The following is a 115,343-nucleotide window of genomic DNA, read 5'->3' as shown; positions in this document are numbered from 1 at the left end:
GGGAGCGCCGCAAGGAAGCCATTGCCGCGGTCGCCGCGGACGCCGGACTGCCCAAGCGGGAGGTCTTCGACGCGGTGGTCGCGGCGAAGAACGCCGCCAAGGGCTCCGCGAAGAGCGCCCCGAAGGACCCGGCGCGGGATTGATGCGCCGCCCCGGGCGAAAAGCGACTCATCAGAAGGTAAATGGCTGACCGGCAAGGTAAAGCGCAGGTCGGCGCATGGGGTGATTTTCCTACCGCTGGCCAAATCTGCGCCAATACCCTCGCTGAACTGCTGCGTCGTCGCCGCTGAAGGCGTCCACTGGACGAGGGACGAACGGTTCCCGGAGACCTTGTCCAGCGGACAAGAGGAGCGCGCACATGAGCGAGATCGCCAAGACCACTGGAGCCACCACCAGCGGAGACCACCCCGTCCCCCGGCCCGACGCCGCCGCACACGAGGCCTACGCCTTCGCCTGCATGAGGTGCGGCCACGGCTGGGAGCAGGCGTACGAGATAGTCCACGAGGTCGACGGCAAGGGCCAGATGCACGTCGTCTACTACGCGGGCGCCGAGCGGGTCCCGTCCCCGCTGACCTGCCCCACCTGCCTGAACTGCGGCAGCAACGTCGTACGCATCATGCGCTCCGGCCAGGTCTCGATGGTCTCCGACGCGATCGCGAGCATGCACCAGCGCCGGCCCGGCAGCGGGAAGAAGAGTGAACCGGTCCTCGGGGCGGACCGCGCGGGCAGCACCCCCGAGGAGGACCCCGGGCGCCACCACTGGCACCTCTCCGACCTGCTGCACCCCTTCCAGCACCACCGCAAGTGAGGTCCGCGCCGGGTTCCTCGTAGGATCGCGGCCATGGCACCGCAGGACAAGAACACCCCGCCGCCGCTGCCCGAACCGCTTCGGGTGGCGGTCGCGGATTCGCACACCCATCTGGACATGCAGGAGGGCACGGTCGAGGAGGCGCTCGCCAAGGCCGCCTCCGTCGGCGTGACCACCGTCGTCCAGGTGGGCTGCGACCTGGCCGGTTCGCGGTGGGCCGCGGAGACCGCGGCCGCCCACGAGAGCGTGCACGCCACCGTCGCGCTGCACCCCAACGAAGCGCCCCGGGTGGTACTCGGCGATCCGGACGGCTGGTCACGGCAGGGGGCGCGGGAGCCCGGCGGTGACAGTTCCCTGGATGCCGCGCTCGCCGTGATCGACGAGCTGGCCGCGCTGCCGCAGGTCCGCGGCGTCGGCGAGACCGGTCTGGACTACTTCCGTACCGGGCCCGAGGGCATGGCCGCCCAGGAGCGCTCGTTCCGTGCGCATATCGAGATCGCCAAGCGGCACGGCAAGGCCCTGGTCATCCACGACCGCGAGGCGCACGACGACGTCCTGCGGATCCTGCGCGAGGAGGGCGCCCCCGAACGGGTCGTCTTCCACTGCTACTCCGGCGACGCCGCGATGGCCAAGATCTGCGCCGACGCCGGCTACTTCATGTCCTTCGCCGGCAACGTCACGTTCAAGAACGCCCAGCCGCTGCGCGACGCCCTCGCCGTCGCCCCGCCCGAGCTGGTCCTCGTCGAGACCGACGCCCCTTTCCTGACTCCCGCCCCTTACCGCGGACGGGCCAACGCCCCGTACCTCATTCCGGTCACGCTGCGGGCGATGGCGGAGGTCAAGGCCGTGACCGAGGACGCACTGGCCACCGCCATCGCCGCGAACACGGCGCGGGTCTTCGGTTACTGAGCGCGCCGAAGCCGCCCCGACCAGCCGCTGACGGGCCTCCGGCGCCGCCCGCAAAGCCCGTCAACACCCACGATCCGACCACTGTCCGTAGCGAACCGACTTTGGAGAGTCACCCTCACTCCGCTACATTCCGGCCGTCAACCGCATCCCGTGGCATGTGGAGCGCGCCGTGAGTCATTCGCAGAGCAGCCACCGCGCCGCGCGCGGCCGTCGTAGACGCCGCGCCGAACGGCCCGAAGCGCTGCGCCGGCTGCTGCCCCGGGCCATGGTCGTCGCGTTCCTCGCCGGCGGCACCACCGCCTTCATCGCGCACGACAAGGCGGTCCGGCTCACCGTCGACGGCACCCCGCGCACCCTGCACACCTTCGCCGACGACGTCGAGGACCTGCTGGCCGACGAGCATCTCGACATCGGCGCACACGACCTCGTCGCGCCCGCCCCCGGCACCGGACTGAGCACCGGCGACGAGGTCGTCGTCCGGCACGGCCGCCCGGTCGTGCTGACCATCGACGGACAGCGCCGCCAGGTGTGGACCACCGCGGACACCGTCGCCGGGGCACTCCACCAGCTCGGCGTGCGCGCCGAGGGCGCCGTTCTGTCGGCCTCCCGCTCCCGGCGGATCGAGCAGCACGGCATGGAACTGGCGGTACGCACCGAACGCTCGGTGGTCATCGTCGCCGACGGCCGCCAGTACCGGGTGCGCACCAACGCGGCCACCGTCCGCGAGGCGCTGGCCGAGGCCGGCCTCGCGCTGCGCGACCAGGACACCACTTCGGTGGCGCCGGACAGCTTCCCGCGCGAGGGCCAGACCATCTCCGTGATGCGCATCACCGGCTCCAAGGAGGTCCGCGAGGAGCGCCTCCCCTTCCGCACGATCCTGCGGGCCGATCCGCATCTGGCTCGCGGCGTCCAGTCGGTCGTCCAGCAGGGGCGACCCGGTGTGCGGCGGGTCACCTATCGGGTGCGCACCGTCAACGGCGTCCGGCAGAAGCCGAAGCGGCTGCACAGCAAGGTCGTGCACGCGCCCCGTCCGCAGATCGTGCACCTCGGCACCATGGTGCTGCCCACCTCCGTGCGCGGCGCCGACCATCTCGCCTGGCATGCGCTGGCGCAGTGCGAGACGGGCGGGCGGCCGCACGCCGTCGATGCGTCGGGCACCTACGGCGGGCTCTACCAGTTCGACGCCGCCACCTGGCGGGCCCTCGGCGGCCGCGGCCGCCCCCAGGACGCCTCCCCCCGGGAACAGACCTTCCGGGCCAAGAAGCTCTACATCAGACGGGGGGCGAGCCCGTGGCCGGTCTGCGGCCGTAAGCTTCACGGGTGAACGAGCGCAGCGAGGCTTTGGCATGAGCAAGAGCACCACCGACGAACCCGGTCCCCTCCTGGGCGCCGCCGACATCCGCGAGCTGGCCGCCGCGCTGGGCGTCCGGCCCACCAAGCAGCGCGGCCAGAACTTCGTCATCGACGCGAACACCGTCCGCCGGATCGTGCGGACCGCCGGGGTACGGCCCGACGATGTCGTCGTCGAGATCGGCCCCGGCCTCGGCTCGCTGACCCTGGGGCTGCTGGAGGCCGCCGACCGGGTCACCGCCGTCGAGATCGACGAGGTGCTGGCTGCCGCGCTGCCGTCCACCGTCGCGGCCCGGATGCCCGAGCGCGCCGACCGTTTCGCGCTGGTGCACAGGGACGCCATGCAGGTCACCGAGCTGCCGGGCCCCGCGCCCACCGCGCTGGTCGCCAACCTCCCCTACAACGTCGCCGTGCCGGTACTGCTGCACATGCTCGCGACCTTCCCCACCATCGACCGCACCCTGGTCATGGTGCAGTCCGAGGTCGCCGACCGGCTGGCCGCCCGCCCCGGCAACAAGGTCTACGGCGTGCCGTCGGTGAAGGCCAATTGGTACGCGGAGGTCAAGCGGGCCGGCGCCATCGGCCGCAACGTCTTCTGGCCCGCGCCCAACGTCGACTCCGGCCTGGTCTCCCTCGTACGCCGCGACAAGCCGATCGAGACCTCGGCGAGCCGCGAGGAGGTCTTCGCCGTCGTCGACGCGGCCTTCGCCCAGCGCCGCAAGACGCTGCGGGCCGCGCTGTCGGGGTGGGCCGGATCGGCCGCCGCCGCGGAGACCGCGCTGGTCGCCGCAGGTGTCTCGCCGCAGGCCCGCGGCGAGGCGCTGACCGTCGAGGAGTTCGCGCGGATCGCCGAGCACAAGGGACCGGGCGGGGCGCCCGGCATCCGGCAGTCACGGGGAGAGCGCGCCTCAGGGGGAGAGCAGACATCAGGGGGAGAGCAGGCATGACGACCACCACCTCGATCACCGTCCGGGTACCGGCGAAGGTCAACGTCCAGCTGGCCGTCGGCGCCGCCCGCCCGGACGGATTCCACGACCTGGCCAACGTCTTCCTCGCCGTCGGCCTCTACGACGAGGTCACCGCGACCCCCGCCGAGTCCCTGCGGATCACCGCCGAGGGCCACGACGTCGACCAGATCCCCCTGGACCGGACGAACCTGGCCGCCCGCGCCGCCGAACTCCTCGCAGCCCGCCACGGCATCGAGCCGCACGTCCACCTCCACATCACCAAGGACATCCCCGTCGCGGGCGGCATGGCGGGCGGCAGCGCGGACGCCGCCGGCGCCCTGCTGGCCTGCGACGCACTCTGGTCCACCGGCGCCTCGCGCGAGGAACTCCTCGACATCTGCGCCGAGTTGGGCAGCGATGTGCCGTTCAGCCTGGTCGGCGGCGCGGCGCTGGGCCGCGGCCGCGGCGAACTGCTGACCCCGCTGGCTGTCGGCGGCACCTTCCACTGGGTCTTCGCGGTCGCCGACGGCGGCCTGTCCACCCCGGCCGTCTACGGCGAGTTCGACCGGCTGACGGCCGGGACGGACGTGCCGGAGCCGGAGGCGGCCCCGGAACTGCTGGCCGCGCTGGAGTCCGGCGACGCCACCGTGCTGGCCGCGGCCCTGACCAACGACCTCCAGCCCGCCGCCCTCTCCCTGCGGCCGTCGCTGACCGCGACCTTGGAGGCAGGCACCGCGGCCGGTGCGCTGGCCGCGCTGGTCTCCGGCTCGGGGCCGACCACCGCTTTCCTGGTCAAGGATGCGGAGGCGGCAGAGGCCGTCGCGTCGGCACTGCTGGCGTCGGGGACCTGCCGCCAGGTGCGGGTGGCGGAGGCGCCGGCGGTGGGGGCGCGGGTTCTTTAGGGGCTGGGGCTGTTCTCGAAACCGGCGTGGTAGCGATGTCACCCTGGGGTCACAGCCCGCGGCTACGTGCGTTCAGGCCCTACACGGGATCGGAAAGCCCCGGACTGAACGCAGTCCGGGCAGGTTGGGGCCGACAGCCTTTGTACAGGCTGGTGCCTCTGCCGTCTTCGCTACGGCGGTGCGCTACCGGCCTGGCGGCGGGGTGGGCGGTGCCGGCGGGAACGAAGCGGGCGCCCCTGGCTGCTGCTGGTAAGGACCAGGCGGGTAGGCGCCCGGCGCCCCCGGCTGCTGCTGGTAGGGGCCGGGCGGGTAGGTGCCCGGTGCGCCGGGCTGCTGCTGGTAAGGACCGGGAGGCTGCGGCACGAAACCACCGGGAGGCTGCGGCGCAAAACCGCCGGGGACGCCCGGCCCACCGGGACCGCCATAACCGCCAGGACCACCCGGAGGTGGTGCATTACGGCGCTTCTTCTTCACGGTCACCGTGACAACAACCACGATGACGATGAGGAGGACGACCACACCGCCGATGGTGCTGATGATGGCGACCTTGTTGCCCTTGGGCTCGTAATTACCGCCGCTGCTCTTGCTCTTGGCCGGCACCTCGGGCGCGCTCTCGCTGAGAGCAGGCAGCGGCCCGTTCTCCGAGCCTGCGGGAATGTCTGCGGTCAGTGCCTTGAACGGCTTGATGAAGCCGTAGCCGTACCGGGGGTCGGGAAGCTTCTTGCCCTTCATGGCATCCGGCAGACCGGCGGTCTTCACCAGGCGGTTGGCGATCTGGCCGGCGGTCAGGTCAGGGAACTTGGAGCGGAGGAGAGCCGCAGCGGCGGACACGTACGCTGCGGAGTCCGACGTGCCGTTGGCCAGCCTGTACGGGTCCTCGACGCCCGCGGAGCGCACATGAACCCCTGGGGCCAGCAGCTTGATATGCGACCCGTGGTTGGAGTACTTCCAGACCGTCAGGTCGATGTCCACTGCGCCCACGGCAAGGACTCCGGGCACGGCAGCAGGAACGCGAGGAATGTCGGAGTGAGAATTTCCTGACGCCGCGACGACCAGCACATCGCGCTTCCGGGCGTAGGCGACAGCTGCCTTTTCAGCAGCTGATGTCTCCGAGTAGGACTCGAAAGACATGTTGACGACCTTCGCGCCGTGGTCCACGGCATATCTCAAGGGTGCAGCGTATGACACGTCGTCACTTCCGGGGGACTCGCCATCTCCGATGTCAATCCCCACAGGGAGGATCTTGGCGTCAGGAGCCAGTCCCTTTACGCCTGCCGACCCTCCGGGCCCGTGCCCATGGCCGGCGATGAGCGAAGCCATGGCGGTGCCGTGCTCCCGCTCGTCATAAGGAGAATCTGCCGTTCCTGCTCCCCTCTCACTGATGAGGAAGCTTCTTCCGGGAAGCACGTTTCCCTTGAGGTCAGGGTGGCTGCCATCTACAGGGTCGTCGATGACGGCCACCGTGACGCCCTTGCCTGTGGAGACCTTCCACACGTCGTCAGCCCCGAAGGACCTCAACGGCCACTGGTCATGCCTGATCTGGTCTGCCGAAGCAACCGGCGCGGTGCCGAAGAGCAGTGCCCCCACCACCATCGCGCCGCCCACCACACGCAGCGTGCGCGTGAAGTTCATCCCCCTCATACCTTCCTTGCGCCGGTGAGGCCCAGGCGTTTCCGCTGGGCCCCTGCTGGTGCGGCTGAGTTCAGCAGCCGCCTGACTCTTCGTCACTTTGTCCGGCGCACGTCATGAGCGTCACATCATGTCAGCAGGCCGGCACGGCAAAACCACGGCGTACGGATGGGGGCCGCGTGGCCATGTGGAGGGGCATGCCGGTGAGGAACCAGAGCGCCCGGACGACCGGCACGGGCCGATGTACGCGGCCGGCTGTCAGTGGATTAGCTTGCCGGGTGGACTCAGACGCCAGGGAGGCCGGTGTCCTTGACGGCGGTGACGAAGGCCGACCAAGCGGTGGCCGGGAAGACGATGGCCGGGCCGTGGGGGTCCTTGGAGTCGCGGACGGGGACGATGCCGGGGAGGTCGTCGACCACCTCGACGCAGTTCCCGCCGTCGCCGTTGGTGTAGCTGCTCTTGCGCCAGACGGCGGTGCTCAAGTCAATCCGGTTGCTTGTCACTTCGGTAGTCCTCTGCGGCCGCCTCGATCATGGTCAGGGACGCCTCGGGAGCGAGTGCGGCGGCCCTGAGCCGATCGTATGCCTTGCGGTATTTCTTCACGAGAGCCGGATCGTCGATCGTGTCGCCGCTGTACTGCGATTCCAGGTAGGCCAGGGGCGGAGCGTCCGAAAAGGTCGTCAGCTGCAACAAGCCCACCGTCATGAGGGGATGCAGTCCGCAGTTCCACGGGAGGACCTGTGGAACGATCCGGCGCCTCCTTGCCAGCTCCGTGATGCGGTCGAGCTGATCAGCCATCGCGGCCGCAGGGAGGACCGGGCAGCGCCACACGTACTCGGGGAGGATCACCCAGTATTCAGGGCGCTTGTGGTCACTCTCGAAGAGGCGGGTCCTCGCCGTGCGGGCGCTGACCTTCTCCTCCACCTCCTCGTCGGGCGCCAGTGGATGGGTCGCCCGCACCACTGCCCGCATGTACGGCTCGGTCTGCAACAGCCCAGGGATGAGCGTGGGACACCACTCCTCGATGGTCTCCGCGTACTTCTCCGCCTCCAAGACGCGCTCGAAGTACTCGGCATGGCCGGTCCTCCTCGCCTTCCGTACGTCCTCGCAGCGCCGTTGGAAGAAGCCATCCGTCTTGAGCACCTTGTCCACGTGCTCGGCCAGCTCGGCCGGCATCCGTCGTTCGCCGCGTTCGATCTCCCTGAGGTGGCTCGGGCCGTAGAAGCTGCCCTCGACCAGTTGCGAGAGCGTGAGCCCGGCCAACTCCCGCTGGTAGCGCAGCTCCTTGCCATAGAAGGTGGGGACTCCGGCCGAGCCGTCAATGTCCTTGCGTCGTGCCACGGTGCACCGCCGTACGTGTCGCTGGTTCACAGTTGTTGCGGACGGACTCCGGCGGTTCCCCGTATTTCCACTACTTCGCTCCACACAGTCCCCGGACGACGACCGGGAGCCCAACCCCCTTTCACGCTACGCCGCGTCACATCACTCTGTAAGCAGTTCGTTGCTATGCGTACAGAAAGGTCCGGCTCCATGCCCCTCGACCGCTCCCTCCCCGACGACGTACACGAGAGCGCCGAAGAACTGCGCTCCGCGCTGAAGGACAACGGCATCACGCTGCCGTCGCTCGGCGTCGATCTGCCCGGCTTCGCGGGCGTCTACGGCGTCCCGCTCGTCGCCCTCGGTAACTGCAACGCGGCGACCGCCCGCCGCCTCGCCGAGGTTCTCCGCAAGGCGGCCGCGCGTTGAATGGAGTGCCGCGCCCCGTCCGAACGATCCTCGGACGACTGCTGGGTTGGTTACTTCCGGGGCGGGGCGGTCATCGGGCGAGCACCAGTACCGGTGTGCTCGCCGCCACGGCCTGGCTGCCGAAGGCTCCGGCGCGGCGCCGCCTCGTACGCGTCCATGGGGTGCCGCCCGGTCTGCTGCCGCTCTGCGGTGACGGCGGCGGTCTCGTCCGGCCGTACGTCGCTGCCGCGGAGGCGCGGCAGCGTGCGGCTCAGGACACCCGGCGCAGGGAGCTGGAGGAGGCCGTACGGAGGCTCAACACCTGGTCGTCCGGTGGAGGCGGGCGCCGCTGAGGTGTCACGAGGGGCCGGGGCGTTACGCCCCGCCCCGGGCGGCTTCGGCCAGCACCCCGGCCACCAGTCGCCCCGCCCGTACCGCGTGCTCGGCGGTCGTCGGGACGCAGCGGTCCGCCGCCGGGTCGTATGCGGTCATGATCACGCCTGCGTGGTCGGTGTCCGGCTCCTGGAGTGTCACCACCCGGCCCGCGGCCGCCCGCAGCGCCTCGGCGAGGTCGCGGGAGCGGTGGGCGTCCACGACGGCGTCGCGGCTGCCGTGGACGAGGTGGACCGGTACGCCCGGGTCCCGGCCCGCGGCGAGATCGTCCAGCGGCGCGGTCCCGGTGGTACGTGCCGGCAGGTCGTAGCGGCCCGCCAGGCCCACCATCGCCGTCGGCCGCCACCCCTCCACGCTCTCGGGCCGCAGCGCGACGCCCAGCGCTGCCCCGGCCCCCGCCGACCAGCCGGCCAGCACGAACGACTCCCCGTCGCCGCCCAGCCCGCCCGCTTCCTTGCGGACGAAGGCCAAGGACTCCAGCAGGTGCGCCCGGCCGCCGTCCGCGGCATCCGAGCGCCAGTCCGGTACGAGCACCAGCACCCCGAGGGCCGCCGTCGTCCGCGCCAGTGGCTCCAGCACGTCCCGCTCGTCGGGCCCGATGCCGTGCCAGAGCAGCACGGTGGGCGTCGCCCCGGAGGCCCCGGCCGCCCCGGAGGTCTCGGACGCCCCCGCCGGACGGTGGACGTCCAGCCGTTTGCCGCTCGGGCCGTAGACCAGCCCGCGTACCGTCACCGTCTCCACCGCCCTGTCTGCCATGCCCATGTCCGGTGCCATGACGGCACGTTACAACGGCGGCGCGGTGCCTCAGGCGCCCGCGACGGGGCCGGGGCCCCCGCAGGCCGACGGCGGAGCGTCCCGCGGCGGGGCCGGTCATCAATGGTGCACCGTCGTGCACGGGAGCGGCGGCCGGTGCCCGGCCGTTGATCATCCGTTTGCCTGGTCGTTGATCACGCGGACCGCGCCAGGGGCGACGGCCACCCCTGCCAGCAGTACGGCCCCTCATCTCCCGGTACTCGTCTCCCGCACTTATCCACAGGTATTTATCTCTCGGCGGTCCTCCTCCCCACGCCGACTAGGCTGGGAAGGTCGATCGATCTGACGTGCAGGTCGGAAGTGCAGGTCTGAGTGCAGGAGTGAGATGGCCGTCAACCTCGTCAATCTGGAAGCCGTCGGCAAGGTGTACGGAACCCGTGCCCTGCTCGACGGTGTCTCGCTCGGCGTCAACGAGGGGGACCGGATCGGCGTCGTCGGGCGCAACGGGGACGGCAAGACCACCCTGATCCGGATTCTCGCCAAGCTGGAGAGCGCGGACGACGGCCGGGTCACCCACAACGGGGGCCTGCGCCTCGGCGTCCTCACCCAGCACGATTCCCTCGACCCGGCCGCCACCATCCGGCACGAGGTCATCGGCGATCTCGCCGACCACGAGTGGGCCGGCAACGCCAAGATCCGCGACGTCCTGACCGGCCTCTTCGGCGATCTCCACATGCCGGGCTTCACGCACGGCCTGGACACCGTCATCGGCCCGCTCTCCGGTGGCGAGCGCCGCCGTATCGCACTCGCCAAGCTGCTGATCGCCGAGCAGGACCTGATCGTCCTCGACGAGCCCACCAACCACCTCGACGTGGAGGGCATCTCCTGGCTGGCCGGGCATCTGCGCGCCCGCCGCTCCGCCCTCGTCGTCGTCACCCACGACCGCTGGTTCCTCGACCAGGTCTGCACGCGGATGTGGGACGTCCAGCGCGGCGACGTCCACGAGTACGAGGGCGGCTACAGCGACTACGTCTTCGCGCGGGCCGAGCGGGAGCGGATCGCCGCCACCGAAGAGGTCAAGCGGCAGAACCTGATGCGCAAGGAGCTGGCGTGGCTGCGGCGCGGTGCCCCGGCCCGTACGAGCAAGCCCCGCTTCCGCATCGAGGCCGCCAACGAGCTGATCGCGGACGTCCCGCCGCCCCGCGACAACGCCGAGCTGATGAAGTTCGCCAGCTCGCGGCTGGGCAAGACCGTCTTCGAGCTGGAGGACGTCAGCGTCCAGGCGGGCCCGAAGGTGCTGCTCAAGCACCTGACCTGGCAGCTGGGCCCCGGCGACCGGGTCGGCCTGGTGGGCGTCAACGGCGCCGGCAAGACCTCGCTGCTGCGGGCGCTGGCCGACGCGGCCCGTACCGAGGGCGAGGCGCAGCCGGCCGCCGGCAAGGTCGTCGTCGGCAAGACCGTCAAGCTGGCGTACCTCTCCCAGGAGGTCGGCGAACTCCCCCCGACGCTGCGGGTGCTGGAGGCCGTCCAGCAGGTGCGCGAGCGGGTCGACCTGGGCAAGGGCCGGGAGATGACCGCCGGCCAGCTCTGCGAGAAGTTCGGCTTCACCAAGGAGAAGCAGTGGACGCCGGTCGGCGACCTCTCCGGCGGTGAGCGCCGCCGCCTCCAGATCCTGCGTCTCCTCATGGACGAGCCCAACGTCCTCTTCCTCGACGAGCCCACCAACGACCTCGACATCGAGACCCTGACCCAGCTGGAGGACGTGCTCGACAGCTGGCCCGGTTCGCTGATCGTCATCAGCCACGACCGCTACTTCATCGAGCGCACCACCGACCGGGTCCACGCGCTGCTGGGCGATGCCACCCTGCGGATGCTGCCGCGCGGCCTGGACGAGTACCTGGAGCGCCGCCGGAAGGTCGTCGAGGCCGCGACGCCGGTCCCCGCGCAGCAGTCCGCCGCCGCCCCCAAGAAGGCCGCCGCCGTCAACCGCGCCGCCCAGAAGGAACTCCAGAAGATCGAGCGCCAGTTGGACAAGCTCGGGGACAAGGAGACCAAGCTCCACGCCCAGATCGCCGAAAACGCCACCGACTTCGAAAAGGTCGCCGGCCTCGACGCCCAACTCCGCGAACTGAGCACGGAAAAGGACGAGCTGGAGATGCGGTGGCTGGAGCTGGCGGAGGAGGGGTAGGGACTGGGTGTCTGCCCGTGCGGGCCACCCCGCATGGGCTGCGGAGGGCCGCGGGCCAATTCATACCGGCGGGGCCACCCCCGGTTCAGCGGCACGAGGGACCGCTACGACGTCTCTGTAGAGCTCTGCCGTGAAGTCGTTCTCATGGATGCCGAGTTTCCCCATGATGGACCGGAAATATCGAGCGCTGCCGAGTTTCAGCGCAGCGTGGCGAGCAGGCTATGGCCGTGAGCTTTTCGCCATCGTTTCCGGCATGCGATCGCTGAATCTACCCGAATTCACAAGCGTAAACGTCTCCCGGATTGCCCGCGACCATTTCGCAATCCAGCCTTCGAATCGGATTTTGAATTGTGTCGGGTGGGCTGGGTCGGTGGCCCGGCCGTGCCGCAGCGTCTGGCGGCGTAGCCGGGTTTGCCGTTGCGGGACGGACAAGGGCTGTTGAATGGAAGTGGATGTCTGTGGAACTCCTCCCCCCGGGTATTTGGGTTGCTCCGCAGAGTGGAGATCGGGATTTCCTCAATTCTCGGGAAGCTCTATTCTCTACTCTCCCCGGGGTTTCTGATCGAGCATCTTCATCCAGAAAAGTATGCGCGTTTTACCGGGGTCGGCCAGGAATGCGTAGAAGCCTCCGGTGTCGGGCCTGAAGGTAATCATGGACAGCTCGGCACTTGGGTGCCTTTCTAGAAATTCAATCAGAGAGTGCGTCTCATTGTATAGAGATGTCCCGAACTCTGTGCGGCGCAACCTGCGACGATACATATGAAGGAGGGATGCCCTGGAGACTTCTCCGGAATTGATTTCGCACCCGGCTGCTACGGAAGTTGCCAATTCGCCTGTGCAGATCCCTTCAATTTCTGCCTGTTTCAGTAGGTTCGCTAGCTTGGCCTGGTCCATGGCCCTCCATTGAAGCTGATTTCGGCGCCAGAAACTCTTCCCCGTATCATAACTTCTCCTTCGTCATACGGAAAAGAAACGCCGGGAACTCGTGAATACGTGGGTCCATCCGCGTTGGGTATCCTTAGTACGACCCCAGGTCCGTTCCCTCTGTAACTTTCCTCCAAGGCCATATCTTCGTAGTAGGTAGTCCATGAGGTGAATTCGCTCTCTGTGCGCCCACCTGCATGAAGGTCTGGATCTGAATGGCCACCGATGGGTTCAGCAATTCCCTTCTGGGCGTTATTGTACATCCGCTGCCATTCTGATGGGCTGTGCTCGTTGGCATGCCCGACCCCTCGATATAGGTGTGGTTCTTCCGCCGCGTCCCAACTTCCACCATTGCTGCAAGGGCTGAGGCCGAGAGGATCACTGCTGGCGAGAGGGTTTTTGACATACGTGCGGGCGTTGGGGGCCGGACGCAGGCCAAGCGGATCGGATGTGATATAGAATCCGGCCGCCGGATCGTAGAATCGATGGAAATTGTAGTGCAGCTGCGTTTCTGGGTCGAAGCATTGCCCTGGAAACCGCAAGGGCGTGTAGGCCGTAGCCCCCGAGTTCCAAGTGGTCGAACCCCAGAGAGTAGGTCGCGACTGCCAGGCCACGTCACCCGAGTCGGAAACAAGTTCGATAGGCGTCCCTACTGTGTCTGTGACGATAGCGAAGAAACGCTGGTCAATGATCTCTTGAGGGGCGCCAGCCATCTCCCGCACCGAAATCTTGCGTTCAGTTTGGGTGAGCGGCGTTAGTCCTTTGTGGTCCCAGGCGAGAGTGATCGCCTCCCGGGCGCCGGAACAATTGGCGGTTTGCTCGGCGAGGGTGGAGCTGTCCCAAGTGAAGTGGGTTTGCTCCGCGACCGTCGAAGTGTCAGCCAGGCGTTGCTTCGCTATGCGACGGCCGAACGGGTCGTAGAGGTAGCGCCAGGTAGCTCCGTCGGGGGTAATGACGGTAGTGAGGCGGTCTTCGCTGTTCCAGGCGTACCGCCAGGTGTCGGGTTTGCGGGAGAGGCGGGTTTTTTGGCGGAGGATTACTCGGCCGAGGGCGTCGTGTTCGTAGCGGATGGCGCCGGCTTTGGTGATGCGGGTGCCGGTGTAGGCGCGACTGCCTCGGGCGGAGGGATTAGCGTGCCGGTCGGGCCAGGTGGCGTGGGCTTGGTTGCCGGCTTCGTCGTAGGCGTAGGCCTCGGTCCAGTCGGTGGCGTGGACGGCGGTGACGCGGCCGGCGCGGTCCAGGTCGAAGGTGCGGCGTCCGGTGTGAGAGTCGTCTATCGCGATGAGGTTGCCGTCGGGGCGGTAGGTGTAGCCGCGGTGGAGGACCCGTTGTGCTTCGGCAGCGGCAGGGTTCGGTGTCCGGGCTGTCCTGGTGGGGGACTGGAGCCTGTCGGTGCCAGCTGTGGTGAGGGACTGGGTGGTGAGGCGGCCGGTGGGATCCCAGGTGTGGGTGAGCTGGAGATGGTCGCCGATGGTCCGGGTGAGTTCTTGGCCGGCTGCGTCGTGGTCGAAGGCTAGGACATGGCCGGCGATGTCCATGGCGGTGCGGTTGCCGGCGGCGTCGTAGGTGTAGGTGGTGGTGTGGCCGGTGGGGGTGGTGCGGGAGATGCGGCGGCCCAGGGCGTCGTAGGTGAACGTCATGGTGCGGCCGTTGACCGTTTCGGCGGTGACGCGGCCCAGGATGTCGCGGGTGTAGGTGACGGTGGCGTCCGGGTTGGCGGCCTCGCGGAGCTGGCCGTCGGAGTCGTGGGTGTATGTGGTCAGCAGCCCTGCGGCGTTCTTCTCGGTGATGCGGCCGAGCGTGTCACGGGTGTAGGTCGTCACCTCCCCCAAGGCGTTGGTGCGAGTGGCCAGTTGGCCTGCGGCGTCGTGGGTGTAGGCCAGGACGCGGTCGTCGAAGTCGGTCTCGGAGATGAGGCGGCCGGCGCCGTCGTATCCGTAGTTCCAGGTGAGACCTTGAGGGTTCGTGACCTGGGTGAGGCGGAGTTCGGTGTCGTGGGTGAACTCGTGGCGGACGCCGTCGGGGTCGGTGCGGGCCGTGAGCAGGTCGAAGTGGCTGTACTCGAAGCGGGTGGTCTGGCCGATGGCGTCGGTGTGGGTGAGGCGGTTGCCCTCGCCGTCGTAGGTCCATTCCTCGGTGGCGCCGGTCGCGTCGATGCGGGCTGCCAGCTTTCCTTCGACCGTCCACAGCATGTGGGTGGTCTCGCCGAGGGGATCGGTGACGGAGGTGGTGCGGCCGAAGGCGTCGCGGCGGTAGTGGGTGGTGGCGCCCAGTGGATCGGTGACGGTCAGGGGCAGACCGGCCTCGTTGCAGTAGAGGCGGGTGGTGTTGCCGAGGGCATCGGTGACCGAGGAGACGTGGCCGCGAGGGTCGTGCGTGTAAGTGGTGGTGGCGCCGGTGGGGTCAGTGGTGGAGGTCAGGTTGCCGGCGGCGTCGTAGGTGTGGGTCCAGGTGGTGCCGTCCGGACCGGTGGTGGTCAGGGGCAAGCCGAACTGGTTGTAGCTGGTGGTGGCGGTGGAGCCGTCGGGGAGGGTGACGGTGGTGGGTCGGCCTTCGCCGTCGTAATCGATGTGGGTGGTACGCCCCAGGGCATCGGTGGTGGACAGGATGCGGTGCTTGGCGTCGCGGACCGTGCGGATGGTGGCGCCGGTGGGGTCGGTCTCCGCGACGATCTGGTGGCGTTCGTTGACCTCGTAGCGGGAGTCCTGGCCTTGGGAGTTGCGGAAAAGGTTGGTGCGCAGGCCCGTTTCGGGGTCCGGGTCGCCCCAGGTGAACTGGGCACGGAGGTGGCCCGCTATGCCGCCCTGGGAGGTGCAGCGGTCATCGTCGTCGTAGACGTAGGTGTAGCTGCTGTTGTTGGTGTCGGTCCAGGACGTGATCCGGCCGTGGTCGTCGTAGGTGAAGCGGAGCGGGAGGCCGGAGGAGTTGGTGGTGGTGATGAGGTTGCCGGCGTCGTCGTAGCCGTACGTCATCAGGAGTTGGTCGGTGCCGTCGGGGGCTGCGCCGGCGAGGTGGAGGGCGGTGATGCGGCCCTCGTCGGTGGTGAGCAGGAGGCGGTAGCCGGCGCTGTGGGTGATGGCGGTGGGGGTGCCGTCTTCGGTGTAGTCGAAGGTGTGGTGGTTGCCGCGGCGGTCGGATATCTCGTCGAGGACGGCGAGGTCTTCGGTGCAGGTGGTGAAGTAGCGGCGGGTGCCGGTGACCGGGTCGGTGAGGAGGTAGTCGCCGTCCGGGGTGCGCTCCAGTGGGTGGCCGTCGCCCTCGGTGGGGAGGGTGGGCACGCCGACGGCCGGGTGCGGGTAGAGCAGGAAGTTGCCCTCCTCGCCGATGAGGATGACGCCCTCGGCGTCGATCTCCAGCCGCTGGTCGACGGTGCTCATCCACGTCGGACCGAACCAGCGGCCGGTGCGGTAGGACGACTCGAAGGTGCGGGTGAAGGTGAGGGGGAGGCTGCCGGGGAGGGTGATGTCGGTCTGCGGCAGGATCATCCGGCCGGTGGCCATGTCGATGGGATCGTTGCCGAAGGTCTTGCACCAGGCGGTACGGGCCCGGTCCATGACGGTGCGCTTGCCGCCGTCCTTGACGGCCGTCCGTGCGGCCCCTTTGGCCGCGTCCTTCGCCCCCGCCTTCAGCGCGCCCTTGCCGATGGCGCCGGCGCCCTTGCCTCCGATGAGGTTGGCGATGAGACCTCCACCCGCGTCCCATGGGTCGCTGCCCCAGCCGTCGCCGAGCATCCCCTTGGCCAGGCGGCCGGGGTGGGCGGCGGTACCGGCCAGGCCGAGCGTGGTCTTGGCGACGTTGGCCAGGTACATGTGGGGGTGGGCGAGGTTGTACGGCTCCGCCGGGTTCAGGGTGCGGGCGAGGTTGACCGTTTCGACAACGGCCTTGCCCGCGCCACCGACGACGTGCATCAGGTTCATGCCGCCGCCCACGATGCCGTCAGCGACGTCGAAGGCCGCCTCAGTGGTGAACTTCGGTGCCTGCGGGGCGTGTTCCAGTGCACCCTTGAGGGCGTGCTGCGCCTTCTCCGCGGCCTCGTTGCGCTGGCTGCGGGCGTTCTTGAGGATGTCCTGCGCCGCCTCGCGATCCTGGTCAGCGGGGTCGTGGAAGTCACCGGGCTTGTCGGGCTTGGGTCCCGGGTCGGAACCCTCGTCCCGTGCGGCGTTATATGCGTCTGCCTTGGCGTTGTACGCGTCGACCGCGTGGCTGTACGCCTTGAACGCCTTCATGGTCTTCTTCTCGGCCGCGCGCCATGCGTCGATGGCCGCCTGAGCCTTCTTCTGCGCCCAGGAGACCGTATCCGCGTAGGAGTCGAGGGCCTTCCACGCCGCCTCACAGGCGTCCGCGGTGCGCATCCACTGTTTGGGGTGTACGTCGAATTTCTCGTGGAAGCTGTCGGCGGCCTTTCCCTTCCACGATCCGGCGTCCAGTTTGCGGATTCCCTGGCCGACGCGCTCGAAGGCGGCGTAGAAGTCCTTCAGGTGCGCGGCGGATTCATTGATCTTCGCGACGTCGCCGTGGATCAGCTCCTTGGGGTCGTCACTCTCACCCAGCTGCCGCTCAGCGACCTGTGCGCCCAGCGCATCGGCGACGTCGTCACCGGCCGAGCGGACGGTCTTGGCCGCGCCGTCCGCACCGACGTAGTCGAGTGCATCGGCGGTCATGTCCGTGGCGGAGTCGACGGCCTCGCCGGCCGCTTCCTTTACGCCGTCGACGGCGTTGCCGACCGTGTCGGCCGCGGAATTGATGCCGTCCTTGACGTCCCCGAGCATGTCGCCGAGACCCATCGGTTCTCAACCCCCCAGTTGTGCTGTGCAGCAGTGGATGTGCAGTGGTGGCGGTGCAACGGAGACTCAGGATCCGTCGTGGTCGTTGGCCTGCGCCTGGCTGTCACGCGCCATTTTCAGTGGCCGCATGGCCCAGTTGTGGTCCGCGTCGCCCGCCCACTTGGACGTCAAGAAGTCCTTGCCCGTCTGGTCCGCCGCTTGCTCGACTTCATGAAATGCCTTGCGGGCTCTGGCCGAGCTGGGGTCCCAGTCCGCGTCCTCGAACTGGGTGACCGCGTTGTCCTCGCGGACTTTCTTCCACGTCCGGTGCTTCAGCTGTTCCTCCGTCACCGTCGGGTCACCCATCAGCAAGGCATTCGCCCCGACCTTCAACGTCGTCGAAACGTACTGCTCCTGCTCGTGATAAAGCCCGGCGGTCAAATCAAGACGGCGCGCGAATTCGTTGGCCTCATGAATGAGCAGACGAACGCCCCAGCCCCAGCGTTCACAGAACGAATCGAATGTGGAACTTACCTCGGAATGTCCGGCCTCCATGCCGGAGAGAGCCAGCTTGTCGAATCCCTGGCCGAGTTGGGCGCTGGTGTCGAAGCCCAGTTCCTTCAGTTCCGCGATCGCGTCGTGGATGCCCTTGGTGACCTGCTTCAGGGCCTCCGGGTCGAGCTCGTAACCTTCGGCGGATGTCATGCCGCACCCCCGGCCGTGGGTGCTCCGGGTCCGCTTTCGGTGTGCTCCGGCTCGGTGAGGCCGACCGCCACCGAATCCGGGACGATGCCACTGACCGGCGGAAACACCATCGCCTGCTCGCTGCCCGCGTCCAGCACCACGCCTGCGGGCCCCTCGATGGCGGGGATGACGACGTCCAGGAGGCGCGCACCGACGGCGCGGACGTAAGGCAGCTCGGCCTCGGGGTCGGCGCCCCGGGACACGGCGAAGTCGGCCAGTTCCTGCTCGTCGGAGAAGGCATACAACCAACGGATACCGGTCAACTCGGCCGACATGAGGGAGTCGTTGACAACCGGCACCAATAGCGACGTCCGGCGCAACTCACCCACCAGTGCGGCTGGATTCGGATGTCCTGCATGCGCTGCCGCTACTTCGTCGGCCAATGACATGACGGATCGCTCCCTCCCCCGTTTTTCTCCTCAACTGCCGAACCTACTTTCGCATATGGCACTGACAGTGCCGGCAAAGGCGCTTCGGCGAAAAACCGGCCGCTGGTTCTTTTTAATTTCAACAAGGATGGGTGGCGTGCGAAGAGCGGAATGGTGGCGGACTCGCCTGTGTGTGGTCGGGCCTGCTCGCTATTGGATCGCCTCAGGGGGCCTGCGGCCCTCAACTCTCCAAGGGGGCCGGCCGCCTTCCGCCGGTACGTCGCCCTGCGCGCTCTCCACCCGCAGGCCCCGGTTCGCGAACGTCCCGCAGGCGCCCGGGAAACGCCCGGCGCAGCGCCTTGCGACCGGCCCTGCGCCGCGGCTCAGACAGGGCCCGACCGCCCCGTAGCAGCGGCAACCAGCCCAGATTGGCCGGGATTCCAGCATTCCGGGGGCTTCTTCCCGGTAGGGGGCGCGCTATCGCAGCCGAGCGTGTAGCTTCCCGGGGACAAGCGGCCCGGCCGGGGGCCGCGCCGGGGCCCGCCGGGGTGGAGGGGGTTGCTCGATGGGCGTGCGGCTCATGGTGGTCGACGATCATCGTCTGCTCGCGGAGGCGCTCGCCTCGGCGCTGAAGCTGCGCGGGCACCGTGTCCTGGCGGCGGCCGCGCCGAGCGCCGGGGCCGCGGAGCTGGTGGTGAGCCGGGCGCCCGAGGTGTGCCTGCTGGGGACCGCCGCGCCCGCCCGGCCCGGCGCCTTCGACCCGGTCGTACGGATCAAGAAGGAGCGGCCGCAGGTCGCGGTGGTGGTGCTGGGCCCGGTGCCCAGCCCGCGCGGGATCGCCGCCGCTTTTGCCGCCGGTGCCTCCGGTTACGTCCGTAACGACGAGCGGATCGAGGGCGTGGAGCGCGCCATGATGAAGGCGCGGGCGGGGGAGTCGGCGGTCTCGCCGCAGCTGTTGCAGCAGGCCTTCGAGGAGCTGCTGCACCCCGCGGCGCAGCCCGACGACGAGGGCGCGCGGCTGCTGGAGCTGCTCACCCCGCGCGAGGTCGAGGTCCTCATGCGGGTCGCGGACGGCGAGGACACCCGGCTGATCGCGGCGGGGATGGAGATCGCGCCGAGTACGGCGCGTACGCATGTGCAGCGCGTGCTGATGAAGCTGGAGGTGGGGTCACGGCTGGAGGCCGCGGCCCTGGCGGCGCGTACCGGGCTGCTGGACCGGGCGGCGGGCGGCCGTGCCGCACGCGCCGCGGCGGGAGCGGGCCCGGCGTCGGGGCCGGGGCCGGGGCTGGAGCCGGATGATCCGCCTCCGCCCCCGCTGTCGCAGTAGGCGTGTTCCGGGCCTCCGCCCCAGCCCTCTCGCTGTCGCGGTAGGCGTGTTCCGCCCCCGCCCTCGCAGTGGCCGTCTTCCGCCCCCGCCGTCCCAGTGGCGAGTTCCGCCCCCGCCGTCGCAGTAAGCGTGCTCCGCCCCCGCCCCGCCGTCGCAGTACCCGCGTTCCCCTCAGCCCTCGGCGGCCCCTTCCTCGGTCGCGGCCTGTAGTTCCTCGGCCGTCGGCGGGACGGCCGGCCGCAGCTTCAGCCATATGAGGAAGAAGAGACCGAGGGCGAGCATGCCCAGGCCCGTCCACAGGTTGATGTTGATGTCCTGGGCCTTCTTGAGGTCGGCGTCCGAGGCCGTCAGGCCGGCGATGGTGACGATCACGCCGTAGACGACGAACAGGCCGCCGATGATGCGCCGTACGTCGAAGAGTCGCGCGGCGGTCGCGGACTCGCGCTCCAGCTCCTCGACCTCGTGCTGGTAGTCACTCATGGTGCGTCAACTCCGCTGGTTCAGGCAGGTTCAGAAGGAGAAGGGGATGTAGCAGACGGCGGCGAGGACGACCGCACCCCAGCCCAGCAGGGCCGGCTTGCGGTACCAGGCGTCGTCACCCTCGGCCGGCAGTTCCTCCATGCCGGGGGACCGCGATCCGTAGACCAGGCCCGCCAGCGAGGCGGCCGGCTTGGGCTTGGTGACCAGGGTGACGAGGACCATCACCAGCGCGCCGACGACGAACGCCACGATCGAGGAGACGAAGTTGGCGCCCTGTTCGGAGGGGATCGCGATGATGCCCTGCTTGTAGAGCCAGAAGTAGTTGATCATCGCGGCGACCGTGCCGGACAGCAGACCCCAGAAGCCGGCCGCGGCGCTGGTCCGCTTCCAGAACATGCCGATGATGAAGACGACGAACAGGGGGACGTTGAAGAAGGAGAAGAGCGTCTGGAGGTAGTTCATGATGTTGCTGAAGGACGAGGCGATGAAGGCCGTGCCCATGCCGATCAGCACACCGACCGCGGTGACCACGCGTCCGGTCTTGAGGTAATAGCGGTCCTCGCAGCCCTTCTTGAGGTACGTCGCCCAGATGTCGTTGGTGAACACCGTGTTGAAGGACGAGACGTTGGCGGCCATGCCGGCCATGAAGGCGGCGAGCAGGCCGGTGACGGCGATGCCCAGCACGCCGTTGGGCAGCAGGTCCCGCATCAGCACCGGGATCGCGTCGTTGTACTGGAGCCCGTCCTTGGACTTGCCCAGCGTCGGCTCCATGACCAGCGCGATCAGGCCCGGGACGACCACCACCAGCGGGATGAATATCTTGGGGAAGGCAGCGATCAGCGGGGTGCGCTGGGCGGCGGAGAGGTTCTTCGCGGACAGCGCGCGCTGCACCTCGGCGAAGTTGGTGGTCCAGTAGCCGAAGCTCATCACGAAGCCGAGGCCGAGGACGATGGTGAGCCAGTTCGCGCCGAGCGGGTTGGCCTCGCCGATGCCGGTGCCCTTCCAGGCGGTGAGGAAGGCGTCGCCGTGCGAGGAGTTGAGGGAGTCCGTCAGGCCGTCCCAGCCCCCGACGCGCTTGAGGCCGACGATGGTCAGCGGGATCAGCGCGGCCAGGATGACGAAGAACTGGAGCACCTCGTTGTAGATCGCCGAGGAGAGGCCGCCGATGGTGATGTACGCGAGGACGAAGGCGCCGGCCACGACGATCGCGACCCACTGCGGCCAGCCGAGCAGCGCCTGGAGCACGATCGCCATGGCGTACAGGTTCACGCCGGCGATCAGCACCGAGGAGACGGCGAAGATGACCGAGGAGAGGAGATGGGAGGAGGGGCCGAAGCGGTGCAGCAGGAACTCGGGCACCGAGCGGACCTTGGAGCCGTAGTAGAACGGCATCATCACCAGGCCCAGGAAGACCATCGCCGGGATGGCGCCGATCCAGTACCAGTGCACGGTGTAGGCCCCGTACTGCGCCCCGTTGGCGGCCATACCGAGGATCTCGGTGGCGCCGAGGTTGGCGGCGACGAAGGCGAGGCCGGTGACCCAGGCAGGCAGGGACCGCCCGGAGAGGAAGAAGTCCAGGCTCGTCTTCACGCTGCGTTTGGCCGCGAATCCGATGCCGAGGACGACGACGAAGTAGATGGCCAGGATCGTGTAATCGAGCCCGTTGGTGGGAAGCCGTAGCCCTTCGGCCAGGGTGATCATGGGCGACTCATTTCGCGGGTCCGGAGGCGCGGCCCCCGGAGGACACATCTTTGTGCGATCGGAACGCACAAAAACGTACGCGCGGTCCTCGCGAAACTGAATACTTTTGTTTGGTTCAGTTGTTCATTCGTGATCGAGGCGAGTGAGATGTCAGGAATGTCCCCCTGGCGTTTCTGCGGAGACCCGGCGAGGCCCCGGCGTTGACGCAACTGTTTAGTTGTGCTTCATTGTGTTTGTTTGTGTTTGGTAGGAGGGTGAGGAGCTCTCGTGAAGAAGACGTCGACCCGGCTGGCGGACGGCCGGGAGCTCATCTACTACGACTCGCGCGACGACGTCGTACGCGATGCGGTCGACCACCGCCCCCTCGACCCCGTGGCCACCGCCTCCCAGATCCGCCACGACCGGCTCCTCGGCGACTCCGTCGCCATCGCCTCGCACCGCCAGGCCCGCACCTACCACCCGCCGGCCGACGAGTGCCCGCTGTGCCCGTCCCGTGACGGCCGGCACTCCGAGATCCCCGCCGCCGACTACGACGTCGCCGTCTTCGAGAACCGCTTCCCGTCCCTCGCCGGCGACAGCGGCCGCTGCGAGGTCGTCTGCTTCACCTCCGACCACGACGCCTCCTTCGCCGACCTCACCGAGGGGCAGGCCGCCCTGGTCCTGGAAGCCTGGACCGACCGCACCGCGGAGCTGGCCCAACTCCCGGGCGTGGAGCAGGTCTTCTGCTTCGAGAACCGCGGCGCCGAGATCGGCGTCACCCTCGGCCACCCGCACGGGCAGATCTACGCGTACCCCTTCGTCACCCCGCGCACCGCGCGCATGCTCACCTCGCTCGCCGCACACCACGAGGCCACCGGCGGGGGCAACCTCTTCGACGAGGTGGTCGCCGACGAGCTGGCCGACGGCCGCCGCATCGTCCTCGAAGGCGAGCACTGGGTGGCCTTCGTCCCGTACGCCGCCCACTGGCCCTACGAGGTGCACCTCTACCCCAAGCGCCGGGTCCCCGACCTGCTCGCCCTCGACGAGGCCGCGCGCACAGAATTCCCACAGATCTATCTGGAAGTCTTGCGGCGTTTCGACCGGATTTTCGGTGGGTGGGACGGCGGGAACGAAGGGGGCGGGATGAGCCAGGGGCCCCGGGCGGGCGGCGCCGCCCGCACGCCGTACATCGCCGCCTGGCACCAGGCGCCGCTGCACGCCGGGAACCGCGGAGAATTCGCACTCCACCTCGAGCTTTTCACCATCCGCCGCACTTCCGGCAAGCTGAAGTTTCTCGCGGGTTCCGAATCCGGCATGAACGTGTTCATCAATGATGTGCCGCCGGAGGCCGCGGCCGAGCGACTGCGAGAGGTAGCGAGCAAGTGAGCAAGAAGTACCTGGTCACGGGCGGTGCGGGATATGTCGGCAGCGTCGTTGCGGCCCATCTGCTCCAGGCCGGTCACGAGGTGACCGTGCTGGACGACCTGTCCACCGGCCACCGTGAGGGCGTCCCCGCAGGTGCCCACTTCATCGAGGGCCGCATCCAGGACGCCGCGAAGTGGCTCGACCCCTCCTACGACGCGGTGCTGCACTTCGCCGCCTTCTCGCAGGTCGGCGAGTCCGTCGTGGACCCCGAGAAGTACTGGCGCAACAACGTCGGCGGCACCATGGACCTGCTCGCCGCCATGCGCGACGCCGGCGTCCGCACCCTCGTCTTCTCCTCCACCGCCGCCACCTACGGCGAGCCGAAGGCCACCCCGATCACCGAGTCCGCCGAGACCGCGCCCACCAGCCCGTACGGCGCCAGCAAGCTCGCCGTCGATCACATGATCAGCGGTGAGGCCGCGGCCCACGGCCTGGCCGCCGTCTCGCTGCGCTACTTCAACGTCGCCGGCGCCTACGGCAGCTGCGGCGAGCGCCACGACCCCGAGTCGCACCTCATCCCGCTCGTCCTCCAGGTAGCCCAGGGCAAGCGCGAGGCGATCTCCGTCTTCGGCGAGGACTACCCCACCCCCGACGGCACCTGCGTCCGCGACTACATCCACGTCGCCGACCTCGCCGAGGCCCACCTCCTGGCCCTCGACGCCGCGAGGGCCGGTGAGCACCTGATCTGCAACCTCGGCAACGGCAACGGCTTCTCCGTCCGCGAGGTCATCGAGACCGTCCGCAAGGTCACCGGGCACCCCGTCCCCGAGATCACGGCCGGGCGCCGCGGCGGCGACCCGGCCGTGCTGGTGGCCTCCGCCCGGACCGCCATCGACCGCCTCGGCTGGCGGCCCGGCCGCGCCGACCTCGCGGAAATCGTCGCCGACGCCTGGCAGTTCGCGCAGCACCTCGACCGGACGAAGGAGTCCTGATGACCGCTCACGGAGCCGTCACCCCGGCCACCGGGCGCCCGCACGGCGCCCGGCGCACCGCGGAGGAATTCACCGCGGTGTACGACGCCGCCCCCACGGGCACCTGGGCGGCGCCCGGCCGGGTCAACCTGATCGGTGAACACACCGATTACAACGACGGTTTCGTGATGCCGCTCGCCCTTCCGCACACCACCCTCGCCGCCGCCTCGGCCCGCACCGACGGGGTGCTGCGGCTGCACTCCGGCGGCGCCGACGGCGGCATCGTCGAACTGCGCATCGACGAGCTGCGTCCGGCTCCCCAAGGAGGCTGGGCCGCTTACCCGGCCGGTGTCGTCTGGGCGATGCGGGAGGCCGGTCTGCCCGTCGGCGGCGCGGACCTGCACTACGACAGCACGGTGCCCACCGGCGCCGGACTCTCCTCCTCCGCCGCCCTGGAGATCGTCACCGCGCTCGCCCTCAACGATCTGTATGCGCTCGGCCAGGAGCCGCAGCGACTGGCCCAGCTCGCCCAGCGGGCCGAGAACGCCTTCGTCGGCGTGCCCTGCGGGATCATGGACCAGACCGCCGCGGCCTGCTGCACCGAGGGCCATGCCCTGTTCCTCGACACCCGCGACCTCACCCGGCGCCAGATCCCGTTCGATCTTGCGGGCGAGGGGCTGCGGCTCCTCGTGGTGGACACCCGGGTGAAGCACGAGCTGGGGGACGGCGCATATGCGGAGCGGCGCGCCGGCTGTGAGCGCGGTGCGCGGGCGCTCGGGGTGCGTGCCCTGCGCGATGTGCCGTACGCGCACCTGCCGGAGGCACTCGACAGGCTGGCCGACGAGCCCGTCGTCCAGGCCCTCGTCCGGCACATCGTGACCGAGAACCACCGGGTCGAAGAGGTCATCGCCCGGCTCGACGCGGGCCGCACCCGCGCCATCGGCCCGCTGCTGACGGCCGGCCACGCCTCGCTCCGCGACGACTTCAAGATCTCCTGCCGCGAACTCGACCTCGCCGTCGACACGGCCCATGCGGCGGGCGCCCTCGGGGCCCGGATGACCGGCGGCGGCTTCGGCGGCTCGGCGATCGTGCTCGTCGAGGAGGACGGCGCTACGGCCGTCGGCGCGGCGGTCACCGAAGCCTTCGCGGCGGCCGGCCATGCCGTCCCGCGGATCTTCGAGGCGGTCCCGAGCGCGGGAGCACACCGCGTCGAGTAGGGCGCGCCGGGCGGCGCGCGGCCACCGCAGCGGCGCCGAACGGCCCGGGTGAGGGGGCAGTTTCGTCAATCACCTTCCCTTGCCGCAACCCGTCCGTACGCTGGGAGCCTGCACCGGTGGGGGCCGGTGCCGATCAGGGGGCGAGACCGTTCGGGTACGGCGCCCGGGGTGGGGTGGTCATCGGCACGGCGGCGGCCGTGCGGCTGAGGCGATCTTCAATCCTGGCGTCGTGCCCGCTATGGTCCGTTCACCGAGACAGGGGGTCTCTGTGCAACGCATCCGGGTTCTGGTGGTCGACGACCACCGCATCTTCGCCGAATCCCTGGCGGCCGCGCTCGCCGCGGAACAGGACGTGGACGTCGCGGCCGCGGGCAGCGCTCCCGCGGCGCTGCGCAATCTGGACCGTGCGGTCACCGACGGCCGCCGGTTCGACGTGCTGCTCGCCGACGCCGACCTCGCCGCGCCGCTGCTCGCGGTGCCCGCGCAGGGGGCGGCCCGCGACACCGTGCCGCGCGCCGTCCCGCGGGACGGCATCGCGCTGGTCTCCGGCCTGCGCACCAGCCATCCGTATCTGCGCACCGTCGTCCTCGCCGACCGCGACGATCCGCGCCGCGCGGCGGCCGCGCTGCAAGCAGGCGCCTCCGGCTGGGTGGCCAAGGACTGTTCGCTCTCCCGGCTGCTCGCCGTCATCCGCGGGGTGCTGCGGGACGAGACGCATCTGCCGCCCGCGCTGCTGACCGGTGTGCTGCGGGAGCTGACGGCGGCCCGCAAGCACCGCTCCGAGAGCGAGCGGCTGGTGGAGTCGCTGACCCCGCGCGAGCGCGAGGTGCTGCGCTGCATGGTGGCGGGCCTGGGCCGCAAGGCGGTCGCCGAGCGGCTGTTCCTCTCCCCGCACACGGTCCGTACGCATATGCAGAATGTGCTCGGCAAGCTCGGGGTGCACTCCACCCTCGCAGCGGTCGCGCTGGCCCGCCGGGCCGGGGTCGGCCCGGTCGAGCTGGAGGCGGCGGCCGCAGCGGCCTCGGTGCCGGTGCCGTGAGGGGCTGACGGGCCGGAGGGAACGAGAGCCGGGTGACGACCCCGCGGGCCACCCCGCGCCCCACCCGGCCACCCACGCCCCACCCGGCCGCCGCGAGCGCGCAAGTGCCCCAAGTGCCCTACGCGCCGGGTTCGGTCAGTACGGCCACACCCCGGGCGCTCAGCGTGACCCGGCCGACGGGCCCGGCCCCGGCCCCGCCCGTCACGTCCGCCCCCGCCAGCGCGTCCCGCATCGGCGCCGGCAGCCCGACCTCGACGGTCCGCGCCCCGTGGTTGAGCAGGAAGACATAGCGCCCGCCGACGCCCTCGCGGACGGTGGCCTGGACGCCCTCCGGCAGGCCCGGCAGGACGGGCACCACCCCGGCCGCCGCCCGTACGTCGTCCAGCAGGGCCCGCATCAGCGCGGCATCGAGCCGGGTGCCGACGTACCAGACCGTGCCCCGCCCGTAGGCGTGCCGGGTCACCGCGGGCCGGCCGGCGAGGTCCCCGTCCGTGAAGTGGGCGAGCGCCTCGGCCCCTTCGAGGTCGATGGCCTCCGACCACAGATCCGCCCGTCCCGTACGGACGCCGTCGCCGACCGTCACCGACCGGCCCTCGTCCAGCGGCCAGAACTCCTCCACCCGCAGCCCCAGCAGCTCCCGCAGCGGCGCCGGACAGCCGCCGGGGTGCACCCGGTCGTGCGCGTCGACGATCCCGGAGAAGAACGACACCAGCAGCCGTCCGCCGTCGCGTACGTAGGAGGCCAGCCGCTGGGCATCGTCCGCGGTGAGCAGATACAGATTGGGCGCCACGACGAGCCGGTAGCCGGACAGCTCACGCTGCGGCGGGATCACGTCGCAGGCCACACCCGCCTCGAACAGCGGCCGGTAGTGATCCAGCGCGATACGGGAGTGGTCCAGCGCGGTCGACGGCTTGGAGTCCAGCTCCAGCGCCCACCAGCTGTGCCAGTCCGCCAGCAGCGCCACCCCGGCCCGCGACCGGGTCCCCTCGATGCCCGGCACCGACGCCAACTCCCGCCCCAGAGCCGACACTTCGCGGAAGATGCGGGTGTCGGTCCCGCCGTGCGGCAGCATCGCCGAGTGGAACTTCTCCGCGCCGCCCAGCGACTGCCGCCACTGGAAGTACAGCACCGCGTCCGCGCCCTGGGCGATGGCCTGCCAGCTCCACAGCCGCATCGCGCCGGGCGGCTTGGGGCCGTTGCGCGGCCGCCAGTTGACCGCGCCGGGCGCCTGTTCCAGCAGCATCCAGGGCTGTCCGGAGCGCGCCGAGCGCATCAGGTCGAAGACATAGCCGGCCCGGATGTGGTCGTCCGGCGCATACGGGTCCTGGTAGAAGTCCAGCGCCATCGTGTCCATGTGCGCCGACCAGGCGAAGGCGTCGACGGGCTTGTGCTGCGGCATGAGGTTGGTGGTGACCGGAACCTCGGGGGTCACGCGCTCCAGTACCGCCTTTTCGGCCAGGTAGCAGGCGCGCAGGGCCTCGTCGCCGAAGCGCAGATAGTCCAGCTGCTGGGCGGGGTTGGGAAAGGTGGGCGCGGTGCGCGGTGGCAGCACCTCGTCGAAGTCGCCGTAGGCCTGCGACCAGAAGGCCGTCGACCAGGCGGCGTTGAGCGCGTCGACGCTCCCGTACCGTGCGCGCAGCCAGCTCCGGAAGTCGTCGGCCGACACCGCGCAGTAGCACTGGCGGGTGTGGCAGCCGTATTCGTTGCCGATGTGCCACACGGCGAGCGCGGGGTGGCCGGCGTAGCGGGTGGCGAGCTGCTCGACGAGGCGTACGGCGTGTGCGCGGTAGACGGGGCTGGAGGGGCAGTAGTGCTGCCGCCCGCCGGGCCAGCGGCGCCGGCCGTCCGCGTCCTCGGGCAGGATCGCGGGGTGTGCGTGGGAGAGCCAGGGTGGGGGCGAGGCGGTCATGGTGGCCAGGCAGACGGCGATACCGGCGCCCGCCAGCCCGTCCATGACGCGGTCGAACCAGCCGAAGTCCCAGGCCCCGGGCCGGGGTTCGACCTTGGCCCAGGAGAAGATCCCGGCGGTGACCATGGTGACCTGGGCCGCCTTCATCAGCTTCAGATCCTCGGCCCACACCTCCTCGGGCCACTGCTCGGGGTTGTAGTCGCCGCCGAAATGGATGCCCATGGATCCCCCTAAGGATCGAAGCCGGGCGGGGCGCAGCGGCCCCGCCGTCAGCAGGATCGGCTCACGAAGAGTTCTTGTACACGCTCCAGCCGCCGTCGACGACGAGGCTCGCGCCCGTGACGAAGGACGCCTCGGCCGACAGCAGAAAGGCGATGGCGGCGGCGACCTCCTCGGGCCGGCCCAGCCGCCGCGCCGCCGTCTCCGCGGCGCTGGCCTGCCGTTCCTCCTCGCCGATACCGTCCCAGGCCGCCGTCAGAACGGGGCCCGGCAGCACGCTGTTGACCCGTACCTCCGGCCCGTACTCGACGGCCAGCTGGCGCCCCAGACCGGTCAGCCCGGCCTTGGCCGCGGCGTACGCGGGCCGTCCCGGCAGCCCGATCAGCGCATGCACCGACGAGGTCAGCACCACCGCGCCCGCGCGCGCCCGCAGATCCTCCAGGGCGGCGCGCACGCCGAGGAACGAGGCGGTGAGATTGACCGCGAGCTGCCGGTCCCAGTCCGCGAGCGGGGTGTGGTCGGCGGCCGCGACAGAGGGCAGAAAGGCGTTGCTGACCAGTCCGTCCACCGGGCCGTAGCGCTGCCGCGCCGCCTCGACCGCCCGCCGCCAGTCGTCCTCGCCCGCCACGTCGCAGTGCTCGTACGAGGCCCGGCCGCCGGCCGCCCGGATGCGTCGCGCGGTGTGTTCGCCGCGCGCGTCGTCGATGTCCAGCAGCAGGACGCCGGCGCCCTCGGCCGCCAGCCGGTCGGCGGTGGCCGCCCCGATCCCGGCGGCGGCCCCGGTCACCAGGACCGTGCGCCCCTCGAACCGCTTGCCGTACGGGCCGTTCGCCGGATGCGGTGCGCGCTGCTGGCTCATGGCGCGATCCAAGCCCACGGGACGAGCGGCGGGCAAGGGGACGCGGGAGGAGAGGGGCGCGCGCAGATTCAGGGGGCGCGCGCACTCCGCTTACGCTCCGTCAAATACGGCGCACGTCGTTTCCCCGGCACGCGGTTTTTCGCACCCGTCGCACCCGTCGCACCCCTCGCATCCGCCGCCGGCGGACGCCGCGGACGCCCGCTACCCCGGGATGTTGTCGAACGGCCCGGTCAACCGCCGTAGCAGCCCGGCCAGTTCACCGCGCTGCTGACGGGAGAGCTCGGCGAGAATGGCGCGCTCTTGGATCAGCAGCCCGGCCAGTGACTGGTCGGCCTTGTCGCGGCCCTCGGCCGTCAGCCTGACCAGCACTCCGCGCCGGTCGCTGGGGTCGGGCAGCCGCTCGACGAGGTCCTTCTTGGCGAGCCGGTCGATGCGGTTGGTCATCGTCCCCGAGGTGACCAGCGTCTGCGTCAGCAGCGCCCCGGGGGAAAGCTGGTAGGGCGCCCCGGCGCGCCGCAGCGCGGTGAGCACGTCGAACTCCCAGGGCTCCAGACCCACCTCGGAAAAGGCGATACGGCGGGCCCGGTCCAGGTGTCTGGCCAGCCTGGAGACGCGGCTGAGCACCTCAAGTGGTTCCACGTCGAGGTCCGGGCGCTCGCGGCGCCATGCTGCGACCAGTCGATCGACCTCGTCCTCCATGACGATCAGTGTAGAGGGTCTGTCGACATGAAGTCTCTTGACGTCGAGATATATTTTCCTGGACTATGGGCATCGTCGGCGAGGGCTCGGTTTCCAGCCGAGACGGCCCGAATCCGACCGTGCCAGCCTTGAGTCAGCCCTGCATCGGCAAAGGGGTTTCGATCATGCATGACGCACCAACCTGGGATCCGCAGCAATACCTCCGCCACTCCGGGCACCGTACCCGCCCCTTCCACGACCTTCTCGCCCGGATACCCGGCCTGCCCCGGCCCGACCGCCCCGCCCGTATCGCCGACCTCGGCTGCGGTCCCGGAAACGTCACCGCCCTGCTCGCCGCCCGCTGGCCCGATGCGCACATCACCGGATACGACAACTCCCCGGAGATGCTCAAGGAAGCCGAGAACCACGCCGGATTCACCCCGGGCGGCGGCCACCTCGACTTCGCCCTCGCCGACGCCGCCGACTGGGCGCCCGAGGAGACCTACGACCTGATCGTCTCCAACGCGGCGCTCCAGTGGGTCCCCAACCACCCGGAATCCTTCGCCCGTTGGACCGAGGCCCTCACTCCCGGCGGCACGTTCGCCTTCCAGGTCCCCGGCAACTTCACCTCGCCCAGCCACGCCCTCCTCGGCGAGCTGTGCGACGCCCCCCAGTGGCGCGAACGGCTCACCACCCACGGTCGCCGCTTCATCCACATCCTCGAACCGGCCGACTACCTGGAACGCCTCACCGACCTCGGCTGCGCCGCGGACGTGTGGGAAACCACCTACGTCCAGCTCCTGGAGGGCGACGACCCGGTCCTCGACTGGGTCAAGGGCACCGCCCTGCGCCCCGTGCTGACCGCCTTGGAGAACGACCCGGCCGCCCGCGACGCCTTCCTTGCCGAATACCGGGACGCGCTCCGCCAGGCCTACCCCACCGGCCCCCACGGCACCGTCTTCCCGTTCCGCCGCATCTTCGCCGTCGCCCGGAAACCGGCGGCCTGCTGACACTGCCGCCCGCCTGCCCGCCGCCGCACTCCGGCTCATCCCCTCCGAGGTGACCTCGTCGTGATCACCGGCCTCGACCACATCCAGCTCGCCGCACCCCCCGGCACCGAAGACGCCCTGCGCGCCTCCTACGCGGACCTCCTCGGCATGACGGAGATCCCGAAGCCGCCGACGCTCGCGGCCCGCGGAGGATGCTGGTTCGAGGCCGGCACGGCCCGTCGGGAAAAGGCCCACCCCGGTATCCGCGTCCACGGCATCGACGCCTTCGCCGCCCGGCTGACCGCCGGGGGCGCCGCCGTCACCTGGGACGACCATCTGCCGGGCCATCGGCGCTTCTACTCGGTCGACCCGGCCGGCAACCGGCTGGAGTTCCTGGAGCCGCAGGGCTGACCGTCCGGGCGGGCCGGGCCCGCGCGACGCAACCGTGCAGCCGGCTCCCGCGAGCAGGACCGTGCACCGGCCCCGTGCGGCCGGCCCGGTCGCTCAGTTCTTCCGGTGCCCTATCAACCGCGGCTTCGCCTCCAGATTGCCCAGCCCGTGCCAGGCCAGATTCACCAGATGAGCCGCCACCTCGGCCTTCTTCGGCTTACGGGTGTCCACCCACCACTGGCCGGTCAGCGCGACCATGCCGACCAGGGCCTGCGCATAGAGCGGGGCCAGTTTCGGATCGAAGCCACGGGCCTTGAACTCCAGGCCCAGGATGTCCTCGACCTGGGTCGCGATATCGCTGATGAGCGAGGCGAACGTTCCTGTCGACTGGGCCACGGGCGAATCGCGGACCAGGATGCGGAAGCCGTCGGTGAAGGTCTCGATGTAGTCGAGCAGCGCGAACGCCGCCTGCTCGAGGAGCTCGCGGGGATGGCCGGCGGTCAGTGCGCCGGTCACCATGTCCAGCAGCTGCCGCATCTCGCGGTCCACGACCACCGCGTACAGGCCCTCCTTGCCGCCGAAGTGCTCATAGACCACCGGCTTGGAAACCCCGGCCTTCGCCGCGATCTCCTCCACGGAGGTTCCCTCGTAGCCCCGTTCGGCGAAGAGCGTGCGACCGATGTCCAGCAGCTGCTCCCGGCGCTCCGCCCCCGTCATCCGGACCCTGCGGGCCCGCCGCGTGCCCGCGGGGGAGGGCTTGCCCTTGCTGTTGCTCGCGCTGCTGTCGTCGATCGCCACCCGTCAATCATGCCTTCCCCGGCTACCGCCGAGAGGCACCCCCGGCGGCCACCTCCGCGCGTCGGGCATCGATCCGCGACGCGTCCGGCCACCGGACGTCGTACGCCCAGCCCGCCTTCTCGAACCAGCGGATCAACCGGGCGCTGGAGTCCAGCTGCCCCCTCAGCACGCCGTGCCGGGCACAGGTCGGGTCCGCGTGGTGCAGGTTGTGCCAGGACTCGCCGCAGGACAGGACGGCCAGCCACCACACGTTCCCCGAGCGGTCGCGGGACTTGAAGGGGCGCTTGCCGACCGCATGACAGATGGAGTTGATCGACCACGTGACGTGATGCAGCAGCGCGACGCGCACCAGGGAGCCCCAGAAGAACGCGGTCAGCGCGCCCTGCCAGGACCATGTCACCAGCCCGCCCACCAGCGGCGGGATCATCAGCGACACCGTCGTCCACAGGACGAACTGGCGGGAGATCGTACGGATCGCATCGTCCCTGATCAGGTCCGGTGCGTACTTCTGCTGCGGGGTCTGCTCCTCGTCGAACATCCAGCCGATGTGCGCCCACCACAGGCCCTTCATCAGGGCCGGCACCGTCTCGCCGAAGCGCCACGGGGAGTGCGGGTCGCCCTCGGCGTCGGAGAACTTGTGGTGCTTGCGGTGGTCCGCCACCCAGCGCACCAGCGGTCCCTCGACGGCCAGCGACCCCATGATCGCGAGCGCGATCCGCAGCGGTCGCTTCGCCTTGAACGCGCCATGCGTGAAGTAACGGTGGAAGCCGATCGTGATGCCATGGCAGCCGATGTAGTACATCGCCACCATCAGTCCCAGATCCAGCCAGCTCACCCCCCAGCCCCAGGCCAGCGGGACCGCGGCGACCAGCGCCACGAACGGGACGGTGATGAAGAGCAGGAGCGTGATCTGTTCGACCGACCGGCGCTGCTCGCCGCCCAGCGTCGCGGACGGCGCCGGAGCGCCGGCGGCCGGGCCGACGGATGAATCAGCAGGAATCGGGGGATCTTCTACGGCTTCAGGTCGAGCGGTCATGGTGTCCCTCGTCGGGGGGCTCGGGGGCACGGCTACGGCTACGGGACCGTAACCTACGGTCTCGTAAGTATGGCAGTGCCGCCACCACGGGCAAGGCCGTGACAGGCGCCACACCTCCCACCTGCGACGCAGATGCCCACCCAGCGGACGGTGTGATCTGCTGACGCTGGGCAGACCTATCCTGGGGAACGTCGGACAGCGCGGTCCGCAACCCGCCCGCCATCAGACCTGCCCACGCGTCGCCCGCCGCCACCCCTCCCGAGCCGCGGCGCGACGCCCCTGATCGCTGCAAGGAGCCGCACCCGTGAGCAGTGCCGACAACACTCCGGCCGAGATCGCCTCCGTCGAGAGCCTCGACCCCGGCCCGAGCGACAATTTCGCCCTGCGCGCCGACATCCGCCGCCTCGGCGATCTCCTCGGCGAAACCCTCGTCCGACAGGAGGGTCAGGAACTCCTCGACCTCGTCGAGCGGGTCCGCGCCCTGACCCGCTCCGACGGCGAGGCCGCGGCCCGGCTGCTGGGCGACACGGACCTGGCCACTGCCGCCAAGCTGGTGCGCGCCTTCTCCACGTACTTCCACCTCGCGAACGTCACCGAGCAGGTCCACCGCGGCCGTGAGCTGGGCGCCAAGCGCGCCGCCGAGGGCGGCATCCTCGCCCGCACCGCCGACATGCTCAAGGACGCCGACCCCGAGCATCTGCGTGAGACCGCCCGTCACCTCGGTGTGCGCCCCGTCTTCACCGCGCACCCCACCGAGGCCGCCCGGCGCTCCGTCCTCACCAAGCTCCGCAAGGTCGCCGAGCTGCTGGACAGCGCGGACCCCGAGCGCCGCCGCGCCGACCTCCGCCTGGCCGAGAACATCGACCTCATCTGGCAGACGGACGAGCTGCGCGTCGCCCGCCCCGAGCCCACCGACGAGGCCCGCAACGCCATCTACTACCTCGACGAGCTGGGCCGCGGCGCGGTCGGTGACGTCCTCGAAGACCTCGCCGCCGAGCTGGAGCGGGCCGGCACCGAGCTGCCCGCCGGCACCCGCCCGCTCACCTTCGGCACCTGGATCGGCGGCGACCGCGACGGCAACCCCAACGTCACCCCGCAGGTCACCTGGGACGTCCTGCTCCTCCAGCACGAGCACGGCATCACCGACGCCCTGGAGCACATCGACGAGCTGCGCGGCGCCCTGTCCAACTCCATCCGCAACTGCGGCGCCACCGATGAGCTGCTGGAATCCCTCCAGCGCGACCTCGACCTCCTCCCGGAGATCAGCCCCCGCTACAAGCGGCTGAACAGCGAGGAGCCCTACCGGCTCAAGGCGACCTGCATCCGGCAGAAGCTCGTCAACACCCGCGAGCGCCTCGCCGGCGACACCCCCCACGTCCCCGGCCGCGACTACCTCGGCACCACGGAACTCCTCGACGACCTCGCCCTCATCCAGACCTCGCTGCGCGAACACCGCGGCGGCCTGGTCGCCGACGGCCGCCTGGAGCGCACCCTGCGCACCATCGCCGCCTTCGGCCTCCAGCTCGCCACCATGGACATCCGCGAGCACGCCGACGCCCACCACCACGCGCTCGGCCAGCTCTTCGACCGCCTCGGCGAAGAATCCTGGCGTTACGTGGACATGCCGCGCGACTACCGCCGCAAGCTCCTCGCCAAGGAGCTGCGCTCCCGCCGCCCGCTGGCCCCCACCCCAGCCCCCCTCGACGCGGCCGGCGCCAAGACCCTCGGCGTCTTCCGCACCATCCTCAAGGCCAAGGAGACCTTCGGCCCCGAGGTCGTCGAGTCCTACATCATCTCCATGTGCCAGGGCTCGGACGACGTCTTCGCGGCCACCGTCCTCGCCCGCGAGGCCGGACTGATCGACCTGCACGCCGGCTGGGCCAAGGTCGGCATCGTGCCGCTGCTGGAGACCACCGACGAGCTGAAGATCGCCGACCAGCTGCTCGACGAGATGCTCTCCGACCCCTCCTACCGGCGCCTGGTCGCCCTGCGCGACGACGTCCAGGAGGTCATGCTCGGCTACTCCGACTCCTCCAAGTTCGGCGGCATCACCACCTCCCAGTGGGAGATCCACCGCGCCCAGCGCCTGCTGCGCGACGTCGCCCACCGCCACGGCGTACGGCTGCGCCTCTTCCACGGCCGCGGCGGCACCGTCGGCCGCGGCGGCGGCCCCTCCCACGACGCGATCCTCGCCCAGCCCTACGGGACCCTCGAAGGCGAGATCAAGGTCACCGAACAGGGCGAGGTCATCTCCGACAAGTACCTGGTGCCGTCGCTGGCGCGGGAGAACCTGGAACTGACGGTCGCCGCCACGCTCCAGGCCTCCGCCCTGCACACCGAGCCCCGGCAGTCCGACGAGGCCCTGGCCCGCTGGGACGCCGCCATGGAAACCGTCTCCGAGGCGGCCCACGGCTCCTACCGCCGCCTGGTCGAGGACCCCGACCTGCCCGCGTACTTCTTCGCCTCCACCCCCGTCGACCAGCTCGCCGAACTCCACCTGGGCTCGCGTCCCTCGCGCCGTCCCGACTCCGGCGCCGGCCTCGACGGACTGCGGGCCATCCCGTGGGTCTTCGGCTGGACCCAGTCCCGCCAGATCGTCCCCGGCTGGTACGGCGTCGGCACCGGCCTCAAGGCCGCCCGCGAAGCCGGACTCGACAGCGTCCTGGACGAAATGCACGAGCACTGGCACTTCTTCCGCAACTTCCTGTCCAACGTCACCATGACGCTGGCCAAGACCGACCTGCGGATCGCCCAGCACTACGTCGACACCCTCGTGCCCGACGAGCTCAAGCACGTCTTCGACGTCATCAAGGCCGAACACGAACTCACCGTCGCCGAGGTCCTGCGCGTCACCGGGGAGAAGGAACTCCTCGAATCCAACCCGGTCCTGCGGCAGACCTTCCACATCCGCGACGCCTACCTCGACCCGATCTCCTACCTCCAGGTCTCGCTGCTGGACCGCCAGCGCAGCGCCGCCGAGCGTGGCGAGGAGGCGGACCCCGTCCTCGCCCGAGCCCTGCTGCTCACCGTCAACGGCGTCGCCGCCGGACTGCGCAACACCGGCTGACGCACCCCCGCATACGACGGCGGCCCGTCCTCCCCGGTGGGAGAACGGGCCGCCGTCGTCCGCGCCCTACAGCGCAGCGAACGCCGCGCCCAACAACACCGCCCCCAACAACCCCATCACCCACGCCGTACGCCGCAGCCGCATCCCCCCGGCCACCACCAGCGCCGCCAGCAGCAACGACCCCGCGAACGGCACCCACGCATGCAATATCCCGGCCGACCCGGTCCGCACCGCCTGCGTCGTCCCCGGCTTGACCGTCACCTCGACCCGCTCGCCCTTGTCCGGCGCCGCCGCCTGCACGATCGTCACCTTCGCCCGCGGCCGGCCATCGCCCCCCGTCGGCACATACGAGCCGGTGCACCGCTCGCTCTCACACGCCGACACCGTCATCGTTCCGCGCTCCCGCGCCTTGACGAGCATCGCGTACTGCGCCGTGTGCCACGACGTCCACACCCCCGCCACCAGCAGGAGCAACGCCAGCAGACCCATCAACCCCGTCCTGGCGAGAAGCAACGCCCCATAGGCGCTCTCACCGACCCGACGGGTACGGCTGCGTCTGACCGAACTGGTGCGCGTACTGCTTCTGGGCATGGCGGCGATCCTTGGCCATAACCCGCACCCGGTCAACCTCGGACAACGGTTCGTCAGAGCCTGACCCCCGCTGTCCCATTCAGGAGTTGTACGTACTCTGCGCCCGTTCCAAACCGTCCACGATCAACGTCTCCACCGCATCCGCGGCACGATCCACGAAGTAATCCAGCTCGCGCCGCTCCGCCGAGGAAAAGTCCTTCAGCACAAAATCCGCCACCTGCATACGACCCGGCGGACGCCCGATCCCGAACCGCACCCGGTGATACTCCGCACCCAGCGACTTCGTGATCGACTTCAAACCGTTATGGCCGTTGTCACCGCCACCCAGCTTCAACCGCAACGCACCGTAATCGATATCCAACTCATCATGAATCGCAATGATGTTGCCGACCGGCACCTTGTAGAAATCCCGCAACGCCGTCGTCGGCCCACCCGACAGATTCATGAAAGACAACGGCTTCGCGACCACGACACGACGACTCGACAGGCCCGGCGCACCACAACGCCCCTCCACCACCTGCGCCCGCGCCTTGTGCGCCTTGAAACGGCCCCCCATCCGCTCCGCCAGCAAATCCGCCACCATGAAGCCCACATTGTGGCGATTACGCGCATACTCCGGGCCCGGATTACCCAGCCCCATCACCAGCCACGGATCAGCGTCCGCCATCTCAGCCACTCCCACATCCGCCGGCACACCCCGCCGACCCCGACCGCAACTGCCCATGAAACAGCCCAACCGCCACCCCGCACCCGAACGGCGCGCGGCAGCGGCTGGACCACTCGCTGAGAACCTGCCTCAGCGGAAAACGAATCAGGCCTCGGAGCCCTCGGCGCCCTCGCCCTCGGCGCCTTCCTCGGCCGGAGCCTCGGCCTGCGCCGCGACAACCTGGAGCACGACCGCGTCGTCGTCCACGGCCAGCGAGGAACCCGACGGCAGCGTGATGTCCTTGGCCAGCACCGAAGCGCCCGCGTCCAGGCCCTCGACGGAAATCGTGACCGACTCCGGAATGTGGGTGGCCTCGGCCTCGATCGGCAGCGTGTTCAGCACGTGCTCCAGCACGAGCTGGCCCGGAGCCAGGTCGCCCTCGACGTGGATCGGGATCTCGACGGAGACCTTCTCGCCCTTCTTCACGGCCAGGAAGTCCACGTGCACCAGGAACTGGCGGATCGCCTCACGCTGCACGGCCTTGGGGATGACCAGCTCGTTCTTGCCGTCGAACTCCAGGCGGATCAGCGCGTTCGGCGTCTTCAGGGCCATCATCAGCGCGTGGTTGTGGATCGCCACGTGCTGCGGCTCCTCGCCGTGACCGTAAATGACCGCGGGAACCAGGTCGGCGCGGCGCGCACGGCGCGCGGCACCCTTACCGAAGTCGTTACGAACCTGGGCGGTGAGCTTGACCTCAGCCATGACAGCACTCCTCGTATCGCAGAAAAACCTCTGGTGGGCGTCACCCGGCCCACGACAGACCTGCTACGAAGAGCGCGTCGATAACGGACAGCCGCCACAAAAGGGCGGCCTCCCTCGCCGAGCAACTCGATGAGTCTACCCGGCCGGAAGGCCGCCCCAAAGTCGATCAGCGCCGGACTACGTCACAGACCGGCCCGCCGCCTTCAGCTCACTGCTCCTCGAAGAGGCTCGTCACCGAACCGTCCTCGAACACCTCACGCAGCGCACGGGCGATCGTCGGCGCCATCGACAGCACCGTGATCTTGTCCAGCTCCAGCTCCGAAGGCGTCGGCAGCGTATTCGTGAACACGAACTCGCTCACCTTCGAATTCTTCAGCCGGTCCGCCGCCGGACCCGACAGCACACCGTGCGTCGCCGTCACGATCACATCCGACGCACCATTCGCGAACAGCGCATCCGCCGCCGCACAGATCGTGCCACCGGTGTCGATCATGTCGTCGACCAGGACACACACCCGGTCCTTCACATCACCGACGACCTCGTGCACGGTGACCTGATTCGCCACGTCCTTGTCACGCCGCTTGTGCACAATCGCCAGCGGCGCACCCAGACGGTCACACCAACGGTCCGCGACCCGCACCCGGCCGGCGTCCGGCGACACCACCGTCAGCTTGTCGCGGTCCACCTTTGCGCCCACGTAGTCCGCAAGGACCGGAAGCGCAAAAAGATGATCCACAGGACCGTCGAAGAAGCCCATGATCTGATCCGTGTGCAGATCCACGGTCACCACACGGTCCGCACCCGCGGTCTTCATCAAATCCGCGATCAGCCGCGCGGAAATCGGCTCACGGCCACGGTGCTTCTTGTCCTGCCGCGCATAACCGTAGAACGGCACGACCACCGTGATGCTCCGCGCCGAAGCCCGCTTCAGCGCATCGATCATGATGAGCTGCTCCATGATCCACTTATTGATCGGAGCCGTGTGGCTCTGAATCAAAAAGCAATCCGCGCCACGCGCCGACTCCTGATAACGGACATAGATCTCACCGTTGGCGAAGTCGAAAGCCTTCGTCGGGACCAGGCCCACACCCAGCTGATGCGCGACCTCCTCCGCCAGCTCGGGGTGGGCGCGGCCGGAGAAGAGCATGAGCTTCTTCTCGCCGGTCGTCTTGATCCCGGTCACAGCAAATCTCCTCGAATCACAGTTTGCGTGCGTTCATCACGGTACGCCCCGCACGGCGCACCCCTTGCACGATCACCGCTCGCCCTCGGAATCCTGACGAGCAGCCGAAGCCGCCTGCGCGGCGGCGCTTCCGGGCCGCTTACGCGCGACCCAACCCTCGATATTCCGCTGCTGGCCACGCGCGACCGCCAGCGAACCCGGGGGCACATCCTTGGTGATGACCGAGCCGGCCGCCGTATAAGCGCCGTCCCCGACCGTGACCGGAGCCACAAACATGTTGTCCGACCCCGTCTTGCAATGCGACCCGACCGTCGTGTGGTGTTTGGCCTCACCGTCGTAGTTCACAAATACACTCGCCGCACCGATATTGGAGAACTCACCGATCGTGGCATCGCCCACATACGACAGATGCGGCACCTTCGTGCCCTCGCCGATCGACGCGTTCTTCATCTCCACGTACGTACCGGCCTTCGACTTCGGACCCAGATCCGTCCCCGGCCGCAGATACGCATAAGGGCCGACACTCGCACCCTCACCGATACGCGCACCCTCGGCCACCGTGAACGACGCCACCGCGCCCGCACCCACCGACGTATCCGTCAGCCGCGAATGCGGACCCACCTCGGCACCCGTGGCGATATGCGTGGCACCGAGCAGCTGCGTACCCGGGTGGACCGTCGCATCCGGCTCGAACGTGACCGACACATCCACCCACGTCGACGCCGGATCGACCACCGTCACGCCGGCCAGCATCGCCCGCTCCACCAGCCGGTCGTTCAGCAGCCGGCGCGCCTGCGCCAGCTGCACACGGTTGTTGATCCCCAGAATCTCCCGGTGATCGGCGGACACCGCCGCACCGACCCGGTGCCCGGCCTCCCGCACGATCCCCAGCACATCGGTGAGGTACTCCTCGCCCTGGCTGTTGTCCGTACGCACCTTGCCGAGCGCATCCACGAGCAGTCGCGCGTCAAAGGCGAAGACCCCCGAGTTGATCTCACGGATCGCGCGCTGGCCGGCGGTGGCGTCCTTGTGCTCGACGATCGCGGTCACCGCGCCGGTGCCCGCCTCGCGCACGATGCGCCCGTAGCCGGTGGAGTCCGGGACCTCGGCGGACAGGACGGTCACGGCATTGCCGTCCGCCGCATGCGTGTCACTGAGCAGCCGGAGGGTCTCGCCGGTCAGCAGCGGGGTGTCACCACAGACGACGATCACGGTGCCGTCGAGGGCGACACCGCTGTTGCTCAGCTCGTCCAGGGCCGTACGGACCGCGTGGCCGGTGCCCTTCTGCTCGTGCTGCACCGCGGTGCGCGCGGCGGGGTCGATCTCGGAGAGATGCGCCTGCACCTGCTCACGGGCATGGCCGACGACCACGACGAGATGCTCGGGATCCAGCTCTCGGGAGGCGGCGACGACATGTCCGACGAGGGAGCGGCCGCAGAGGGCGTGCAGGACCTTCGGGGTCGCCGACTTCATGCGGGTGCCCTCACCCGCTGCGAGAACGACGACGGCTGCCGGGCGGTTGGCGCTCACGGGGATGCCCTTCGGCTTCTTGGCTACTTCGGGTGGTGGTCACCCGAAGGATACCGGTGCGTATAGCAGCCGAAACGCGGGCGGGTCCTGACTTGGTAGTCAGGACCCGAAATTTGCCCGTTGAGCGGGGCTCCCCTGCCAGGACTCGAACCCGGACATAAGGCACCAAAAGCCTCAGTGCTGCCAATTACACCACAGGGGATAGTGAAACATCCCAAAGCGGACATCCCGTCAGTCGGGCCGCTTGGCTCCCAACACTATGCCGTACCACCAGCCTTCGATGCGACGGTATAGCTCTGCACTTTGTAGCACCCTGATCACCAGGCAGCCGCGGTAACCCTCCCCGACGTTCTTGCGGACCGTCTTGGGGTTGTGCTTCTTGAGCGTGGTCTTCTGGAACGTGGCGACATCGACACCGACGAGTCCGGCCCAGTAGCGCTCCGCCGCCTCCACGTCGGCAGTCGTGTGGAAGAGCTGAATGACGCCCGGGTCGCTGTTGACGAACTGGACGTGTTCCCGCCGGGCATACGGCTTGTCCTTGGCGCCCTCGGCCCAGTAGAGGGCAGCTCCGGTGAAGAGGAGCTCCCGGTCCGACAGCTCACCGACCTCTTGGGTTGCCGCGCTCTTCGTCCGGCGGCGTTCACTGTCCCGCACTGCCAGCTCGTGCTCCCAGCGCTTTTCACGGGCGATCCGGGCCTGCTCGGCCGGGGTGCGGCGCGGCGGCGGCTTCGGCAGATCCCGTACCCACAGCGAGATCGAGCTCTTGGAGCAGCCCAGCTCGACCTGGATCTCGTCGTAGGTCCTGCCCGCCTTCCGTAGTGTGCGGGCCCGCTCGCGCAAGTCGTCCTTGGTGTTCGGGCGGCGGGTCCATTCGGGGGCGGGAATGCCTTCGAGGAGGCGGTTGAGGATGTCGTTGTTGTGGACGTGGAGGCGGTCGCGGATCTGACGGCGGCTCAGGCCGGCGCGGCGCAGGGCGACGGCCTGGGGGCGTAACGCCTCGTAGTCGGGGTGGTTCCGATGGGTGTTCGGCATGGGAACAGGATGCCGCGTCCAGGTGTGTCGAAGAGGCGAAAATGTGGGCGATTCAACAGTTCGAGGGATAACCAGCGGTAAGGGCTGGTAATGGGCCTGATCCGTGACCGGTATTGGGTCGGGGAATCGGGGGCGGGCGCCCGTAGGCTGGGCGGTATGACCGCGACGGGGGCAAGTGAAGGTGTGGGCGCGCGGGGTGCGCCGGTGAGTAACGGGCCGTGGTGGTGGGCCCGGCGGCGGAGCGCCGTGCTGGATGTGCTTCTGGCGGTCGCTTCCGCATTGGAATGTGTCGTGGAGGGCGCGAATTTCGCGCATGAGGCGCAGGTGCCCGAGCTGCTGGGGATGCTGCTCGGCCTGCTGGCGGGGCCGGTGTTGCTGGTGCGCCGGCGGTGGCCTGTGGTGGTGGTGCTGGTCTCGATCGCGGTGATGCCTGCGGAGATGGGCGGGCTGCTGAGCGTGGTGGGGCTGTACACGCTCGCCGCGTCGGATGTGCCGCGCCGGATCACGGGCTTGCTGGCGGGCATGACGGTCGTGGGGACGTTGGTGACGACCTTCCTCACGCTGCGGGAGGACGTGGCGACGCAGCAGGACTTCCATCCGCCGATGTGGTTCGTGCCGCTGATGGCGCTGGCGGTGGGCCTGGTGCTGACGGCGCCGCCGGTGTTGTGGGGTCTGTACATCGCGGCCCGGCGGCGGCTGGTGGAGAGCCTGCGGGAGCGGGCGGACGGTCTGGAGCGCGAGCTGTCGTTGCTGGCGGACCGGGCCGAGGAGCGGGCCGAGTGGGCCCGTAATGAGGAGCGGACCCGGATCGCGCGGGAGATGCACGACGTGGTCGCGCACCGGGTGAGTCTGATGGTGGTGCACGCGGCCGCGCTTCAGGCGGTGGCGTTGAAGGATCCGGAGAAGGCGTCGAAGAACGCGGGGCTGGTCGGCGACATGGGGCGCCAGGCGCTGACGGAGCTGCGGGAGATGCTGGGGGTGTTGCGTACGGCCGACGGGGCGTCGGGGCGTGGCACCGCGGCGTCGGATGCGCCGGAGCGGCTGGCGGCGGTGGCTTCCCGGGCGGGGGCGAAGGCGACGGTGCAGGCGCGGGTTCCGGAGCCGTCGGCGGACGGGACTTCGGCCGTGTCCTCGTCGGCCGGAGCGTCCGTTGCCGGGGCGGAGTCGTCGGTGCCCGGTGCGGGGGACGCGGATGCCGAGGGGCCGTGTCTGACGGAGCTGGCGGATCTGGTGGGGCAGTCCCGGGCGGCCGGGATGGTGGTCGAGCTGTTGGTGGACGAGTCCGCCGAGGGGGAGGCGGCCGAGGGGGAGGCAGCCGCTGTTGCCGGGCGCCGGTATGCGGCGCGGGTGGAGCGGACCGTGTACCGCGTGGTCCAGGAAGCGCTCACGAATGTGCACAAGCATGCGCCGGGCGCGCGGGCGCGGGTGCGGCTGGCGCACCGGGAGGGCGAGCTCGCAGTCCAGGTGGAGAACGGCCCCTGTGAGGGCGGCGCGGCCGATGCGGGTCTGCCGAGCGGCGGCAACGGCCTGGTCGGGATGCGGGAGCGGGTGACGGCGCTGGGCGGCGTGTTCGTCTCTGGTCCGACGGAGGCGGGGGGCTTTCGGGTTTCGGCTGTGTTGCCTCTTGGTGCTGTTTCCCACGTTGCCGGGTGACCCCGCCGTTTTTGTTTCTGTGGGTTTTTCCCGCCTTCGGCGGGGGCGGGGTTGGTTGTGTGGGTGGGGCCCCGGGTGTGTGGTGGGTGCCGGGTTCGGGGCCTCCGGGGTGGGGAGCAGGAGAAAACCAAAGACCAGAAGCTCGGCCGCGCCACGATGCGGCCGGGCTTCTGGTTTTTGAAAACCTTCACCCACACCGGGCGGGGGTCGCCATCCCGGGCGGGAGGGGGTGCCCCGGAGGCCCGCCACCGGCACCCACCACACACAGCAAGCGGCCCCCGCCCAAACCCCACCCACCCCATCCCCGCCGGAGTCGAACAACGAGAAGCAAAACGGCGCCGCAGAAAACAACGTGGGGCAACGTCATTCGGAAACGTGGGCCGCGAATCCGAGCCGGCTCGGCCGCGTCCCCAGCACCAGCGTCCCCAGTGCGGTGTCGAGGTCGGGGCCCAGGTACCAGTCGCCGGTGTGGTCGAGGCTGTAGACGCGGCCTTCGGTGTCGATGGCGAGGGCGGCCTGGCTGTAGGTGGTGCCGTCGGGGGCGGTGAGTTCTTCGCGGCCGAGGGGGGCCACGTCGGTTTCCAGTGCGCGGCCGAGGTCGCCGAGGGTGCGGGCGAGGTGGAGGCCGTGCAGGGGGTTGATGGCGAACGGGGTGGGGGCGATGTGGCGGCCGGGGCCGGGGCCGGTGATGTGGAGGTCGCCGAATTCCGCCCAGGCCTCGACGGCGGCGGGGAAGACGGTGTGGCGGTGCCCGGCGGGGGAGGCGTGGGCGCGGAGGGCGTCGGCCCAGTGTTCCGCCTGCTGTATGTCCCAGCGTCCGGGTTGCCAGCCGGCTTCCTGGAGGGCGACGTCGACGGCGGCGGGGAAGCGGGTCGAGTCGGTGCGGTCGTGGTCGGCGGAACGGGGGCCGGGGGTGGTGGGCGGCATGGTGGCGGTCAGCTTCCTGTGGGCGTGGTGCCGCTGATGGGCATGACGCCGAAGTGGGCGAGGAGTGCGTCGCAGGAGCGGCAGGGCGGGGCGTAGCTGCCGTGCTGGGGGTCGCCGTCCTCGCGGATATGGCGTGCGGTGATCTTGGAGTGTTTCAGGGAGCGGCGGGCTTCGCCATTGGTGAGGGGTTTTCGGGAGGCGCGTTTGCCGCGGTTGCCCTCGACGGCGGTGAGGTGGCGGGAGAGCAGGACCGCTTCGGGGCAGCGTCCGGTGAAACGTTCGCGCTGTGCGGTGGCGAGGGTGTCGAGGAAATCCTGGACCAGGGGGTGCAGGGCGGGGGGCTGTTCGGCCTTGCTCGCGGTGCAGGTGAGGGTTTGTCCGCGTACGGACAGGGCGGCGCCGATGGTGGGGAGGATGCCGTCGCGGCGGTGGTGGAGGGCGGGCGCGCGATGGGCGTCGGCGGTGCCGCTCCAGCCGATGCGGGGGTCGCCGGCGGCTGAGTGGTGATGACGTGCGGTGGTGCTCATGGTGCTGCTTTCCCTCCCCGAATCCCCGTGGTACTGGGGGTCTCCCCGCCGTAGGTGGGGGAGGGTCAGCCTGCCAAATGTGCTGGGCGTTGCGGTAGTCGGGCGGCCTGTCGGCGATCTCACGGTGAGCTGACGGGCCGTCGGCCGGGGCGGAACGGGGCTGGTCGGCGGGGTGGTGCGCGGGGGGCTCGGGGGTGGTGCGGCGGTGGGTGACGCCGGTGTGTCGCGGGGCTGACGTGCGGGGGCGGGCGGGCGGGGGCGGGTGTTGCGGTACGGCATAGGCTGTGCCCCAAAGCCAGCTTCAGCCAGGGGGCAACCGCGATGACGACAGGTCGGCAAGGGCTGGGGGCACTCCCCGGCCCCCGGGCGGCGGGAGATGCCGCCCCACCTAATTCGGCCTATGCCGGGCAGGTCGTGCATTTTCCGGACCCGGTCCGCGCCACGCGGTATCCCGCCGGAGTGCGCATGGACGAACACGGTTTCCCGGAGTTCTCGCCGTATGCGCGCGCCGCGGCGGAGATCGCCGAGCCGCCGGAGGGGTTCGGCGTCGACGAGCTGCGGCTGACGGACTATGTGTCGGCGAATGCGGCCCTGCACGCGCAGGGGCACGAGCTGTGGATAGATGTGCCGCCGGTGGCGACGCCGCACGGCTGGACCTGGCATCACGTGGCCGGTACGCGCCGGATGGAGCTCATTCCGGTCGAGGTGAAGGCGCTGTTGCGCCATCACGGCGGGCTGGCGACGGCCGCGGTGGCGCACGACAGGCGCGGTACCCGCCCGTTGCAGGAGACGCGGCCGGTGCACTTCGGGCTCCCGCACCGTGATCTGTCGGTGGGTGAGGAGCAGGTGGCGCAGGCCGAGGAGGTGCTGGGCTATCGGCTGCCGGGTGCCTACCGGTCGTTCCTGAAGGCGGCGGGCGGCTGTGCGCCGGTGGGCGCGGCGCTGGACGCGGAGTTGGGGCTGCTGGTCGACCAGCCGTTCTTCACGGTGCGCGATGACGCCGCGGTCAACGATCTGGTCTATGTGAACAAGTGTCTGCGGGACCACTTCACCAAGGACTATCTGGGCGTGGTGTTCGTGCAGGGCGGTGTGGTCGCGGTGAAGGTGCGCGGCGAGGCGCTCGGCTCGGTGTGGTTCTGCCCGTACGACGATGCGCGGGATCAGGACGGATGGACGGTGCAGGAGCGGGTGGAGCGGCTGCTGTTGCCGTGCGGTGCGGATTTCGATGAGTTCCTCCAGCGGCTGGCGGGCAATCCGCCGGAGCTGGACACCGTGGCGAACTTGATGGTCGACGGCGGTTTTGCGTACGCGGTTGCGGTGGGGGGCTGAGCACGGTGGTGACGTTCGCGCAGGCGCAGGAGCGCGCGGAGCGGTGGGTGAACGGCGAGGTGCCGGTGCCGCTCCATCGAGAGGTGCGGGTGCGGGAGTTCGATCTGGGCTTCGTGGCCTGGGCCGAGGACCGGGAGGGCGGACCGTCGACGGACGGCGGCCGGGCCCGGATGGTGATCGCGCGGGACAGCGGGGAGACGACGCTGTGGCCGGGGCTGCCGGTGGGTGAGGTGATCCGCCGGTACGAGGAGGTGTACGGCGCTCCCGCGGACGGCGGGTACGGCGCGTCCGAGGCGCCTGCGCAGCGGATCGATCTGGAGGCCACGTCGTTTCTGCTGACGCCGCCGGAGTGGTTGCAGGAGGCGGCGGACGGGATCGGCGCAGCGGACCGGCGAGGGGCCGGGAGCGCGGGGGCCGTGGGGACCGCCGGCGAGGCCCCGGCGGCATCTCCGCCGGGTGCGCCTGCGCCTGCTGCCGCGCCGTCGGCCTCGGACGCCTGGGCCGAGGTGAGTGTCAACGGCACCGAGGGCGGGGCCACCGGGCCCGGCGAGGAGGCGGCCCCGGGAGCGGGTGCCGGTTCCGGGGCGCCGATGCCGTGGGCCGGGACGGACACGACGGCCGGCGCGGGTGGCGAGGACCGGTCGGTGGGGCTGCCCGCGACGGTCTTCGCGCCGCCGCTGGCCGGTTTCGACGAGGAGGACGACACCCCTTCGACGCCGCGGGCCCGGCCGGAGGCCAAGACCGAACTGCTGCACGGCGGCAGTCAGTTGCCGCGTACACAGGTCGCGCCCGCGCTGGATCTGCCGGAGGGGGCCGGGCCCGACGGTGGTCCGGCCGGTCAGGCACGTCCGGCCGGCGGGCCCGCTGGTGCTCCGCTGCCGCCCCCGATGCCTCCCGCGCCGCCTGCTGCACCGCCTGCCGCGGGGCTGCCGGATCTGCCGCCGCCGTCCGGGCCGCCGGTCGCCGATGTGCCGCCTCCGCCGGGTGCCGGTGCGCCCGCCGCGGACGGGCCCGGCGTACCCGCCCCCGGTATGCCGCCCGCACCGCCCGCGGGCGGTGGGGTGCATGCCGCCGCGACGATGCTGGCGGACGGTTCGTCGCTGCCCGGGAACGCCGCGGCGGGACCGCCCCCGCCTCCCGGCGCGCCCGGTCCTCCCGGTGCGGGCCGTTCCGGTGCGGCGCAGGATCCCGCGCAGGCCGCCCAGGCCGAGACGGGTAAGGCCGAGGTGCGCCCGCCCGGCGGGCTCGCGGCGTCCGGCCCCGGTGCGTCCGGTGCGCCGGCCGGTGGTTATGTGCCGACGCAGATGGTCTCGCAGCTGGATGCGGCGGATCTGGATCTCAGCGCGGTCGACGGGCCGGGCGGGACGGGTGAGGCCGGTGGTTCCGAAGGGACCGGTGCTGGTGCCGGTGCTTCCGGTTCCGGTTCTGCTTCCGGCGGCACGGGTTCCCCCGGTGCCGGCGGTCCGGGCGGCGGTGGGGTTCATGCCGCCGCGACGATGCTCGCCGACGGCGCCTCCCTCCAGGCCGGTCTTGCGGGCGGCAACGGGCCGGGCGGCGCTGCCGGCGGCCCCGGTGTGCCCCCGCCGCCCGGCCCGCCCGGTGCGCCCAAGCCGCCCGGCCCGCCTGGTGCGCCCAAGCCGCCCGGCCCGCCCGGCCCGCCCGGCAGGCTCGGCGCGTCCGCGGGCGGCCGGGGCTCCGGCGGCCAGGACGGTCCGCCTCCGCCCTCCGCACCGCCCGCCCCGCCCGCCGCGGGTGGTGGCGGGGTGCATGCCGCGGCGACGATGCTCGCCGATGGCGCGGCGCTGTCCGGGAACGGCCCGGGTGGTCCCGGCGGCCCCGGTGCGCCGGGCGTACCCGGGGTGCCGCCGGCGTCCGGCCCCGGCGTCCCGCCCGGTCAGCCCGCCCCTCCCGGGCCTCCGCCGGGCCCGCCCGGTGCGCAGGGCCCCGGTGTGCCGGGCCCCGGCGGCGGTGGTGCGTACGGCTATCCGCAGGCGCCGAGCGGTCAGCCGACCGTCGGTCCGGGCTATATGGCCGTGCTGAGCTATCGCGCGCCGGACGGCTCCGAGCAGAAGATCGTGCGTCGTTCGGCGCCCGGTACGCCGCATCCGGAGTGGCAGCTGCTGCATGAGCTGCGCGCGATGAACATCCCGCCGCAGCAGGTGCTGGAGCTGCACACGGAGCTGGAGTGCTGTGATCTGCCGGGTGGCTACTGCGCCCGGATGATCCGGGACAACTGGCCGCAGGTGCGGATCAGCCACACCGCCGCGTACGGCAGGGACCACGCCTCGAGGCAGCAGGGCGTACGGCATCTCGTCGAGCATCAGGGCGAGTTGCACCAGGTCGCGGACGGTCCGGCGCGGCCGGCGCCGGTGCGGGTGCCGTTGCCGCATCCGTCGCAGGTGCAGCCGGTGCCACCGGTGCCGCCGCAGGCGATCGGGCAGGAGCTGGAGCAGGCGTTCGGGCCGCAGGGCCTCTTCCGTTTCGACCAGCGGGCGGTCTCCCGGCACGGCGTGCCCGATGTGGTGGCGCAGACGCTGGTGTGGGCCGGGCTGCCGGTCGACTTCGGGCCGTTCTTCTGGGCGCAGGCGCAGCCGGGCCGTCCGGTGCCGACGCTGGCGGAGCTGGCGGCGGAGCGGATGGTGCAGCCGGCGTCGGATGCCGGTTCGTATCTGGTGATGGGCAACGACTTCGGCCGTCAGCTGTGTGTGCAGTTCGGGACCGCGCACATCGTGGCGGTGCCGATGGAGGCCGGGCCGGGCGGAGCGCCGGCGACACCGCAGTTCGTGAACTCCGGGCTGCCGGAGTTTGCGCGCTGTCTGGCGATGCTGGGGCGGATGTGGCGGCTGCGGTACGGGCTGACGCCCGAGCAGGCGGGCCGTTGGACCGTCGACTTCCAGGCGCAGCTGGTGGCCCTGGACGCGCCGGCGCTGGGTTCGCCGGAGACCTGGTGGTCGGTGCTGCTGGAGCAGATGTGGGACGGGCTGCTGTAGGGCGCGCCGTCCGGAGCGCCCCGGGCCCGGCCGAGTCGGAAGACGCGCCTTGGGGCCCCTTTGGCGGATCACGGCCGGGCCCGCGGTGGAGCGGACCCGGCCGGACCCTGGCGTAGCGAGCGGGCCGGGGCGCTCGACAGGCGCGACGGGGCGGGTGCCCCGACCATGCGTATATGGGCCGTCCGATACCCCCGTTGTCGCAGTCGTCGTCGACGACGGCGCTGTACCGGGCGCAGCGTCCGCGCTGGTGGCACCGGCAGCGGTCGGCCAGGTCGCTGCGCGGTCCGGGCCCGCCCCGGCGGCGGTGGAGGTGGCTGGTCTGGCTCCTGGTGACGCTGCTGGTGCTGGTCGTCGCCGTGGTCGCGGTCGGGGCCTGGCTGTATGTCTCGGCGGACCGGCAGCTGCGGCACATGGATGCGCTGGCGGACTACGCGGGCCGGCCGGCCGCGGGCAAGGGCACGAACTGGCTGCTGGTCGGCTCGGACAGCCGTAGCACGCTGACCCCGCAGCAGCGCAGGGACCTGCACGTCGGCAACAACCGGGTGCGGAACACCGACACGATCATGGTGCTGCACTACGGCGATCACGGGCCCTCGCTGGTCAGCCTGCCGCGCGACAGCTACGTACCGATACCGGGCCACGGCAGCCGGAAGATCAACGAGGCGTATGCGGACGGCGGGCCGAAGCTGCTCACCCGAACGGTGGAGCAGGCGACCGGGCTGCGGATCGACCGCTATGCCGAGGTGAACTTCCTGGGGTTCGTGCAGGTCGTGGACGCGCTGGACGGTGTGCGGCTGTGTCTGGACAAGCCGCTGCGGGACGAGAAGTCGGGGGCGGACTTCCCGGCGGGCTGCCGGGAGATGAACGGCACCCAGGCGCTGGCGTACGTACGGGCCCGGTACACCGACCCCGACGGTGACCTCGGACGGGTGAAGCGCCAGCGGCAATTGCTCGGTGCGGTTGCCGACGAGATGGCATCGCCGGACGTGTACCTCGACCCGTCCCGGCTGAAGCGGGTGCTGGACACCTCGCTGGCGGCGCTGACCGTGGACGACGGTGCGGACATGGCGCGGGTGCTGGATATGGGCTGGTCGATGAAGCAGATCGCCGGGGGCGGCGGGACGGCGACGACGGTTCCGGTGATGCGGCCCGGGGTGATGGTGGGCGGCGTCGGGTCGGTGCTGCGGTGGGACGAACCCGGGGCGAGGCGGTTGTTCCAGGCGCTGCGCAACGATGATCGGATTCCGACTTCTGGCGATAAATAACGCATCCTTGTGGGGTGGGTTGGGCGGAGTGTCGCGATGGTGCGGCTTCGGCACGATCCCCGGGAAGTGCGCGTAACTGCACAGGGCTGCACGGAATCATGCGAAACGACGCGGAACGCTGCGGGTCGCGCGACTGCTGTGCGCGGCGGAGAGGGGCTTGAGGGATGAGTGCATCGGTTTCGCCTCATGGGTTCGAGGTCGTACGAGGGCGTGGCTACCGGCCGGAGGATGTGGACCGCCGGGTCACGGGGCTCTCGGTCGACCGCGACTCCTGCTGGGAGCGCGCCGCACGGCTCACCGTCCTGTCCAACGAGATGGCGGCCGAACTCGAACAGCTGCGCGCCTATCTGGCGCAGCAGCCGCCGCAGACGTACGAGTCGCTGGGCCGCGAGGCACGGCTGATCCTGACGACCGCGGAGTCCGAGGCGGCCCGGCTGCGGACCGAGGCGGAGCAGGCGGCCGGGCAGGCCCGTGACGCGGCCGCCGCCCATGCGGACGAGGTGCGGGACGCGGCCGAGCGGGCGGCGTACGCGGTGCGCGCCGAGGCGGACACGCGGGCCCGGCGTACGGAGGCGGCGGCCCGCGGCGAGGCCACGGAGCTGGCGGCCGTGGCGGCCGAGGACGCCGAGCGGCTGCGGAGCGAGGCGGCCGAGGGGCTGGCGGAGGTACGCCGGCGCACCGCGCAGCTGCTGCGTGAACAGGAGCAGCGGCAGGCGGAGGAGGGTGACGCGGCCGCGCGGGAACTCGCGGCGATGGAGGCGGAGACGGACCGGCGCGTCGCGGAGCTGGACGCCCGCGGGAAGGCCGTTCGCGCCGACGCCCGGACGCTGTACGCGGAGGCCGAAGAGGCCGCCCGGCACCGTCAGGAGGACGCCGAGGACCGCGCCGCCGGGCTGCTGGCCCAGGCGCGGGCGGAGGTGGAACGCATCGAGCGGGCCACGGAGCGGATCCTGCGCACCCACGACGCGGAGCGCGAAGAGGCCCGCGTCCATATGACCCATGTACGCAACAGCCTGGCGGTGCTCACCGGGAAGGCGCCCGTGGCGGAGGGGGACGGCGGGGACGCCGCGGGGGCGCGGGGCGGCGGACGGGACTCCGGCTCTGCCGGCCCCGACGAGGAGGACACCCTGGAGACGCAGGTGCCCCGTGGGGGCGGCGTCGCTGGCGGCTGACCGCGCGGACTCCTCGCGCCGGCCGGCTACTTCCCGGCCGGCTCGCCCTCGCCCGCGGCGCGGGCATCCGTATGTACCGGGAAGTGCCGCGGGGCCAGCAGCAACAGCGCCGCCAGCGCGAGCGCGGCGGCCGCGGCGGCGCCGAGGTAGACGTGGTCGACCGTGGTGTCGACGGCGCGGCGGAGGTAGTCGGTGGCGTGGGCGGTGAGGGCGCCGGGGTGCTGGAGGGTGTGCGAGACCGCGTCCAGGTCGCCGGGCAGGCCGGGGCGGATGTCCGAAGGGGCGTGGGCGAGGCGGTCGTTGAGGGTGGCGTTGGCGAGGGCGCCGAAGAGCGCGGCGCCGAGGGACTGGCCGACCTGCCGGCAGAAGAGTATGGAGGCGGTGGCGGTGCCGCGCTCGGCGTAGCCGACCGAGGACTGGACGCCGATGATCAGCGGGAGCTGGAAGAGACCGAGTGCCGCGCCGAGCGCCAGCATGATCAGGGCGGGCTGCCAGGCGGCGCCGGGGTAGGGCAGCAGGGGGAAGGCGAGCAGGATCAGGCCGGCCGCGCCGATGCCGAGCACCGCGCAGGTGCGGATCCCGAGGCGGTTGTAGACATGGCTGCTCAGGGCGGCCGAGACCGGCCAGCTCAGGGTCATGACGGAGAGCACGAAGCCGGCGGCCGTCGGCCCCAGGCCCAGTACGGACTGCGCGTAGGTGGGCAGGAACACGGTCGGGGCGACCATCAGCAGGCCCAGGGCGCCGAGGGCGACGTTGACGGCGGAGATGGTGCGGCGGCGCCAGACCCAGCCGGGGATGATCGGTTCCGCGGCGCGGCGCTCGATCAGCACGGTGAGCGTGGCGCACAGTGCGCTGCCGCCGAGCAGCAGCAGCGACGGCGCGGAGAACCACGGCCAGGCCACACCGCCCTGGACCAGGGCGGTCAGCAGCAGCCCGCCACAGGCGAAGATCGCCAGCGCGCCGGGCCAGTCGACGCGGGGGCGGCGGGCCCGGGGACCTTCCTGCCGGCGTTCCGCCTCGGTGAAGTACCGCACGATCAGCCAGAGCGCCACCGCCCCCACCGGCACATTGACCAGGAAGATCCACCGCCAGTCGGCGTAGGCGGCGAGCAGCCCGCCCAGCGCGGGTCCGGCCACCGACGAAGTGGCCCAGACGCTGGAGAGCCTGGCCTGGATCTTGGGGCGTTCCTTCATCGGGTAGAGGTCGGCGGCGATGGTCTGGACGGTGCCCTGGAGGGCGCCGCCGCCCAGGCCCTGGACCACGCGGAAGGCGATCAGCGAGGCCATGTTCCAGGCGCCCGCGCAGGCCAGTGAGCCGGCGAGGAAGAGCACGATGCCGGTGATCAGGATGGGCTTGCGGCCGAAGGTGTCGGAGAGCTTGCCGTAGACCGGCAGGGTGACGGTGACGGCCAGCAGATAGCCGGAGAAGAGCCAGGAGAAGACCGCGAAGCCGCCGAGGTCCCCGACGATCTGCGGGATGGCGGTGGCGATGATCGTCGAGTCGAGCGCGGCCAGCGCCATGCCGAGCATGAGGGCGGCGATGACGGGGCGGCGCCGCGGGTCCGCGGGTGCCGGGCCCGCCGGTCGCAGGGCATCGCGCTCGCTGTGGCCGGTAGGTCGCGCGCTGTTGCTCACCGTTCCCCCTCCGCAGGTCCTTGTATCGTGCACCCTTCCATGCGGGAGGCGGGTCGCGGAACCGCGTTTCCGGGCCCGGCGCGGGGCAACTGACCCTGGGGCTCGTCCCGTTGGTGTCCGTGAGGCAAGAAGTGTCCCACGTCACAGGGGTGGCCGCAGGGGAGGGTGCTGTGAGCATTCGCCCCCATTTGGGCGCCGGTCGCATCCGGACATAGCGAGCGAGTCCGGTATGAATTCACCATGTCCGTGGTTGCGGACTTTGAGGTTCCCTTGAGGATATGCGCGGGCATTCCCTGTAATTCCCTCTTCCACGCCACGGTGTCGCGCTATTTTCCCTCCCGGAGCCGATTTCGGATTCGGCTTCCGATACAGCATGAAATCGGGGAAGGGAAACAAGTGAACACGATGCGGACCTCTTTCGGAGGTGTCGTACTGGCCGGTGTCCTCGCTCTGGGGACGGCGGCACCCGCGCTCGCCGCGGCGCCGGCAAAGGCGGTCGGGACCGGACCGTCCCGTGTGGTGCAGCAGGCGGACGTGGCCGGTCCCGCGGTCGGCGCGGCGTACCGGCTCAAGAAGCTGAAGTCGCTGACCAGCAAGGGGCAGGCGTCCCAGGACGCCTGGTTCAAGTACCTCGGGCTGTACCGCTCGGGCTCGAACTACTTCCGGTTCAACTGGAGCACCAACGGCTGCAACAGCTCGCCGGAGAAGCTTCCGGGCGGCTACGACTTCACCTACTCCTGCCACCGCCACGACTTCGGTTACCGCAATTACAAAACAATTGTGGGGAAGCCGGCCTGGCGCAGGGACCACAAGAAGCGTATCGATGACGTATTCCTCCAGGACATGCGCAAGGCCTGCCAGTACAAGCCCTGGGCCGACCCGCTCACCCCGGCGATGCGCAAGAAGATGAAGGCCGCCTGCCTCAAGACCGCGAACAAGTACTACGCCGCGGTCAGGGTCGCCGGCTGATCTCCGCCGCTCGCGGCTGACGGCGTGCCGGGGCCGGGAGCGCGGCCCCGGCGCACGCTTTCCGGCGCGCCGGGGCCGTCCCGGGTTGCCGGCCCGTCCGGGTGGCGGGCGGGCGTACGCTTGGCAACCCCGGCCCGTGAGACGTGTCGGGCTGCTGCGTTGTTCGCCTCGCTGGGACGGAACCTTCTGATGAGCCTGACTGGTCTGCTCGACGCCGTCGTACGGGACCCGGCGCTCGCCGAAGCGCTCCAGGCCGCGACCGACGGGAACCGGCCGCATGTGGACCTGGTCGGGCCGCCGGCCGCCCGCCCGCTCGCGGTCGCCGCGCTCGCCCGGGAGGCCGGCCGCCCGGTGCTCGCGGTGACCGCCACCGGCCGGGAGGCGGAGGACCTCGCCGCCACGCTGCGCAGCCTCGTGCCGGCCGGCGAGGACAACTCCGTCGTGGAGTTCCCGTCCTGGGAGACGTTGCCGCACGAGCGGCTCTCCCCGCGCTCGGACACCGTCGGCCGGCGCCTCGCGGTGCTGCGCCGGCTCGCCCACCCGCGCCAGGACGACCCCACCGCCGGGCCCGTCTCCGTCGTCGTCGCCCCCATCCGCTCCGTGCTCCAGCCGCAGGTCAAGGGCCTGGGTGAGCTGGATCCCGTCAGTCTGCGCACCGGCCAGAGCGCCGACCTCGAAGAGATCGTCGACGGCCTGGCGGCGGCCGCGTACGCGCGCGTCGAGCTGGTCGAGAAGCGCGGCGAGTTCGCGGTCCGCGGCGGCATCCTGGATGTCTTCCCGCCGACCGAGGAGCACCCCCTGCGGGTGGAGTTCTGGGGCGACGACGTCGAGGAGATCCGCTACTTCAAGGTCGCCGACCAGCGGTCCCTGGAGGTCGCCGAACACGGCCTGTGGGCGCCGCCGTGCCGTGAGCTGCTGCTGACCGACGAGGTGCGGCAGCGGGCCGCCGCGCTCGCCGAGCAGCATCCCGAGCTGGGCGAACTGCTCGGCAAGATCGCCGAGGGGATCGCCGTCGAGGGCATGGAGTCGCTGGCTCCGGTCCTGGTGGACGACATGGAGCTGCTGCTGGACGTGCTGCCGGCCGGGAGCATGACGGTGGTGTGCGACCCGGAGCGGGTACGCACCCGGGCCGCCGACCTGGTGGCGACCAGCCAGGAGTTCCTCCAGGCGTCCTGGGCGGCCAGCGCCGGCGGGGGAGCGGCGCCGATCGATGTGGGCGCGGCCTCCCTGTGGGGCCTCGCGGACGTCCGGGACCGGGCGCGCGAGCTGGGGATGATGTGGTGGTCGGTCAGCCCCTTCGCGGCCGATGAGGAGCTGGCGACGGGCGGCGACACCCTCAAGCTGGGCATGCATGCCCCCGACACCTACCGCGGTGACACCCAGCGGGCACTGGCCGACACCAAGCAGTGGGTGGCGGACGGCTGGCGCACGCTGTTCCTCACCGAGGGCCACGGCCCGGCGGCCCGTACGGTCGAGGTCCTCGGCGGCGAGGGCATCCCCGCCCGCCTGGACGCCGACCTCGCCGAGATCTCCCCGTCCGTCGTCCATGTCTCCTGCAGCTCCCTCGACAACGGCTTCATCGACCCGTCGCTCAAGCTCGCCGTCCTCACCGAGACCGACCTCTCCGGCCAGAAGGCGGCCGGCAAGGACGGCGCCCGGATGCCGGCCCGCCGCCGCAAGACCATCGACCCGCTCACCCTCGAAGCGGGCGACTTCATCGTCCACGAGCAGCACGGCGTGGGCCGCTACATCGAGATGGTGCAGCGCACGGTCCAGGGCGCCACCCGCGAATACCTCCTCGTCGAGTACGCCCCCGCCAAGCGCGGCCAGCCCGGCGACCGCCTCTACATCCCCACCGACCAGCTGGAGCAGGTCACCAAGTACGTGGGCGGCGAGGCCCCCACCCTGCACCGGCTCGGCGGCGCCGACTGGACCAAGACCAAGGCGCGCGCCAAGAAGGCCGTCAAGGAGATCGCCGCCGACCTCATCAAGCTGTACTCCGCGCGGATGGCGGCACCCGGCCACACCTTCGGCCCGGACACCCCCTGGCAGCGCGAGCTGGAGGACGCCTTCCCGTACGCGGAGACGCCCGACCAGCTCACCACCATCGCCGAGGTCAAGGAGGACATGCAGAAGTCGGTCCCCATGGACCGCCTGATCTGCGGCGACGTCGGCTACGGCAAGACCGAGATCGCGGTCCGTGCCGCCTTCAAGGCCGTCCAGGACGGCAAGCAGGTGGCGGTCCTGGTCCCGACCACCCTCCTCGTCCAGCAGCACTTCGGCACGTTCTCCGAGCGCTACGGCCAGTTCCCGGTCAACGTCCGGGCGCTCTCCCGCTTCCAGACCGACACCGAGGCCAAGGCCGTCCTCGAAGGGCTGCGGGACGGCTCCGTCGACCTCGTCATCGGCACCCACCGCCTCTTCTCCTCCGAGACCAAGTTCAAGGACCTGGGCCTGGTCATCGTCGACGAGGAGCAGCGGTTCGGCGTCGAGCACAAGGAGCAGCTGAAGAAGCTCCGCGCCAACGTCGACGTCCTCACCATGTCCGCCACCCCCATCCCCCGCACCCTGGAGATGGCGGTGACGGGCATCCGCGAGATGTCCACGATCACCACCCCGCCCGAGGAGCGCCACCCGGTCCTGACCTTCGTCGGGCCGTACGAGCAGAAGCAGATCGGCGCCGCCATCCGCCGTGAACTCCTGCGCGAGGGCCAGGTCTTCTACATCCACAACCGGGTGGAGTCCATCGACCGGGCCGCCGCCCGGCTCCGCGAGATCGTCCCCGAGGCCCGTATCCAGACCGCCCACGGACAGATGGGCGAGTCCCAGCTGGAGCAGGTCGTCGTCGACTTCTGGGAGAAGAAGTTCGACGTCCTGGTCTCGACGACGATCGTCGAATCGGGCATCGACATCTCCAACGCCAACACCCTGATCGTCGAGCGCGGCGACAACTTCGGCCTCTCCCAGCTCCACCAGCTGCGCGGGCGGGTGGGCCGTGGCCGCGAGCGCGGCTACGCCTACTTCCTCTACCCGCCGGAGAAGCCGCTGACCGAGACCGCGCACGAGCGGCTGGCGACCATCGCCCAGCACACCGAGATGGGTGCGGGCATGTACGTCGCCATGAAGGACCTGGAGATCCGCGGCGCGGGCAACCTCCTCGGCGGTGAACAGTCCGGCCATATCGCCGGCGTCGGCTTCGATCTCTACGTACGGATGGTGGGCGAGGCGGTCGCCGACTACCGCGCCTCCCTGGAAGGCGGCGTGGAGGAGGAGCCCCCGCTCGAAGTCAAGATCGAGCTCCCCGTGGACGCCCATGTCCCGCACGACTACGCCCCCGGCGAGCGGCTGCGCCTCCAGGCCTACCGCGCCATCGCCTCCGCCTCCTCGGAGGAGGACATCGCGGCGGTCCGCGAGGAACTGGTCGACCGCTACGGCAAGCTGCCCGAGCCGGTCGAGAATCTGCTGCTGGTCGCCGGTCTGCGCATGCTGGCCCGCTCCTGCGGCGTCTCGGACATCACCCTTCAGGGCTCCAACGTCCGCTTCGGTCCGGTGGAGTTGCGCGAGTCCCAGGAGCTGCGCCTCAAGCGGCTGTACCCCCGTACGGTCCTCAAGCCGGCCACCCGGCAGATCCTGGTGCCGCGCCCGGCCACCGGCAAGATCGGCGGCAAGCCGCTGGTCGGCCGCGAACTGCTGTCGTGGGTGGGGGAGTTCCTGGCCACGGTCCTCGGGTCGTAGCGGTCGTCCGTCCCTCCCGTCCCTCCCGTCCCTCGGCGGGGCGGGCGGGCCGGTGAGCGTGCGTCCGGCGGGGCGGGCGGGCCGGTGGTTGTCCGGCGGGGCGGGCCGGTGGGTCTGCGCCTGACGGGGAGGGCCGGCGGGGGTGCGCGGCCACGTCCGATTGTCAGTGGTCGCTGTGAGAATTGAGGGCATGACGCGGACGGTTCGCACGGAAGCCGGACGCCGCCCCCTGCGCGGAAAAGGGGGCGGCGATGCTCGGGTTTCCGTCGGTTCTTCCGCTGATGTCCGGCAGTTTCTGAGTATGCGTCACCATCGTGCGCAGTTGGCGAATGATGCCTCGTCAAACCATTCGTCATCGCAGGTCAACGGGTGTGTGCTGAGGGCGCGAAGGGGGCTCGCGAACTAGGTACGGGTACTCATGCGGGCGGCTTCGACGGATGTGACGGTGGTAGCAACGGGGGGCCGAGTGCGGCGGAGGGAAGCGTGGGCCGAACGGCGCGGGGGCGTCGGGGAGCCGGTGGACCGCTCGAGTTCGTGTCCCCGGCGCCATAGGGGAAGGGAGGGGATGCTCCCACCGAAGGGGCCTGTGTGACGGCACACAGGCATTCGGCAGCGGCAGTGGGACGGGCCGGTACCCGGGACCGGGGGACGGTGTCCGACCGCTGACCGTGCAAGCAGGGTCCGCCCGGGATGTGTTCACCCTTGCGGGCCCGGACCAGGGGGAAAGCAATGAAGACGTCCATGCGCGCACGGGACGGTATGCCCTGTCCCTATCAGGGATCGGACGACGGCCCGCTCGAAGGCCCGGTGGATCTCAGCCGGTTGACCGACCGCGAGAAGCAGGTGCTCCTGCTCCTCGGGGGCGGCCCGTCCAACGGCGAGCTGTCCCGGCGGCTGAAGATCTCCGAGCGGACGGTCAAAGCGCATATCTCACGCATCCTGATCAAGACCGGCCAGAGCTCCCGCTTGCAGGCCGCCATGATCTCCGCCCTCTACCACCACCAGTTGTGCCCGTCGCCGAGCTGCCGGTGGAGCCCCGCGGCCGGCTCGCCGTCCCATGGCGTGGTGTCCGCCGCATAGCCGGACAACCGGACAAAGAGCACGCTGTGCCGTCCCTGAGGGCAACTGCCCTCGGGGCGGTGGCGCTCGGCGCGGGCGCCCGGCCCGCCACCCGGCCCGCGTGCGCGGCACCGCCGGTGGTCAGCGCGCGGAGGTCCGGTGCAGGACGAGGAGGTCGGCGGCGCCGCCGAGGACGACGTAAGTGGACTTGGGATGGCGGGCGGTGGCGTCCGCCAGTGCCTGCCGCGGGGTGCGGTTGTCGCGCAGTTGCACGGCGACGTAGTCCGGCGACAGCCCGCCGGTGTCACCGGTCCAGAAGACCCGGGTACGCCCGGTGAGGCGGCTCAGCGGCCGGATGTCGGACTCCACGCTCGCACCGTCGGGTATCCGGTCCAGCAGCTTCTCGGCGGCGGTGGCGTCCGGCGGGGTGCGGTAGGTGGCGCTTTCGGTGAGGCGGGCCAGCGGAAGCGTGGTGGTCAGCGCGAGGGCCACGGCCACGACGGCGGCCGGCAGATGGTGGGCGTACGAGCGCAGCCAGGGGCGGGCGGAGACCCGGGCCTTCGGCAGGGCGTCGATCAGCGCGAGGAAGACCACCGGCATCAGGACGGCGTTGTAGTGCCAGTCGATGCCCCAGTAGTGCGGCTCGTGGGACAGGAAGCGCCACCCCAGGGTGGGCAGCGCCACCAGCAGCAGAGGGGAACGCAGCGCGAGCAGACCGGTGGTGGGCAGCAGGACCCACAGCGTGGTGCGTATGGCCGTGTCGAGGGGAATGGTGAGGCCGCCGCCGTCCGCGCCGAACTTGCTCCAGTAGTCGTACGAGCCGGAGCCGTTGAACCCCGGTATGAGCACGCCGAGAGTGACGGCGGTGGCGGTGATGCCGAAGGCGACCAGCCCGATGGCCAACGGGCTGGCCCGCCGGGTCCGTAGCAGGGCGAGCGCCCCGATGACGGCCGCGGTCACCCCGAGGTCCTCCTTGACCAGCACCAGCGGCGCGGCCCAGCACACCACCGCGGTCCACCGTCCGCGCAGCACCGCTTCGAGCGCGAAGGCGATCAGCGGCAGCGCGAAGGCGATCTCGTGGAAGTCGAAGTCGACGGCCTTCTGCACGCCCCAGGACGTGCCGTAGGCGACACCGATCGCGAGGCCCGGGAGGCGGCCCAGGCGGCGGGCGGCGGCGCGGGTGACCGGTATCGCGGACAGCGCGAAGAGCGCGGCCTGCGCGATCAGCAGGGTCAGGGAAGAGGGGAACAGCCGGTAGAGAGGAGCGAGCACGACCAGTACGGGACTGAAGTGGTCGCCGAGGATGTTGGTGCCGGGCCCCTTGAGGTCGACGATCGGGGCCCCGAAGTGGGCGTAGCCCCGTATGGCCTGCTCGAAGATACCCAGGTCCCAGGAGGACGTGGACAGGGTGCGGAAGCGGTAGAGGGACAGCAGCGCGAAGGCGACGAAGAAGAACCCCGCCGTCCAGTACGGGTCGAGGCGAGGAGCACGCAGGGGAGCCGTCCGGGTCCGCAGGCGCTGCGCGGTGCGCCGCAGGCGTCCGGGCCGCTCCGGCGGTGGCGCGACGGTGGTCGCGGCCTCGTCGCCGGGCGGGGTGGCGGACCGCGGCGGTGGCACGGCACCGGCCGGGCCGGCGGTCCGGGGCGGGGGTACGGCGCCGACGTTCTCCCCAAGAATCCGTCCGGGGGCACCCCCGGCCGTTACTGCGGCCGTGTCCATGCGGATCCTCACTCTCCAGTGTCGAAAAGATACTCGAAGCAGCTCCCCGGACGGCCCGGCGGCCGCTGCGCTGAGACGGCGGGGGTGGCAGTGGGTCAGACGCCGGCGCGGGGCGGTCCGTTCCCGGGGCGGGAATGCGGGCGGCCCGGGACCGCGTAAGTCGCGGTTCCGGGCCGGTGCTGTGGAGAGCGATGTCGTTATAAGCCTTCGGTAGGGCGGTGGACTGTGGGCACCTCGATGCCGGTGCCGTCACCAGCGATCCCCCGGGCCGAAGGGCTGGCCGCTCTTGTCGCCACCCTTCGTGGTGGATCTGAAGTAATGCCGCGGGCCGCTGAGCAGATGGCGCCCATGGTCTGTAGAGCGCCATCGGCAAGCTGTGAGTCGAAGACCCACCCTCCCCGCAGATCAGTGCTGCTGATTGCGTACAGGGCGGGCCATACACGCCAAGACCGGTGACTCCGGCGACGGCTGTACGTTTCCGATGACCGTGTATCCCCATCCCTCGTACAGCCTCTGAACCTTCCCGTCGCCGGCGGCCGGGTTCACCATCAGCGTCGCGTACGGTTCCTTCCTCGTAGCCAGTAGTTCATCGTGGATGCGGCGCGCTAGGCCCTTGCCCCGCCATGACTGGATGACCCCGATCTCCTTCACCGCGACCGCGGGCACCGCCGTGTACACGACGGGGGCGGGTATGGCCATGCGAGCCCACCAACGGTCGGTCGGCGGCAGTAGGCATAGCCGAGCAGTTTCCCGCCCTCATGGGCGCCGCTACCTTTCCCTCGGATTTGCTGCCGAGGTAGCGGTCACGTCAGTACCTCCCGCTGGTATTGCGTCCAGGCGCGGGTGTGCGAGCTGTGTGGTGAGAACTCTCGCAGGCCGGAGCCGAAAGCGGCGAGGATGCCAGCCACGCGTGGATGTCTCACGACATTGAGCGGGACGCCCATCGCCGTGGCCATGGCGGGTTCCACCTCCTCTTGCCCTAATTGGGCCTGGGCGAGCGGGGCGGTGACGAGGGCGCGGTCGCGCTGCATGGAGGGACGGAGCAGGGTCAGGCTGCGGTGTGCCTGCGCTTCGGCCCGTTCGAAGTCGCCGAGACTGAGGTAAGCGGAGAGAGCGAGTTCGGCGAGTTCCGCTTGGTCGCAAACCGCGGTCATCCATACGGGTCGGTGGGCATGCGGGTCGGCGCGGTCGGCCGCGTCTTGAGCGTGACCGATGGTGCGTTCCACCGCAGACCTGTTGCCGGCCAGGCCGTGGATGGCTGCATGCCGGGCGTGCCCGAGGGCCGCGAACAGCGGGTCACGCCGGGTGACGGGCAGGGCCCGCGCAACATCGTTGGCGGCGAGAGCGTCCGATGGACGGCCCATGTGGCGGTACAGACTTCCCGCGTGGGACCAAATACGGAACTGGATCGTCTGATCGCCTGACATGGCGGCCAGGCTCGCCGCCCGCTCGTGGTGGTGTCGCGCCGCATCGAAGCGACGCCCGTCGATCGCTGCCCACATCGCGCTCGATGTGAAGGCGGCGGCCACCGCGTAGAGCTGACTGCGTACGCGCTGGCTGGTGGATCCGCGGCCCTGCAGGTCGACGGCTTCGGCGGAGAGGTCGAGGGCGCGGCTTTCGATGCCGCGAATGCCGCCGTGCTGGTGGTCACCGGCCACGACATCGGCGAATTTGCCCCGCAGCCGGGTGACGTCGGAGGCCCCCACACGGTGCGGTGCCGTGGCGACGGGGAGGGGGAGTGCGGTGGTGGCCACGGTGGCGGTGAGAAGGCTGCGGCGGTTCACGGGATCCTCCTGCGGCGGAGCCGAGGCGGATGCGACGCGGCCCCGGGGCACGAACCCCAAAGCGGCGGCCGGCAAGCCAGTGACTTGCTCGAGCGCGGTCCGCGTGGCGGACTTCGGCCACCGGACGCGGCCCGCCTTCCAGTCCCGCACCGACGAACCGTCCAGCCCTCCGAGCCTGCCGGTGAGGTCGCCGATGGCCTGATTGACCGCGTCGGCAAGCGTGTTGGAGCTGTAGCCGTGCTCTGCCATCCACGCAGTGAGTACCAGGGTTCGCGTGGTTTGCATGTCCGCACCGTAGACCCAGGAACAGCGGGCAGTCAGGTAAATAGGCGGTCAAATCCCCCTAGGGAGCGTGGAGAGAAAGCGATGGGATCGCACTAACCGCGGCCCAATGACGCCGCGTTAGCTGGTCAAAGCCGCCGATGTGCGGCGATCGGCTCACGTCAATTGGCTCCGGAAGGGACTTGATGAATTCGATGACGCAGGCGCACGCGCTCGGTCTGGGCCACCTCTCGCACCCTCTGCTCGGCCGATGGGTGATCGACCATGCCCATGGTGGCCGCATCGGGGTCTTCCGCGCACTCGCCCCCGACGTAACGGCACCGCGCCTCGGGCCGGTCCTCAGGGTTCCGGACACACCCCCGGTGGCCTGGCTTTCGCCGGAGGGCGGCGGTGTGGAGTGGACGACCGTCCCGGACGCGATCGAGGCCCTGAAGTGAGTGCTGAACGGCCGCCTGAGGTTGGCGACGAGGTCGAGTGCGGCCCGGGGCGTCTGGCCGTGGTGACGGACATCCGCAAGGGCGTCCTCTATCTGCGGGGTGCAGGGAGCCGGGAGTGGCCGGTTGAAGATCCCGCAGTCCTGGTGGTTTCGCGGACGCGGGCGGAGCGGATCGCAGCAGGCGATGTGTGGTGAGCGGACAGGCGCCATTCACAGGTCAACATCCCAGGGAGTCAGGAAGTATGGGCTTATTGATGCCTCATCCCGGGCGGCTTCCGACCCCACAGTTCGCATGGCTGGAGATCACCGGTTTCTGCAATCTGTCGTGCCGTCACTGCTACGCGGACTCGTCTCCGCAGGGCGACCACGGCACCATGACGGAGACGGACTGGCTTCGGGTCATCGACGAGCTCGCCTCGATGGCCGTTCGCGATGTGCAGTTCATCGGCGGCGAACCCACTCTCCACCCGAGTCTTCCGGCACTGATTCGCCATGCTCGCAGCAGACGCATGCGAATCGAGGTCTTCAGTAACCTCACGCTCATCTCGGACGCGGTATGGGAAGCGCTCCGGCTGCCGGATGTGCGGCTGGCCTTCAGTTACTACTCGGACGAGAGCCAGGATCACGATGACGTGACCGAGGCCCGGGGCTCACACAGTCGCACTCTCGCCAACCTCGAAAAGGCCAAGTCTCTCGGCATCCCGATGCGTGGCAGCGTGATCAAGGTGTTGGAGGGACAGCGTGGCGACGAGTCGCGCCGGCAATTGCTTGACATCGGTATGCGGGATGTCCGAACAGACAGGGTCCGGCCGTTCGGCCGTGCCGCGGGCGGCTCCCCACCGCGAATCTCGAAACTGTGCGGCCAGTGCGGACGGAACAAGATGGCCATCTCGCCGGAAGGTGACGTCTGGCCCTGGCTGTTCGCGCGCTGGATGGCTGTGGGCAACGTCCACCATCAAAGCCTTCGCGACATCTACAACGGGGCTCCCATGCAAGGGGCTCGCGAGGAACTGACTGCCGCCTTTCCCGAAAAGGCCTCGAAGCGGACGGCGATCCGAGTTGCCTTCCTGATTGCAATCCGTCGTTCGATACGTGCTCGCCGCAGCTCGCCTGCGCGCCAGATGCAGCCTGCACGCCGACCGAGGGCTCAGATCGTCTCAAGGATCCGATCATGTCGCCGCAACGGTCAGTGCGATACAGCAATCCGCGCATCGCAGGTACGGATTGCTGACGAGCCACACGGAGAGGTCAAGCACCTGCTGCATGGGTGGGATCCGGGGTGTTCCCGAGTAGCGTGGCCGCGCTCACCTGTTCCCGCGCCTTTGGAGAAGACATGAGCACGGCCGCCTCGGATCTCTATCTGGCCCGCCGCGATGCGTACGCAGGGTTCCTCAGCGCTGCCGACGCGGAATCGTCCGTCTGCTGGCGCAAGGCCGAGGGCCAATACGCCGGCTCCGAGGAGACCACGGCAGCGCAGGACGCGGCCTACATCGTGACCCGCGACAGCTACAACCGGATCTTGGTTGAGCCGGTCGGCCCGCACAAGGAAGCACTGGCCCTGATCGAGCAGATCCGGCTCCTCGGGCGGGCGACGAAGCAAGAACAGGACTGGGTCGGTTTCAAAAAGGCGCGGGAGGTCTTTGTGGACGCGGCCCGTATGTGCCTCAAGGACTCCTTGGGTGGTTGAGCCCCGACCGGCCCGGCGACGGATCTCGTCGCCGGCCGGTTGGCGCTGGGGCGCACGCAGCCGGTGAGGGCGGGCAATGAGCCGCCGCTCGGGAGCAGAACCGACCCCGCCCCAGATCGTTGGCCGAAGCAGTGGCCTGGGCCACGCCGACTCCATAGCATCGATCCACCAAGGTCGAGACTCCGTCGCACGATCTGCCGGGAGGCCAAGTGTTCCGCCGTAGGACAGCGCTCTCCGTATCCGCCACCGCCGCCCTGCTGGCCGCGGCCCCGTTGCTCGCGGCCTGCGGCAGCGACGCCCATCCCGGGGCCGCGGCCATCGTGGACGGGAAGCGGATCACCGTCTCGCAGCTGCAGGCGAAGGTGAAGGACGTACGCGCCGCCCAGGCCGAGTCCCCGCAGGGCGGCCAGATGATCACGAACACCGGGCGGCTGAGCCTGGCCACGCTCAACGGCATGATCTTCGACGAGGTGCTGGCCCGCGGCGCGAAGGACGCCGGGGTGACGGTCACCCGCCGCGACGTCCAGCGGTGGCGGGCCGAGGCCGAGAAGCAGGCCGGCGGCGCCGAGCGGCTGAAGGCGATGTGGCTCCAGCAGGGCGTCGCCCCCGACGAGGTCGACTCCACGGTCCGCAATCAGCTGCTGCTCGACGGCGTCGCCCGGCACCTCGGTGCGGACCGCGGCAAGCCGCAGGGGCAGCAGAAGCTCGCCCAGGCGCTGGCCAAGACCTCCCGGTCCATGGGGATCGACGTCAATCCGCGGTTCGGCAAGTGGGACGACCACCAAGTCATCCTCGGCGAGACCAAGGAAGCGTGGATCACCCGGGAGCCCGCGAAACAGCAGGCCTGAGAGGTCGGGCCGTACGGGGCGGTCCGTACGGGGCGGTCCGTAGGGGGTGGCCCATGGGCGCGGGGTCCCGTAGCGGGCGGCCCTCACGGGGCGGGCCGTACGGGGTGGGCGAAGGGGATCACGGGGGCGTCCGGGCCCTTGCCGGCCGGGGCCGGGCGTTGTCGGTGCGGTGCGTTACGTTCGAGGCGTGAACGCTGACGCCTCCTCCGCCGACACCGGCGCCGACGCCCGCCCCGAGGGCACCGGCACCGGACGCCTGGTTCTGCTCACCACCAGCCACCGGGTCGCCCCCGGACTCCTGTCATGGCCTGCCTGGCAGATCCTGCGCGGGGCGGACCGGGTGCTGTGCGCCGACCGGGACCATCCGCAGCTGCCCTATCTGCGGGAGGCCGGCATCGAGGTGGAGACGGCCGCCCCCGCCGCCCGCGAACTGGTCGACTACTGCGTGCCGGAGGCCCGTACGGCCGTCGTCCTGACCTCGGCGGACGGCGAGAGCGCGCTGACCGACGGCCTGGCCCGGCTGGCCGGCTCCGGCCGCGAGACCATGCCGGACCTGGAGCTGCTGCCCGGCTCCTACGACCTGCCCGGCGCCCGGCTGCTCGACCTCGTCCAGGTCATGGACCAGATCCGCGCCGCCTGCCCCTGGAGCAGCATCCGTACGCACCGCGACCTCGCCAAGTACGGCATCGAGGAGGCGTATGAGCTGGTCGAGGCCATCGAGGAGGGCGACCGCGAGGCGCTCCGCGAGGAGTTGGGCGATGTTCTCCTCCAGGTCGTCTTCCATGCCCGGATCGCCCAGGACGACCCCGATGAGCCGTTCTCCCTCGACGATGTCGCGGGCGGCATCGTCGAGAAGCTGATCCACCGCCATCCCCATGTCTTCGGGGAGGAGGACGCCGCGACCCCGGAGGACGTCAAGGCGCACTGGCTGCGGACGAAGGCCGAGGAGAAGCAGCGCGAATCGGTGACCGAGGGCATTCCGCTGGCCCAGCCCGGTCTGGCGCTGGCGGCGAAGCTCGCCTCGCGGGTCCGCACGGCGGGGCTCGATGTCGCGCCCCCGGCCGGCCAGGGCATCGGGTACGAGCTGCTGGCGCTGGCCATGCGGGCCGAGGCGGAGGGCGTGGACCCGGAGGCGGCACTGCGGGCGGCGGCGCGGGCCTACCGGGATGCGGTGGTGGCCGCCGAGGGCGGTGCCACCCCGGGCCGGTCCGGCGGATCAGGGCCGGGCCTGGCCTGAGGCCGGTGCGGCCGGGGCTTCCGTAAGGGGCGGGCGGAGCACCGGAGTTGACGCCTCCGGGTGCACCGCCTCCGTCAGAAGTGACCGGCGCCACAGCCTCCGTCACGAAGTGACCGGCGCAACCGTCTCCGTCACGAAGTGACCGGGGCCGCCGTTTCGGCGACGGACGCCGTTTCGCCGGCGGACGCCGGTGCCCGCTCGCCGCGGCTGCCCGCCGTGAGGCGGCGCCGTAGCCGGTCGGCGAGCCAGAGCCCCACGACCGCCAGGGCCAGCGCGGCACCCAGCACGCACACCCCGCCCCAGCCCGCCATGCCCCACACCACGGACGTCCGGGCCGAGCCCGCCGCCCCGCCCACGAAGTAGCTGGTCATATAGGCCGAGTTGAGGCGGTTGCGGGCCTCGGGGCGGACCGCGTAGACCAGATTCTGGTTGCTGATGTGGACCGCCTGCGCGGACAGGTCCAGCACGATCACCCCGGCCACCAGCGCTGCCAGCGACCAGGCACCGCCCGCCCCGCCGGCCGCCAGCAGGCCCCAGGACCCCAGCAGCAGGAATGCCGCGGCGCCGGTGACGTGGTGCGCCAGACCCCGGTCCGCCAGGCGCCCGCCCACCGAGGCGGCCAGTGAACCGGCCGCGCCCACCAGCCCCAGCAGACCGATGGCAGACTCCTGCCAGCCGTAGGCCGGTCCTGACATCAAGAACGCCAGCGCCGTCCACAGCACGCTGAAGCCCGCGAAGGTCAGCGCGCCCAGCGCGCCCCGCCACCGCAGCACCGGCTCCTGGGCGAACAGCGCCAGCGTGGAGCGCAGCAGCGCCGGATAGCGCAGCCCGGCGGTGGTGCGCAGCGCGGGCAGCCGGAGCCGCAGCAGCACCGCCATCAGCAGCATCAGCGCCGCGTCGACCCAGTACACGGTGCGCCAGCCGCCCAGCTCGGCCAGGAGTCCGGCGGCCGTACGGGCCAGCAGGATGCCCAGCAGCAGCCCGGTCATGACGGTGCCGACGGTCCGGCCGCGCTCGGCGGGCGCCGCGAGGGTCGCCGCGTAGGGCACCACGACCTGGGCGGCGACCGACGTCAGGCCGGTCAGGGCGGTGCCGGTCAGCAGGAGGGCGGCGTTCGGCGCGCTCGCGGTGACGATGAGGAAGGCCGCGGTCGCCGCGGTCAGGGTGACGGCCAGCCGGCGCCGCTCCAGCAGATCGCCGAGCGGGACGAGCAGCAGCAGACCGAGGCCGTAGCCGACCTGGGCGACGGTGACGACCAGCGCGGCGGTGGACGCGGACAGCTGGAGGTCGCGGCCGATGACGTCCAGCAGCGGCTGGGCGAAGTAGTTGCCGGCGACGGAGAGTCCGGCGGCGACCGACATCAGCAGCAGCGTGCCGCGGCCCAGCCCGGGGCGCGGGTCCGCCGCGCCTTCTGTGACCGGCCCCGGTAGGTGCGCGCTCGCCATGACATGACCTCCCCTGTACCGCCCGCGGCCACCGCGGCGGCGGGCACGTCCCAGCCTGGGCCCGTCGCATTGATGAGTCCAACACATCGTTGTCATCTCATCCATCGTGGATGGAGATCAGTGCTGGCTAGGATCGGTGGACATGGAGCTCCAGCAGATGCGCTATGTGGTCGCGGTGGCCGAGACCGGGGGGTTCACCCGGGCCGCCGAGCGCTGTCATGTGGTGCAGTCCGCACTCAGCCACCAGATCGCCCGGCTGGAGAAGGAGCTCGGGGCCCGGCTCTTCGACCGGACCAGCCGCAGCGTCCGGCTGACCACCGCCGGTGAGGCCTTCGTCCCGGTCGCCCGGCAGGCGCTGGAGGCGGCCGAGCGCGCCCGCGCGGAGGTGGCGGCGGCGACCGGGGAGGTGCGTGGCCGGCTCGCGGTCGGCGCGATCTCCACCGTCGCCGCCGTGGACCTCGCCCGTGAGCTGGGCGCCTTTCGCACGCGTTGTCCCCAGGTGCGGATCAGCCTCCAGATGGAGATGAGCGATGCGCTCCTGGAGAAGGTGCGGCAGGGCGTGCTGGACGTCGCCTTCGTCGGGCTGGTGCCCGGCGCCCGCACCGTCGGCGTACGGGAGAAGGAGCTGGCGCGCGGTGAGCTGGTCGCCGTCGTCCCGCCGGGGCATCCGCTGGCGGGGCGGGAGTGGACCACGCTGTCGCGGGTGGCGCGGGAGACCTTTGTGGACTTCACGGCGGGGTCCGCGGCCCGCCGGCAGCGCGACGAGGCGTTCCGTGCGGCGGGGCTGACCTCGGAGGTGGCCTTCGAGGTGACCACCCTGGAGTTCCTGGCGAAGCTGGTGCGGGCGGGCCTCGGCATCGGCATGGTGCCGGAGGCCATCGCCTCCGAGCTGTCCGGGCTGCACATCGTGCGGGTGCGGCCGGCGCCGGAGCGGACCGAGCGGGTGGTCTGGAGCGGCCTCGGCCCGTCGCCGGCGGCCGTGGCGTTCCTGCGGGGACTGGGGGTGGATCCGGCGTAGCGCGGGGGGTCAGTGGGCCCGGCCGGTGCGCGGGCGCGCCGTGGTGCGCCCAGCGGTTACGGTCGGAAGGTGCACGACAAGCCCCACGCCCCCTCCGCCGACGCCCCCGCGGGCTGCCCCGCCGCCGCGCCCGCCCCCGAGCTGTTCACCTGGGAGTTCGCCGCCGATCCCTACCCCGCGTACGCCTGGCTGCGCGAGCATGCGCCGGTGTACCGGACCGAGCTGCCCAGTGGCGTCGAGGCCTGGCTGGTGACCCGTTACACCGAGGCGCGGCAGGCGCTCGCCGACGGCCGGCTGTCCAAGAACCCGGTGCATCACAGCGAGGCCGCGCACGGCAAGGGCAAGGTCGGCATCCCCGGTGAGCGCAGCGCCAACCTGATGACGCATCTGCTCAACATCGACCCCCCGGACCACACCCGGCTGCGCCGGCTGGTCTCGAAGGCCTTCACCCCGCGCCGGGTCGCCGCCTTCGCCCCGCGGGTCCAGGAGCTGACCGACCACCTCATCGACCAGTTCGCGGCGAAGGGCGAGGCCGACCTCATCCACGAGTTCGCCTTCCCGCTCCCGATCTACGCGATCTGCGATCTGCTGGGCGTACCGCGCGAGGACCAGGACGACTTCCGTGACTGGGCCGGCATGATGATCCGGCACGGCGGGGGGCCGCGCGGCGGTGTCGCCCGGTCCGTGAAGAAGATGCGCGGCTATCTCGCCGAGCTGATCCACCGCAAGCGCGAGTCCCTGGGCGACACCGCGGAGCCGGACGAGGATCTGATCTCCGGCCTGATCCGGGCCTCCGACCACGGCGAGCACCTCACCGAGAACGAGGCCGCCGCGATGGCCTTCATCCTGCTCTTCGCCGGTTTCGAGACCACCGTCAACCTCATCGGCAACGGCATCTATGCGCTGCTGCGCCACCCCGCCCAGCGCGAGCTGCTCCAGAAGTCGATGGCGGCGGGCGACACCGAGCTGCTCACCACCGGTATCGAGGAACTGCTCCGTTACGACGGACCCGTGGAGCTGGCGACCTGGCGGTTCGCGACCGAGGAGCTGACGCTGGCCGGGCAGCGGATCGCGAAGGGCGACCCGGTCCTGGTGGTGCTGGCCGCCGCCGACCGCGACCCGGCACGCTTCGCCGAGCCGGACGTCCTCGATCTGACCCGTCGTGACAACCAGCACCTGGGATACGGGCACGGCATCCACTACTGCCTGGGCGCGCCGCTCGCCCGGCTCGAAGGACAGGCCGCTCTGGCGACGCTGTTGAACCGGCTCCCGGACATCCGGCTCGCCGCGGAACCGGACGATTTGCGCTGGCGTGGCGGACTCATCATGCGCGGACTGCGGTCGTTGCCGGTGGAGTTCGGGCCCGAGCGGCCCTGACCAGCGAAAAGGACAAAAGTGACGCTGAGTCAGTCGTGTGACCTTTACGTGATCTCCACTACACCGACTTGTGACTACCCGTGACCCCGGCTACCTTTCGACCGACGATCGACGGCTTCACTCGGTCGGCCGAAGCGGTGATGTGGGGGACCGGTGTAACGGTGTGCCTCGTGCGCGCCGGCCGGACGGGTGACCCGTCGAGCAGCTCGAAGAGCTCGTCGTACAACTCAACCGCCGCGCGAAAGGCATCCGCATGCGTTCCGGGAACGGCCGACATCGTCGCCCCCGTCAGGCACCGGCCATCTTTGTCACGGTGGGAGTGACCGGGGCCGGCATCGCCCTGCCACTGCTCGGTGCGAGCGGCGCTCACGCCGCCGACACCGCGACCTGGGACAAGGTCGCCCAGTGCGAGAGCGGCGGCGTCTGGAGCGCGGCCTCGGGCAACGGCTACTACGGCGGACTCCAGCTCACCCAGGAGCTGTGGGACACCTACGGCGGCGCGGCCTACGCCTCGCGCCCCGACCTCGCCAGCCGCTCCCAGCAGATCGCGGTGGCCCAGTCGATCCTCGACGCCCGCGGCCCGGACCAGTGGTCGAGCTGTGCGGTGAGCGCCGGTCTCGCCAAGGACGGGCGTGCGCCGGAGGTCGACCCGGGCAGCACCGCCACCCCCTCGCCCGCCCCGTCGGACGCGGACGGCTCCTCGGACCCCTGGGACTCGTCCGGTTCGTCCGGCGCGCACGACGACACGGACTCCGCCGGGCAGCAGCACGACGAGTCCGGCGACGAGCCGTCCGATCCGGCGCCCTCGCCCGACGCCACGGATTCCGACCGCTCCGGCGACGCGTCCACGAGCCCGGAGCCGTCCGACCCGGCGACGCCGGACGACTCGACGACGCCGGGCGACCGGGACCGCGACCCGTCGCAGTCCGCCGACCCGTCCGACGGGGGCAGCCGTCCGGACACCACCGGCACCCCGCAGGAGACGCCCGCGAAGGGTAAGCACCGCGGCGGTGCGGGCGACGACGAGGACAGGTCCTCGGGTGGCCGGCATGCCTCGCGGGGCGATGACGCGCACCGCACGGGCCCGGCGGCCGACGGCGACTACACCGTGCGGCCGGGTGACACGCTGTCAGCCATCGCCCAGGCCCACCGGCTGCCCGGTGGCTGGACCGCGCTCTACGAGGGCAACGAGGGCGTCATCGGCTCCGACGCGGACCTGATCAAGCCGGGCCAACTGCTCGATCTGGGGCACGCGGCAGGGTAGTTCGCCACCTTCGCCCGCTTTTGGGGAAAGTGAGACAAGGCTCTCGTTGACTAACGGTGAACCCCGGTTCGTCCCGCCTCATCGAACCGGGGTTCACCTGCGGATATGTGACCTGCCCGTGATCAAAAACGGTCAACTTGGTTCACATGATGGGGTTTGAACCCCAGGGCGGTTACTGCTTAACGTCAGGACCGCTCGCCAAAGCGGGCCCTTTGATCACACGCCGAATCCTGCCGGTGATCGGAGGCACTTGACGCGCAAGCGCCGAAGGCAGGAGCGGGGGACCCAAGGTACGTGCCGGCCCCACCCGTGAAAGCGGGTCCACCGGCTTGGGGTGAAGCCACGTGCGCCACGCGCACGCGGCCGGGCGATTTCTCACAGCCCGAACCCGACAGCTCACCTCGTAGGCGTCGGTGAGGAAACGAACGAACCATGCTGATCATCAAGGGCAAGCACCGTCGTCCGTCCAAGGCCGTCCGCGTCGCCACCCTCGCCGGCATCGCCGGTGCTGCCGTGGCCGTCCCGCTGATGGGTGCCACCTCCGCCTCCGCCGCCTCGGTCTCCACCTGGGACAAGGTCGCCCAGTGCGAGTCCGGCGGCAACTGGTCGATCAACACCGGTAACGGCTACTACGGTGGCCTGCAGTTCTCCAACTCCAGCTGGGCCGCCGCCGGTGGCACCAAGTACGCGCCGCGCGCCGACCTGGCCAGCAAGTCCCAGCAGATCGCCGCCGCCGAGAAGCTCCTCGCCATCCAGGGCCCGGGTGCCTGGTCCTGCGCCGGTGCCGGCAACCTGACCGCCGGTGGCCCGGCCGCCGACGTCGACACCTCCGGCTCCGCGCAGACCAAGTCCGCGCCGCAGCAGGACCAGGGCAAGACCGAGGCGAAGAAGGCCCCGGCCGCCCCCGAGCAGCACGCCTCGCGGTCCACCGAGCGCAAGTCCATGGGCCACGGCAACTACACCGTCAAGGCGGGCGACACCCTCGCCAAGATCGCCAAGGCCCACGGCAGCGACTGGAAGTCGGTCTACAAGGCCAACAAGTCGGTCATCGGCGGCAACCCGAACCTGATCTTCCCGGGTCAGAAGCTCAACGTCTGAGTCCCTCCCTCACCGGGACGCGGGCGGGCCCGAGCGGCGGGCCCCCTTCCCCCGTGAGACCGCCCCGCCCCGGCGCGCCCTTCCCCCGAGCGCGCCGGGGCGGGGTTTCTTCTGCCCGGGGCGGCGCCGGGGTGACGCCGGGCCGAGGCCGGGCCGGTGCCGGTGCGGGCGCACGCCGCTGACCGCTCCAGCCCGGCGAATGTTCCCGTTCAGCGAACAATGCGCCTAAGCGTCCCGTGAACGGGGTCTTCGGGGAGCTTTGCGCGGCTTTCCATCCCACAGAGCGGGCCAAGGGCAGGCGGACGCGCCCGGGGCCGTTAGGCTCATGCGCAGAACGCCAGACACCCACGAAGGAGACAACGTGCCGTCGATCGACGTCGTCGTAGCCCGCGAAATTCTCGACTCGCGAGGTAATCCCACGGTCGAGGTCGAGGTCGGCCTCGACGATGGCAGCACCGGCCGTGCCGCCGTCCCGTCCGGTGCCTCCACCGGCGCCTTCGAGGCCATCGAGCTCCGCGACGGCGACCCGAACCGCTACCTGGGCAAGGGCGTGGAGAAGGCGGTCCTGGCCGTCATCGAGCAGATCGGCCCGGAGCTCGTCGGCTACGACGCGACCGAGCAGCGGCTGATCGACCAGGCCATGTTCGACCTGGACGCCACCGACAACAAGGGCTCGCTCGGCGCCAACGCCATCCTCGGCGTCTCCCTCGCCGTCGCGCACGCCGCCTCCGAGGCCAGCGACCTCCCGCTGTTCCGTTACCTGGGCGGCCCGAACGCGCACGTCCTGCCCGTCCCGATGATGAACATCCTGAACGGCGGCTCGCACGCCGACTCCAACGTGGACATCCAGGAGTTCATGATCGCCCCGATCGGCGCGGAGTCCTTCTCCGAGGCGCTGCGCTGGGGCGCCGAGGTCTACCACACCCTCAAGAAGGTCCTGAAGACCAAGGGTCTGGCCACCGGCCTCGGCGACGAGGGCGGCTTCGCCCCGAACCTGGGCTCCAACCGCGAGGCCCTCGACCTCATCCTCGAGGCCATCAAGGAAGCCGGCTACGCCCCCGGCCAGGACATCGCGCTCGCGCTGGACGTCGCCGCCTCCGAGTTCTACAAGGACGGCAAGTACCAGTTCGAGGGCAAGGACCGCTCGGCCGCCGAGATGACCGAGTACTACGAGGAGCTGGTGGCGGCCTACCCGCTCGTCTCCATCGAGGACCCGCTGTTCGAGGACGACTGGGCCGGCTGGAAGGTCATCACCGACAAGCTCGGCGCCAAGGTCCAGCTCGTCGGCGACGACCTGTTCGTCACCAACCCCGAGCGCCTCGCCCGTGGCATCGACGAGGGCTCCGCCAACGCGCTGCTGGTGAAGGTCAACCAGATCGGTTCGCTGACCGAGACCCTGGACGCCGTCGAGCTGGCCCAGCGCAACGGCTTCAAGTGCATGATGTCGCACCGCTCCGGTGAGACCGAGGACGTCACCATCGCCGACCTCGCCGTCGCCACCAACTGCGGCCAGATCAAGACCGGCGCCCCGGCCCGCTCCGAGCGCGTCGCCAAGTACAACCAGCTGCTGCGCATCGAGGAGATCCTCGACGACGCCGCGGTCTACGCCGGCCGCTCCGCCTTCCCGCGGTTCCGTCACGGCAGCTGACCCGCAGGCGGCCCGCTGCCGGGCCGGTCAGGGCAGCAGGGGCTGATCGGGCGCGCCAAACCGCCCGGCACCCCGTACGTCCCCGGCGACGGTCCCGTACCGTTGCCGGGGACGTACCTGCTTGAAGCAGTCAGGCGTCAGTCAGTGAAGGGGAGACGACGTGCCCGCGGACCGGTTCTCGACCGCGACCCGACTCAAGGCGCTCGGCGAGCAGGCCGCCGCCCGCGTCTACCGAGCCCGCCCGCCCCGCCGCAACCGCCTCACCGGCCGTGCCGCACTGCTGGCGCTGGTGATGTGCTCCCTGGTCGTCGCCCTCGCGTATCCCATAAGGCAGTACGTCTCCCAGCGTTCGGACATCGCCGACCAGCGCCGCAAGGCCCAGGACGCCGGCGCCGCCCTGGACCGGCTGCGCGAGCAGAAGGCCCGCTGGCAGGACCCGGAGTACGTACGCCAGCAGGCCCGCCGGCATCTGCACTACGTCATGCCGGGCGAGACCGGATACATCGTCCAGGACGGCTCCGGCACCGGCTCCGCACCGAAGGGGCCGCAAGCGGCGCAGCGCCCCTGGTACGAGAACCTGTGGGACACCGTCGACGCGGCCGACAAGCGGTAGCCGCGGCCTGCCCGTACCGCCGCCGGGCGGCAGCCCGTAATGTCGGCACGGGACGGCCCGCCCCGGCCCGCCGTCACCTCACCACTCACCTCACCGAAAGCGCACATGGACACCCCCCCGCCCCAGACCGAGCCCACCGAGCCCACCGACGCGGACATCGCCGCCTTCCGGGAACAGCTCGGCCGCCCGCCGCGCGGCCTGCGCGCCATCGCGCACCGCTGCCCCTGCGGGCAGCCGGATGTCGTCGAGACGGCGCCGCGCCTGGAGGACGGCACGCCCTTCCCCACGCTCTACTACCTCACCTGCCCGCGCGCGGCCTCCGCGATCGGCACGCTGGAGGCCAACGGCGTGATGAAGGAGATGACCGAGCGGCTGGCGGCCGACCCTGAGCTGGCTGCCGCCTACCGGGCCGCTCATGAGGACTACATCCGCCGGCGGGACGCCATCGAGGTGCTGCAAGGCTTCCCGAGCGCGGGCGGCATGCCGGACCGGGTCAAGTGCCTGCACGTCCTCGTCGGCCATTCGCTGGCGGCCGGGCCGGGCGTCAACCCGCTCGGCGACGAGGCCCTCGCGATGCTGCCGGAGTGGTGGAAGAAGGGGCCGTGCGTGACGCCCTGCCAGGACACCCCGGTAGCCCAGGATGCTCCCGAAGGAGACGCCAAGTGAAGCGGGTCGCCGCCATCGACTGCGGTACGAACTCCATCCGGCTGCTGGTCGCCGACGCCGACCCGGCGACGGGTGAGCTGAAGGACCTCGACCGCCGGATGCAGATCGTCCGGCTGGGCCAGGGCGTCGACCGTACCGGGCGGCTGGCGCCCGAGGCGCTGGAGCGCACCTTCGCGGCCTGCCGGGAGTACGCCGCGGTGATCAAGGGCCTGGGCGCCGAGCAGGTCCGCTTCGTGGCGACCTCCGCCTCCCGGGACGCCGAGAACCGCGAGGACTTCGTCCGCGGTGTGGTGGACATCCTGGGCGTGGAGCCCGAGGTGATCACCGGTGACCAGGAGGCGGAGTTCTCCTTCAACGGCGCCACCAAGGAGCTCACCGCCCGCGCGGATCTCGAGCGGCCCTTCCTGGTGGTCGACATCGGCGGCGGCTCGACCGAGTTCGTCCTCGGCAGCGAGTCCGTCCGCGCCGCGCGCTCGGTCGACGTCGGCTGCGTCCGGATGACCGAGCGGCACCTGGTGCACGGCGGCGACATCAGCGACCCGCCGGCCCCGGGGCAGATCGCGGCCATAAAGGCCGATGTCGCGGCGGCACTGGACCGGGCCGAGGAGACCGTCCCGCTGGGCGAGGCCGCCACCCTCGTGGGCCTGGCGGGCTCCGTGACCACGGTCGCCGCGATCGCGCTGGGCCTGGGCCAGTACGACTCCGAGGCCATTCACCACTCCCGGATCTCCCTGGCGAAGGTCCGCGAGATCACCGGCATGCTGCTGTCCTCCACCCATGCCGAGCGCGCGGCCATCCCCGTCATGCACCCGGGCCGGGTCGACGTGATCGCCGCGGGTGCGCTCGTACTGCTGTCGATCATGGAGCGGACGGGCGCCGGGGAGGTCGTCGTCAGCGAGCACGACATCCTGGACGGCATCGCCTGGAGCCTCGCCGGCTGAGGCATTGCGGGGTGCGGCAGAGGCCGGCAACGGGCCTCTGCCGCGTGGCCTTTCGAGCGGCGGATTGCCCGTCCGAGCGCCCTTCGGGGGGTGCCGGGAGGCCCCGCGGACGGGTCCGCGGAGAAAGTTCGTGAAATCCTTCACATGAAAAAGCCTCCCGTTGGACGAACAATCTGATCGTCCGACCCTCATTCGAAGGCTTCAGGGCGCCTGGACCCGGAAAATGCGCGGCTGCCGATGCGTGGGCGGCGCGCTCGCGCGGAGGGTGTTTCCTCCGCCCGGCGGGCCACAATCCCTGATCAACAGGGGTCTCCAACGCCTCGCGTAGCACGGTGGTTCCGGATTGGACTATGGCGTCGGTCACGAAGGCGGCGGAGTGTAGCAGATGCCTCCGGAGTGCTTGTGAAGGGGCTCACGAGCGACCCCCCATGTGGGGGTGGATACTCGATTGCATGAGCACCACGGAGCGTCCCAGGATCCTCGTTGTAGGCGGTGGGTACGTAGGCCTGTACGCGGCACGTCGCATCCTCAAGAAGATGCGGTACGGCGAGGCGACCGTCACGGTCGTCGACCCGCGCTCGTACATGACGTACCAGCCCTTCCTCCCTGAAGCTGCGGCCGGCAGCATCTCCCCCCGCCACGTCGTGGTTCCGCTACGACGCGTGCTCCCCAAGGCGGAGGTTCTCACCGGCCGGGTCACGACCATCGACCAGGACCGCAAGGTGGCGACGATCGCCCCGCTGGTCGGCGAGGCGTACGAGCTGCCCTTCGACTACCTGGTCATCGCGATGGGCGCGGTCTCCCGTACCTTCCCGATCCCCGGTCTGGCCGAGAACGGCATCGGCATGAAGGGCGTGGAAGAGGCCATCGGCCTGCGCAACCACGTGCTGGAGCAGCTGGACAAGGCCGACTCCACGACCGACGAGGACGTCCGCCGCAAGGCGCTGACCTTCGTCTTCGTGGGCGGTGGCTTCGCGGGTGCGGAGACCATCGGCGAGGTCGAGGACATGGCCCGTGATGCCGCGAAGTACTACAACAACGTGAAGCGCGAGGACATGCGCTTCCTGCTGGTCGACGTCGCCGACAAGATCCTCCCCGAGGTCGGCCCGAAGCTCGGTGCCTACGGCAAGGAGCACCTCGAGAGCCGCGGCGTCGAGGTCTACCTCAAGACCGGCATGGACTCCTGCGTCGACGGCCACGTGAAGCTCAACAACGGCCTCGAGGTCGACTCCAACACCATCGTGTGGACCGCGGGCGTCAAGCCGAACCCGGCGCTGGCCCGCTTCGGTCTGCCGCTCGGCCCGCGCGGCCACGTCGACACCGGGACCACCCTCCAGGTGCAGGGCACCGACTACATCTGGGCGGCCGGCGACAACGCGCAGGTCCCCGACCTGGTCGGGCGCAAGGCCGGCAACGAGAACGCCTGGTGCCCGCCGAACGCGCAGCACGCGCTGCGGCAGGCCAAGATCCTCGGCGACAACGTGGTGTCCGGGATGCGCGGCTTCCCGCAGAAGGACTACAGCCACGCCAACAAGGGTGCGGTCGCCGGTCTGGGCCTGCACAAGGGCGTCGCGATGATCGTCATGGGCAAGATGAAGATCAAGCTCAAGGGCCGTCTCGCCTGGTACATGCACCGCGCGTACCACGGTATGGCGATGCCGACGTTCAACCGCAAGATCCGGGTCTTCGCCGACTGGACGCTGGCCATGTTCCTCAAGCGCGAGGTCGTCTCGCTCGGCGCCATGGAGAACCCCCGCGAGGAGTTCTACGAGGCCGCCAAGCCGGCGCCGGCGCCGCCGACCGCCGCCGAGGCCGGGGACAAGACGAAGGCCAAGGCTTCCTGAATTTCCCGGTCGGGTACTCCGACCAGCCCGAAGGGCGTCCGCCATCCGTGGGGCGGACGCCCTTTGGCGTGTCCGCTCTGGCGAAAACCAGGCGGTTTGCGGTTCTCTTGCGTGTGAACGGGACTATCTGGGCGCCCCATTGGCGTTTACGTGGTGGGTGAAACTTCTTTGCCCGACTCGTCAACACGGAGGTGTGCGACATGGCCGACGCCGCTGGACGGCTCACCAAGCTCGCCGAGGAGGTGCTGGGAGCCCCGCTCCCCGTACGGATCCGCGCCTGGGACCGCAGCGAGTCCGGCCCGCCGGGGGCACCCACACTCGTCATCCGCAATCGCCGGGCGTTGCGGCGGCTGCTGTTCAAGCCGGGTGAGCTGGGTCTGGCCCGTGCGTGGGTGGCCGGCGACCTCGATATCGAGGGCGATCTCTACGCCGCGCTCGATGTGCTCGCCGGTCTGATCTGGGAGCGCGGCACCGACGCCCCCAAACCGCAGCGCGCCGCCGTGCTGCGCGCCCTGGCCCGTCCGGAGATCCGCGCCGCCGCCCGGGAGATGCTGACCCTGGCCGGCGTCCCGGTCCCGCCGACGCCGCCCGCGGAAGAGGTCAGACGCCGTCGTGGACCGCTGCACACCCTGCGGCGCGACAAGGAAGCCATCAGCCACCACTACGACGTCGGCAACGACTTCTACGCCTTGGTGCTCGGTCCGTCGATGGTCTACTCGTGCGCCTACTGGGGGCCCGCGGAGACCACCGGAGACGCTGTCGGCAGTCTTGAGGACGCCCAGCGCGACAAGCTCGACCTGATCTGCCGCAAGCTCGGGCTCCAGGAGGGCGCGCGGCTGCTCGACGTCGGCTGCGGCTGGGGTTCGATGGTGCTGCACGCGGCCCGCGAGTACGGCGTACGGGCGGTCGGCATCACGCTCTCCGAGGAGCAGGCCACCTTCGCCCGTAAGCGCATCGCCGAGGCCGGGCTGGCCGACCGGATCGAGATCCGGGTGCAGGACTACCGCGAGATCAAGGACGAGCCGTTCGACGCCGTCTCCTCGATCGGGATGGCCGAGCATGTCGGCCGGACGCAGTACGCGGAGTACGCCGAGGCGCTGTACTCCCTGCTGAGGCCCGGCGGGCGGCTGCTCAACCACCAGATCGCCCGCCGGCCGGTGGCCGACGAGGAGACGTATCACGTCGACGAGTTCATCGACCGGTATGTGTTCCCGGACGGTGAGCTGGCGCCGCTCGGCCGGACCGTCGGCCAGCTGGAAGAGGCCGGGTTCGAGGTGCGGGACGTGGAGGCGATCCGTGAGCACTATGCGCTGACGCTGCGGCGCTGGGTCGCCAACCTGGAGCGGCACTGGGACGAGGCCGCGCGGCTCACGTCCGTGGGGCGGGCCCGGGTGTGGCGGCTGTACATGGCCGCGTGCGCGCTGTCCTTCGAGCGCAACCGGATAGGAGTCAACCAGGTGCTGGCCGTCCGTACGCCGGAGCCCGGGGCCTCGGGGATGCCGCTGCGGGCGCGCGAGTGGCGCTCCGGCACCCACCGCGGCTGAACGCCGTCCGCCCACCCGCTGCCGTGACGGAGCGGGTGGGCGGGCCGGGGGCCGGAGACGGGGGCGTCATTCGGCCTTGATGGCCGCCAGCATGTTCAGCCTCGCGGCCCGGAACGCCGGCCACAGGGCGGCCAGTACGCCGACGAGCGCGGCCAGGCCGAGGAAGAGGCCCATCCGGGCCCAGGGCAGCACCAGTTCGTAGGTGGACAGGTGGGCGCTGATCAGCTGACCGACCGCCCAGCCCATGAACACTCCGAGCCCGATGCCGAGCACCCCGCCGAACAGCGAGATGACCAGTGACTCCAGCCGCACCATCCGCTTGATGCCGCGCCGGTCCAAGCCGATCGCCCGCAGCATGCCGATCTCCTGCGAGCGTTCGAAGACCGACATCGCCAGGGTGTTGATGACCCCGAGCACCGCGACGATCACGGCCATGGCCAGCAGGCCGTAGAGCATGTTCAGCAGCAGGGTGAACATCGAGGCGATGGCGTTCGAGACGTCCTTCTTGTCCGCGACGGTGACCGCCGGGTTCTTGCCGAGCGCCTCGACCAGCTCGTCCTTGTGCGCGTCGGTCGCGCCGTCGGCCATCTTGACCAGCAGCTGCTTGTCGCTGATGTCCTTCTGATGCGGAGCCAGCGTGCGGTTGTCCACGAAGACGCCGTTGAGCATCTGGTTGCCCTGGTAGACCCCCGAGACGGTCAGGGTGGCCGTCTTGCCGTCCTCGAACGTCACGGGGAGCCGCGAGCCGGCCCGCCAGCCGTTGCGGGTGGCGGTGTCCTCGTCCACCAGGACCCGGTCGCCGCGCAGGGTGGCGAGCGACCCCTCGCTGATGCCGGGCCGGACGAGCGAGCCGAACTGTGCGCCGTCCACGCCGGTCAGCTGGGTCGGCTGCCGGGCCGCGCTGCCGGTGCCGATCTTCGCCATGCCCTCCCGCAGCGGGGTGAGGGCGGTGACACCGGGCAGGTCGCGGACCTTCTTCTCCGCGGTGGTGGGCAGCTGCGTGTTGCCCTCCATCGAGATGGTGTAGTCGGCCTTGAGCGCGTCGACGGCCAGCTTGTCGATGCCCTTCTGCGTGCTGCCCGCGATCACCGTCATGCCGGTGATCAGGGTCAGCCCGATCATCAGCGCGGAGGCGGTGGTGGCCGTACGGCGCGGATTGCGCAGCGCGTTCTGCCGGGCGAGGAGGCCGGAGATGCCGAAGGCACGCAGGACGGGGGTGGCCAGCGCGATCAGCGGACGGGACAGCAGCGGCGTCAGGATGAACACGCCGACCAGCAGCAGCATCCCGCCGCCGCCCAGCATGATCTTGCTGGTGTCGTCGCCCTCGTACACGGAGGTGGCGACGACGACCGAGGCCGTGCCGATGCCCGCGACGAGCGCGCCGAGGGTGTTGCGGACCAGCAGTGACTTGGTGGTGGCGACGGCGTGCACGCTGTTCATCGCGGCGACCGGCGGAACCTTCGCGCCGCGCCGCGCGGGCAGCCAGGCGGCCAGCACCGTGATGAGGGTGCCGATGCCCAGGGCGGCGACGGCCGTGGAGGGCGAGACCACCAGCGGCCCCTCGGGGAACGTCGCGACGAAGCCGTTCAGCACCTCCCGCAGCAGTGCGGCGATGCCGATTCCGGCCACCAGGCCGGAGACCCCGGCGATCGCACCGACGAAGAACGCCTCGATCAGGACCGAGCGGGTGACCTGACGCCGGCTCGCGCCGACCGCCCGCAGCAGCGCCAGCTCCTTGGTGCGCTGGGCGACCAGCATGGTGAAGGTGTTGGCGATGAGGAAGATGCCGACGAAGAGTGCGACGGCGGCGAAGGCCAGCAGGGCGGTCTTCATGCCCTGCATGTTGTCGTCGATCACCTTGGCTTCGGCGTCGGCGAGTTCCTTGCCGGTGGAGGTGGTGGCGCTGTCCTTGGGCAGCGCCTTGCCGATCGCCTGCTGGAGTGCGGCCTGGGACGTCCCGGCCGCGGCCTCGACGTCGATCTCGGTGTATCCGCCGGACAGTCCGAACAGCTTCTGCGCGGTCCGGGTGTCGAACAGGGCCAGCGAGCCGCCGGCGGCGACCCGGCCGTCGTCGGTGGTGAAGATGCCGGTCAGCTTCTGCTGCCGGACCGGTCCGTCGGCGGATATCCGGACGGTGTCGCCGACGTGGTAGCCGCCCTTCGTGGCGGTGCCCGCGTCCAGCGCGAACTGGTCCGCGCCGGTGGGGGCCGTGCCCTGCTTCATCGGGTAGCGGGCGTCCTTGCCGTCCTTGCCGGGGAAGTAGTTGCTGCCGCGGCTCTGGCCCGAGCCGATCAGCTTGCCGTCCTTGTCGCCGATTCCGGTGTAGCCGGTGACGATGCCGGTGACGGAGGCGGCGCCGGGGAGACGGGACACGGTGTCGAGCGCCTTGCCGTCGAGCCGGGGGTCCTCGGCCCGGGTGCCGGGAGGCCCGTCGGGCGACGAGGGAAGCACGGCGACATCGACGTGGTCGAAGCTCTTCTGGGAGCCGGCACGGAAGGCGTCGGAGATGGTCGAGGTGAAGACCAGGGTGCCGGAGACGAAGGCCACGCCGAGCATCACGGCGAGGACGGTCATCAGCAGCCGGGCCTTGTGCGCAAGCACATTGCGCAAGGCGGTACGGAACATGGTGGGTCAGTCCTGGAGGAGAGGTCCGAGGTGAGGGTGGCGGCTGCCGGTCAGGTCGTACGGACCTTGGCGCCGGGGCCGGGGGGCCGGCCGGAACCCCCGGAGAGGTGCCGCATCCGCTCCAGCACCATGTCGGAGGTCGGGTCGGGCACGTCGTCGACGATCCGGCCGTCGGCGAGGAAGACCACGCGGTCCGCGTAGGAGGCGGCGACCGGGTCGTGGGTCACCATCACCACGGTCTGGCCCAGTTCGCGCACGGAGTTGCGGAGGAAGCCGAGGACCTCGGCGCCGGAGCGCGAGTCGAGGTTTCCGGTGGGCTCGTCGGCGAAGATGATCTCGGGCCGGGAGGCCAGCGCGCGGGCGACCGCGACCCGCTGCTGTTGGCCGCCGGAGAGCTGGGCGGGGCGGTGCTTGAGGCGGTCGGACAGGCCGACGGTCTCCACGACGCGGTCCAGCCAGGCGCGGTCGGGCTTACGGCCGGCGATGTCCATGGGGAGGGTGATGTTCTCCAGGGCGTTCAGCGTCGGCAGGAGGTTGAATGCAGTGCATCAGCGTCGACTTGCCGGACCCGGAGGGGCCCATGATCGCGGTGAACTGGGCCTGGTGGAAGGCGACGGAGACCGAGTCCAGGGCGACCACCTGGGTCTCGCCCTGTCCGTAGACCTTGGTGAGGTCCGTGGCGCGGGCGGCCGCCGCGGTGGTGCGGGTGGCGGTGGCGACGCCGGAGTGGGTGGTGGTCACGGGAAGGGGCTCCTGTCGGGACGAGGGGACCATCGGACGGCGAGGGCCACGAGGGCGGCTGCCGCGGAGGGAAGGGACGCTTTCCATCGTGGGCCAGCGCGGGGGGCGTGGACGTCAACCCCTGTGCCCGTCCTCGGCCACACCTGGGAGGTAGCCGTGCCGCGCGTGGTCATCCCTGGGGAGGAGACGGCCCCTGAGAGCGCTGCCGCGTCCGCAGTAGTCGGACGGGCGTGCCCGCGGGGGTGACGGGGGCGCTGAGACGGCGTCGAGTTTCCGTCAATTCGGGCACGGAATTGCGCGCGGGCGCGTCATGACGAAGGGGGGCTTCAGGCATGTGCCCAAGGCCTGTACCGGTCACTGATGCACCCTCAGTTGCCAATAAAATAAGACAACCTCGGGAAGAGCGGCCGATCTGTGTCGTGCGCTGCGGGCTACGCTCGTGCTGCCTCTTTGAGGTGGCATGGGGGAACCCAGGCCCGGATGGTGGAATGCAGACACGGCGAGCTTAAACCTCGCTGGCCTACGGGCCGTGCCGGTTCAAGTCCGGCTCCGGGCACTGCGCAGCCGCAGCTTTGAGACCTTGAACAAACAACCATATAGAGCCGAGGCTCATGCCGCCCGCGGGAACACGCCGCGAACGCATGAGCCTTTGATGGTGCGTAGGGCGAGTGTCCACGGGCGGAAAAGCCGTGCCGGAAATATCAGTGATTACCAAGTGAAGTGCCGCGATGACGGCACTCCGGGGAAGCGCCTCGCCTGTCTGCGGGGGAGTGCGGGTGAAGCCACCCGGCCGGTTGGGGGACCGTCAAGTCGACAGCGTCGCAGCGTGCTTCGGGAGTTTCGGACGGTTGTCGGCGACGGGCCGCCGAAGAGATGTTCGGCGGGACGCAGTTGCTTCGGCACCTTCGTGACGCGGCGGATGCCGCGCACGGTCATCGAAGGACGCACCCGTGACGCATACCCGAGGTAACTTGAATATTGGATTTTTCTTCCTCCGGTGTGGGCGGCTTGTGCGGCGCCGCGCACTTCCGTCCGGCGCCATCCGCCCGCCGGGGGCGGGAAAGCGTCGCGCTTGTTCTGTTGTCCGTGAGTGCGTTCGTCTTCTTCGCGCCGGGTTCGGGGCGGGAGGGGCGGCCGGTCCCGAGTGCGGCCGCGTACGGGAGCAGGTTGCGGCGGGGCGGAACCTTCGGCGGAGCGCACGGGGCTTTTCCGGTTTTCCGGGGTGCGTCCCTTCCGCCGGCGCGGTGGAATCCTCGTGAACGCGGCGGGCTTTCGGGAGTTCCGCGGCGCGAAAGGAAAGCACCGGGAATCGTCATGAATGCGCGGGGCCGTGGCGGTACCGACCGGGGTGAGCCGGCGCACTTTCCGGTTGCCGGAAGTATTTCGCCGGATGGTGCGGAGAATATGTTGCGGTGTGCGGCGGAGCCCGGGGACCGGTGATCCGGGCCGCTGAAGCGGAGTCCGGGGTGCCGGGTCGGTGATTTTTGCGTGCTGTCCGCTCAGCGGACGGATCGGAGGGGCGGCCGGGCCCCCGGCTCGCGCCTCGCGGCCCGCCGTTCAGCAGTGATCGCTGCGCAGTCCGTGCCTGCCGGCGACGGGGGGAGGTGCGGGTCCACGGTCTTCGAGGGGGCTTCGTCCGTCCGCGGCCCGCTGGTTTTGGAACAACGTTGCATATAAAAAAAGCGGAGCCGCACAACCCTTTATCGTCTCATTACTGCGCGGGTAATTCGGTCGAGCAATCCGGGGGCGGCCGGGTATCTTCGCGCGCGAGATCGTCTCGAATTCAACTTTCCGCGTCTCAGGTTCGCCTCAACTCGGGCCGCTCGCTTGACGTGTTTCTTGGATGCGACGATGATCCCCAAGGGTGGGATCTCGTCGGGGGGCGAAGAAAGCAGCGCCGCACGGACGCGGCGTCGAGGTTTCGGCCAGGTGTCCCCGGGATCCCTTTGGCGCACGTCGATGGCGTGCCCAAGGAAGTAAACGGGGGTAGAGATGACGGATACGCGCGATCGATGTCAGCTCGCGGGACTCGACGGACTTGTATGGGGCGGCGCCACTCAGCAGAGCGCGGCCGGCCTGGACCACCCTGAGACGGCCGTGCGGAGATCTCCGCGATTCGAACGGTGGGCGGCGGACGTCCGGCAGGTGACCGGGGCAACGCCCACCTCTCAGCGGCTCTCGCTCGGCTGGTCGGCCCTCCAGCCCGAGGGCCCCGGTACCTGGGACCGCGCGGCGCTCGACCGCTGCGACCGTGTCCTGGACACCCTGCTCGCCCAAGGCGTGCAGCCCTGCGTGAACTTGGTGCACATGGACCTGCCCGCCTGGCTGGACGCGGCGGGCGGATGGCTGGTCAGAGACGCCGCCCAGCGGTTCGCCGACTACGCGGGCGAGATGGGGCGGCGCTTCGGTGACCGCGTCGCGCGCTGGGTCACCGTCAGCGACATCGCCGCTCCGACGCTCGCCGACCGGGTGGCGGGGATGTTCTCGACGGAGCGGGGGGCGGGCCCGCAGGGGCTGTCGGCCGTTCACCATGCTCTGCTGGGGCACGGCCTGGCCCTGCGGGCACTGCGCGCCTCGGGTGCGACGGGTCCGGCAGGGCTGACCACCTCGCTGGTGGCGGCCTACCCCGCGGCGGACGACCCCTGGGACCGACAGGCCGCCGAACGCATGGAGTTCTGGGGAAACCGCTTCTTCCTCGACCCCCTCTTCTTCGGCGAACACCTCACCACGGAAACCGGTGACTCCCCGATAGGGGATCTGGGCTGTGTCCGGCCGGGGGACATGGAGATCATCGCGACCCCGCAGGACTTCCTGGGCGTCTCCTGGCATGCCCCGCACTGTGTCACCGGGCCCGAGAACCTCGCCGACATGTCCGACCAGTTGGCGTCCTTCGACGCCCTGCGGGATCTCAACCGGCTGCTGTCCCGGCTCGACTTCGCGGTGGTGCCGTTCCCGGACCTGGAGACGACCTCCTACGGCTGGTCGATATTCCCGGAGTCCCTGGCGGACGGACTGGCCGGCCTCCATGAGCTCTACGGCGCCCTGCTGCCCGCCCTGTACGTCACCGACCACGGGCTCCAGGACCAGGAAATCGTCGACGACCGCGGCCGGCCCGATGACGGCCGGCGCCGCTCCCTGCTGGCCGCCAAGCTCTCCTGGCTGCAGCGCATCATGGAGTCCGGGGTCGATGTCCGGGGCTACGAATACTGGTCCGTCTTCGACAACGCCGACTGGAAGCAGCGCTATGCGCGCCTGTACTCGGGTGGCGTGCGCGCCAGCGGCCCCGACCACGTCAGGCCGGAGATTCCGCAGCAGTGGGTGTGCCGGTTCGAGGCCGGGTCGAGTGCGCAGGGTCTCGCTCCAGGGGTCCAGGTCCCGTGAGGGGCGTCAGTAGGCCACGCCGCCATCGGCGCGGATCAGGGTCGCGTTGATGTAGTCCGCCTGCGCGGAGGCCAGGAAGGCGGCGGTGGCGGCCATGTCCTCTCCCCGGCCGGCACCGAGCAGGGACCGCCCGGCCTTCTGCGTCCGCAGGTCCTCGCCGAGCTCGGCACCCTGACCGGTGTCGAGCAGGCCGGGGGCCAGGACGACGGAGCTGATGCGGTAGCGCGCGTACTCCTGCGCCACGGTGTTGGACAGGCCCAGCAGGCCTCCCTTGCTCGCCGCGTAGGCGGCCTGGCCCGCATTGCCGAGGACCGCGGAACCGGAGGAGACATAGACCATGCGGCCGTACCGCTGACGCATCATCAGCCGTAGCGCGTGCTTGGTCACCAGGAAGCTGCCCCGCAGATTGACCCGCTGGACCGCGTCCCAGTCGGCCACGGGCATGGTGACCAGGGGCTGGTCACGGATGATGGCGGCATTGTGGATCACCGCGTCCAGCCGGCCCAGCCCGCGCGCGGCGGTGGCCAGCGCCTCGGCCGCGGACTCCTCGCCGATATCGCCCTGGCACAGATGCAGCCGGCCGGGGTGGCTCTCGTGCAGCGCCGTCAGTTCGTCCGTGGGCGTGCGGTAGTTGGCGAGCACCCGGGACCCGCCGTCGAGCAGCGCCTTGACGATGAGCAGGCCGAGACCGCGCCCGCTTCCGGTGACCGCGACGGTCCGGGCGCTCTCCGTGGTGCCCGCCGTCGGGTCCTGCGTGGTGTCCGTCATCGTGTCGCTCCTCTGTTCAGCGGTGGGTGGGGACGGGCGGGCAGGGGACACCGGCGGGCCTTTCCGGATCGCCGAAGAGGTAGGAGGCGACCTTGGCCATGTGTGAGGCGGAGATCGCGGCGCTGCCGGTGCGGTAGGCGAAACGGACGTGCGCGGCGTCGTCCTGCGGCGCAGCGACCAGCAGCGGCGGCAGCAGCGGATGCGGGTAGTGGGCGAGCAGCCGCTCGCACTCCTGGAGGTGGTCCAGTCCCCGGCTGCGGAGTGCGGCCGGCAGCCAGTCCAGGCGGGGGATGCGGAACTCGACCAGCTCCCCGTCGTCCGTGCTGACCCCCGCGAGGTCCGGGCCCCAGGCCGCACCGGCGCACTCCTCGGGGAGCAGCGGGACGACGGGCGGCTCACCGTCCAGGACGACGAGGAGGGGGCGGCCCTCGCCGAGATGGGCGTGCAGCGCCCGGACGTCGGCCGGCTCCGGCCACAGGGCGCGGACCCGCCACTGCTCGCCCTCGCCCCGGTGGAGGATCAGCCGGTCCTTTCCCTCGAAGACGACCATGATGTCGTCGCAGTGCAGCACCGGGTCACAGGTCAACGTCCGCATTCGCGCTCCTCATGGTGATCAGTCAGGGCTTCCCGGAGTTCGTTCAGCCAGTTGATGACATCGCGCATGACGTAGTGGTCGCGGTCCGGCCGCAGGGCGGAGAGCAGGAAGGACCGGCGGCCCTCCGCGGCCGGACCCAGGACCGTGAGGCCGGGCTCGGCCGAGCCGTCGGCCCCTACCGGATGGAACCCGGCGGTCAGGTCGAGACCTCCCGGCTCGAAGGACGTGCCGTCGGCGGACTCGTTGCGCCACAGCCGTACCAGCCCGCGCTCCATGAGCCGGCGGAACAGCGGTGCCGAGTCCAGCCGTGGATCGAAGGGATGGATCCGGGCGTCCACCAGGGTGTCCACCAGGTGCACCGCGCCCGTCGCCGGTCCCGTGACGCGGAACCTCCCCTCGGTGTCGTCCGTTTCCACGGTCGCCCCCGGGCCTGTCGTCAGATCGAGCAGCCCGTGCCGGGCGAGCGCCTCGATCCGGGTCATCACCTCGACGGCGGCCCCGTTCGCCAGCCGGTTGTGATGCCGGGTGTGCCGGGCGAGGAAGGCGCGGTGCGACGACGCGGTCAGCCCGGCGTCGTCGACCGCGTAGGACAGGACGGACCGCAGATCGCGCCAGACGCCGTCGGCCGCCGCCTTGTGGGGGTTGTCGGTGTTGCCCTGCCGCGCCCAGACGCGGTCGGTGGCCATGGCCCGGAGCAGGGCCGCCCGGTACTGGCCGGGCGTGGCATACGCGGACCGCGGGACCGGAGCGACGGTGCGGTGCCAGCTGAAGCGGTTTCCGGTCGGGCTCTCGTCGAGCCGCCAGGGGGAGCGCCAGGCCGCGGCGCCGCGCTGGAGGGCGGCCGGGTCGTTCCCGGCTTCCCGCAGCCGTTCCCGGGCGTCGTCGCCGAAGACGACGCCCGTCCAGTGGGCGAGGGTCGCCTCGACCGGCCACTCCCGCACCCGGGCGCCGGCCGTGGCCGGTGCCTCTTTTCCGGCCAGGACCCGCTCCAGCACGGCGCCGATCTCGTCCACCGCGGCCCGCAGCGGGCCCAGCAGCCGTTCGGGGTCGTCCGGCGGACCCGCCGCGGTACCGGCGCCGTCGAGGAAGGCACGCCAGACCGCGGCGGAACGCTCTGCCAGGAAGCGCGCGGCGGGCCGGAACAGCGTGGCGTAGTGCAGCTGGGCCATCTCCAGGACGACCAGCGGCAGCACCTCGCGGTCGAAGTCGAGCTGGGCGGGTGCCGGCCCGGCGGGGGCCGTCCCGGCGGGCGCCGTCCCCACGCGCGCGCGGAGCCGGTCGACGGCCTCGCGGGTGAAGAAGACGCCCTGGTGCTCCCGTATGCCGGCGCCGGGCTCGCCGCCTTCTTCGCCGCCCTGATCCTTCGCGTGGTGCGGACGGGCGAAGGTGAACATCCCGGCGTCGCTGAAGGCCACGATGGACGACGGCTCCCGGCCGCTGGGGACATAGCGCAGCCCGTGCCGGGCGTCGGGGACGAAGCTGCCGCCCCGCCCCTCGGTGAGGTGCAGGACGACATCGATCGCCGTCAGCCCCATCCCCGCACAGCCCACGACCGTGCCGGGCCCGGTGACCGCGGGGGAGAGCGCGGTGGCGAGGGGGTAGGCGGACGGGAGGTACGTGGAGCGGGTGCGCCGGGCGAACGCGGCGCGCCGGCGGCCGGCCGGGGACCGCTCGGGGTCGTGCGGCCCGTGCCCGGTGACGAGCAGGACGTGGTCGGCGCGGTGGCGCTCCCCGGCCGCCGTACGGAGCTCGAAGCCCGCGTCCTGCCGGGCCACGTCCACCACCTCGTCGGGGCAGAGGTGCACCGGCACGCCGTGGGACCGCAGTTCGCGTACGTAGGCCGTGAAGCTGTCCTGGAGGGCGAGCCCGTGGACGTAGCGCTTCGGCCAGTCCTCGGGGCCGAGGTCGAAGTCCGGCTCACCGGTCTCGGCGAACCGCCGCCGGCACCACTCGTGCAGCGTGGGGCGGCCGTCCCGCGGCCGCAGCGGGCCGGCGCCGGGCATCGACTCGTCCGCGGCGAAGCTCACCTGGCCGGCGATCCGGTTGAGGAAGCTGGTGGCGGGCTGGGTGGGGCTGTGGGCCTGGCCGGCGCCGAACTCCCCGGTCCGCTCGTAGACCCGCACCTCCAGGCGGCCTGCCCGGCCCGGCCCCGCGGCGTCCGCCGAGAGGCGCTCCAGGACGTAGGTGGCGCGGGGGCCGCCCCCGACGACCGCCAGACGGAACGGCGCACGCCGCGGGGTGGGTGCGGGGCGGCCGTTCATCGGACCGCTCCCGTGGCGCCCGCGGACGGTGCCGCCGTGAGCCGGGGCAGCAGACCGGCGAGCGTGGCGAGGAAGCGCTCGATGTCGTCCTCGGTCAGCTGTCCCATCGTGGACAGCCGGAAGAAGCCCTGGGCCAGCTGCTCCTGGGCGGCGTAGATGACGAACCCCTCGGCCCTGAGCGCGGAGTGCAGGGCGTCGAAGCCGACCCCGCCGGGAAGGCGGACGGCGGTCAGCCCCACGGCCCGTTGCCCCTCGGGCAGCAGCAGTCGCAGGCCGAGCCGCACCAGGCCCTCGCGCAGCCGGCCGGCCAGGGCGTCGTAGCGGGCCCGCCGTCCCGCCACGCCTTCCGCCAGTGCCAGGTCGAGGGCGATGTCGAAGGCGTGGAAGGCCGGTACGGCCGGTGTGAACGCCGGTGCCCCGGCTTTCTCCTGGGCCGTGAAGTGCCGGTGGAGGTCGAGGTAGTGGGTGCGGCGGGGCCCGGTGGCCAGCGCGACGAAGGCGTCCCTGCGCGCGCACACGAAGGACAGGCCGGGCGCGCCCTCCAGGCACTTGTTGGCCGATCCCGCGAGCCAGTCGATCCCGTCCCGCTCCAGCGAGAGCGGCTCACAGCCGATGCTGCTGACCGCGTCCGCCACGACCTCCCGGCCGTGGCGGTGTGCGAGCGCCGCGACGGCCGCGACGTCATTGAGCATCCCGGTGCTGGTCTCGTGATGCACCACGCCCACGTGGGTGAGACGGGGATCGTCCCGCAGCGCGCGCTCCACCGCGCCGAGGCCGAGCGGGGTGCCCCAGCCCGACTCCAGCCGCCGGGACCGGATGCCATACGGCGTGGCGATCTCGTGCAGCCGGTGCCCGTAATGGCCGTTGTCCAGGACCAGCAGGCCGCCGTGCGCGGGGACCGCCGAGACGATCGCGGCCTCCACCGCGGAGGTCCCCGAACCGGTCAGGACCACGGCGGTATGGTCCGCGCCGCCGCCCGCGATCCGGGTGACCTTGGACCGTACGCGGGTCATCAGCGTGGCGAAGTCCCGCTCGCGATGGCACATGTCGGGCCCCGAGAGCGCGGACCTGACACGGTCGTCGGTGACGACCGGGCCCGGGTTCATCAGCACCAGCCGCTGCGGCTGCTCGTCGGTGGTCACGGGGCGATCGCCTCCTGGAAGCGGGCGGCGGACACGGGGGGACCCACCGCGGGACGGCCCAGCCGCGGATCGGAGCCGGGCGCGATACGGACCCTGATCAGCCGGGGTCCCGCGGCGCCCGGCCGGGCATCGGCGAGGGCGGCGCGCAGCCCCGCGGCGTCGTCCACGTCGGCCGTCGAGCGGTAGCCGCAGGCCGCGGCGACGGCGGCGAAGTCGGTGGCGGCGGACCCGGTCGGCTGGGTACCGGTCGAGTCGTAGGCCTCGTTGTCGAGCAGCACATGCACCAGACCGGCCGGACCGGCCCGGCCGATGGTGGCCAGCGCCTCCATCCGCATCAGCGCCGCACCGTCGCCGTCCAGCACCACGACCTGCCGGGCCGCCGCGTGCAGGGCGACCCCGAGGGCCACGCTGGAGGCGCAGCCCATCGAGCCGACGACGTACAGGTTCTCCGGACGGTCCCAGTCGCGCTCCAGCTCGCGGGCCGTCTTGCCAGTGGTGGCGATCACCGGTGTGCGGGCGTCGACGGCGTGCATCACCTCCGCGATCGCCTCGGTGCGGAGCATCCGCTCCGGCCGCGGCGCGGGCCGGGCGTCGGGCCCCTCGTACGGCGCCACGAGGCCCTTGGGCACCACGAACGCGTACGGCAGCCGGGTGCTGCGCATATGGTCCACGGCGACTCCGAGCCGTTCCGCGAGGGCGGCCTGCTCTGCGGGCAGCACCTCATGGCGGATCTCCATCGAGGTGAGCAGACCGGGCGTGATCCGTCCCATCAGCTCGTGCTGCGGCTCGTCGGGGGAGCCGGGGCGGCCGCGCCAGGTGATCAGCAGCAGGACGGGGATCCGCAGGGTGTGGCACAGCGAGGTGAGCGGGTTGACCGCGTTGCCCAGGCCGGAGTTCTGGAGGATGACGACGGGCAGCCGGCCGGCCAGCCGGGCGCCGGCGGCGATGGCCACTGCCTCGCCCTCGTTGGCGGTGGTGAGGTAGTCCGCCGGGTGTTCCTGCTGGAGAGCGCTGATCACCGGTCCGAGGAACGAGCAGGGCACGCCGCTGAAGGGGCCCAGGCCCGCCTCGCGGAACGTGCGGACGACCACGGCCGGATCGAGTGTGCGGGGTACGGCGGGCGCGGCGGTCACGGGGCGTCCCCTCCGGTCAGCACCGGTACCGGGCGTGCGTGCTCCGCCGGCTCGTCGGCGCGCTCGGGGGCGGGGGCCGGGGGCGCCTCCGGCGCGGCGCCGCGGACGAACCGCTTCTCGTTCTCCTTGAACTCGTCCATGCCCTGGAGGTCGAAGACGGTCTTCAGCGGGGCGATGTGGTCCTCGATCGCGGTGGTACGGCCGTCCTTGAGGATCGTCTCGAAGGTCTGGCTGACGGCCTGGATCCCGGCCCGCAGCCCGTGGTTGGCGTAGACGACCATCTTGGCGCCGGCCGCGCCCAGTTCACCGGCCGAGATCGTGTGGTACGTGGTGGGCACCACGACCACCGGCTGGGGGAGGTGCCACCGCTGGAGGAAGTCCAGCACCGGCTGCGGGGAGCCGGACTTGGCGTGGATGAGGACCGCGTCGGCGCCGGCCGCGGCGTAGGCCTCGCCCCGGCGGAGCGCCTCGTCCAGGTCCCAGCCGGCGATCAGGGCCTCGATCCGGGCGATCACCATGAAGTCGGGGTCGCGCTGGGCGTCCTTGGCGGCTTCGATCCGGCCGCAGAACTCCGGTACGGACGCCAGCTCCTGACGGCCCGGTATGAAGCTGTTGACCTTGGGGAAGCGCTTGTCCTCGATGGTGACGGCGGCGATACCGGCGGCTTCGTAGCGTCGGACCATGTGCATGACATTGTTGGCGTTGCCGTACCCGGCGTCGCAGTCGGCGACCACGGGCACGCCGACCGCGGACGCCATCGACCCGGCGACGCCCAGGAGTTCGGTCATGGTCAGGATGTCCGCGTCGGGCAGGCCCTGGGACGCCGAGATCTCCAGGCCGCTCGACCAGATGCCGTCGAACCCCGCGCGCTCCGCCAGGCGGGCGCCCAGCGGGTTGTGGGCGCCGGCGATGCGCACGGTGCCGGGGGCGTCGAAAAGGGCGCGCAGTTGTGCCGCGCCATGACGCGGGGCGGGCCGGGCCGAGGGCTCGCGGTGTGTGCTGTGGAGGTGGTCCACGGAATTCCCCTCTGCTCAGCTCTGTGCGTGTGCCGGAAGTGCCGGCGAAGTGTCCTGCTGCTTTTCGGATTCCGGGCGCCAGCCCGGCCGGCCGAAGAGATAACCCATGCGGTGCCGCCAGGTGCCGGCGCCGCGTACCTCCCGGGCCATGGTGGCGAATTCATGCACCTGGATCTTCCAGATGCTGTAGGTGTTGATCTGCTTCGTCAGCCCGTAGGTGGGGCGTCGGCCCTCCGGCTGGAAGGTGCCGAACATCCGGTCCCAGATGATGAGAATGCTGCCGAAGTTCTTGTCGAGATACTCCGGTTCGGTGCCGTGGTGGACACGGTGGTGCGACGGCGTCACAAAGATGAATTCCAGCGGGCGCGGCAGCTTTCCGACCTTTTCGGTGTGGGCGAACAGACCGTAGATCAGGTGGAAGGAGTGCATGGTGAAGACCAGTACCGGCGGCACACCCAGCAGCGGCAGCGGCAGCCAGACCAGCTTTTCGAACCACTGCGCCCACTTGCGCCGCAGCGCGGTCGAGGTATTGAAGTACTCGCTGGAGTGGTGGACTTGGTGACCGGCCCAGATGATGCGGATCATATGGGCCGAACGGTGATACCAGTACAGCAGGAATTCGACGCCGAAGAAGAGCACCACCCAGGTCCACCTGGCGTCGGCCGGCAGATGGAACGGGGCGAGGTACGTATAGACCACCGCGTAGAGCCCGAGCGCGGCGGCGCGCAGCAGGGTGGACACCACCAGCGCGCCCAGCCCGGTCAGCACGCTGGCCCGGGTGTCGCGGGCGAAGCCCTTGGCGTCCTGGTCGTCGCCGAAGCGCAGGGCCAGCATTTCGATGGCGACCAGCAGGCCGACGGCGGGGAGGGCGAAGACGATCGGATCTCTGAGACGGTCGAGGATCTGTGACAGCACGTATTTCTCCAGGAACCCTTATTCGCTGACGGTGGCGAGTGCCTTCGCCTTGGTGGCGTACATGTCGACGTACTCCTGACCGGAGAGCACCGCGATCTCGTGCATGACCTGGTCGGCCACCTGACGGCGCAGACGTGCCTCGCCGGACCGCCCCTGGTGCTCCGAGAAATCCATGGGGGCGCCGAAGCGCAGCCGGAACCGGTAAGGGCGGAACATCAGCGTCCCGGGCGGCTGGACCTTTTCGGTGCCGATCAGCCCGCACGGAATCACCGGCGCCCCGGTGAGCAGCGCCAGATAGCCGACTCCGGTGCGGCCGCGGTAGAGGCGGCCGTCATGGGTGCGGGTGCCTTCCGGATGAATACCGAAGATCTTCCCCTCGCCCAGTACGCGCTCGGCGAGCTGGAGCGCGGCCACGCCGCCGCGACCGCCGTCGCGCTCGACCGGAACCAGCCCGATGGCCCGGAAGAAGCAGGCGGCGAGCCGGCCTTTGACGCCTTTCCCGGTGAGCCGCTCGGCCTTCCCGATGAAGACGACGGGACGCTTGACGGCCAGCGCGATGAAGACATGGTCGGAGAACGACAGGTGATTCGCCGCGATGATGCAGGGGCCTGTGGTGGGAATGTTGTCGGTGCCGTCGATATGCGGCCGGAAGACGATCCGCATCAGCGTCGCAAGGACGACTCTGAGCGCTCTGAAAAACACCGTCCGCCTCCAATCTGCAAAGGAACGTGCGGGGTTGCCGACGCCGGTACGCGGTGGGTACCGGGAAAGGTTCTGGGGGAGGGGATGCTCGGTTGCGGTCCGGGGCGCGTTCCCGGGCGACGTCTCGTGCGGAATTCCCGCCCGGGGCCGGCGCCTCAGTGCACGATCGTGCGACCGCCTTCGAGGACGAGGGTGGCGCCGGTGAGGTAGCGCATCCCGTCGTCGGCCAGCGCCACCACGGCCCGGCCGATGTCCTGCTCGGCGTCCCCGAGCCGGCCGAGCGGAATCTCCGACAGCACCTCGGCGTGCTTCTCGGGGTGCGCCTCGAAGTACGCGGCCGCGCCGGGGCTGAGCGAGACCGGGCAGATCGCGTTGACCCGGATGCCGTACGGGCCCCACTCCCGGGCGGCGACCCGGGTGAGCCCGCGGATCGCCTCCTTCGCCATCGCGTAGGAGGCGAAGCCCTCCTGGCCGATGAGCGCCGCCGAGGAGGCGAGGTTGACGATGCTGCCGCCGCGCCGCTTCAAGTACGGCAGGGCCGCCCGCATCGCGTGGAAGGTGCCCAACGGGCCGCTGCGGTAGGAGAGTTCGAGGTCCTCGTAGCTGGTTTCCGCCAGCGGCCGCTGGACGACCGACTGGGCGTTGTTGACGAGGATGTCCAGCCCCCCGAAGGTCCGGGCGGTCTCCTCGACCATGCGGTCGACATCGTCGCGCTGCCCCACGTCGCCGACGACGGCGTGCCCGGCGGTCCCGCGCTCCTCGATCTCGGCGACCACGGCCCGCAGCGTTTTCTCGGTGCGCCCCGTGACGACGACGTCGGCGCCGTCGGCGGCCAGCGCCAGGGCGATGCCCCGGCCGATGCCCTGGCCGCCGCCGGTGACCAGAGCCGTCGTCCCGGCCAGACGCTGGTGGGAAGTCATGGAGTGGTGTGCCCTTTCGCGTGCGGTACGGGGGCGTCGTCGCCCCAGAAGGTCTGCCAGGTGGGGAAGGAGTGCGGGAGGGCGGGGCGTCCCGCGGGCGGCCAGTCAGCAAAGCCGACGGCCTGCGGGCGGTCCGTCACATCGGCGGCGTACCAGTGCCGTTCACGGCGCCGGGTGAAGAGCCATTCACCGTCCACGCACGCGTAGTCGTCGAAGTAGCAGATCGCCATGACGATCCAGCGGTCGTCCACCTCGTGCTCGGCGCGGCAGTAGACCGTCCCGGTCGCCCGCTGCGCCCCCTGCCACTCGATGCGGTGGCCGGTGATGTGGTGCACCGACCGGTGGAAGGTGCGCAGCATCGGTGCGATGTGGCCGCGCAGCACCTCGCGGCCGCGGCCGGCCCGCCCCATGTCCACGTCGGGGTGGAAGCACCCCACCCATGCGTCCAGGTCGCGTGCGTCGACGGCGAGCGCGTAGCGGAACGCGAGCTGCTGGATCGCCAGGTGCGCTTCCACCCGTGCCAGACGCCGCTCGGTCTCCGGGCCGGTCACTGCGTCCACCCTCCCACCACCACCCTCAAAGGACTATATTAGTTAACTAATATAGCGGGTTAGGTACCTGAAGGTAAGGGAGAGCCATGCCCGACAGAGAGTTCTTCGATCCGGAGGCAGAGACCCTGCCCAGGGAGCGGCTGCTGGCCCGGCAGGAAGCGCGCATCCTCGAACTCGTCCCGTACGTCTTCGAACGCTCCGCGTTCTACCGGGAGTTGTGGAGCGGACACGGTGTCCACCCGCGCGATGTCCGCTCGTTGGAGGACTTCCGCCGGCGCATCCCGACGATCACCAAGGACATGGTCCGCGCGTACCAGGACCGCACCGGCGACCCCTTCGGCGGGCTGCTCTGCACGGACGTCTCGGAGCTGACCTCGGTCTCCTCCAGCTCCGGCACCACCGGCCGGCCGACGTTCTTCGCCGAACAGTGGGACCAGTGCCCGCCGCTGCCGGCCGCGATGCTGCGCGACCTGTGGGGGCTGGGGCTGCGGCCCGGCGACCGGGTGTTGAGCCAGCCCGGCACCATACGCAATCTGCTCGACTACGTCTTCCACGCGCTGGGCACCACCGTCGTCTGCGTTGAGTCGGGACCCGGGCAGATGGCCGGGGTCGTCGAGGCGGCCCGGCGCTACCGGCCCGCCTTCTTGCAGCTCACCTACGCCCAGGTCGTCGAGCTGACCCGGCTCGCGGACCGGCTCGATCTGCGCGAGGCGTTCTCCTCCCTGAAGGCCGCCGCCTTCGCCGGGGCGCCCATGAGCCGCCGGATGCGGGAGATGGTCCGACAGGACTGGGGCATCGAGCTGTTCGAGTACACCAGCGCCGCCGACACCGGGATGGCGTGGGAGTGCGACCGGCACGACGGCTTCCACCTGTGGGAGGACACCGTCTTCGCCGAGTGCCTCGAACCGCAGCGCCTCGCCGAGGTCCCCGAGGGGGAACTCGGCGAGCTGGTCGCCACCGACCTCGACAACCCCACGGCGCCGCTGATCCGCTACCGCAGCGACGACCTCGTCCGGCTGAGCCGGAAGCCGTGCGACTGCGGGCGCACCCACGGCCGGATGTGGCTGCGGGGCCGGTGCGGCGACGAGACCCTGGTCGGCGGGGTGCCGGTCATGCTGCGCGACATCGGACTCGCGGTCGAGGACCAGCCGGAGTGCGCCGGCGGGGTGTTCCAGATGGTCCGGCCGCAGCGTGAACTGAGCGCGCTCACGGTCCGGGTCGGCTATGAGACCGCCGGAGCCGGCGCGCCGCCCCCGGATCTGGCGGAGCGGCTGCGCACGGCGATTCGCGCGCGCACCGGGGTGACGCCGGTGCTGGAACTGCGTACGGAGCACGAGCTGCTGGCGGGTTCCAGCGGCGTGGGCAAGCTGACACGAGTGGTGAGGTCATGATGGTACGAACGGAATCCCTGGCACGCGCCAAGTCCCTGGGCCGGCCCGAAGTCGCCTACGTGGCCCGGTTCACCGCCGCCGACGGCGCCGGCGAGGAGTTCAAGGTCACCTGGTCCGACATCGCCCGGGACACCATGTGGCTGCAGAAGCGCTTCACGGCATGGGGGATGGGGCGGGGCAAGCAGGTCCTGCTCTCGACCTCGGGCCACGAGGGCGCCTGGTTCCTGCCGGTGATCAACGCGCTGAAGGCGATCGGCTGCACCTATGCGATAGCCGAGGCGATGGCCTGGGACTGGCGCCGGTCGCTGGTCTTCCACGAGGAGCTGGAGCTCTACGCGATGCTGGGGCTGTCCGGCGAGATCGTGGCGGAACAGACCAAGTGCCGCAAGGCGGCCGACCTCTTCGGCGACGTCCCGGTGCTCCTGGCGCGGCCCGCCGCCGTCCGGCAGCTGGCCGCAGGCGGGGTCGCCGCGGGCGTGCTGACGCCCATGGGTCCCGCGCTGGCCGTGCAGTGTCCCGAGTCCCCCGGGGCCCATATCGACTCGGTGCGGTGGTGGGTGGCGGAACGCCGGGGCCGGATCCACCTCTCCGCGCGCTCCGGCGGCGGGGGCCGTGGCGTGGCGGAGACCGGGCTGGGCATCGAGGGCGTGGTGCTGGGCGGACGGTGCGGCTGCGGCAGCGACGACCCCCGGGTGCTGCTGAGCTGACCGGGGCTGCCGCGCCCCGGTACGGGCCGGGGCGCGGCAGCGGCGGTCAGCGGGTGCCGTCCGGCACGAAGTACGGCAGGCTGATCTCGTCGCTGACGGGCCGGAAACTGACCCGGACCGGCATACCGATCCGCACCTGCTCGACGGGCACGTCGACGACATGGCTGAGCAGCGTGCCGCCGTCCTCCAGATCGACGGCGGCCAGGGCGAAGGGCACCTCGAAGCCCGGCCCGGGGGCACGGTGCACCACGGTCACCGTGTACACCGTGCCGCGGCCCGTGCTGGGCTCCCAGGTCCAGTCGTCCGACCAGCACACGGGGCAGACCGGTTCGGGAGCGAAGAAGCGGCGGCCGCAGGGGGAGCAGGCCGGGACGACCAGCCGGCCGTGCCGCGCGGCCGCCCAGAAGGGCCGGGTCAGCTCCGTCGGTACGGGAACGGGGCGGGCCATCAGCGGCTCCTTCCCAGCAGGCACATTTCGTAGTGCTGCGCGCCGGAGCCCGCGTTGGCGACCAGCGCCAGTCCGGCGCCCGGGATCTGGTGCACGGCGCTGCCGCGCAGCTGCCGTACGGCCTCCACGACCCGCAGGGTCATCTGCTGGGTGCCGTTCCAGGCGTAGGACAGACAGCCGCCGTCGGGGTTGACCGGATGCCTGCCGTCCGGGACGATCGCGCCGTCGGCCGCGAGCGGACCGCCCTCGCCCTCCTCGCACAGCCCCAGCACCTCCAGCTGCCGGATCACCTCGAAGGAGTTCGGGTCGTAGAGGGAGAAGACGTCGATGTCGTGTGCGGTGAGCCCGGCCCGTGCGTAGCAGCGGGCGGCGGACGCGGCGCCGATCCGCCCGACCTCACGGCCCAGCGCCGGGTTCACATACGCCGCATGGTGGTACTCCATCGATCCGGCGAGCACCGCGACCGGCAGCCGCGGGAGATCGCGGGCCCGCTCGGCCGTGGTGACCACGAAGGCGGCGCCGCCCTCGCCGACGATGCAGCAGTCCAGGAGGTGCAGCGGGCTGCAGATCATCCGCGAGGCCAGGACGTCCTCGGCGGTGTACGGGCCGCGGCCGTACATCATCGCTTCGGGGTTGGTGCTGCCGTTGTTCCGCAGGGTGGCCGCGACCTGCGCCAACTGCGCCTCGGTGGTGCCGAATTCATACATGTGGCGGGAGGCGACCAGGGCGAACTGGGCCACCACGTACGCGCCCCACACATCGGTGAACTCCAGCGGCCGGCCGGCCCCGACCGGTGCGCGGTCCGTGCCCCGGGAGACCAGCTTGCAGCCGCCCACCACGATGGTGTCGGCGTACCCGGCGCGCACCGCGGCGGCCGCCTTCAGCAGCCCGCGGACCCCGGCGTTGTCCATGAACGAGTCGCTCGTCCAGTGCAGCCGGCCGCCGAACAGCCGGGCCCAGGACGCACCGTCGTCCGGCGCACCCCCCGGCCCCGGCCAGTCCAGCTGCACACCGTCCACGTCCGCGGGACGCAGGCCCGCGTCGGCCACCGCCTCCCGCGCCGCCTCCAACGCCAGGTCCATCGCGCTGCGGTGGGGGAGAAACAGCGCCTGTTCGGTCGCGTGAATGCCCACGATCACGGGCTGCCGGTCACTCATCTCAGCGCCCGGGGCCGAGCGTCGCCGAGCCCGGGTAGCCGCCCCCGCCGTACTCCTTGTCGAGCGCGTCGTAGTCCCGTGCGCCCGACACGGTCCGGGGCAGCGCCGCGGCGAACGCCACCGACTTGGGCTTCTTGTACGAGGCGATCCGCGGCCGGCAGTGATCGATGATCTCCTGTTCGCTCACCCCGGCGTCCGGCTCCAGGACCACGATCGCCTTGACGTCCTGCGCCCAGCGGGTGTTCGGCACGCCGATGACGGCCGCCTCACGGACCGCGGGGTGCTGCTCGATGCAGTTCTCCACCTCGGCCGGGAAGATGTTCTCCGCCGCCGACTTGAGCATCCGCGTCGTGGTGCCGAGGAAGGTGATCGAGCCGTCCGGCTCGCGCCGGCCGAGATCGGTGGTGTGCCACCACCCGGAGCGGAAGCGGTGTGCGTTGACCTCGTCCCGGTTCCAGTAGCCCCGGTGGACGACGGTGCCGCGGGCACAGATCTCACCGGCCTCGCCCACCGCGCACTCCCGGCCCCCGGTGTCGAGAATGCGGACCGTCAGACCGGGGCCGGGCCGCCCCGCGTTGCCGGCGGCCGGTCCTCCGTACGCGGCCGTGACCGAGAAGCCGGACAGCTCCGTCTGGCCGTAGCCGCGCCCGGCCGCACCGCCGCTGCGGGTGAACCGGCTGGTGTCGGTCGTGGCCATGCCCTCCCACAGATGGGGCGCCACGGTCGCCCGCAGCCGGGAGAGGTCGTGCCCCGTACCGCGGTTGAGCCGGACGATCTCCGCGACCGTGGGCGGCATCAGGAACGCGTGGGTGCACTCCTCGGCGACGAGCAGGTCCCGCACCTCCTCGGCCACCACCCGCCGCACGATGACGTTCTTGCCGGCCATCAGCAGCGTCGGCATCCCCCAGAACTGGTAGTTGCCGATGTGGAACATGGGGCCGGAGTTGAGGAACGCCGTGGTGTGGTCGATATCGCCCAGCCAGGCCGCCGCGGTGGCCATCGCGATCAGATTGGTGTGGGAGAGCAGCGAACCGCACTGCCGCCCGCTCATCGCGGCGGTGTACAGGACCAGGACGGGGGAATCGGGATCGATGTCCAGGTCCGGGTCCGCGAGCCCGCCCGCGGCGAGAAAGGCCTCGTACCCGTCGGGGTCCTCCGGCGCGCTGTCATGGCGCAGCCACCGTGCGGTGTCGTCGGCCCCCAGCGCCTCCCGGGTCCGGGCGACGGTCTCGTGGATCTCCTGGTGCTGCCAGACCACGAGGTGCGGGTCGAAGTCGCGCAGGGCGAACTCCATTTCCGGCGGCGCCCAGCGCCAGTAGCCGACGCACACCATCGCGCCGAGCTTGCCGGCCGCGGCGATCAGTTCGTAGACCCGGAACGAGTTCTGTCCCAGCCACATGATCCGGTCGCCGCGGCCGATCCCCGAAGCCGCCAGGGAGCCGGCCAGCCGGTTGACCCGGTCGTCCAGCTCGGGCCAGGTGAGCCGGACAGGGCCGTCGACCAGGGCGGTACGCCCCGGATGCGACCGGCGGTGTTCGCGCAGGACGTCGCCGATGGTCGTGTGCTGCAAGGTGGCTCCTAGGCGGTCGGGGACCCGGTCAGACCGTGGCCGGCAGGGCGGGCACGGTGAACAGATCGGTGAAGTTGCGCCGCGTGATCAGGTCGCGGACCCCGGGGTCCACCCCGGCGAACAGCTCGGTCACCACTTCCTGGGTGCGCGGGAAGGTGCCCTCCAGGTGCGGGTAGTCGCTGCCCCACAGCACGTTGGTGTAGTTCATCGCCGTGACCGCGCCGATCGCCGTCTCGTCGTGCTGGAAGGACGCGTACACCTGGCGGCGCACCAGCTCGCCGGGGAGCATCGAGAGCTTGGGCCGTACGAACATGCCGTGCTGGCGGTAGGCCTCGTCCATCCGGTCGGCGAGGGCGGGCACCCAGGCGCAGCCCGCCTCGGCGATGAGGACGCGCAGCCCCGGATGGCGGTCGAGCGCTCCCGAGGCGACCAGCTGTGCCACGGCCCGCTGCGCGGGGAACAGGGTCTCCACGTAGTTGATGACCGCACCGCCGGGGCCCCGCGCGACCACGGTGTCGGCACCGGTGCCGATGTGGATGCTCACCGTCATGCCCGCCTCTTCGGCGGCGGCCCACAGGGGCTCCCACACGTCCATGTTGAACTCCCGGCCCGGCGGGGGAGTCGCGGCGAGGAAGACCGTCTGGTAGCCCAGGTCCGCGGCCCGCCGCAGTTCGGCGACCGCGTCGTCGGTGTCCAGCATGGACACCATCGCGGCGCCGACCAGCCGCGGCGACAGGGAGAGGAAGTCCGACTTCAGCCAGTCGTTGTAGACCTTGATGCACTCATGGGCCAGCACCGGGTCGGTCATCACGGCGGTCCACAGGCCCCGGGAGGGGAAGACCACCTCGCCCCAGATGCCCTGGTCGTCGAGGTCCTTGAGCCGGATGTGGTGGTCCAGCGCACCGGGCGGGCGCATGGCGTCGGCGAAGTCGAGCGGGTCGCGCCGCACGACCTGGCCGTCGACGTAGACCGTCTCGCGGCCGTTGTCGCGCACGCAGCGCGGCGCCCGGTCGCGCAGCGCCGCGGGCAGGGTGCGCTCCCAGAGGTCGTCGGGTTCCAGGACGTGGGAGTCGGCGGAGTTGAGCCAGAGCTTTTCCATGGGATTCTCCAGACGTGATCTGTTCGGTGGGCCCGGGACGGCGGGCGGATCGGGGCAGACGCGCGGTGTCCGGCGCGGCCGCCGGGCGGCGGGTGTCAGCGCACGGTCGCCGGGCGGCGGGTGTCAGCGCACGGTGAGACAGGTGTCGGCCAGGACGGGCGCGTCCGCGCGGTCGGCGGCGGTGGCCAGGGCGCGGATCTCCCCCGCGTCCTGCCAGGTGCGGACGCACACGGTCTCGCCCGGGTGGAGGACGCCGGCGAACCGGGTGCCGTACGCGGCGACGCGGGTGACCTCGCCGCCGAGGTGCGCGTCCACCACGGCCTTGAGGACCATGCCGTAGGTGCACAGGCCGTGCAGGATCGGCCGGTCGAAGCCCGCCGCCGCGGCCACCGCCGGATCCGCGTGCAGCGGGTTGAAGTCGCCGCACAGCCGGTAGAGCAGCGCCTGGTCCTCGCGGGTGGCCAGGTGCAGCACGCGGTCCGGTGCCCGGTCCGGGGCGGGCCGCCGCCGGTCAGGGCCGGGACCGCCGCCGAAGCCGCCCTCCCCGCGCAGATGGGCGTCCCCCTCGGCGGTCCACAACGGCCCGTCCGCGTCCGCGACGTCGGAGCGCAGCACCACCACCGCGGCCCGGCCCCGGTCCAGCACCTCCGTCACCCGGGTGGTCTGGACGGCCTTCCCGGGTACCGGCAGCGGACGGTGGAGCGTGAGGCGCTGCGCGCCGTGCAGCATCGCCGCGGGGTCCACGTCGATGCCGGGCAGGGCGAAGCCGCCGCCCGCGGCCTGCCCGCCGCCCGCCACGGTCGCGAAGGAGGGCAGCACCTGGAGCGCGCTCTCCAGCGTGTAGCGCAGCTCGCCGGGGTCGGTGGCGGGCCGTCCCGCGCCGATCGCCAGGTGGTAGAGGAGGACGTCGCGGTGGTCCCAGGTGAGGTCGGTGACGGTGGGCGGGGCCGCGAGGACGGCCGGGACATCGAGAGGCATGAGAAGGCCTTCTGCCGGTGGATGAGGACGGCCGGCGGTCGGTGCGCGCGGGGCCGGCGGGCGGTCAGAGCGCGAGCAGCGGGATGGCGCAGAGCAGGAGGTCCCCGCCCATCGCCAGCGAGAGGCTGTGCTTGCGCATCGTGGACTCGTGCGGGAGGTTCTCCCGCGAGATGTGCCGCAGCAGCTTGATCTTGTCCACGAGGAAGGCGGCGCTCGCCAGGATGCCGAGCAGCGCCCAGAGGACGCCGTACGGCCACAGCCCGGCGCCGATGAACAGCAGCCCGAGCGCGGTCCACGCGCACGCCACCACCAGCGCATGGCGCGGGCCGTGCTGTACGGCGGGCGTACGGTCCCCGGCCTTGGCGTCACCGATCAGATCCGGGATGCACCACCACAGGGAGCGGCCGAACAGCAGGATGCCGAGCCCGGTGAGGAACAGCCACGCGCTGAGCGGTACGTCCGCCCGCACCGCCGCATACGTCGACAGCGACGGCAGGAAGGCGAAGGTCGCCCCGAAGTAGGCGGGGTTGGCGTAGCCGCGCCGCTTCAGCCGGACCGGCTCCAGGTTGTAGGCGAGGTGGAGCACGATCGACAGCGCCACACCCACCGCGACGAGCGGCCGGCCGAGCCAGAGCGCGACCCAGACCGACAGTCCGAGGGCGAGCGCCATCTCCAGGGCCGCGCAGGTGAACGCGGTGCGGACACTGAGGTGCTGGGTGGCGCGGGCGATGCTCTCCTTGCCGCTGGTGTGGGTGTCCGCCCGGATGTCCAGACCGGCGTTGAGCGGGTTCTGGGAGATGATCGCGACGATATTGGCGAACAGCATGATCAGGACGGGCGCGGCGGCCAGGCTGCCCGGACCCGTCGCCGCGAGGCAGGCGCCCCACAGGACATGACAGAGATAGATGACCGGAAAGGGATATTCCAGCCGGTGGATGCGGACGAGGCTCCGCAGCCCTTCGCCGCGTGCGGCGGGCAGTTCCGACGTCATGCTGGACACTCGGTCACCGTCATTCTCAGGTCTTCGCTCGGACCCATCGCCGGACCGCGCAGCTGCGGTACCCCGGTCTCCGGATTGACGCACTTCAGTTCTCGCCGGCGCAGCACCGCCGCCACCACCATCCGCATCTCCAGCATCGCGAGGTCGGCACCGAGACAGCGGCGGGTGCCGCCGCCGAACGGCAGGTACTCCTGGGCGGACTTGCGCTTGCCCAGGAAGCGGTGCGGGTCGAAGCGCTCCGGCTGGGGGTAGAGATCCGGCTGCTGGTGCGCCAGATAGATGCACGGCGTCAGCCGGGTGCCCGCGTCGTGCACCACCCCGTCGATCTCCTGGTCCTCGTTGAGCACGCGGTTGCCGGCCACCACGGCGGGCGGCGAGATCCGCAGCACCTCCCGGCAGGCCGCGTCCAGGAGCGGTACGTCCTCCGCCGCCGCACCGCTGGAGGAGGTGGCCTTCAGCTCGTCGAGGATGTCGCGGCGCACCTCGTCGTGCTCCGCGAGCCAGAACAGCGCCCAGGAGATGGCCGAGGCGGTCGTCTCGTGGCCCGCGAAGAGCAACGAGACGATCTGGTCGCGCAGTTCGCCGTCGCCCAGCGGGCCGAGCGGCTCCTCACCGCTGCGCAGCACCTCGGCGAGGGTGGCCGGCGACGGCTCCGGCGCACCGGAACCCGCACCGCCGCCGCTCTTGCCGCTCACCGGGCACAGCAGCTCCTTGTCCAGGCTCTCGCGCTGCCGCACGAAGGTGCGCCAGGGAGACGGCAGGGCGTGCGGCAGCCGCAGATAGCGGTAGGCGAGGGTGCGGCCGCGCGAGCCCAGCACCCCCTCGATCCAGGAGGTGAAGCGGTGCAGCAGACCGTGGTCCACCGGGCCGAGGATGATCTGGCTGACGATCTGAAGGGTGAGCCTGCGGGTCCAGTCGGGCACCTGGAAGACGGTGCCCGGCCGCAGTTCGTCGATCGCCGCCCGGGTGGCCTCGGCGATCAGCTCCTCGTAGCCGCGCAGCGGGCGGCCGCGCAGCCGCGGGCCGATCACCTGGCGGTACGCGGCGTGCCGCGGCCCGTTGGCGAACAGCAGCGAGGTGTCACCGACCAGCGGGCCGAGCGTGTCGGAGCCCTCCAGCGTCATGTTCCGGTCGCCGCGGAAGACCTGGCTGATGATCTCCGGCTTCCACACCAGCAGGGCCCGGCCGGGCGGCCCGCTGAGTTCGGCCACACCGGAGCGGTCGTCCTTGTGGGCGTCCAGGAAGGAGAGGGTGCGGAAGGCGAAGCGGTACTTGTTGCCGCGCGAACCGTTCGTGGGGCGGGTGGTCATCAAGCACCTCCGGAAGCGGCGGACCCGGCGCCGCCGAGTGCCAGGGCCGCGAGCCGCGCCGCCCGGATGACGGTCACCGGCGCGTAGATGTCCTTGTCGTGCCAGAGCCCGGGGTAGGAGGCCGGGTCGTCGTGGGCCAGCAGCGCGTCGCAGCCGCGGGCCGCCGACCGGACGACGGTCGCGGGGCCGGCGGGGGTACGGGTACGCATCAGGAGCTGCACCATGTACGCGGTCTCCTCCGTGGTGCCCTGCCAGCGTCCCCAGGAGCCGTCGGCGCGCTGGGTCCCCAGCGCCCACGCGGCGGCCCGGTCGACCGCGGCCCGTGCGGACGGGCCGCCGAACTCGGCGAGCGCCAGCGCACAGCAGGCCGTGGCGTAGTACGGCGAGGCGTGCCACTTGTCCATCCAGCTGCCGTCGGGCAGCTGGTTGTCCAGCAGCCAGTCGCTGATCATCCGGATCTCCGCGCCATAGCGTCCGGCGTCGTCGGGGCGCACCGCGACGTGATGGCCGAGGGCCTCCAGGATGTGTGCGTTGGTGCTGGTGGAAGGGGTGCGCTCGACGCCGAAGCAGGAGAAGTAGCCGTCCCGGCGGAAGTGCATCAGGCTGTCGGGGCGGTGCGTCCTGCCGTGCTGCGCCAGGGCGAAGAGGACGGCGGCGGTGTCGTCGGAGTCGCTCGGCAGACCGGGGGCGGCGGCTATGCCCTCGTCCGTGAGACCCGCTTCGAGGCTGTCGAGGAGCGCGGCCGGGGCCTCGTAGCGCAGGCCGGAGGCGGCCAGCGAGTTGAGGACCCACGCCTGCTCGAAGTAGACGATCGGGGTGATGGAGGGCACCGGCCCGCCGAACCGCGCCTGGACGTCACGGAGGTAGGCGACGCCCGGCGCGGCCGGATCGGGCGAGCCGCCCAGCCAGGCGGCGGTGGCGGCGGGGGAGCAGCCGACCGAGCCGTTGTGCGGCGGTGCGCCCTCGTGCGGCCGGGCGCCGCGGGTGCCGTCGCGGGTGACGGCCTCCAGGGTGTGCCACAGCTTCTCCGGCAGCGGCGCCTGCTCGGTCATCTCCCGGACGCCGGCCAGCAGCGCACCGTCCAGGTCGGGCGCCGGTGACGTCAGGGTGGTGCCGGACCACGCCCCGAGCTTGCCGGGCGCCTGCTCGGTCAGCGCGGCCAGCCGGGTGTTGATGTCCGCGAGCAGGGACGGCGCGACGAACTCGACGCCGATGGTGTCGGGCACCGGACCGGTGAGCAGACCGTCCCGGAGGGCGCCCAGACCGCCGGCGCAGGCCGCCGCGAGGTCGTCGTGGGGCGGGTGCGGCGCGCCGGAATCCGTCCGGGCGAGTTCGGTCAGCAGCGCCTCCACCGCACTGAGCGTGGGCACCAGACCGTACCCGTCGGGAGCACCCCAACTGCCGTCCTGGTTCTGCTCCTCGACCAGATAGCCGAGACGCTCCCGGTGGCCGTCGAGCCACGGGGCGAGGGAGACCAGCCGGGCGGTGTCGTACACCGACGGAGCGACCAGGCCCCACGGGTCTGCGACGGTCGCCGCGAGCAGCGCGGCCGCCTCGGCCTCGCGGGGGGCGGGCGTGGGCTGAGCGGGAACTTCGAGCACGGCTCTCCCTTGGTCGAGCGGCGGCCTGGCGGACGACGCGGCGATCGATGAATCATTTATATAATCCAACTTAGAGTGCTAGTCTCGCAACTGTTGTTGTCGTTCGTGGTGTTGGGGGGCTGGCTGGTGGCTGGGCTGGTGTGGGAGCCGACGTCTGCGGGGTGGGGTGCGCGGGTCGAGGGGGTGGATCTGCGGGCGCCGTTGGGTGCGGAGTGTGCGGCGGCGTTGGTGGAGTTGTTCCGTGCGCGGCATCTGCTGGTGTTTTCGGGTCAGGGCTTCTCGTTGGAGGAGCAGATCCGGTTCATGGGGCATTTGGGGCCGGTGCTGCATGAGGAGGGTTCGGGGATCGGGTTTGTTTCGAATGTGAAGGAGGGGGCTGCGCTGGGGACGAGTGAGCTGTCTTTCCATTCGGATACGGGGCATTGTGCGGTGCCGTTGGAGGCGGTGTCGCTTTTTGCTGAGGATGTTGAGGGGTGTGTGACGTCGACGCGGTTTGCGAATGTGGCGGCGGCGTACGGGCGTTTGCCGGCGGGTTTGCGGTCGCGGGTTGCGGGCCTGGTGTGTGAGAACGCGATGCCGGTGTCGTTGGACGGCCGGAATGTGGGGTTGTCGGTGGCGGAGGGCATGCCGCGGGCGGAGCATCCGGTGGTGTGGCGTCATCCGGTGTCGGGGGAGCCGGGGTTGATGGTGAATGCGAATCAGACGACGCGGATTGTGGGCCTTGAGGATGAAGAGAGCCGCGGGCTGCTGGAGGAGTTGTTCTCGGTGATGTATGCCGAGGATGCGGTGTATGAGCATTCCTGGCAGCAGGGGGATGTGGTGGTCTGGCACAACCTGGCGGTTCAGCATGCCCGGGGTGGTCTGGAGGGTAATGGCCGGCGGACGCTGCGCCGGGTGGCGGTGGGTGAGAAGGGGTTTTGGGAGCAGTGCCCGACCCTGCGTTACGCCGATTTCAAAAACCAGCAGAATACCGCCGAGGACAAGGCCACCGCGTAATGAGGCGCACGCTCTTCACCCCCGAGCACGAGCAGTTCCGGGAGACCGCCCGTGCCTATTACCTCAAGGAGTGCGTGCCTCACGCGGAGGAATGGGAGCGGGCCGGAATCGTCAGCCGCGAGGCCTGGCGCGCGGCCGGTGCGGCCGGTCTCATCGGGTGGGAATTCCCCGAGGAGTTCGGTGGACAGGGGATCCGCGACTTCCGCTACAACGCCATCATGGCCGAGGAGATGGCGGCCACCGGCACGGTGGGCATCGGACTCGGGCTCCAGAACGACGTCCTGCCCTCCTACCTGTCGCACCTCACCGGGGAACAGCAACACCGCTGGCTCCCCGGGATCGTCTCCGGGCGGACCATCTGCGCACTGGCCCTGTCCGAGCCGGACGCCGGGTCGGACCTGGCGGCGATGCGCACCACCGCCCGGCGCGAGGGCGACCACTATGTGCTCAGCGGCCAGAAGACCTTCATCACCAACGGCATCCTCGCGGATTTCGTGATCGTCGCCTGCAAGACCGACCCGGACGCCCGCCACAAGGGCATCAGCCTGCTGGTCGTCGAGCGCGGGATGCCCGGCTTCGAGCGCGGCCGCCGGCTGGACAAGGTCGGCCTGAAGGCGCAGGACACCGCGGAGCTCTTCTTCCACGACGTACGGGTACCGGCGGCGAACCTCCTCGGTGAGCAGGGCCGCGGCTTCGCGTACATGATGGAGAACCTGCCCACCGAGCGGATCGCCATCGCGGTGAGCGCGCTGGGCGGCGCGCAGCGCGCCTTCGAACTGGCCCTGGAGTACGCCAAGACCCGCACGGCGTTCGGGCAGCCCATCGGTACGTTCCAGGCCAACCGCTTCGCGCTGGCCGACATGCGGGCCAAGCTCGACGCGGCCCGCAGCTATGTCGACGGCTGCATCATGGCGCTCGTCGAGGGCCATCTCACGGCGGTCGACGCCGCCGCGGCGAAGTACTGGACCACCGAGACGGCCTGGCAGATCATCGACCGCTGCGTCCAGCTGTTCGGTGGATACGGATACATCAACGAGTACGAAATCGCGCGCATCTGGCGCGACAACCGCATTGAGCGGATCTTCGGCGGCACCTCGGAGATCATGCAGGAGATCGTGGGGCGCTCGCTGGGGCTGACATCGGCGACCGTGAGGAAGCAGGAATGAACAACAAGCTCGTCTCCCACTTACTGGACAGCGCGGACCCGGCGGTGCGGGCCAAGGCCATCGAGGCCGCGGCACTGGCACGCCAATGGGCGAGACCCGTCCAGCAGGAGCTGAGCGACAAGGTGTACGACACGCTCGCCGCCACGGTGTGTGTGATCGCCCCCGAACTGGACGTCGCCGACCATGCGTTGCTCGTCGAGTACAGCCTGTGGCTCTATCTGCTCGACGGCCGGCTCGACGACTTTGAGCACTACGGCACCCGGCCCGAGGACGTCGGCCGGCGGGTGCTCGCCGTACTCCGCGGCGGCCGTGCCGAGGCGAGACCCGGCGACTTCTTCGAGACCTCGCTCGCCGCACTGGTCGAGGAGCTGCGGGCCCGGGACGGCTGCTGCGGGCTGCTGGAGCGGTTCGTGCTGCGGCTGGTGGACGGGGTGCGTGCGGGGGTGCGCCAGGCGGTGCTCAGCCGGCGGATCGCCGAGGGCGTGGAGCCGCTGCCCACCATGGAGGACTTCCTCGAACTGGCCTACCGGCACGTCAACTACCGCAGTGTGGCCCTGGCGCTGCTGATCACCGTGGGCGAGCACCCGGACAGCGCGGCACAGGAGCGGCTCGACGCGGCCCTCGTCCCGGCGTCGAGGGCGGTCCGGCTCGCCAACGACCTGCGGACCTGCGCCAAGGACGCGGAAGAGGGCACCTTGAACGTCGTCCAGCTGGTCGCCCGCGACGGCACCCGTATGACGCCGCACGCCGTACGCGACCGCATCCAGGCCTACCGCGACGAGCAGGCCCTCCTCCTGGACGAGCTGCACCCCAGCGCCCCGGCCTCCGCCGCCGCGCTGGAGAACAACCTCAGGGTCGCCATCGACCTGTACACCGTCGACGACCTCCAATTCGATCTGCCGGACGCCGAACAGGTCGTCGGCTAGGGCGTGTTGGCACCGTCCCGTCCCGCTCGCGACGCCTGCCGTGGGCCCCCGCCCCCCGGGGCGGGTGACGGGGCTGGTGCTCACCCCGGCTTGCCGCCGTCCGGTCCCCTCCCGATCAAAGGACGCGATGTGACCGACGCCTCCTCGCACCCCGCGCCGCTGCCCCGCGCGCGCCGCTGCCCGCTGGACCCGCCCGAGGAGTACGCCGCGCTGCGCCGGAGCGATCCGGTCAGCCGGCTCGCCTTTCCCGACGGCTCGGCCGGCTGGCTCGTCACCCGGTACGACGACGTCCGCACCGTGCTGACGGACCCGCGCTTCAGCGCCCGCGGCGACCTGGTGACCTCCCCCGTCGCCAGCCAGCTGCGCCGCCGCGACGCCCCGGCGCCGGGGATGTTCGCGCGGATGGACCCGCCCGACCACACCCGCTACCGGCGGCTGCTGGCCCGGCACTTCCATGTGCGCCGGGTCCGCGCCCTGGTACCGGCCATCGAGCGCATCGTCGCCGGCCGGCTGGACGCCCTCCGCCGCGCCGGGCCGCCGGCCGACCTGGTGGAGATCTTCGCGCTGCCCGTGCCGACCCTGGTGATCTGCGAACTGCTGGGGGTGCCCTACGAGGACCGGGCGGCGTTCCAGAGCTGGACCGCGAGCATGGTGTCGGTGGACAGCACCCGCGAGGAGTCGGACGCCGCGGTCGCCGCCCTCGCCGGCTATGTCCGCACCCTCGTCGTGGCCAAACGCGGCGCACCCGCCCACGACCTGCTGGCGGACCTGGCGGCGGACGGTGAGCTGACGGACGAGGAGACGGCGAACATCGGGCTGAGCATCCTGGTGGCGGGGCACGAGACCACCGCCAACATGCTCTCCCTCGGCGCCTTCGCCCTGCTGCGGCACCCCGAGGAGCTGGCCGCCTTCCGGGCGGATCCCGGCCTCACCGAGCCGGCCGTCGAGGAGCTGCTGCGCTATCTCACCATCCCGCAGTTCGGCCGGGAGCGCGCCGCCCTGGAGGACATCGAGCTGGGCGGGCGCACCATCGAGGCCGGTGAGGTCGTCGTCGCCTCGCTGCTCTCCGCGAACCGCGATCCGGGGCGCTTCGACGACCCCGACACCCTGGATCTCCGCCGCCCGCCGGCCGGGCATCTGGCCTTCGGGCACGGCATCCACCAGTGCATCGGCCAGCAGCTGGCGCGCGAGCAGCTGCGGGCCGGCCTCCGGGCGCTGTTCACGCACGGCCCCGCGCTCCGGCTCGCGGTGCCGCCGGAAGAGGTGCCGATGTGCGAGGACTCCCTGAACTACGGGGTGCGCAGGCTGCCGGTCACCTGGGACACGGGCCGGTGACCGGCGCCGAGGTGCCGCGGGTCCGCGCCGATCTCGACGCGGGGTGGCTGGAGGCGGCGCTGCGCGGGGTCGGCCACCGGATCCGGGTGACCGGCCTGCGGGTAGCGCCGACCGACCAGGGCACCTCCACCCGTATCCCGCTGGCCGCCCGCTTCTCGGGCCCGGATGCCGCGGCGCTGCCGGAGAGGCTGTTCGTCAAGACCTCGCTGTCCCATCCGCTGCACGAGGTCATGGCGGCCGCGGGTGTCTACGTCACCGAGGTACGGATGTACCAGGAGGTGCTGCCGACGGCCCCCGTGGCGGTGCCCGCCGTGTACGCGTCCGGGTACCGCCCCGACGACGGACGCTTCTTCCTCCTGATGGAGGACCTGACGGCGCGCGGCTGCGACTGGGGTGCGGCGGGGCAGCTGCTCACGCCCGATGCGGTGGCGGGGGTGCTGTCCGAACTCGCCGCGCTGCACGCCGGGTTCCGCGATCCGGTGCGGCGGGGTGCGCTGTCGTGGGTGCGGCGCTGTGCGGCCCCGGCGGGGTCGGCGACGTACGCCTATGCACGGCGCGGGGCCGAGGCGGTCTACTCCGCGGCGGACCGCGCCGGCCCGGCCGGGGAGCGGGCCGCGCCGGAGTCCTGGCTGGCCGCCTTCGCGCGGCTGACGGCCTTCGACGACGCGGTGCAGCCCACCCTGCTGCACGGCGATCCGCATCCGGGCAATCTGGCGTTCGCGCCCGGGGGGCGGCCCGTGCTGGCGGACTGGCAGGCCGCGCGCCGCGGGCACTGGGCGCACGATGTGGCCTACCTCCTCGCCTCGGCGCTGAGCCCCGGGGACCGGGCGGCGCACGAACGGGACCTGCTGGCCGGCTATCTGGACGAGGTCGCGGCCCGGGGCGCCGCGCCGCCGTCCTTCGCCGGGGCGTGGGACGCCTACCGGGCGCAGATGGTCTACGGCCTGTTGATGTGGGCCGCCACCCCGGAGGGCTCCCACCCGGCGGAGGTACTGGCCGCCGTCACCCAGCGGTTCCGCACCGCCTGCACGGAGCTGGAGAGCCTCACGGCGCTGGGTCGCTAAATCATTTATATAATCCAACTTAGAGTGCTAGTCTCGCAACTGTTGTTGTCGTTCGTGGTGTTGGGGGGCTGGCTGGTGGCTGGGCTGGTGTGGGAGCCGACGTCTGCGGGGTGGGGTGCGCGGGTCGAGGGGGTGGATCTGCGGGCGCCGTTGGGTGCGGAGTGTGCGGCGGCGTTGGTGGAGTTGTTCCGTGCGCGGCATCTGCTGGTGTTTTCGGGTCAGGGCTTCTCGTTGGAGGAGCAGATCCGGTTCATGGGGCATTTGGGGCCGGTGCTGCATGAGGAGGGTTCGGGGATCGGGTTTGTTTCGAATGTGAAGGAGGGGGCTGCGCTGGGGACGAGTGAGCTGTCTTTCCATTCGGATACGGGGCATTGTGCGGTGCCGTTGGAGGCGGTGTCGCTTTTTGCTGAGGATGTTGAGGGGTGTGTGACGTCGACGCGGTTTGCGAATGTGGCGGCGGCGTACGGGCGTTTGCCGGCGGGTTTGCGGTCGCGGGTTGCGGGCCTGGTGTGTGAGAACGCGATGCCGGTGTCGTTGGACGGCCGGAATGTGGGGTTGTCGGTGGCGGAGGGCATGCCGCGGGCGGAGCATCCGGTGGTGTGGCGTCATCCGGTGTCGGGGGAGCCGGGGTTGATGGTGAATGCGAATCAGACGACGCGGATCGTGGGCCTTGAGGATGAAGAGAGCCGCGGGCTGCTGGAGGAGTTGTTCTCGGTGATGTATGCCGAGGATGCGGTGTATGAGCATTCCTGGCAGCAGGGGGATGTGGTGGTCTGGCACAACCTGGCGGTTCAGCATGCCCGGGGTGGTCTGGAGGGTAATGGCCGGCGGACGCTGCGCCGGGTGGCGTTGGGTGAGAAGGGGTTTTGGGAGCAGTGCCCGACCCTGCGTTACGCCGATTTCAAGAACCAGCAGAATACCGCCGCGTAGACCGCGTCGCGCTGTCGCACACCTTTCTGTCGG

Annotated in this window: 95 protein-coding genes, 2 tRNA genes, 1 pseudogene and 1 riboswitch (1 of these 99 running past the window's edge); of the genes and pseudogenes, 50 read left to right on the top strand and 48 right to left on the bottom strand. The window is 70.9% G+C overall.

The features are described from left to right. The 6 genes from rsmI to K7C20_RS15390 form a co-directional block, all read left to right on the top strand. Positions 1–143: the 3' end of a 16S rRNA (cytidine(1402)-2'-O)-methyltransferase gene (gene rsmI, locus K7C20_RS15415; RefSeq protein ID WP_053209354.1), read on the top strand. It extends 745 nt beyond the left edge of the window; only the last 143 of its 888 coding nucleotides appear in the window; its start codon lies beyond the left edge, outside the window; it ends in the stop codon at positions 141–143. 215 nt (positions 144–358) lie between these two features. Then, a complete protein-coding gene (locus K7C20_RS15410; protein ID WP_030082602.1) occupies positions 359–808 on the top strand; it encodes a hypothetical protein in 450 nt (149 codons plus the stop codon). 33 nt (positions 809–841) lie between these two features. Further along, on the top strand, positions 842–1,717 hold the full coding sequence (locus K7C20_RS15405) for a TatD family hydrolase (RefSeq protein WP_030082600.1): 876 nt from the start codon (positions 842–844) through the stop codon (positions 1,715–1,717). A gap of 169 nt (positions 1,718–1,886) precedes the next feature. Continuing rightward, entirely contained in the window at positions 1,887–3,041 is a 1,155-nt protein-coding gene (locus tag K7C20_RS15400) for a resuscitation-promoting factor (RefSeq protein ID WP_030082598.1), read from the top strand. A gap of 22 nt (positions 3,042–3,063) precedes the next feature. Then, a complete protein-coding gene (gene rsmA / locus K7C20_RS15395) occupies positions 3,064–4,014 on the top strand; it encodes a 16S rRNA (adenine(1518)-N(6)/adenine(1519)-N(6))-dimethyltransferase RsmA (protein ID WP_078953231.1) in 951 nt (316 codons plus the stop codon). Then, positions 4,011–4,916 carry a 4-(cytidine 5'-diphospho)-2-C-methyl-D-erythritol kinase gene (locus tag K7C20_RS15390; protein WP_053209355.1) on the top strand — a complete coding sequence of 302 codons (906 nt, stop codon included), beginning with the start codon at positions 4,011–4,013 and terminating at the stop codon, positions 4,914–4,916. The genes rsmA and K7C20_RS15390 overlap by 4 nt, the downstream gene beginning before the upstream one ends. Before the next feature lie 183 nt (positions 4,917–5,099). On the opposite strand, the gene K7C20_RS15385 is transcribed toward K7C20_RS15390, so the two are convergent. The 3 genes from K7C20_RS15385 to K7C20_RS15375 form a co-directional block, all read right to left on the bottom strand. Next, positions 5,100–6,521 (bottom strand): S8 family serine peptidase, encoded by a 1,422-nt coding sequence (locus K7C20_RS15385; protein WP_246655303.1) that lies wholly within the window; start codon positions 6,519–6,521, stop codon positions 5,100–5,102. A gap of 308 nt (positions 6,522–6,829) precedes the next feature. Continuing rightward, positions 6,830–7,027 carry a DUF397 domain-containing protein gene (locus K7C20_RS15380; protein ID WP_030082588.1) on the bottom strand — a complete coding sequence of 66 codons (198 nt, stop codon included), beginning with the start codon at positions 7,025–7,027 and terminating at the stop codon, positions 6,830–6,832. A gap of 1 nt (position 7,028) precedes the next feature. After that, positions 7,029–7,886: a helix-turn-helix domain-containing protein gene (locus K7C20_RS15375; protein ID WP_030082586.1), complete on the bottom strand. Its 858-nt coding sequence runs from the start codon at positions 7,884–7,886 to the stop codon at positions 7,029–7,031. Between the two features lie 189 nt (positions 7,887–8,075). On the opposite strand from K7C20_RS15375, the gene K7C20_RS15370 reads away from it, so the two are divergent. Continuing rightward, entirely contained in the window at positions 8,076–8,291 is a 216-nt protein-coding gene (locus tag K7C20_RS15370) for a hypothetical protein (RefSeq protein WP_030082584.1), read from the top strand. Positions 8,292–8,386: 95 nt separating this feature from the next. Then, a complete protein-coding gene (locus K7C20_RS15365; RefSeq protein ID WP_030082582.1) occupies positions 8,387–8,623 on the top strand; it encodes a hypothetical protein in 237 nt (78 codons plus the stop codon). Positions 8,624–8,645: 22 nt separating this feature from the next. Here K7C20_RS15365 and K7C20_RS15360 read toward each other — a convergent pair whose 3' ends face one another. Continuing rightward, the gene (locus K7C20_RS15360) at positions 8,646–9,437 is read right to left on the bottom strand and encodes an alpha/beta hydrolase (protein ID WP_053209356.1); all 792 of its coding nucleotides are present in this window, start codon (positions 9,435–9,437) and stop codon (positions 8,646–8,648) included. 364 nt (positions 9,438–9,801) lie between these two features. Here K7C20_RS15360 and K7C20_RS15355 point away from each other — a divergent pair, with 364 nt between their 5' ends. Further along, positions 9,802–11,604 (top strand): ABC-F family ATP-binding cassette domain-containing protein, encoded by a 1,803-nt coding sequence (locus K7C20_RS15355; RefSeq protein WP_030082578.1) that lies wholly within the window; start codon positions 9,802–9,804, stop codon positions 11,602–11,604. An 875-nt stretch (positions 11,605–12,479) separates the two neighbouring features. Here the strand turns inward: K7C20_RS15355 and K7C20_RS15350 are convergent. The 3 genes from K7C20_RS15350 to K7C20_RS15340 all read right to left on the bottom strand — a co-directional run bounded on the left by K7C20_RS15350 (position 12,480) and on the right by K7C20_RS15340 (position 18,424). After that, positions 12,480–17,312 carry a putative T7SS-secreted protein gene (locus K7C20_RS15350; protein WP_078953233.1) on the bottom strand — a complete coding sequence of 1,611 codons (4,833 nt, stop codon included), beginning with the start codon at positions 17,310–17,312 and terminating at the stop codon, positions 12,480–12,482. 66 nt (positions 17,313–17,378) lie between these two features. Then, complete coding sequence (locus K7C20_RS15345) at positions 17,379–17,996, bottom strand: hypothetical protein (protein WP_048829561.1); 618 nt, start codon at positions 17,994–17,996, stop codon at positions 17,379–17,381. Further along, the gene (locus tag K7C20_RS15340; RefSeq protein WP_030082574.1) at positions 17,993–18,424 is read right to left on the bottom strand and encodes an SseB family protein; all 432 of its coding nucleotides are present in this window, start codon (positions 18,422–18,424) and stop codon (positions 17,993–17,995) included. The genes K7C20_RS15345 and K7C20_RS15340 overlap by 4 nt, the downstream gene beginning before the upstream one ends. 544 nt (positions 18,425–18,968) lie before the next feature. On the opposite strand from K7C20_RS15340, the gene K7C20_RS15335 reads away from it, so the two are divergent. Beyond that, a complete protein-coding gene (locus tag K7C20_RS15335) occupies positions 18,969–19,730 on the top strand; it encodes a response regulator transcription factor (protein WP_053209357.1) in 762 nt (253 codons plus the stop codon). 171 nt (positions 19,731–19,901) lie between these two features. Here K7C20_RS15335 and K7C20_RS15330 read toward each other — a convergent pair whose 3' ends face one another. Then, positions 19,902–20,210: a hypothetical protein gene (locus K7C20_RS15330; RefSeq protein ID WP_053209358.1), complete on the bottom strand. Its 309-nt coding sequence runs from the start codon at positions 20,208–20,210 to the stop codon at positions 19,902–19,904. A gap of 30 nt (positions 20,211–20,240) precedes the next feature. Next, on the bottom strand, positions 20,241–21,911 hold the full coding sequence (locus tag K7C20_RS15325) for a sodium:solute symporter family protein (protein WP_030082569.1): 1,671 nt from the start codon (positions 21,909–21,911) through the stop codon (positions 20,241–20,243). A 267-nt stretch (positions 21,912–22,178) separates the two neighbouring features. Here K7C20_RS15325 and galT point away from each other — a divergent pair, with 267 nt between their 5' ends. The 4 genes from galT to K7C20_RS15305 all read left to right on the top strand — a co-directional run bounded on the left by galT (position 22,179) and on the right by K7C20_RS15305 (position 26,482). Then, complete coding sequence (gene galT, locus K7C20_RS15320) at positions 22,179–23,276, top strand: galactose-1-phosphate uridylyltransferase (protein ID WP_053209359.1); 1,098 nt, start codon at positions 22,179–22,181, stop codon at positions 23,274–23,276. Beyond that, a complete protein-coding gene (galE, locus tag K7C20_RS15315; RefSeq protein WP_030082564.1) occupies positions 23,273–24,247 on the top strand; it encodes a UDP-glucose 4-epimerase GalE in 975 nt (324 codons plus the stop codon). Before galT ends, galE begins: the two co-directional genes overlap by 4 nt. After that, a complete protein-coding gene (gene galK, locus K7C20_RS15310) occupies positions 24,247–25,443 on the top strand; it encodes a galactokinase (protein ID WP_030082562.1) in 1,197 nt (398 codons plus the stop codon). The genes galE and galK overlap by 1 nt, the downstream gene beginning before the upstream one ends. A gap of 268 nt (positions 25,444–25,711) precedes the next feature. Beyond that, complete coding sequence (locus tag K7C20_RS15305) at positions 25,712–26,482, top strand: response regulator transcription factor (protein WP_030082560.1); 771 nt, start codon at positions 25,712–25,714, stop codon at positions 26,480–26,482. 118 nt (positions 26,483–26,600) lie between these two features. On the opposite strand, the gene K7C20_RS15300 is transcribed toward K7C20_RS15305, so the two are convergent. The 3 genes from K7C20_RS15300 to K7C20_RS15290 all read right to left on the bottom strand — a co-directional run bounded on the left by K7C20_RS15300 (position 26,601) and on the right by K7C20_RS15290 (position 30,168). Then, positions 26,601–28,613 (bottom strand): beta-galactosidase, encoded by a 2,013-nt coding sequence (locus tag K7C20_RS15300; RefSeq protein WP_053209360.1) that lies wholly within the window; start codon positions 28,611–28,613, stop codon positions 26,601–26,603. A gap of 61 nt (positions 28,614–28,674) precedes the next feature. Then, complete coding sequence (locus tag K7C20_RS15295) at positions 28,675–29,469, bottom strand: SDR family NAD(P)-dependent oxidoreductase (RefSeq protein ID WP_053209361.1); 795 nt, start codon at positions 29,467–29,469, stop codon at positions 28,675–28,677. A 201-nt stretch (positions 29,470–29,670) separates the two neighbouring features. Further along, positions 29,671–30,168, bottom strand: coding sequence for a MarR family winged helix-turn-helix transcriptional regulator (locus tag K7C20_RS15290; RefSeq protein ID WP_030082551.1), 498 nt, complete (start codon positions 30,166–30,168; stop codon positions 29,671–29,673). Between the two features lie 164 nt (positions 30,169–30,332). Between K7C20_RS15290 and K7C20_RS15285 the strand changes: the two genes are divergently transcribed. Next, positions 30,333–31,157 carry a trans-aconitate 2-methyltransferase gene (locus tag K7C20_RS15285; protein WP_030082550.1) on the top strand — a complete coding sequence of 275 codons (825 nt, stop codon included), beginning with the start codon at positions 30,333–30,335 and terminating at the stop codon, positions 31,155–31,157. Positions 31,158–31,217: 60 nt separating this feature from the next. Continuing rightward, positions 31,218–31,547: a VOC family protein gene (locus K7C20_RS15280; protein ID WP_030082549.1), complete on the top strand. Its 330-nt coding sequence runs from the start codon at positions 31,218–31,220 to the stop codon at positions 31,545–31,547. 93 nt (positions 31,548–31,640) lie between these two features. Here K7C20_RS15280 and K7C20_RS15275 read toward each other — a convergent pair whose 3' ends face one another. Beyond that, entirely contained in the window at positions 31,641–32,324 is a 684-nt protein-coding gene (locus K7C20_RS15275; protein WP_030082547.1) for a TetR/AcrR family transcriptional regulator, read from the bottom strand. A 22-nt stretch (positions 32,325–32,346) separates the two neighbouring features. After that, complete coding sequence (locus K7C20_RS15270) at positions 32,347–33,360, bottom strand: acyl-CoA desaturase (RefSeq protein ID WP_030082545.1); 1,014 nt, start codon at positions 33,358–33,360, stop codon at positions 32,347–32,349. A gap of 334 nt (positions 33,361–33,694) precedes the next feature. Between K7C20_RS15270 and ppc the strand changes: the two genes are divergently transcribed. Then, positions 33,695–36,427: a phosphoenolpyruvate carboxylase gene (ppc, locus tag K7C20_RS15265; RefSeq protein ID WP_409351347.1), complete on the top strand. Its 2,733-nt coding sequence runs from the start codon at positions 33,695–33,697 to the stop codon at positions 36,425–36,427. 66 nt (positions 36,428–36,493) lie between these two features. On the opposite strand, the gene K7C20_RS15260 is transcribed toward ppc, so the two are convergent. The 7 genes from K7C20_RS15260 to K7C20_RS15230 all read right to left on the bottom strand — a co-directional run bounded on the left by K7C20_RS15260 (position 36,494) and on the right by K7C20_RS15230 (position 42,171). Continuing rightward, complete coding sequence (locus tag K7C20_RS15260) at positions 36,494–37,018, bottom strand: hypothetical protein (protein WP_078953234.1); 525 nt, start codon at positions 37,016–37,018, stop codon at positions 36,494–36,496. 79 nt (positions 37,019–37,097) lie between these two features. Next, on the bottom strand, positions 37,098–37,685 hold the full coding sequence (gene pth / locus K7C20_RS15255; RefSeq protein ID WP_030082537.1) for an aminoacyl-tRNA hydrolase: 588 nt from the start codon (positions 37,683–37,685) through the stop codon (positions 37,098–37,100). A gap of 144 nt (positions 37,686–37,829) precedes the next feature. Beyond that, positions 37,830–38,426: a 50S ribosomal protein L25/general stress protein Ctc gene (locus tag K7C20_RS15250; protein ID WP_030082535.1), complete on the bottom strand. Its 597-nt coding sequence runs from the start codon at positions 38,424–38,426 to the stop codon at positions 37,830–37,832. 208 nt (positions 38,427–38,634) lie between these two features. Beyond that, positions 38,635–39,609: a ribose-phosphate diphosphokinase gene (locus K7C20_RS15245; RefSeq protein ID WP_006605140.1), complete on the bottom strand. Its 975-nt coding sequence runs from the start codon at positions 39,607–39,609 to the stop codon at positions 38,635–38,637. Positions 39,610–39,681: 72 nt separating this feature from the next. After that, positions 39,682–41,139, bottom strand: a complete 1,458-nt coding sequence (gene glmU, locus K7C20_RS15240) for a bifunctional UDP-N-acetylglucosamine diphosphorylase/glucosamine-1-phosphate N-acetyltransferase GlmU (protein ID WP_053209363.1) — start codon at positions 41,137–41,139, stop codon at positions 39,682–39,684. A 130-nt stretch (positions 41,140–41,269) separates the two neighbouring features. Next, positions 41,270–41,341 (bottom strand) — tRNA-Gln (locus K7C20_RS15235). A gap of 29 nt (positions 41,342–41,370) precedes the next feature. Continuing rightward, a complete protein-coding gene (locus K7C20_RS15230) occupies positions 41,371–42,171 on the bottom strand; it encodes a hypothetical protein (RefSeq protein ID WP_030082531.1) in 801 nt (266 codons plus the stop codon). 156 nt (positions 42,172–42,327) lie between these two features. On the opposite strand from K7C20_RS15230, the gene K7C20_RS15225 reads away from it, so the two are divergent. Next, positions 42,328–43,824: a sensor histidine kinase gene (locus K7C20_RS15225; RefSeq protein ID WP_078953235.1), complete on the top strand. Its 1,497-nt coding sequence runs from the start codon at positions 42,328–42,330 to the stop codon at positions 43,822–43,824. A 363-nt stretch (positions 43,825–44,187) separates the two neighbouring features. Here K7C20_RS15225 and K7C20_RS15220 read toward each other — a convergent pair whose 3' ends face one another. Both K7C20_RS15220 and K7C20_RS15215 read right to left on the bottom strand, forming a co-directional pair. Next, positions 44,188–44,751, bottom strand: a complete 564-nt coding sequence (locus K7C20_RS15220; protein WP_030082527.1) for an SUKH-3 domain-containing protein — start codon at positions 44,749–44,751, stop codon at positions 44,188–44,190. Positions 44,752–44,759: 8 nt separating this feature from the next. Beyond that, positions 44,760–45,278: a YwqJ-related putative deaminase gene (locus tag K7C20_RS15215; RefSeq protein ID WP_030082525.1), complete on the bottom strand. Its 519-nt coding sequence runs from the start codon at positions 45,276–45,278 to the stop codon at positions 44,760–44,762. A 321-nt stretch (positions 45,279–45,599) separates the two neighbouring features. On the opposite strand from K7C20_RS15215, the gene K7C20_RS15210 reads away from it, so the two are divergent. The 4 genes from K7C20_RS15210 to K7C20_RS15195 all read left to right on the top strand — a co-directional run bounded on the left by K7C20_RS15210 (position 45,600) and on the right by K7C20_RS15195 (position 52,034). Beyond that, positions 45,600–46,607 (top strand): HNH endonuclease, encoded by a 1,008-nt coding sequence (locus tag K7C20_RS15210; RefSeq protein ID WP_048829560.1) that lies wholly within the window; start codon positions 45,600–45,602, stop codon positions 46,605–46,607. A gap of 5 nt (positions 46,608–46,612) precedes the next feature. Next, entirely contained in the window at positions 46,613–49,597 is a 2,985-nt protein-coding gene (locus K7C20_RS15205) for an SUKH-4 family immunity protein (protein WP_053208754.1), read from the top strand. 329 nt (positions 49,598–49,926) lie between these two features. After that, positions 49,927–50,862 (top strand): LCP family protein, encoded by a 936-nt coding sequence (locus tag K7C20_RS15200; protein ID WP_030082513.1) that lies wholly within the window; start codon positions 49,927–49,929, stop codon positions 50,860–50,862. Positions 50,863–51,026: 164 nt separating this feature from the next. Beyond that, positions 51,027–52,034: a coiled-coil domain-containing protein gene (locus K7C20_RS15195; RefSeq protein ID WP_053208753.1), complete on the top strand. Its 1,008-nt coding sequence runs from the start codon at positions 51,027–51,029 to the stop codon at positions 52,032–52,034. 26 nt (positions 52,035–52,060) lie between these two features. Here K7C20_RS15195 and K7C20_RS15190 read toward each other — a convergent pair whose 3' ends face one another. Next, entirely contained in the window at positions 52,061–53,668 is a 1,608-nt protein-coding gene (locus K7C20_RS15190; protein ID WP_030088198.1) for an MDR family MFS transporter, read from the bottom strand. A gap of 405 nt (positions 53,669–54,073) precedes the next feature. Between K7C20_RS15190 and K7C20_RS15185 the strand changes: the two genes are divergently transcribed. The 3 genes from K7C20_RS15185 to K7C20_RS15175 all read left to right on the top strand — a co-directional run bounded on the left by K7C20_RS15185 (position 54,074) and on the right by K7C20_RS15175 (position 59,452). Further along, complete coding sequence (locus K7C20_RS15185; RefSeq protein ID WP_160328699.1) at positions 54,074–54,637, top strand: phospholipase A2; 564 nt, start codon at positions 54,074–54,076, stop codon at positions 54,635–54,637. 189 nt (positions 54,638–54,826) lie between these two features. Beyond that, the gene (gene mfd, locus K7C20_RS15180; RefSeq protein ID WP_053208752.1) at positions 54,827–58,372 is read left to right on the top strand and encodes a transcription-repair coupling factor; all 3,546 of its coding nucleotides are present in this window, start codon (positions 54,827–54,829) and stop codon (positions 58,370–58,372) included. A 729-nt stretch (positions 58,373–59,101) separates the two neighbouring features. Further along, entirely contained in the window at positions 59,102–59,452 is a 351-nt protein-coding gene (locus tag K7C20_RS15175; RefSeq protein ID WP_245171664.1) for a helix-turn-helix domain-containing protein, read from the top strand. 120 nt (positions 59,453–59,572) lie between these two features. Here the strand turns inward: K7C20_RS15175 and K7C20_RS15170 are convergent, their stop codons facing one another. From K7C20_RS15170 to K7C20_RS15160, 3 genes are all read right to left on the bottom strand, one after another. Continuing rightward, a complete protein-coding gene (locus tag K7C20_RS15170) occupies positions 59,573–61,150 on the bottom strand; it encodes a DUF2079 domain-containing protein (protein WP_030080469.1) in 1,578 nt (525 codons plus the stop codon). Positions 61,151–61,555: 405 nt separating this feature from the next. Beyond that, entirely contained in the window at positions 61,556–61,849 is a 294-nt protein-coding gene (locus K7C20_RS15165) for an N-acetyltransferase (RefSeq protein WP_052414300.1), read from the bottom strand. 104 nt (positions 61,850–61,953) lie between these two features. Then, positions 61,954–63,183 carry a hypothetical protein gene (locus K7C20_RS15160; RefSeq protein WP_245171661.1) on the bottom strand — a complete coding sequence of 410 codons (1,230 nt, stop codon included), beginning with the start codon at positions 63,181–63,183 and terminating at the stop codon, positions 61,954–61,956. A 227-nt stretch (positions 63,184–63,410) separates the two neighbouring features. Here K7C20_RS15160 and K7C20_RS15155 point away from each other — a divergent pair, with 227 nt between their 5' ends. The 5 genes from K7C20_RS15155 (at position 63,411) to K7C20_RS15135 (ending at position 67,424) form a co-directional block, all read left to right on the top strand. After that, positions 63,411–63,653: a hypothetical protein gene (locus tag K7C20_RS15155; protein ID WP_030080465.1), complete on the top strand. Its 243-nt coding sequence runs from the start codon at positions 63,411–63,413 to the stop codon at positions 63,651–63,653. 241 nt (positions 63,654–63,894) lie between these two features. After that, positions 63,895–64,989, top strand: a complete 1,095-nt coding sequence (locus K7C20_RS15150) for a radical SAM/SPASM domain-containing protein (protein WP_107083497.1) — start codon at positions 63,895–63,897, stop codon at positions 64,987–64,989. Then, on the top strand, positions 64,986–65,339 hold the full coding sequence (locus tag K7C20_RS15145; RefSeq protein WP_030080463.1) for a hypothetical protein: 354 nt from the start codon (positions 64,986–64,988) through the stop codon (positions 65,337–65,339). Before K7C20_RS15150 ends, K7C20_RS15145 begins: the two co-directional genes overlap by 4 nt. 209 nt (positions 65,340–65,548) lie before the next feature. Next, entirely contained in the window at positions 65,549–66,187 is a 639-nt protein-coding gene (locus K7C20_RS15140; RefSeq protein WP_053210061.1) for a SurA N-terminal domain-containing protein, read from the top strand. Between the two features lie 187 nt (positions 66,188–66,374). Beyond that, positions 66,375–67,424, top strand: coding sequence for a nucleoside triphosphate pyrophosphohydrolase (locus K7C20_RS15135; RefSeq protein ID WP_078953481.1), 1,050 nt, complete (start codon positions 66,375–66,377; stop codon positions 67,422–67,424). A 131-nt stretch (positions 67,425–67,555) separates the two neighbouring features. On the opposite strand, the gene K7C20_RS15130 is transcribed toward K7C20_RS15135, so the two are convergent. After that, on the bottom strand, positions 67,556–68,869 hold the full coding sequence (locus K7C20_RS15130; protein ID WP_053210060.1) for an MFS transporter: 1,314 nt from the start codon (positions 68,867–68,869) through the stop codon (positions 67,556–67,558). Positions 68,870–69,011: 142 nt separating this feature from the next. Between K7C20_RS15130 and K7C20_RS15125 the strand changes: the two genes are divergently transcribed. From K7C20_RS15125 to K7C20_RS15080, 10 genes are all read left to right on the top strand, one after another. After that, positions 69,012–69,887 carry a LysR family transcriptional regulator gene (locus tag K7C20_RS15125; protein ID WP_030080457.1) on the top strand — a complete coding sequence of 292 codons (876 nt, stop codon included), beginning with the start codon at positions 69,012–69,014 and terminating at the stop codon, positions 69,885–69,887. Between the two features lie 69 nt (positions 69,888–69,956). After that, positions 69,957–71,264 carry a cytochrome P450 family protein gene (locus K7C20_RS15120; RefSeq protein WP_030080456.1) on the top strand — a complete coding sequence of 436 codons (1,308 nt, stop codon included), beginning with the start codon at positions 69,957–69,959 and terminating at the stop codon, positions 71,262–71,264. A 253-nt stretch (positions 71,265–71,517) separates the two neighbouring features. Continuing rightward, on the top strand, positions 71,518–72,528 hold the full coding sequence (locus K7C20_RS15115) for a transglycosylase family protein (protein WP_030080455.1): 1,011 nt from the start codon (positions 71,518–71,520) through the stop codon (positions 72,526–72,528). 252 nt (positions 72,529–72,780) lie between these two features. Next, positions 72,781–72,953: riboswitch (cyclic di-AMP (ydaO/yuaA leader) on the top strand. A 7-nt stretch (positions 72,954–72,960) separates the two neighbouring features. Further along, a complete protein-coding gene (locus K7C20_RS15110) occupies positions 72,961–73,626 on the top strand; it encodes a LysM peptidoglycan-binding domain-containing protein (protein ID WP_030080454.1) in 666 nt (221 codons plus the stop codon). A gap of 361 nt (positions 73,627–73,987) precedes the next feature. Beyond that, positions 73,988–75,274 carry a phosphopyruvate hydratase gene (gene eno / locus K7C20_RS15105; protein ID WP_030080453.1) on the top strand — a complete coding sequence of 429 codons (1,287 nt, stop codon included), beginning with the start codon at positions 73,988–73,990 and terminating at the stop codon, positions 75,272–75,274. A gap of 160 nt (positions 75,275–75,434) precedes the next feature. Then, the gene (locus tag K7C20_RS15100; protein WP_030080452.1) at positions 75,435–75,887 is read left to right on the top strand and encodes an FtsB family cell division protein; all 453 of its coding nucleotides are present in this window, start codon (positions 75,435–75,437) and stop codon (positions 75,885–75,887) included. Positions 75,888–75,992: 105 nt separating this feature from the next. Then, positions 75,993–76,553, top strand: a complete 561-nt coding sequence (locus K7C20_RS15095; protein ID WP_030080451.1) for a DUF501 domain-containing protein — start codon at positions 75,993–75,995, stop codon at positions 76,551–76,553. Beyond that, positions 76,550–77,494 carry a Ppx/GppA phosphatase family protein gene (locus K7C20_RS15090; RefSeq protein WP_030080450.1) on the top strand — a complete coding sequence of 315 codons (945 nt, stop codon included), beginning with the start codon at positions 76,550–76,552 and terminating at the stop codon, positions 77,492–77,494. The genes K7C20_RS15095 and K7C20_RS15090 overlap by 4 nt, the downstream gene beginning before the upstream one ends. Positions 77,495–77,946: 452 nt before the next feature. Further along, on the top strand, positions 77,947–79,338 hold the full coding sequence (locus K7C20_RS15085) for an NAD(P)/FAD-dependent oxidoreductase (RefSeq protein WP_030080449.1): 1,392 nt from the start codon (positions 77,947–77,949) through the stop codon (positions 79,336–79,338). 200 nt (positions 79,339–79,538) lie between these two features. Beyond that, positions 79,539–80,882, top strand: a complete 1,344-nt coding sequence (locus K7C20_RS15080) for a class I SAM-dependent methyltransferase (RefSeq protein ID WP_030080448.1) — start codon at positions 79,539–79,541, stop codon at positions 80,880–80,882. 66 nt (positions 80,883–80,948) lie between these two features. On the opposite strand, the gene K7C20_RS15075 is transcribed toward K7C20_RS15080, so the two are convergent. Next, complete coding sequence (locus K7C20_RS15075; protein WP_053210059.1) at positions 80,949–83,507, bottom strand: ABC transporter permease; 2,559 nt, start codon at positions 83,505–83,507, stop codon at positions 80,949–80,951. Positions 83,508–83,557: 50 nt separating this feature from the next. Then, positions 83,558–84,281 (bottom strand): annotated as a pseudogene (locus K7C20_RS15070) (ABC transporter ATP-binding protein). Positions 84,282–84,722: 441 nt separating this feature from the next. On the opposite strand from K7C20_RS15070, the gene K7C20_RS15065 reads away from it, so the two are divergent. Further along, positions 84,723–84,804, top strand: a tRNA-Leu gene (locus K7C20_RS15065). A gap of 1,436 nt (positions 84,805–86,240) precedes the next feature. Next, positions 86,241–87,629 carry a glycoside hydrolase family 1 protein gene (locus K7C20_RS15060; RefSeq protein ID WP_078953480.1) on the top strand — a complete coding sequence of 463 codons (1,389 nt, stop codon included), beginning with the start codon at positions 86,241–86,243 and terminating at the stop codon, positions 87,627–87,629. Positions 87,630–87,635: 6 nt separating this feature from the next. On the opposite strand, the gene K7C20_RS15055 is transcribed toward K7C20_RS15060, so the two are convergent. The 10 genes from K7C20_RS15055 to K7C20_RS15010 all read right to left on the bottom strand — a co-directional run bounded on the left by K7C20_RS15055 (position 87,636) and on the right by K7C20_RS15010 (position 97,641). Continuing rightward, the gene (locus tag K7C20_RS15055; protein WP_048829325.1) at positions 87,636–88,397 is read right to left on the bottom strand and encodes an SDR family NAD(P)-dependent oxidoreductase; all 762 of its coding nucleotides are present in this window, start codon (positions 88,395–88,397) and stop codon (positions 87,636–87,638) included. 16 nt (positions 88,398–88,413) lie between these two features. Continuing rightward, a complete protein-coding gene (locus K7C20_RS15050; protein WP_053210058.1) occupies positions 88,414–88,992 on the bottom strand; it encodes a hypothetical protein in 579 nt (192 codons plus the stop codon). Next, positions 88,980–91,253 (bottom strand): FAD/NAD(P)-binding protein, encoded by a 2,274-nt coding sequence (locus K7C20_RS15045; RefSeq protein WP_048829323.1) that lies wholly within the window; start codon positions 91,251–91,253, stop codon positions 88,980–88,982. The genes K7C20_RS15050 and K7C20_RS15045 overlap by 13 nt, the downstream gene beginning before the upstream one ends. Then, complete coding sequence (locus K7C20_RS15040) at positions 91,250–92,395, bottom strand: pyridoxal-phosphate-dependent aminotransferase family protein (protein ID WP_245171658.1); 1,146 nt, start codon at positions 92,393–92,395, stop codon at positions 91,250–91,252. Before K7C20_RS15040 ends, K7C20_RS15045 begins: the two co-directional genes overlap by 4 nt. Continuing rightward, positions 92,392–93,528: a phosphonopyruvate decarboxylase gene (aepY, locus tag K7C20_RS15035; protein ID WP_063781303.1), complete on the bottom strand. Its 1,137-nt coding sequence runs from the start codon at positions 93,526–93,528 to the stop codon at positions 92,392–92,394. The genes K7C20_RS15040 and aepY overlap by 4 nt, the downstream gene beginning before the upstream one ends. Continuing rightward, on the bottom strand, positions 93,525–94,544 hold the full coding sequence (locus K7C20_RS15030; protein WP_063753924.1) for an isocitrate lyase/phosphoenolpyruvate mutase family protein: 1,020 nt from the start codon (positions 94,542–94,544) through the stop codon (positions 93,525–93,527). Before K7C20_RS15030 ends, aepY begins: the two co-directional genes overlap by 4 nt. Before the next feature lie 15 nt (positions 94,545–94,559). Next, the gene (locus K7C20_RS15025) at positions 94,560–95,459 is read right to left on the bottom strand and encodes a sterol desaturase family protein (RefSeq protein ID WP_030080436.1); all 900 of its coding nucleotides are present in this window, start codon (positions 95,457–95,459) and stop codon (positions 94,560–94,562) included. An 18-nt stretch (positions 95,460–95,477) separates the two neighbouring features. Continuing rightward, positions 95,478–96,122 carry a lysophospholipid acyltransferase family protein gene (locus tag K7C20_RS15020; protein ID WP_048829321.1) on the bottom strand — a complete coding sequence of 215 codons (645 nt, stop codon included), beginning with the start codon at positions 96,120–96,122 and terminating at the stop codon, positions 95,478–95,480. 194 nt (positions 96,123–96,316) lie between these two features. Continuing rightward, complete coding sequence (locus K7C20_RS15015; RefSeq protein ID WP_030080433.1) at positions 96,317–97,081, bottom strand: SDR family NAD(P)-dependent oxidoreductase; 765 nt, start codon at positions 97,079–97,081, stop codon at positions 96,317–96,319. Beyond that, positions 97,078–97,641, bottom strand: a complete 564-nt coding sequence (locus K7C20_RS15010) for a nuclear transport factor 2 family protein (protein WP_245171655.1) — start codon at positions 97,639–97,641, stop codon at positions 97,078–97,080. Before K7C20_RS15010 ends, K7C20_RS15015 begins: the two co-directional genes overlap by 4 nt. A gap of 77 nt (positions 97,642–97,718) precedes the next feature. Here K7C20_RS15010 and K7C20_RS15005 point away from each other — a divergent pair, with 77 nt between their 5' ends. Next, positions 97,719–99,023, top strand: a complete 1,305-nt coding sequence (locus K7C20_RS15005; protein WP_030080429.1) for a phenylacetate--CoA ligase family protein — start codon at positions 97,719–97,721, stop codon at positions 99,021–99,023. Further along, positions 99,020–99,730 carry a hypothetical protein gene (locus K7C20_RS15000; RefSeq protein ID WP_048829320.1) on the top strand — a complete coding sequence of 237 codons (711 nt, stop codon included), beginning with the start codon at positions 99,020–99,022 and terminating at the stop codon, positions 99,728–99,730. The genes K7C20_RS15005 and K7C20_RS15000 overlap by 4 nt, the downstream gene beginning before the upstream one ends. Before the next feature lie 46 nt (positions 99,731–99,776). Here the strand turns inward: K7C20_RS15000 and K7C20_RS14995 are convergent, their stop codons facing one another. The 8 genes from K7C20_RS14995 to K7C20_RS14960 all read right to left on the bottom strand — a co-directional run bounded on the left by K7C20_RS14995 (position 99,777) and on the right by K7C20_RS14960 (position 108,893). Further along, on the bottom strand, positions 99,777–100,178 hold the full coding sequence (locus tag K7C20_RS14995) for a Zn-ribbon domain-containing OB-fold protein (protein ID WP_030080425.1): 402 nt from the start codon (positions 100,176–100,178) through the stop codon (positions 99,777–99,779). Beyond that, the gene (locus tag K7C20_RS14990; RefSeq protein ID WP_030080423.1) at positions 100,178–101,335 is read right to left on the bottom strand and encodes a thiolase family protein; all 1,158 of its coding nucleotides are present in this window, start codon (positions 101,333–101,335) and stop codon (positions 100,178–100,180) included. Before K7C20_RS14990 ends, K7C20_RS14995 begins: the two co-directional genes overlap by 1 nt. Position 101,336: 1 nt before the next feature. After that, a complete protein-coding gene (locus K7C20_RS14985; protein WP_053210057.1) occupies positions 101,337–102,905 on the bottom strand; it encodes an AMP-binding protein in 1,569 nt (522 codons plus the stop codon). A 28-nt stretch (positions 102,906–102,933) separates the two neighbouring features. Next, positions 102,934–104,004: an amidohydrolase family protein gene (locus tag K7C20_RS14980; RefSeq protein ID WP_030080421.1), complete on the bottom strand. Its 1,071-nt coding sequence runs from the start codon at positions 104,002–104,004 to the stop codon at positions 102,934–102,936. Positions 104,005–104,127: 123 nt separating this feature from the next. Continuing rightward, positions 104,128–104,982, bottom strand: a complete 855-nt coding sequence (locus K7C20_RS14975) for a MaoC/PaaZ C-terminal domain-containing protein (RefSeq protein WP_053210056.1) — start codon at positions 104,980–104,982, stop codon at positions 104,128–104,130. 64 nt (positions 104,983–105,046) lie between these two features. After that, positions 105,047–105,973 carry a UbiA prenyltransferase family protein gene (locus K7C20_RS14970; RefSeq protein ID WP_030080417.1) on the bottom strand — a complete coding sequence of 309 codons (927 nt, stop codon included), beginning with the start codon at positions 105,971–105,973 and terminating at the stop codon, positions 105,047–105,049. Next, positions 105,970–107,292 carry a cytochrome P450 gene (locus K7C20_RS14965; protein ID WP_053210055.1) on the bottom strand — a complete coding sequence of 441 codons (1,323 nt, stop codon included), beginning with the start codon at positions 107,290–107,292 and terminating at the stop codon, positions 105,970–105,972. The genes K7C20_RS14970 and K7C20_RS14965 overlap by 4 nt, the downstream gene beginning before the upstream one ends. Then, positions 107,292–108,893, bottom strand: coding sequence for a prenyltransferase/squalene oxidase repeat-containing protein (locus K7C20_RS14960; RefSeq protein WP_053210054.1), 1,602 nt, complete (start codon positions 108,891–108,893; stop codon positions 107,292–107,294). Before K7C20_RS14960 ends, K7C20_RS14965 begins: the two co-directional genes overlap by 1 nt. A 75-nt stretch (positions 108,894–108,968) precedes the next feature. On the opposite strand from K7C20_RS14960, the gene K7C20_RS14955 reads away from it, so the two are divergent. The 6 genes from K7C20_RS14955 to K7C20_RS14930 all read left to right on the top strand — a co-directional run bounded on the left by K7C20_RS14955 (position 108,969) and on the right by K7C20_RS14930 (position 115,310). Then, positions 108,969–109,889 (top strand): TauD/TfdA dioxygenase family protein, encoded by a 921-nt coding sequence (locus K7C20_RS14955; protein ID WP_222892610.1) that lies wholly within the window; start codon positions 108,969–108,971, stop codon positions 109,887–109,889. After that, positions 109,889–111,055 (top strand): acyl-CoA dehydrogenase family protein, encoded by a 1,167-nt coding sequence (locus K7C20_RS14950; protein WP_030085550.1) that lies wholly within the window; start codon positions 109,889–109,891, stop codon positions 111,053–111,055. The genes K7C20_RS14955 and K7C20_RS14950 overlap by 1 nt, the downstream gene beginning before the upstream one ends. Beyond that, the gene (locus tag K7C20_RS14945) at positions 111,052–111,981 is read left to right on the top strand and encodes a terpene synthase family protein (protein ID WP_030085551.1); all 930 of its coding nucleotides are present in this window, start codon (positions 111,052–111,054) and stop codon (positions 111,979–111,981) included. Before K7C20_RS14950 ends, K7C20_RS14945 begins: the two co-directional genes overlap by 4 nt. Positions 111,982–112,110: 129 nt before the next feature. Next, positions 112,111–113,316: a cytochrome P450 gene (locus tag K7C20_RS14940; protein ID WP_053208962.1), complete on the top strand. Its 1,206-nt coding sequence runs from the start codon at positions 112,111–112,113 to the stop codon at positions 113,314–113,316. After that, positions 113,313–114,380 (top strand): phosphotransferase, encoded by a 1,068-nt coding sequence (locus tag K7C20_RS14935; RefSeq protein ID WP_030085554.1) that lies wholly within the window; start codon positions 113,313–113,315, stop codon positions 114,378–114,380. The genes K7C20_RS14940 and K7C20_RS14935 overlap by 4 nt, the downstream gene beginning before the upstream one ends. 24 nt (positions 114,381–114,404) lie before the next feature. Further along, positions 114,405–115,310 (top strand): TauD/TfdA dioxygenase family protein, encoded by a 906-nt coding sequence (locus K7C20_RS14930; protein ID WP_222892608.1) that lies wholly within the window; start codon positions 114,405–114,407, stop codon positions 115,308–115,310. Positions 115,311–115,343: the final 33 nt, after the last annotated feature.

Source organism: Streptomyces decoyicus (assembly GCF_019880305.1).
GTDB lineage: Bacteria > Actinomycetota > Actinomycetes > Streptomycetales > Streptomycetaceae > Streptomyces > Streptomyces decoyicus.
This window is presented reverse-complemented; position numbering and strand designations above follow the sequence as displayed.

Excerpts from the sequence above, each read along its gene's own strand:
- K7C20_RS15410 (WP_030082602.1), top strand. The coding sequence starts at position 359 with ATGAGCGAGATCGCCAAGACCACTGGAGCCACCACCAGCGGAGACCAC.
- K7C20_RS15405 (WP_030082600.1), top strand. The coding sequence starts at position 842 with ATGGCACCGCAGGACAAGAACACCCCGCCGCCGCTGCCCGAACCGCTT.
- rsmA (WP_078953231.1), top strand. The coding sequence starts at position 3,064 with ATGAGCAAGAGCACCACCGACGAACCCGGTCCCCTCCTGGGCGCCGCC.
- K7C20_RS15390 (WP_053209355.1), top strand. The coding sequence starts at position 4,011 with ATGACGACCACCACCTCGATCACCGTCCGGGTACCGGCGAAGGTCAAC.
- K7C20_RS15370 (WP_030082584.1), top strand. The coding sequence starts at position 8,076 with ATGCCCCTCGACCGCTCCCTCCCCGACGACGTACACGAGAGCGCCGAA.
- K7C20_RS15360 (WP_053209356.1), bottom strand. The coding sequence starts at position 9,437 with ATGGCACCGGACATGGGCATGGCAGACAGGGCGGTGGAGACGGTGACG.
- K7C20_RS15355 (WP_030082578.1), top strand. The coding sequence starts at position 9,802 with ATGGCCGTCAACCTCGTCAATCTGGAAGCCGTCGGCAAGGTGTACGGA.
- K7C20_RS15350 (WP_078953233.1), bottom strand. The coding sequence starts at position 17,312 with ATGGGTCTCGGCGACATGCTCGGGGACGTCAAGGACGGCATCAATTCC.
- K7C20_RS15345 (WP_048829561.1), bottom strand. The coding sequence starts at position 17,996 with ATGACATCCGCCGAAGGTTACGAGCTCGACCCGGAGGCCCTGAAGCAG.
- K7C20_RS15340 (WP_030082574.1), bottom strand. The coding sequence starts at position 18,424 with ATGTCATTGGCCGACGAAGTAGCGGCAGCGCATGCAGGACATCCGAAT.
- K7C20_RS15335 (WP_053209357.1), top strand. The coding sequence starts at position 18,969 with ATGGGCGTGCGGCTCATGGTGGTCGACGATCATCGTCTGCTCGCGGAG.
- K7C20_RS15330 (WP_053209358.1), bottom strand. The coding sequence starts at position 20,210 with ATGAGTGACTACCAGCACGAGGTCGAGGAGCTGGAGCGCGAGTCCGCG.
- K7C20_RS15325 (WP_030082569.1), bottom strand. The coding sequence starts at position 21,911 with ATGATCACCCTGGCCGAAGGGCTACGGCTTCCCACCAACGGGCTCGAT.
- galK (WP_030082562.1), top strand. The coding sequence starts at position 24,247 with ATGACCGCTCACGGAGCCGTCACCCCGGCCACCGGGCGCCCGCACGGC.
- K7C20_RS15300 (WP_053209360.1), bottom strand. The coding sequence starts at position 28,613 with ATGGGCATCCATTTCGGCGGCGACTACAACCCCGAGCAGTGGCCCGAG.
- K7C20_RS15295 (WP_053209361.1), bottom strand. The coding sequence starts at position 29,469 with ATGAGCCAGCAGCGCGCACCGCATCCGGCGAACGGCCCGTACGGCAAG.
- K7C20_RS15290 (WP_030082551.1), bottom strand. The coding sequence starts at position 30,168 with ATGGAGGACGAGGTCGATCGACTGGTCGCAGCATGGCGCCGCGAGCGC.
- K7C20_RS15285 (WP_030082550.1), top strand. The coding sequence starts at position 30,333 with ATGCATGACGCACCAACCTGGGATCCGCAGCAATACCTCCGCCACTCC.
- K7C20_RS15270 (WP_030082545.1), bottom strand. The coding sequence starts at position 33,360 with ATGACCGCTCGACCTGAAGCCGTAGAAGATCCCCCGATTCCTGCTGAT.
- K7C20_RS15260 (WP_078953234.1), bottom strand. The coding sequence starts at position 37,018 with ATGCCCAGAAGCAGTACGCGCACCAGTTCGGTCAGACGCAGCCGTACC.
- pth (WP_030082537.1), bottom strand. The coding sequence starts at position 37,685 with ATGGCGGACGCTGATCCGTGGCTGGTGATGGGGCTGGGTAATCCGGGC.
- K7C20_RS15250 (WP_030082535.1), bottom strand. The coding sequence starts at position 38,426 with ATGGCTGAGGTCAAGCTCACCGCCCAGGTTCGTAACGACTTCGGTAAG.
- K7C20_RS15230 (WP_030082531.1), bottom strand. The coding sequence starts at position 42,171 with ATGCCGAACACCCATCGGAACCACCCCGACTACGAGGCGTTACGCCCC.
- K7C20_RS15225 (WP_078953235.1), top strand. The coding sequence starts at position 42,328 with ATGACCGCGACGGGGGCAAGTGAAGGTGTGGGCGCGCGGGGTGCGCCG.
- K7C20_RS15220 (WP_030082527.1), bottom strand. The coding sequence starts at position 44,751 with ATGCCGCCCACCACCCCCGGCCCCCGTTCCGCCGACCACGACCGCACC.
- K7C20_RS15215 (WP_030082525.1), bottom strand. The coding sequence starts at position 45,278 with ATGAGCACCACCGCACGTCATCACCACTCAGCCGCCGGCGACCCCCGC.
- K7C20_RS15210 (WP_048829560.1), top strand. The coding sequence starts at position 45,600 with ATGACGACAGGTCGGCAAGGGCTGGGGGCACTCCCCGGCCCCCGGGCG.
- K7C20_RS15195 (WP_053208753.1), top strand. The coding sequence starts at position 51,027 with ATGAGTGCATCGGTTTCGCCTCATGGGTTCGAGGTCGTACGAGGGCGT.
- K7C20_RS15185 (WP_160328699.1), top strand. The coding sequence starts at position 54,074 with ATGCGGACCTCTTTCGGAGGTGTCGTACTGGCCGGTGTCCTCGCTCTG.
- mfd (WP_053208752.1), top strand. The coding sequence starts at position 54,827 with ATGAGCCTGACTGGTCTGCTCGACGCCGTCGTACGGGACCCGGCGCTC.
- K7C20_RS15175 (WP_245171664.1), top strand. The coding sequence starts at position 59,102 with ATGAAGACGTCCATGCGCGCACGGGACGGTATGCCCTGTCCCTATCAG.
- K7C20_RS15170 (WP_030080469.1), bottom strand. The coding sequence starts at position 61,150 with ATGGACACGGCCGCAGTAACGGCCGGGGGTGCCCCCGGACGGATTCTT.
- K7C20_RS15165 (WP_052414300.1), bottom strand. The coding sequence starts at position 61,849 with ATGGCCATACCCGCCCCCGTCGTGTACACGGCGGTGCCCGCGGTCGCG.
- K7C20_RS15160 (WP_245171661.1), bottom strand. The coding sequence starts at position 63,183 with ATGGCAGAGCACGGCTACAGCTCCAACACGCTTGCCGACGCGGTCAAT.
- K7C20_RS15155 (WP_030080465.1), top strand. The coding sequence starts at position 63,411 with ATGACGCAGGCGCACGCGCTCGGTCTGGGCCACCTCTCGCACCCTCTG.
- K7C20_RS15150 (WP_107083497.1), top strand. The coding sequence starts at position 63,895 with ATGGGCTTATTGATGCCTCATCCCGGGCGGCTTCCGACCCCACAGTTC.
- K7C20_RS15145 (WP_030080463.1), top strand. The coding sequence starts at position 64,986 with ATGAGCACGGCCGCCTCGGATCTCTATCTGGCCCGCCGCGATGCGTAC.
- K7C20_RS15130 (WP_053210060.1), bottom strand. The coding sequence starts at position 68,869 with ATGGCGAGCGCGCACCTACCGGGGCCGGTCACAGAAGGCGCGGCGGAC.
- K7C20_RS15125 (WP_030080457.1), top strand. The coding sequence starts at position 69,012 with ATGGAGCTCCAGCAGATGCGCTATGTGGTCGCGGTGGCCGAGACCGGG.
- K7C20_RS15115 (WP_030080455.1), top strand. The coding sequence starts at position 71,518 with ATGCGTTCCGGGAACGGCCGACATCGTCGCCCCCGTCAGGCACCGGCC.
- K7C20_RS15110 (WP_030080454.1), top strand. The coding sequence starts at position 72,961 with ATGCTGATCATCAAGGGCAAGCACCGTCGTCCGTCCAAGGCCGTCCGC.
- K7C20_RS15095 (WP_030080451.1), top strand. The coding sequence starts at position 75,993 with ATGGACACCCCCCCGCCCCAGACCGAGCCCACCGAGCCCACCGACGCG.
- K7C20_RS15085 (WP_030080449.1), top strand. The coding sequence starts at position 77,947 with ATGAGCACCACGGAGCGTCCCAGGATCCTCGTTGTAGGCGGTGGGTAC.
- K7C20_RS15080 (WP_030080448.1), top strand. The coding sequence starts at position 79,539 with ATGGCCGACGCCGCTGGACGGCTCACCAAGCTCGCCGAGGAGGTGCTG.
- K7C20_RS15075 (WP_053210059.1), bottom strand. The coding sequence starts at position 83,507 with ATGTTCCGTACCGCCTTGCGCAATGTGCTTGCGCACAAGGCCCGGCTG.
- K7C20_RS15060 (WP_078953480.1), top strand. The coding sequence starts at position 86,241 with ATGACGGATACGCGCGATCGATGTCAGCTCGCGGGACTCGACGGACTT.
- K7C20_RS15055 (WP_048829325.1), bottom strand. The coding sequence starts at position 88,397 with ATGACGGACACCACGCAGGACCCGACGGCGGGCACCACGGAGAGCGCC.
- K7C20_RS15050 (WP_053210058.1), bottom strand. The coding sequence starts at position 88,992 with ATGCGGACGTTGACCTGTGACCCGGTGCTGCACTGCGACGACATCATG.
- K7C20_RS15045 (WP_048829323.1), bottom strand. The coding sequence starts at position 91,253 with ATGAACGGCCGCCCCGCACCCACCCCGCGGCGTGCGCCGTTCCGTCTG.
- K7C20_RS15020 (WP_048829321.1), bottom strand. The coding sequence starts at position 96,122 with ATGCGGATCGTCTTCCGGCCGCATATCGACGGCACCGACAACATTCCC.
- K7C20_RS15015 (WP_030080433.1), bottom strand. The coding sequence starts at position 97,081 with ATGACTTCCCACCAGCGTCTGGCCGGGACGACGGCTCTGGTCACCGGC.
- K7C20_RS15005 (WP_030080429.1), top strand. The coding sequence starts at position 97,719 with ATGCCCGACAGAGAGTTCTTCGATCCGGAGGCAGAGACCCTGCCCAGG.
- K7C20_RS15000 (WP_048829320.1), top strand. The coding sequence starts at position 99,020 with ATGATGGTACGAACGGAATCCCTGGCACGCGCCAAGTCCCTGGGCCGG.
- K7C20_RS14995 (WP_030080425.1), bottom strand. The coding sequence starts at position 100,178 with ATGGCCCGCCCCGTTCCCGTACCGACGGAGCTGACCCGGCCCTTCTGG.
- K7C20_RS14990 (WP_030080423.1), bottom strand. The coding sequence starts at position 101,335 with ATGAGTGACCGGCAGCCCGTGATCGTGGGCATTCACGCGACCGAACAG.
- K7C20_RS14980 (WP_030080421.1), bottom strand. The coding sequence starts at position 104,004 with ATGGAAAAGCTCTGGCTCAACTCCGCCGACTCCCACGTCCTGGAACCC.
- K7C20_RS14975 (WP_053210056.1), bottom strand. The coding sequence starts at position 104,982 with ATGCCTCTCGATGTCCCGGCCGTCCTCGCGGCCCCGCCCACCGTCACC.
- K7C20_RS14970 (WP_030080417.1), bottom strand. The coding sequence starts at position 105,973 with ATGACGTCGGAACTGCCCGCCGCACGCGGCGAAGGGCTGCGGAGCCTC.
- K7C20_RS14965 (WP_053210055.1), bottom strand. The coding sequence starts at position 107,292 with ATGACCACCCGCCCCACGAACGGTTCGCGCGGCAACAAGTACCGCTTC.
- K7C20_RS14950 (WP_030085550.1), top strand. The coding sequence starts at position 109,889 with ATGAGGCGCACGCTCTTCACCCCCGAGCACGAGCAGTTCCGGGAGACC.
- K7C20_RS14945 (WP_030085551.1), top strand. The coding sequence starts at position 111,052 with ATGAACAACAAGCTCGTCTCCCACTTACTGGACAGCGCGGACCCGGCG.